General features: G+C 72.4%; 75 protein-coding genes (1 of these 75 running past the window's edge). 47 read left to right on the forward strand and 28 right to left on the reverse strand.

Annotation, left to right across the window (positions count from 1 at the left end; genetic code table 11):
* The 3 genes from ACN28G_RS29010 to ACN28G_RS29020 form a co-directional block, all read left to right on the forward strand.
* Window positions 1–494 carry the 3' portion of an IS607 family transposase gene (locus ACN28G_RS29010; protein WP_421480999.1) on the forward strand. 88 nt of this gene lie to the left of the window's left edge, so the window shows 494 of its 582 coding nt (coding positions 89–582); its start codon lies beyond the left edge, outside the window; the stop codon is at window positions 492–494.
* Window positions 491–1,870 carry an IS607 family element RNA-guided endonuclease TnpB gene (gene tnpB, locus ACN28G_RS29015; protein WP_091433879.1) on the forward strand — a complete coding sequence of 460 codons (1,380 nt, stop codon included), beginning with the start codon at window positions 491–493 and terminating at the stop codon, window positions 1,868–1,870. The genes ACN28G_RS29010 and tnpB overlap by 4 nt, the downstream gene beginning before the upstream one ends.
* Before the next feature lie 139 nt (window positions 1,871–2,009).
* Window positions 2,010–2,279 (forward strand): GlsB/YeaQ/YmgE family stress response membrane protein, encoded by a 270-nt coding sequence (locus ACN28G_RS29020; protein ID WP_091433880.1) that lies wholly within the window; start codon window positions 2,010–2,012, stop codon window positions 2,277–2,279.
* Between the two features lie 140 nt (window positions 2,280–2,419).
* Here ACN28G_RS29020 and ACN28G_RS29025 read toward each other — a convergent pair whose 3' ends face one another.
* On the reverse strand, window positions 2,420–3,421 hold the full coding sequence (locus ACN28G_RS29025; RefSeq protein ID WP_091433881.1) for an acetylxylan esterase: 1,002 nt from the start codon (window positions 3,419–3,421) through the stop codon (window positions 2,420–2,422).
* Window positions 3,422–3,482: 61 nt separating this feature from the next.
* On the reverse strand, window positions 3,483–4,541 hold the full coding sequence (locus ACN28G_RS29030) for a LacI family DNA-binding transcriptional regulator (RefSeq protein ID WP_091433882.1): 1,059 nt from the start codon (window positions 4,539–4,541) through the stop codon (window positions 3,483–3,485).
* Window positions 4,542–4,807: 266 nt separating this feature from the next.
* Here ACN28G_RS29030 and ACN28G_RS29035 point away from each other — a divergent pair, with 266 nt between their 5' ends.
* The 9 genes from ACN28G_RS29035 (at window position 4,808) to ACN28G_RS29075 (ending at window position 15,178) form a co-directional block, all read left to right on the forward strand.
* Window positions 4,808–7,195 carry a glycoside hydrolase family 3 N-terminal domain-containing protein gene (locus ACN28G_RS29035; protein WP_421480795.1) on the forward strand — a complete coding sequence of 796 codons (2,388 nt, stop codon included), beginning with the start codon at window positions 4,808–4,810 and terminating at the stop codon, window positions 7,193–7,195.
* A complete protein-coding gene (locus ACN28G_RS29040) occupies window positions 7,192–8,178 on the forward strand; it encodes an ABC transporter permease (RefSeq protein WP_229688400.1) in 987 nt (328 codons plus the stop codon). The genes ACN28G_RS29035 and ACN28G_RS29040 overlap by 4 nt, the downstream gene beginning before the upstream one ends.
* A complete protein-coding gene (locus tag ACN28G_RS29045; RefSeq protein ID WP_229688399.1) occupies window positions 8,175–9,053 on the forward strand; it encodes a carbohydrate ABC transporter permease in 879 nt (292 codons plus the stop codon). The genes ACN28G_RS29040 and ACN28G_RS29045 overlap by 4 nt, the downstream gene beginning before the upstream one ends.
* Before the next feature lie 56 nt (window positions 9,054–9,109).
* Window positions 9,110–10,744, forward strand: coding sequence for an extracellular solute-binding protein (locus tag ACN28G_RS29050; RefSeq protein ID WP_421480796.1), 1,635 nt, complete (start codon window positions 9,110–9,112; stop codon window positions 10,742–10,744).
* A 52-nt stretch (window positions 10,745–10,796) separates the two neighbouring features.
* Window positions 10,797–11,480: a hypothetical protein gene (locus ACN28G_RS29055; protein WP_421480797.1), complete on the forward strand. Its 684-nt coding sequence runs from the start codon at window positions 10,797–10,799 to the stop codon at window positions 11,478–11,480.
* Complete coding sequence (locus ACN28G_RS29060; RefSeq protein WP_421480798.1) at window positions 11,477–13,495, forward strand: alpha-glucuronidase; 2,019 nt, start codon at window positions 11,477–11,479, stop codon at window positions 13,493–13,495. The genes ACN28G_RS29055 and ACN28G_RS29060 overlap by 4 nt, the downstream gene beginning before the upstream one ends.
* Before the next feature lie 95 nt (window positions 13,496–13,590).
* Window positions 13,591–14,031, forward strand: coding sequence for a hypothetical protein (locus ACN28G_RS29065; protein WP_421480799.1), 441 nt, complete (start codon window positions 13,591–13,593; stop codon window positions 14,029–14,031).
* 122 nt (window positions 14,032–14,153) lie between these two features.
* Window positions 14,154–14,648 (forward strand): GNAT family N-acetyltransferase, encoded by a 495-nt coding sequence (locus ACN28G_RS29070; protein ID WP_421480800.1) that lies wholly within the window; start codon window positions 14,154–14,156, stop codon window positions 14,646–14,648.
* Window positions 14,649–14,731: 83 nt separating this feature from the next.
* Window positions 14,732–15,178 (forward strand): hypothetical protein, encoded by a 447-nt coding sequence (locus ACN28G_RS29075; RefSeq protein WP_421480801.1) that lies wholly within the window; start codon window positions 14,732–14,734, stop codon window positions 15,176–15,178.
* A 12-nt stretch (window positions 15,179–15,190) separates the two neighbouring features.
* Here the strand turns inward: ACN28G_RS29075 and ACN28G_RS29080 are convergent, their stop codons facing one another.
* The 3 genes from ACN28G_RS29080 to ACN28G_RS29090 form a co-directional block, all read right to left on the reverse strand.
* Window positions 15,191–15,892, reverse strand: coding sequence for a response regulator (locus tag ACN28G_RS29080; RefSeq protein WP_091433896.1), 702 nt, complete (start codon window positions 15,890–15,892; stop codon window positions 15,191–15,193).
* Window positions 15,893–16,014: 122 nt separating this feature from the next.
* On the reverse strand, window positions 16,015–17,214 hold the full coding sequence (locus tag ACN28G_RS29085) for a sensor histidine kinase (RefSeq protein ID WP_421480802.1): 1,200 nt from the start codon (window positions 17,212–17,214) through the stop codon (window positions 16,015–16,017).
* A gap of 19 nt (window positions 17,215–17,233) precedes the next feature.
* Window positions 17,234–17,923, reverse strand: coding sequence for a hypothetical protein (locus ACN28G_RS29090; RefSeq protein WP_091433899.1), 690 nt, complete (start codon window positions 17,921–17,923; stop codon window positions 17,234–17,236).
* A 296-nt stretch (window positions 17,924–18,219) separates the two neighbouring features.
* Here ACN28G_RS29090 and lanKC point away from each other — a divergent pair, with 296 nt between their 5' ends.
* The 5 genes from lanKC to ACN28G_RS29115 all read left to right on the forward strand — a co-directional run bounded on the left by lanKC (window position 18,220) and on the right by ACN28G_RS29115 (window position 25,552).
* Window positions 18,220–21,219, forward strand: coding sequence for a class III lanthionine synthetase LanKC (gene lanKC, locus ACN28G_RS29095; protein ID WP_421480803.1), 3,000 nt, complete (start codon window positions 18,220–18,222; stop codon window positions 21,217–21,219).
* 982 nt (window positions 21,220–22,201) lie between these two features.
* Complete coding sequence (locus ACN28G_RS29100) at window positions 22,202–23,485, forward strand: MFS transporter (protein ID WP_421480804.1); 1,284 nt, start codon at window positions 22,202–22,204, stop codon at window positions 23,483–23,485.
* A gap of 83 nt (window positions 23,486–23,568) precedes the next feature.
* Window positions 23,569–23,850 carry a hypothetical protein gene (locus ACN28G_RS29105; protein ID WP_091433906.1) on the forward strand — a complete coding sequence of 94 codons (282 nt, stop codon included), beginning with the start codon at window positions 23,569–23,571 and terminating at the stop codon, window positions 23,848–23,850.
* Window positions 23,847–24,203, forward strand: a complete 357-nt coding sequence (locus ACN28G_RS29110; RefSeq protein WP_091433908.1) for a CopG family transcriptional regulator — start codon at window positions 23,847–23,849, stop codon at window positions 24,201–24,203. The genes ACN28G_RS29105 and ACN28G_RS29110 overlap by 4 nt, the downstream gene beginning before the upstream one ends.
* A 755-nt stretch (window positions 24,204–24,958) precedes the next feature.
* Entirely contained in the window at window positions 24,959–25,552 is a 594-nt protein-coding gene (locus ACN28G_RS29115; RefSeq protein ID WP_139135564.1) for a hypothetical protein, read from the forward strand.
* Window positions 25,553–25,662: 110 nt separating this feature from the next.
* Here the strand turns inward: ACN28G_RS29115 and ACN28G_RS29120 are convergent, their stop codons facing one another.
* Together ACN28G_RS29120 and ACN28G_RS29125 are read right to left on the reverse strand one after the other, a co-directional pair.
* A complete protein-coding gene (locus tag ACN28G_RS29120; RefSeq protein WP_421480805.1) occupies window positions 25,663–25,860 on the reverse strand; it encodes a DUF397 domain-containing protein in 198 nt (65 codons plus the stop codon).
* Entirely contained in the window at window positions 25,853–26,731 is an 879-nt protein-coding gene (locus tag ACN28G_RS29125) for a helix-turn-helix domain-containing protein (RefSeq protein ID WP_421480806.1), read from the reverse strand. Before ACN28G_RS29125 ends, ACN28G_RS29120 begins: the two co-directional genes overlap by 8 nt.
* 175 nt (window positions 26,732–26,906) lie before the next feature.
* On the opposite strand from ACN28G_RS29125, the gene ACN28G_RS29130 reads away from it, so the two are divergent.
* The gene (locus tag ACN28G_RS29130) at window positions 26,907–27,209 is read left to right on the forward strand and encodes a hypothetical protein (protein WP_421480807.1); all 303 of its coding nucleotides are present in this window, start codon (window positions 26,907–26,909) and stop codon (window positions 27,207–27,209) included.
* Window positions 27,199–27,519: a hypothetical protein gene (locus tag ACN28G_RS29135; RefSeq protein WP_421480808.1), complete on the forward strand. Its 321-nt coding sequence runs from the start codon at window positions 27,199–27,201 to the stop codon at window positions 27,517–27,519. The genes ACN28G_RS29130 and ACN28G_RS29135 overlap by 11 nt, the downstream gene beginning before the upstream one ends.
* Before the next feature lie 18 nt (window positions 27,520–27,537).
* On the opposite strand, the gene ACN28G_RS29140 is transcribed toward ACN28G_RS29135, so the two are convergent.
* From ACN28G_RS29140 to ACN28G_RS29165, 6 genes are all read right to left on the reverse strand, one after another.
* A complete protein-coding gene (locus tag ACN28G_RS29140) occupies window positions 27,538–30,276 on the reverse strand; it encodes a DUF6493 family protein (protein ID WP_421480809.1) in 2,739 nt (912 codons plus the stop codon).
* Window positions 30,273–31,682: an SWIM zinc finger family protein gene (locus ACN28G_RS29145; RefSeq protein ID WP_421480810.1), complete on the reverse strand. Its 1,410-nt coding sequence runs from the start codon at window positions 31,680–31,682 to the stop codon at window positions 30,273–30,275. Before ACN28G_RS29145 ends, ACN28G_RS29140 begins: the two co-directional genes overlap by 4 nt.
* A 33-nt stretch (window positions 31,683–31,715) precedes the next feature.
* Window positions 31,716–33,947 carry an ATP-dependent RecD-like DNA helicase gene (locus ACN28G_RS29150; RefSeq protein ID WP_091433922.1) on the reverse strand — a complete coding sequence of 744 codons (2,232 nt, stop codon included), beginning with the start codon at window positions 33,945–33,947 and terminating at the stop codon, window positions 31,716–31,718.
* A 199-nt stretch (window positions 33,948–34,146) separates the two neighbouring features.
* Window positions 34,147–35,487, reverse strand: coding sequence for a PHB depolymerase family esterase (locus ACN28G_RS29155; protein WP_091433924.1), 1,341 nt, complete (start codon window positions 35,485–35,487; stop codon window positions 34,147–34,149).
* Window positions 35,488–35,565: 78 nt separating this feature from the next.
* On the reverse strand, window positions 35,566–36,357 hold the full coding sequence (locus tag ACN28G_RS29160; protein WP_421480811.1) for a SigB/SigF/SigG family RNA polymerase sigma factor: 792 nt from the start codon (window positions 36,355–36,357) through the stop codon (window positions 35,566–35,568).
* A gap of 239 nt (window positions 36,358–36,596) precedes the next feature.
* Window positions 36,597–36,782: a hypothetical protein gene (locus ACN28G_RS29165; protein ID WP_091433927.1), complete on the reverse strand. Its 186-nt coding sequence runs from the start codon at window positions 36,780–36,782 to the stop codon at window positions 36,597–36,599.
* Window positions 36,783–37,174: 392 nt separating this feature from the next.
* On the opposite strand from ACN28G_RS29165, the gene ACN28G_RS29170 reads away from it, so the two are divergent.
* The 6 genes from ACN28G_RS29170 to ACN28G_RS29195 are packed head-to-tail and all read left to right on the forward strand — an operon-like array spanning window position 37,175 to window position 45,088.
* Window positions 37,175–39,166 carry an alpha-L-fucosidase gene (locus ACN28G_RS29170; protein ID WP_091433929.1) on the forward strand — a complete coding sequence of 664 codons (1,992 nt, stop codon included), beginning with the start codon at window positions 37,175–37,177 and terminating at the stop codon, window positions 39,164–39,166.
* A 27-nt stretch (window positions 39,167–39,193) separates the two neighbouring features.
* Window positions 39,194–40,264: a sugar ABC transporter substrate-binding protein gene (locus tag ACN28G_RS29175; RefSeq protein ID WP_091433931.1), complete on the forward strand. Its 1,071-nt coding sequence runs from the start codon at window positions 39,194–39,196 to the stop codon at window positions 40,262–40,264.
* Window positions 40,261–41,802, forward strand: coding sequence for a sugar ABC transporter ATP-binding protein (locus ACN28G_RS29180; protein ID WP_091433933.1), 1,542 nt, complete (start codon window positions 40,261–40,263; stop codon window positions 41,800–41,802). The genes ACN28G_RS29175 and ACN28G_RS29180 overlap by 4 nt, the downstream gene beginning before the upstream one ends.
* On the forward strand, window positions 41,795–42,832 hold the full coding sequence (locus ACN28G_RS29185; protein ID WP_091433935.1) for an ABC transporter permease: 1,038 nt from the start codon (window positions 41,795–41,797) through the stop codon (window positions 42,830–42,832). Before ACN28G_RS29180 ends, ACN28G_RS29185 begins: the two co-directional genes overlap by 8 nt.
* A gap of 49 nt (window positions 42,833–42,881) precedes the next feature.
* On the forward strand, window positions 42,882–44,216 hold the full coding sequence (locus ACN28G_RS29190) for an enolase C-terminal domain-like protein (RefSeq protein WP_091445845.1): 1,335 nt from the start codon (window positions 42,882–42,884) through the stop codon (window positions 44,214–44,216).
* The gene (locus ACN28G_RS29195) at window positions 44,213–45,088 is read left to right on the forward strand and encodes an amidohydrolase family protein (RefSeq protein ID WP_091445846.1); all 876 of its coding nucleotides are present in this window, start codon (window positions 44,213–44,215) and stop codon (window positions 45,086–45,088) included. The genes ACN28G_RS29190 and ACN28G_RS29195 overlap by 4 nt, the downstream gene beginning before the upstream one ends.
* A gap of 17 nt (window positions 45,089–45,105) precedes the next feature.
* Here the strand turns inward: ACN28G_RS29195 and ACN28G_RS29200 are convergent, their stop codons facing one another.
* Window positions 45,106–45,801 (reverse strand): FadR/GntR family transcriptional regulator, encoded by a 696-nt coding sequence (locus ACN28G_RS29200; protein WP_091433937.1) that lies wholly within the window; start codon window positions 45,799–45,801, stop codon window positions 45,106–45,108.
* 143 nt (window positions 45,802–45,944) lie between these two features.
* Between ACN28G_RS29200 and ACN28G_RS29205 the strand changes: the two genes are divergently transcribed.
* Both ACN28G_RS29205 and ACN28G_RS29210 read left to right on the forward strand, forming a co-directional pair.
* The gene (locus ACN28G_RS29205) at window positions 45,945–46,970 is read left to right on the forward strand and encodes a zinc-dependent alcohol dehydrogenase (protein ID WP_091433940.1); all 1,026 of its coding nucleotides are present in this window, start codon (window positions 45,945–45,947) and stop codon (window positions 46,968–46,970) included.
* The gene (locus ACN28G_RS29210) at window positions 46,967–47,728 is read left to right on the forward strand and encodes an SDR family oxidoreductase (protein WP_421480812.1); all 762 of its coding nucleotides are present in this window, start codon (window positions 46,967–46,969) and stop codon (window positions 47,726–47,728) included. The genes ACN28G_RS29205 and ACN28G_RS29210 overlap by 4 nt, the downstream gene beginning before the upstream one ends.
* A 125-nt stretch (window positions 47,729–47,853) precedes the next feature.
* Here ACN28G_RS29210 and ACN28G_RS29215 read toward each other — a convergent pair whose 3' ends face one another.
* On the reverse strand, window positions 47,854–49,299 hold the full coding sequence (locus tag ACN28G_RS29215; RefSeq protein WP_091433944.1) for a PepSY-associated TM helix domain-containing protein: 1,446 nt from the start codon (window positions 49,297–49,299) through the stop codon (window positions 47,854–47,856).
* A 340-nt stretch (window positions 49,300–49,639) separates the two neighbouring features.
* Here ACN28G_RS29215 and ACN28G_RS29220 point away from each other — a divergent pair, with 340 nt between their 5' ends.
* Together ACN28G_RS29220 and ACN28G_RS29225 are read left to right on the forward strand one after the other, a co-directional pair.
* The gene (locus ACN28G_RS29220; protein ID WP_421480813.1) at window positions 49,640–50,962 is read left to right on the forward strand and encodes an MFS transporter; all 1,323 of its coding nucleotides are present in this window, start codon (window positions 49,640–49,642) and stop codon (window positions 50,960–50,962) included.
* A 3-nt stretch (window positions 50,963–50,965) separates the two neighbouring features.
* Entirely contained in the window at window positions 50,966–66,253 is a 15,288-nt protein-coding gene (locus ACN28G_RS29225) for a MupA/Atu3671 family FMN-dependent luciferase-like monooxygenase (protein WP_421480814.1), read from the forward strand.
* A 52-nt stretch (window positions 66,254–66,305) separates the two neighbouring features.
* Here ACN28G_RS29225 and ACN28G_RS29230 read toward each other — a convergent pair whose 3' ends face one another.
* Window positions 66,306–69,314, reverse strand: a complete 3,009-nt coding sequence (locus ACN28G_RS29230) for a family 16 glycoside hydrolase (protein ID WP_421480815.1) — start codon at window positions 69,312–69,314, stop codon at window positions 66,306–66,308.
* Window positions 69,315–69,603: 289 nt separating this feature from the next.
* Here ACN28G_RS29230 and ACN28G_RS29235 point away from each other — a divergent pair, with 289 nt between their 5' ends.
* Window positions 69,604–71,319 (forward strand): cellulose binding domain-containing protein, encoded by a 1,716-nt coding sequence (locus ACN28G_RS29235; RefSeq protein ID WP_421480816.1) that lies wholly within the window; start codon window positions 69,604–69,606, stop codon window positions 71,317–71,319.
* 63 nt (window positions 71,320–71,382) lie between these two features.
* Here ACN28G_RS29235 and ACN28G_RS29240 read toward each other — a convergent pair whose 3' ends face one another.
* From ACN28G_RS29240 to bla, 3 genes are all read right to left on the reverse strand, one after another.
* Complete coding sequence (locus tag ACN28G_RS29240) at window positions 71,383–72,423, reverse strand: polyprenyl synthetase family protein (protein WP_421480817.1); 1,041 nt, start codon at window positions 72,421–72,423, stop codon at window positions 71,383–71,385.
* Window positions 72,424–72,430: 7 nt separating this feature from the next.
* A complete protein-coding gene (locus ACN28G_RS29245) occupies window positions 72,431–72,847 on the reverse strand; it encodes a hypothetical protein (protein ID WP_091433957.1) in 417 nt (138 codons plus the stop codon).
* Between the two features lie 74 nt (window positions 72,848–72,921).
* A complete protein-coding gene (gene bla / locus ACN28G_RS29250; protein ID WP_421480818.1) occupies window positions 72,922–73,848 on the reverse strand; it encodes a class A beta-lactamase in 927 nt (308 codons plus the stop codon).
* An 82-nt stretch (window positions 73,849–73,930) separates the two neighbouring features.
* On the opposite strand from bla, the gene ACN28G_RS29255 reads away from it, so the two are divergent.
* From ACN28G_RS29255 to ACN28G_RS29265, 3 genes are all read left to right on the forward strand, one after another.
* A complete protein-coding gene (locus tag ACN28G_RS29255) occupies window positions 73,931–74,809 on the forward strand; it encodes a LysR family transcriptional regulator (protein ID WP_421480819.1) in 879 nt (292 codons plus the stop codon).
* Complete coding sequence (locus ACN28G_RS29260; protein ID WP_091433962.1) at window positions 74,806–75,711, forward strand: serine hydrolase; 906 nt, start codon at window positions 74,806–74,808, stop codon at window positions 75,709–75,711. The genes ACN28G_RS29255 and ACN28G_RS29260 overlap by 4 nt, the downstream gene beginning before the upstream one ends.
* 81 nt (window positions 75,712–75,792) lie before the next feature.
* Window positions 75,793–76,239, forward strand: coding sequence for a hypothetical protein (locus ACN28G_RS29265; protein WP_091433964.1), 447 nt, complete (start codon window positions 75,793–75,795; stop codon window positions 76,237–76,239).
* Between the two features lie 170 nt (window positions 76,240–76,409).
* On the opposite strand, the gene ACN28G_RS29270 is transcribed toward ACN28G_RS29265, so the two are convergent.
* Window positions 76,410–76,628 carry a helix-turn-helix transcriptional regulator gene (locus ACN28G_RS29270; RefSeq protein ID WP_217628766.1) on the reverse strand — a complete coding sequence of 73 codons (219 nt, stop codon included), beginning with the start codon at window positions 76,626–76,628 and terminating at the stop codon, window positions 76,410–76,412.
* Window positions 76,629–77,000: 372 nt separating this feature from the next.
* Here ACN28G_RS29270 and ACN28G_RS29275 point away from each other — a divergent pair, with 372 nt between their 5' ends.
* From ACN28G_RS29275 to ACN28G_RS29310, 8 genes are all read left to right on the forward strand, one after another.
* Window positions 77,001–77,306 carry a hypothetical protein gene (locus ACN28G_RS29275; protein WP_421480820.1) on the forward strand — a complete coding sequence of 102 codons (306 nt, stop codon included), beginning with the start codon at window positions 77,001–77,003 and terminating at the stop codon, window positions 77,304–77,306.
* Between the two features lie 30 nt (window positions 77,307–77,336).
* Complete coding sequence (locus ACN28G_RS29280) at window positions 77,337–78,212, forward strand: alpha/beta fold hydrolase (RefSeq protein ID WP_421480821.1); 876 nt, start codon at window positions 77,337–77,339, stop codon at window positions 78,210–78,212.
* Window positions 78,213–78,339: 127 nt separating this feature from the next.
* The gene (locus tag ACN28G_RS29285) at window positions 78,340–78,648 is read left to right on the forward strand and encodes a hypothetical protein (RefSeq protein WP_421480822.1); all 309 of its coding nucleotides are present in this window, start codon (window positions 78,340–78,342) and stop codon (window positions 78,646–78,648) included.
* Window positions 78,645–79,973: a type VII secretion integral membrane protein EccD gene (eccD, locus tag ACN28G_RS29290; RefSeq protein ID WP_421480823.1), complete on the forward strand. Its 1,329-nt coding sequence runs from the start codon at window positions 78,645–78,647 to the stop codon at window positions 79,971–79,973. Before ACN28G_RS29285 ends, eccD begins: the two co-directional genes overlap by 4 nt.
* Window positions 79,974–79,986: 13 nt before the next feature.
* A complete protein-coding gene (locus ACN28G_RS29295) occupies window positions 79,987–80,895 on the forward strand; it encodes a hypothetical protein (protein WP_421480824.1) in 909 nt (302 codons plus the stop codon).
* Between the two features lie 15 nt (window positions 80,896–80,910).
* Window positions 80,911–84,855 carry a type VII secretion protein EccCa gene (gene eccCa / locus ACN28G_RS29300; protein WP_421480825.1) on the forward strand — a complete coding sequence of 1,315 codons (3,945 nt, stop codon included), beginning with the start codon at window positions 80,911–80,913 and terminating at the stop codon, window positions 84,853–84,855.
* Window positions 84,855–85,214, forward strand: a complete 360-nt coding sequence (locus ACN28G_RS29305; RefSeq protein WP_421480826.1) for a hypothetical protein — start codon at window positions 84,855–84,857, stop codon at window positions 85,212–85,214. The genes eccCa and ACN28G_RS29305 overlap by 1 nt, the downstream gene beginning before the upstream one ends.
* On the forward strand, window positions 85,199–86,164 hold the full coding sequence (locus tag ACN28G_RS29310) for a DUF6177 family protein (protein WP_421480827.1): 966 nt from the start codon (window positions 85,199–85,201) through the stop codon (window positions 86,162–86,164). Before ACN28G_RS29305 ends, ACN28G_RS29310 begins: the two co-directional genes overlap by 16 nt.
* A gap of 49 nt (window positions 86,165–86,213) precedes the next feature.
* Here the strand turns inward: ACN28G_RS29310 and ACN28G_RS29315 are convergent, their stop codons facing one another.
* From ACN28G_RS29315 to ACN28G_RS29335, 5 genes are read right to left on the reverse strand one after another with little or no spacing between them, the layout of a single operon-like run.
* Window positions 86,214–86,762 (reverse strand): hypothetical protein, encoded by a 549-nt coding sequence (locus ACN28G_RS29315; RefSeq protein ID WP_421480828.1) that lies wholly within the window; start codon window positions 86,760–86,762, stop codon window positions 86,214–86,216.
* Window positions 86,763–86,798: 36 nt separating this feature from the next.
* On the reverse strand, window positions 86,799–88,871 hold the full coding sequence (locus ACN28G_RS29320; protein ID WP_421480829.1) for a hypothetical protein: 2,073 nt from the start codon (window positions 88,869–88,871) through the stop codon (window positions 86,799–86,801).
* A complete protein-coding gene (locus ACN28G_RS29325) occupies window positions 88,868–89,227 on the reverse strand; it encodes a DUF6507 family protein (RefSeq protein ID WP_421480830.1) in 360 nt (119 codons plus the stop codon). The genes ACN28G_RS29320 and ACN28G_RS29325 overlap by 4 nt, the downstream gene beginning before the upstream one ends.
* Before the next feature lie 39 nt (window positions 89,228–89,266).
* The gene (locus ACN28G_RS29330) at window positions 89,267–89,572 is read right to left on the reverse strand and encodes a pore-forming ESAT-6 family protein (protein ID WP_091433984.1); all 306 of its coding nucleotides are present in this window, start codon (window positions 89,570–89,572) and stop codon (window positions 89,267–89,269) included.
* 19 nt (window positions 89,573–89,591) lie between these two features.
* A complete protein-coding gene (locus ACN28G_RS29335; protein ID WP_091433986.1) occupies window positions 89,592–89,927 on the reverse strand; it encodes a hypothetical protein in 336 nt (111 codons plus the stop codon).
* Window positions 89,928–90,146: 219 nt separating this feature from the next.
* Here ACN28G_RS29335 and ACN28G_RS29340 point away from each other — a divergent pair, with 219 nt between their 5' ends.
* The 4 genes from ACN28G_RS29340 (at window position 90,147) to ACN28G_RS29355 (ending at window position 95,102) form a co-directional block, all read left to right on the forward strand.
* A complete protein-coding gene (locus tag ACN28G_RS29340) occupies window positions 90,147–90,305 on the forward strand; it encodes a hypothetical protein (protein ID WP_421480831.1) in 159 nt (52 codons plus the stop codon).
* Window positions 90,306–90,388: 83 nt separating this feature from the next.
* Window positions 90,389–92,953: a hypothetical protein gene (locus ACN28G_RS29345; protein WP_421480832.1), complete on the forward strand. Its 2,565-nt coding sequence runs from the start codon at window positions 90,389–90,391 to the stop codon at window positions 92,951–92,953.
* The gene (locus tag ACN28G_RS29350) at window positions 92,950–94,008 is read left to right on the forward strand and encodes a thiopeptide-type bacteriocin biosynthesis protein (protein WP_421478032.1); all 1,059 of its coding nucleotides are present in this window, start codon (window positions 92,950–92,952) and stop codon (window positions 94,006–94,008) included. The genes ACN28G_RS29345 and ACN28G_RS29350 overlap by 4 nt, the downstream gene beginning before the upstream one ends.
* On the forward strand, window positions 94,005–95,102 hold the full coding sequence (locus tag ACN28G_RS29355) for a thiopeptide maturation pyridine synthase (protein WP_421478033.1): 1,098 nt from the start codon (window positions 94,005–94,007) through the stop codon (window positions 95,100–95,102). Before ACN28G_RS29350 ends, ACN28G_RS29355 begins: the two co-directional genes overlap by 4 nt.
* 21 nt (window positions 95,103–95,123) lie before the next feature.
* On the opposite strand, the gene ACN28G_RS29360 is transcribed toward ACN28G_RS29355, so the two are convergent.
* Window positions 95,124–95,546 (reverse strand): winged helix-turn-helix transcriptional regulator, encoded by a 423-nt coding sequence (locus tag ACN28G_RS29360; RefSeq protein WP_091433996.1) that lies wholly within the window; start codon window positions 95,544–95,546, stop codon window positions 95,124–95,126.
* A gap of 115 nt (window positions 95,547–95,661) precedes the next feature.
* Here ACN28G_RS29360 and ACN28G_RS29365 point away from each other — a divergent pair, with 115 nt between their 5' ends.
* On the forward strand, window positions 95,662–96,576 hold the full coding sequence (locus ACN28G_RS29365; RefSeq protein WP_421478034.1) for an aldo/keto reductase family oxidoreductase: 915 nt from the start codon (window positions 95,662–95,664) through the stop codon (window positions 96,574–96,576).
* On the opposite strand, the gene ACN28G_RS29370 is transcribed toward ACN28G_RS29365, so the two are convergent.
* Complete coding sequence (locus ACN28G_RS29370) at window positions 96,545–97,048, reverse strand: protein-tyrosine phosphatase family protein (RefSeq protein ID WP_421478035.1); 504 nt, start codon at window positions 97,046–97,048, stop codon at window positions 96,545–96,547. The two genes, ACN28G_RS29365 and ACN28G_RS29370, sit on opposite strands and share 32 nt — an antisense overlap.
* A gap of 1,355 nt (window positions 97,049–98,403) precedes the next feature.
* Here ACN28G_RS29370 and ACN28G_RS29375 point away from each other — a divergent pair.
* A complete protein-coding gene (locus tag ACN28G_RS29375; RefSeq protein ID WP_421478036.1) occupies window positions 98,404–99,297 on the forward strand; it encodes a hypothetical protein in 894 nt (297 codons plus the stop codon).
* Between the two features lie 295 nt (window positions 99,298–99,592).
* Here ACN28G_RS29375 and ACN28G_RS29380 read toward each other — a convergent pair.
* On the reverse strand, window positions 99,593–99,960 hold a 368-nt coding region (locus ACN28G_RS29380; RefSeq protein WP_421480833.1), incomplete at its 5' end, for an ElyC/SanA/YdcF family protein.

A 99,960-nucleotide genomic window follows, 5' to 3' on the forward strand; every position in this document is an offset into this window, starting at 1 on the left:
CCTATCGGATCGGCCGGCTGATCATGGTCGGTGAGCCGGTCACCGGCACGTCGGCCGAGACTGGGCAGACCGTGGTGTACGCCCGGGTGTCATCGGCCGACCAGGAACCTGACCTGGATCGGCAGGTTGCCCGGGTGACGGTGTGGGCCACCGGGCAGAGACTCGCCGTTGACCGGGTGGTGACCGAGGTGGGATCCGCGTTGGACGGGCACCGCGAGAAGTTCCTCGCGCTGCTGCGCGATCCGGCGGTGTCAACGATCGTGGTCGAGCATCGGGGCCGGTTCGCCCGGTTCGGGGCCGAGTACGTCGAAGCCGCCTTGTCCGCGCAGGGCCGGCGTCTGCTGGTGGTCGACCCGGCTGAGGTCGACGACGACCTGGTTCGGGACGTGACCGAGATCCTGACCTCGCTGTGCGCCCGCCTGTACGGCAGTCGCGTTGCCGCGACCCGTGCCCGCCGGGCGGTCGAAGCCGTCACTGAGAGTGACCCGGTGTGAAAACGTTCCAGGCGTACCGGTTCGCCCTCGACCTCACCTCGCGCCAGGAACTCGACGTCCTCGCGCACGCGGGGGCGGCCCGGGTCGCACACAACTGGGCGCTCGCGCGGGTCAAGGCCGTCATGGACCAGCGCAGCGCCGAACGCTCATACGGCGTGCCAGACGAGTTGCTGACGCCTTCACTGCACTGGTCGCTGGCCGGTCTTCGGAAGGCGTGGAACGCCGCGAAACCCGCAGTCGCGCCGTGGTGGGGTGAGGTGTCGAAGGAGGCGTTCAACACGGGCCTCGACGCGCTCGCTCGCGGGTTGAAGAACTGGGCCGACTCCCGTCAGGGCGTGCGGGCCGGACGCCCGGCCGGTTTCCCCCGGTTCAAGTCCCGCCGCCGTACGGCACCATCCGTGCGGTTCACCACCGGGGCGATCCGGGTCGAGCCCGACCGGATGCACGTGGTGCTGCCCCGACTGGGCCGGTTGAAGTTGCACGAGTCCGCACGCAGACTGGCCCGCCGGTTGGACAACGGGACCGCCCGGATCATGTCCGCGACCGTGCGCCGTGACGGCGGCCGGTGGCACGTCTCCTTCACGGTGGAGGTCGAGCGCGCCGAGCGCGTCCCCGCCCGGCCGCAGTCGGTCGTCGGTGTGGACGTCGGGATCACGCACCTCGCGGTCCTGTCCACCGGTGAGATGGTCGGCAACCCGCGTCACCTCCTGGACGCGCAGCAGCGCGTGCGCTCGTGGGGCCGGGCACTGCCGCGCAAGACCGGCCCGGATCGGCGCACCGGACGACGAGCCTCGAAGCGGTGGGAACGAGCGGCGGCCCGGCTCGGCCGCGCTCACGCCCGGGTGGCGAACGTGCGCCGCGACGGCCTGCATAAGCTCACCACCCGACTCGCCCGCGAGCACGCCACGATCGTGGTGGAAGACCTCAACGTCGCCGGCATGCTGCGTAACCGCAGGCTGGCCCGGAACATCGCCGACGCCGCATTCGCGGAGATCCGCTGGTATCTGACGTACAAGACCCTGTGGAACGGTGGCCGGCTCGTGGTGGCCGACCGCTGGTACCCGTCATCGAAGACCTGCTCGGGTTGCGGCGCGGTGAAAGCCAAGCTCGCCCTGTCCGAGCGCGAGTACGAATGTGAGGCGTGCGGTCTGGTCCTCGACCGGGACCACAACGCCGCGCTCAATCTGGCCGCTCTGGCGGCTGATCTCGACACCGCCGGGAGTGGCCCGGTGGCAGCACGTGGAGCCGACCAGAAGACCCGCATACGCGGGCAGGTGGCGAAGAAGCGTGAACCCGGCACGGCATCCGTCGGTCAGACCGGGACCGTCCTACCGCAAGGCAGGACTACCAACCGTGTGCTCACCAAAACGCACTGAGAGGTAACGGTACGACGGGACACCCACGGTTCTGTGACGGTTGCGTGACGTTTACCCCGACGACCGGTCCATGGGTTTCGCCGGAGTCGACGCACGGGAACCAGTACGTCCGACGACAACTGTTGAAGGGACGGCTCTGGTGGAAGTTTCCGGCATCTTGACCGCCATCATCTTCGGTCTGATCATCGGCGCGCTGGGCCGGCTGGTCGTACCGGGCAAGCAGAACATCCCGATCTGGCTCACCATTCTCATCGGTGTGCTCGCGGCACTCCTCGGCACGATCGTCGCCGGCGCCTTCGGGGTGGCCGAAACCCCGGGCATCGACTGGATCGAGTTGGCCCTCCAGATCGGCTTCGCCGCGATCGGCGTCGCCGTCGTCGCCGGGACGTACGGACGCCGTCGCCACTGACCTACCGCTGACCTCCGACGGCCCGCCCTGCTCAGCAGGGCGGGCCGTCGTCGCGTTCGGGGCGTCGTCAGCTGCCGGGCCGGCCCGCCGGGGGCGAGCCGGCGTCGAGGCGGCCGGCAGGCGGGGTGGAGCCGGCGTGGTCACCGCCGGGCGGTTGCCGGGGGGCAGATCCGGTCCAGCCAGTCCAACTGACGTCGGGTGTGCAGCGCCTCGCCGCCCTCGTGGCCGTTGAACGGGTAGGTGTGCAGCTCCCGGACCGGCGGGGCCGGCAGCCCGGACGCGGCACCGTACTGGTTGTAGGCGGCGAAGCCGGTGCTCGGCGGGCACACGTTGTCCCGTAGGCCGATCCCGAAGTGGGCCGGCGCGGTCGCCCGGCGGGCGAAGGTCACGCCGTCCACGTACGACAGCGTGTGCCGGACCGCGGCCTCGGCCTCCCGGTGTACGGCGAGGTAGCGGGCGATCTCGCCGTACGGCACGGCGTCGGTCAGCTCGATGGCCCGCTGCACGTGGCAGAGGAACGGGGCGGTGGTCAGCACCGCCGCGAGGTCACCGACCAGGCCGGCCACCGCCAGCGCCAGCCCGCCGCCCTGGCTGTTGCCGGCCGCGACGACCCGGGTGGCGTCCACCCCGGGCAGGGCTCGTACGGCGTCGACGGCCCGGACCGCGTCGGTGATCAGACGGCGGTAGTGGTAGTCGTACGGGTCGAGGATTCCCCAGGTCGCCGGGGACGGGCCGCCGGCGGCGCCGTGCGGGTCCGGGGTGTCGCCGACGCCGTACAGCCCGGACTGACCCCGGCTGTCCATCAGCAGGTGGGCGTAGCCGGCGACCGGCCAGGTCAGCCGCTCGTGGGGCAGGCCACGCCCGCGTCCGTAGCCGACGTACTCGATCACGGCGGGCAGCGGCGTCGCCGCCCCGGCCGGGCGGGTGTACCAGGCCCGGACCGGATCACCGCCGAAGCCGGCGAACGTGACGTCGAAGGAGTCGACCAGGCGCAGGCCGGTGTGGTGCGGCCGGACGTCGAGCAGGACCGGTCGGGCGGCGGCCTCGGCCAGGGTGGCGCGCCAGAACCCGTCGAAGTCGACAGGTTCGGCGACGGTCGGCGCGTACCGCCGGAGCTGGTCGAGGGGGAGGTCGAACGGCACGGCACACCTCGCAGGCTCGGTGCGGGTCAGCGCGGGTCAGCGCGGGTCAGGGCAGCGCGGGTCAGCGCGGGTCGGTGCCCGTCGGGTCGGCGGGTGGCGCGGTGCTCTCCCGGACGATCAGCTCGGTCACCAGGTCGATCCGGCTGGTCGACAACTCGGCGCCCCGGGCCAGGTCGAGCAGCATCTGGGTGGCGGTGCCGGCCATGTCCCGCAGCGGCTGGTTGATCGTGGTCAGGGCGGGGCCGATCCAGGCGGCGAAGGGCAGGTTGTCGTACCCGATGACGGAGAGGTCCTCGGGGACCCGCAGGCCGAGCTGGCGGGCGGCCCGGAGCACCCCCATGGCCTGCATGTCCGACCCGGCGAAGATCGCGGTCGGCCGGTCGGGTCGGCCGAGCAGTTCCATGCCGTACGCGTAACCGGAGTCGATGTAGAAGCTGCCGTAGCGCACCAGCTCGGGATCGACCGGCACCCCGGCCTCGTCGTGGGCGAACCGGAAGCCGGCCGCGCGGGCCCGGCTGCACAGTACGTCCTGTGGGCCGGAGATGATCGCGATCCGCCGGTGCCCCAGCTCCAGCAGGTGGCGGGTGGCGAGCAGGCCGCCGTTCCAGTTGTTGGAGCCGACGGTCGGCACGGAGGCCGAGGTCGCGCTGTCGGTGTCGACGACGACGAACGGGATCAACTGGCGCTGGAGCTGCTGCTGCTGGAGCTCGGTCAGGTGGCAGAGCACGAAGAGCACCCCGAGGGGCCGGCGGGCGAGCGCCGCGTCCAGCCACTGGGCCGACGGGCTGTGCTCCCCGCCGAGCTGGGAGACGGCCACCCCGAGCCCGGCGGCGGAGGTCACCGCCTCGACCCCGCGCATGATCTCCATGGCCCACTCGGAGTCGAACTCGTGGAACACCAGGTCGATCTGTCCGGCGCTGGTCGGCTGCCGTCTGTTGCGGCGGCGGTACCGGTGGCGTTCCAGGCTGGCCTCGACCCGCGCCCGGGTCGAGGCGGAGACGTCGGAGCGGCCGTTGAGGACCTTCGAGACGGTGGCCACCGAGACCCCGACCTCACCGGCGATGGTCGCGATGGTGGCGGTGGCCGGTGGGCCGGACGACTGGGGGCGGGATGCTGTCATCGGAGCCTCATCCGCATCGAAAGTTTCGGAGACCTTAACACGCCCCTCGGCGACGCGGTGTCGGGTGTGGACGGTACGGGAGTGCGGGCCGATGACCCACCGAGACATCGATGCCCTTGACACGGTTTGACGCGGACCATAGGTTGCCGAAAACGGTAACGCCGCGATTACCGAAATTATCGGGCGCCGGTATCGGCTCCACGGGTCCTGCCCCGGCAGGCCGCACCACCCGGTCAGACCTAAGGGGTTTGCGTATGACAAGTCAGGTGTCCGTCGACAGTGGTCCATCGTCGGGTGCCATCGCCGACTGGCGCGATCCGCAGCTGTTGCCGGCCGAGCGGGCCGAGGCCCTCCTCGCGCTGATGTCGCTGGAGGAGAAGATCGCCCAACTGGTCGGGGTCTGGGTCGGCGCCGAGGCCTCCGGGGAGGGCGTCGCCCCGCACCAGTCCGACATGATCGACGGTACGCCGTCGTGGCCCGTCCTCATCCAGCACGGGTTGGGGCAGCTGACCCGCCCGTTCGGCACCGCACCCGTCGATCCGGTGCTCGGCGCGCGGTCGCTGGCCGCCTCCCAGGCGCAGATCGTGGCGGCGAGCCGGTTCGGCATCCCGGCACAGGTGCACGAGGAGTGCCTGACCGGCTTCGCCGCCTGGCGGGCCACCGTCTACCCGACCCCGCTGAGCTGGGGCGCCTGCTTCGACCCCGAGCTGGTCGAGGAGATGGCCGGGCGGATCGGGCGGTCGATGCGGGCCGCCGGGGTGCACCAGGGGCTGGCCCCGGTGCTCGACGTCACTCGGGACTACCGCTGGGGGCGTACCGAGGAGACCATCGGCGAGGACCCGTACCTGGTCGGCACGACCGGCGCGGCGTACGTGCGGGGCCTGGAACGGGCCGGCATCGTCGCCACCCTGAAGCACTTCGCCGGATACTCCGCCTCCCGGGGTGGCCGCAACCTGGCCCCGGTGGCGATGGGCCGGCGGGAGCTGGCCGACGTGATCCTGCCGCCGTTCGAGATGGCCCTGCGACTCGGCGGGGCCCGCTCGGTGATGAACTCGTACGCCGAGATCGACGGCGTGCCGGTCGCCGCCGACGAGGAGCTGCTCACCGGGCTGCTGCGGGTGCGGTGGGGATTCGCCGGCACGGTGGTGGCGGACTACTTCTCGGTGCGGTTCCTGCAGACCCTGCACGGGGTGGCCGGTCGCGGCGAGGACGCCGCGCGACTGGCCCTGCGGGCCGGGATCGACGTGGAGCTGCCCACCGTGGACACCTTCGGTCCGGAGCTGGTGGCGGCGGTGCGCGCCGGTGCGGTCGACGAGGCGTTGATCGACCGGGCGGTGCGCCGGGTGTTGCGCCAGAAGGCCGAGCTGGGCCTGCTCGACGAGGGTTGGCAGGCGCTGCCGCCGGAGGTCGACCAGCTCCGCCTCGACGACGAGGCCAGCCGGGAGGTCGCCGTACGACTGGCCCGGCAGGCCGTCGTGCTGCTGCGCAACGACGGGGTGCTGCCGCTGGCCGCCGGCCGGCGGATCGCGCTGGTGGGTCCGGTCGCCGACGACCCGACCGCGCTGCTCGGCTGCTACTCCTTCCCCAACCACGTGGGGGTGCAGCACCCCGGGCACGGGATCGGGCTGGACCTGCCCTCGCTCCGCGCCGAGCTGGCCGACCTGGTGCCCGGTCTGACCTACGTGCCCGGCTGCGCGGTCACCGGCGAGGACACCTCGGGCATCGCGGCGGCGGTCGCCGCGGCCACCGAGGCCGACGTCTGCGTGCTGGCCGTCGGCGACCGGGCCGGGATGTTCGGCCGGGGCACCTCCGGTGAGGGCTGCGACGCCGCCGACCTGCGCCTGCCCGGGGTCCAGGCGGAGCTGGTCCGGGCGGTGCTGGCCACCGGTACCCCGGTCGTGCTGGTGCTGATGACCGGGCGGCCCTACGCGCTCGGCGCGGAGTTCGACGCGGCGGCCGCCGTGGTGCAGGCCTTTTTCCTGGGCCAGCGGGGCGGGCAGGCGCTCGCCGAGGTGCTCACCGGCCTGGTCGACCCGTCCGGGCGGCTGCCGGTCAGCATTCCCCGCGACGCCGGTGGCCTGCCGGGCACCTACCTGACCCCGCCGCTGGGTAGGCGTACCGAGGTGTCGTCGGTGGACCCGACCCCGGCGTACCCGTTCGGTCACGGGCTCGGCTACACCACGTTCGAGTGGTCCGACGCGGCCCTGCTCGGGCCGGCCGACCAGCCGCGCACCGACCCGGAGCCGGCCGAGTGGGCGGTCGACGGCGAGGTGTCGGCACGGATCACCGTGCGCAACACCGGCTCCCGGGGCGGTACCGAGGTGGTCCAGCTCTACCTGCACGATCCGGTGGCGCAGACCACCCGGCCGGTGGTCCGACTGATCGGGTACGCCCGGGTGCCGCTGGCCGCCGGCGCGGCGGCCGAGGTGACCTTCCGGGTGCCTGCCGACCTGACGTCGTTCACCGGGCTGCGCGGGCGGCGCATCGTCGAGCCCGGCGAGGTCGAGCTGCGTTTCGGCCGGTCCAGCGGCGACCCGGTGGCCCGCCTGGCGCTGCGCCTGACCGGTGCCGAGCGCGAGGTCGATCACCACCGCGAACTGCTCAGCGAGGTACGGGTGGCACCCGTCGGGCAGCACGGTCAGGCCGAGCGGTGACCTCCGGGACACTGCGGCCACCCCCGCAGCCGCCCGCCCCGCTCCCGTCGGGGCCGGTCGTCGGCCGTCCGGCGACGCGTCGTCGGAGCTGGCGGCAGGCGTTGCGCCGGGACTGGCAGCTCTACTCGCTGGCCGTCCTGCCGCTGCTGTTCTTCCTGGTCTTCCGGTACCTGCCGATGGTCGGCAACGTGATCGCGTTCCGCCGGTTCCGGCCCGGCGGCAGCATCTTCGGCGACTACTGGGTGGGCCTGCGGTACTTCCGGATGTTCCTGACCGACCCGACGTTCTGGGAGGTGTTCACCAACACCCTGGTCCTGGGGACGCTCACCCTGCTGTTCTGCTTTCCGCTGCCGATCGTGCTGGCGTTGCTGCTCAACGAGGTACGCGCCCGCCGGCTCAAGCGGTTCGTCCAGTCGGTGTCGTACCTGCCGCACTTCCTGTCCATCGTGATCGTGGCGGCCATGGTGATGCAGCTGACCTCGATGGACGGCACGGTCAACCAGCTCGTCCAGGCCACCGGGGCGGATCCGGTGCCGTTCCTGCAACGGCCGGAGTGGTTCCGTACCGTCTACGTCTCCTCCGAGGTCTGGCAGACCGTCGGCTGGGGCACGATCCTCTACCTCGCCGCGTTGACCACCATCGACGACAACCTGTACGAGGCGGCCCGGATCGACGGGGCGAACCGGTGGCGGCAGACCTGGCACGTGACCCTGCCGGGCATCCGGCCGACCATGGTGACCCTGCTGATCCTCAACATCGGCACCTTCATGGCGGTCGGGTTCGAGAAGATCCTGCTGCTCTACAACCCGCTCACCTACCCGACGGCCGACGTGATCTCCACGTACCTGTTCCGGATGGGCTTCGAGTCCAGCAACTTCAGCTACGCCGCCGCGATCGGGCTCTTCGAGGCGGTGATCGGGTTGGTCCTGGTCCTCTCGGCGAACCTCATCTCCCGGCGCACGGTGGGGACGAGCCTGTGGTGACCGTGACCGTGACGCGGGGGCGCCGGGTCTTCCAGCTGGTCAACGGGATCGTGCTGACCGGCGTGGTGATCGTGACGCTGTACCCGTTCGTCAACATCGTGGCCCGGTCGATGAGCGAGGAGGCGTACCTCATCGCCGGGCAGGTGAACCTGGTGCCGCGCGGGTTCGACCTGACCGCGTACCGGCTGGTGATGGCGGACGCGATGTTCTGGACGAACTACCGCAACACGGTGGTCTACACCGTGCTGGCCACCGCCATCGCGCTGGTGCTGACCACCTGCTACGCGTACGTGCTGTCGAAGCCGCAGCTGCGGGGCCGGCGGCTGCTGGTCGGCGTGGCCCTGTTCACCATGTTCTTCTCCGGCGGGCTGATCCCCAACTACGTCCTGATCACCAGCCTGGGGATGAAGAACACCGTCTGGGCGGTGGTGCTGCCCAACGCGATAAGCGTGTTCAACCTGCTGGTGATGAAGGCGTTCTTCGAGAGCCTGCCGACCGAGCTGGAGGAGGCCGCCGCGGTCGACGGGTTGAACACGTACGGCATCCTGCTGCGGATCGTGCTGCCGCTGTCCAAGGCGATCATCGCCACGATGGTGCTGTTCTACGCGGTGTCGTACTGGAACTCGTGGTTCACCGCCTTCCTCTACCTGGACCGCCAGGAGCTGTTGCCGGTCACCGTCTACCTGCGCAACCTGATCGCCGGGGCGACCGGGGCCAACTCGGCCGGCGCGGTCGCCGACGCCGACGCGGTCCAGGCCGCGGCCACCGTCCAGGCCGTCACGGTCGTGCTCACCACGCTGCCGATCCTGGCCGTGTACCCGTTCGTCCAGCGGTACTTCGTCTCCGGCGTGATGCTCGGCGCGGTCAAGGGATGAGCCGACCGGACCGCCGCACCCCCACCCACCCCACCTGAGAAGTGAAAGGACGAGCCATGCTCCACAGATCGTGGCGGGCAGTGGCGGTAGCCACCGTCGGTGTGCTCGCGCTCAGCCTGGTCGCCTGCTCCGAGGAGACCGCCGAGCAGACGGACCTGTCCGGCAACCGGGTCGGCGCGATGGCCGAGTACGGCACCGGAGACCAGTTCAAGGCGACCGAGGCGGTCAACTTCTCGATCCTCTACAACAACCACACGTTCTATCCGCTGAAGAACGACTGGCTGTTCTGGTCGGAGCTGACCAAGCGCACGAACGTGACGTTGTCGCCGGTGGCGGTGCCGCTGAGTGACTACGAGCAGAAGCGCAGCCTGCTGATCGGCGCGGGGGACGCTCCCCTGATCATTCCGAAGACGTACCACCCGGCGGAGAACGCCTTCGTCTCCTCCGGGGCGATCCTGCCGGTCAGCGACTACCTCGACCTGATGCCGCACTTCAAGGAAAAGATCGAGAAGTGGCAGCTCCAGCCGGAGCTGGACACACTCAAGCAGTCCGACGGCAAGTACTACCTCCTCCCCGGCCTGCACGAGAAGCCCTGGCACGAGTACTCGCTGCTGATGCGCAGCGACATCCTCGACGAGCTGAACCTCGCCGTCCCGAAGACCTGGGACGAGGTGTACACCGTGCTCAAGGCGATGAAGGCGAAGTACCCGGACTCCTACCCGTTGTCGGACCGGTTCGGCAAGCCCACCCCGGGTGGTGCGCTGATGTCCTACCTCGGCGCGTCGTTCGGGACCCAGGCCGGCTGGACCTACCAGCACGCCACCTGGGTGCCGGCGGAGAAGAAGTTCGTCTACACCGGGGCCAGCGAGCAGTACAAGCAGATGCTGCAGTACCTCCAGAAGCTGGTGGCCGAGGGGCTGCTCGACCCGGAGAGCTTCACCCAGACCGACGACCAGGCCCGGCAGAAGCTGGCAAACGGCAGGTCCTTCGCGATCAGCGGCAACGCGCAGACCCTGGTCAACGAGAACCGACCGGACCTGGCCAAGACCCAGCCGGACGCCAAGCTGGTCAAGATCCCGCTGCCGGTCGGCCCGGCCGGTGAGGTCAACCCGGCCAGCCGGCTGGAGAACGGCGTGATGATCAACAGCAAGGCCCGGGAGAGCAGGAACTTCGTGGCCATGATGCAGTTCATCGACTGGCTTTACTACTCCGACGCCGGCCAGGAGTTCGCCAAGTGGGGGGTGGAGGGCACCACCTACAGCAGGGACGCCGCCGGCAAGCGCACCCTCGCCGCCGACGTGGACATGATCGGGCTCAACCCCAAGGGCAGCAAGCACCTGCAGAAGGACTTCGGCTTCGGCAACGGGGTCTTCGCCTACGGCGGCAGCACCGAGCTGTTGCAGTCCTTCTTCAGCCCGGAGGAGATGGAGTTCCAGAACGTGATGAACGCCCGGCCGGCGAAGCCGGTGCCCCCGCCGTACCCGTTCACCGACGAGGAACGGGAACAGGTGTCGCTCTGGGAGAGCCCGCTGAAGGACTTCGTCACCCAGAACTCGCTGCGATTCATCCTCGGCCAGCGGCCCCTCACCGAGTGGGACGCCTACCTGACCGAGCTGAAGGGCAAGAACATGGACGCCTACCTGGAGTTGGTGGAGAAGGCGTACCAGCGTTTCCAGCAGGAGAACGGCTGACCCGCCACTCCGGTCGGGTCCGCGCGACGGCGGGCCCGACCGGGGAGCGGCCGTGACCGCCGAGGCCGGGCAGCGGTTCGGCACCGGTCCGCTGGCCCGGGCCGCCGCGCTGGTGCACACCCTGCTCGTGGTGGAGGTGCTGCTGCTGGTCGGCACCCTGCCCGGCCTGCTGCCGCTGGTCCTGCTCGGCCACGACGCCAGCAACCTGCCGTTGCTCGCGGCCTGCCTGGTGCCGGCCGGCCCGGCGTTGGCTGCCGCCCTGTTCACCCTGCGGCACCAGCGGCTCGACCTGACCGAGCTGCGCCCGGCCGCGCTGTTCCGGCGCGGGTACCGGGTCAACCTGCTGCCGGTGCTGCGGATCTGGGTGCCGATGCTGGTCTGGCTGGCCGTGATCGGGGTGAACCTGGCCAACCTGCGCGCCGCCGGAGTCCCGTCCTGGTGGGCGGTGCTGCTGGTGATCGTCGCGTTGGCGGTGACCCTGGTCGGGGCGAACGCCCTGCTGGTGACCGCGCTGTTCCGCTTCCGGGCCCGCGACGTGCTCCGGCTGGCCGGTTACTTCCTGACCCGTACCCCGAGTGTCCCGGTCGGCACCCTCGTCCTGCTGGCCGCGGCGGCCGGGATCACCGCGGTCTTCTCCGAGGCGGTGCTGGTGCTCCTCGGTGCCCCCTTCGTCCTGGCGTTCCTCCGGATCGGCGAACCGATGATCGACAAGATTCAGAAGGAGTTCACCACGTGAGTGTGCACGCGGCCTGGCTGCCGGCGGAGTCGTTCGTCGCGCTCGGCTCCCGACGGGTCCTGGTGCACGGCGACGGGGTGGACGCCGTACTCGACGAGGTGACCCGGGCCTGTGCCCGGCACGGTGGGCGGGTGCGCCGCTCGCCGTGCGGGGACGCCGACGTCGACCTGGTGCTCGCCCTGCGCCAGGCGGTCCCGCTGCCGGTCCCGGCCGCCCAGGCGGCCCGCCAGGCCGCCGGGGAACCCCCGGGTGACGAGGGGTTCGTGCTGACCCGCTCCGGGGACGTGACGGTGCTGCTCGCCGACACCCCGACCGGCCTGCTGTACGGGCTGTTCCACCTGGTCCGGCTCGGCGCGGCGGCCTTCGCCGCGGACCGACCGACCCGGCGGCACCGCCCGGCGCTGCGCCGACGGATGCTCGACCACTGGGACAATGTCTCGGTGCACCCGGTGATGGGTCAGGTGGAGCGGGGCTACGCGGGCGGCTCGATCTTCTGGCGCGACGGGGCGGCCCGGCACGACCTGGCCCGGATCCGGGAGTACGGCCGGCTGCTGGCCGCCGTCGGGATCAACGCGATCTCGGTCAACAACGTCAACGTCGGCCCGGTGGAGGCCCGGCTGTTGACCGACCGGCTCGACGACGTGGCCGAGATCGCCGACGTGCTGCGCCCGTACGGCATCCGGGTGCACCTGTCGGTGACCTTCGCCGCCCCGGTGGTCCTCGGTGGCCTGTCCAGCGCCGACCCGCGGGACGAGCAGGTACGCGCCTGGTGGGCCACCACCACCCGCCAGGTCTACGAGCGGATCGGCGACTTCGGCGGGTACGTGGTGAAGGCCGACTCGGAGGGGCAACCGGGCCCGTTCAGCTACGGTCGCAGCCACGCCGACGGGGCGAACCTGCTGGCCGAGGCGCTCGCCCCGCACGGCGGAGTGGTCCACTGGCGGGCCTTCGTCTACAACCACCACCAGGACTGGCGGGACCGCTCCACCGACCGGGCCCGTGCCGCGTACGACCACTTCGTCCCGCTGGACGGCGACCTCCGTACCAACGTGGTGCTGCAGGTCAAGCACGGCCCGGTCGACTTCCAGCCCCGCGAGCCGGTCTCCCCGGTGCTCGCCGCCATGCCGGCCACCCGGCTGGCGATGGAGCTGCAGGTGACCCAGGAGTACACCGGTCAGCAGCGGCACGTCTGCTACCTCGGGCCGTGGTGGAGCGAGCTGCTCGGCTTCCGCCCGTGGCAGACGCCGGAGCGGACGGTCGCTGACGTGGTCACCGAGCTGGTGGCCGTGGCCAACGTCGGCGACGACCCGTTCTGGTGCGGACACCCGCTGGCCCAGGCCAACCTGTACGCCTTCGGCCGGCTCGCCTGGGATCCCCGGCTCGACCCGACCGCCGTGCTCGACGAGTGGATCGACCTGACCTTCCCGCCGGGGAGCACGGGGGACAGCGGGCGGGTCCGGGCGACCCTGCACGCGATCATGGACGACTCGTGGCGGACGTACGAGCGGTACACCGCCCCGCTCGGCGTCGGCTTCATGGTCGACCCGTTGCGCCACCACTACGGACCCAACGTCGACGGGTACGAGTACAGCCGCTGGGGCACCTACCACTTCGCCGACCGGGACGGGGTGGGCGTGGACCGGACCCGAGCCACCGGCACCGGCTACGCCGGCCAGTACCCGCCCGGCTGGGCCCAGGTGTACGAGTCGCTCGCCGACTGCCCCGACGAGCTGCTGCTCTTCTTCCACCACGTGCCGTACGACCACGTCCTGCACAGCGGCAGCACGGTGATCCAGCACATCTACGACACCCACTTCACCGGGGTGGCGCAGGTGGAGACGATGCGGGAGCGCTGGCGGCAACTGGCCGGGCTGCTCGACCAAGCGCTGTTCGAGCGGGTCGCCGAGCGCCTGGACGAGCAGGTCCGCAGCGCGACCGAGTGGCGCGACCAGATCAACACGTACTTCTTCCGCAAGTCCGGGGTGCCGGACGCGCACGGCCGCCCGATCCACTGACCGTCCCACATTTCGGGAAGCGGGATCTGGTGGTCGAACCGCCGACGGGCGGCCACGTAATGGCGACTGGCCGCAACCGAGGCAAGGAGACGCAGATGCCGGAGAAGAAGAAAAAGAAGAAGGAAAAGTCGGCGATGCCGGCGTCGGTCAGGGATCTTGAGGCGCACCTCGACGGCCCGGTTCTGGACAGCTTCCAGAGCATGCCGAAAGCCCGGCGGAGGCGTTTTTCGGAGGAAGCCAGGGTGCTCGATTCCCTTCAGAGGTTGAAGATCCACGAGGATGTCCTCAACAGCAAGGACGCCGACCTGCGGAAAGTCCTCGCCCACAGCAAGCCGACGGCCGAGGAGATCTACCAGCGCCGCCGGCAGCAGCTCAACGGCGCCGCCCAGGAGTACTACCAGCAGTACGGCTCGAAAGCCACCGCGAGTGCTGCGGCGATGAGGGGAGCGGGCGGATCCGCCGCGGGCAGTTCCAGCGCCAGCTCGGCGTCCGCCAGCGGACGCAGCGACAGGAAGGCCCGCGCGCCCCGCCCCTGACCGGGCGAGCATCTCGGGCAAGCCGCCGAGGTGCCACGGGCGAGCGGACCCGTTCCATCTCCGGTGCGGGTTCCGCGCGCCCGGCCGTGGGTGACCGGCTCGCTGGCCGTACCGTTTCCCGGATGGGAGAGGACCGGGTCACGGTACGGCCGGCGACCGCGCACGACGTCGACGCCCTGGTGGCGCTCCGGGTGGCCAACGCCGACGTGCATCTGGCGCTGGACCCGCTGCTGTACCGGATGCCACCGGAGGCGGCGCTGTTGCGGCACTTCACGACCGTGCTGGCCGACGCCCCGGGGCGTAACGCCGTGTTCGTGGCCGAGTGGGACGGCCGGATCGTCGGCATGGTCGAGGTGCTGCGTGATCCGGACCCGCCGGCGCACCGGCTGCTGCGTCCCGAGCCCTCGGCGCAGATCCACACCGTGGTCTCGCCCGAGGTTCGGGCGCGGGGCGTCGGGTCGGTGCTGGTGGCGGCGGCCGAGCGGTGGGCGGCCGCGGCCGGGATGGTCCGGCTCTCCGCCGGCATCCACCACGCCAACGACCGTGCGGTGGGCTTCTACCAGCGGCACGGCTTCGTCGACGCGGAGATCTCCCTGGTCCGCCGCCTGGATGGCTGAAATCTGACCCTCATCACTTCGAACCGTGGTGGGTTCTTGTCCGTTGATGCCTGTCGAAGCACCTTCAGCGGACGGAGTGCGCGATGGCTGACGAGTGGTACAACAACTACGACTACGGGGATCTGCGGGAACCTGACAACTACACCGCGTTCATGAACGCCCGGGCGGCATGGCAGGCCGAGCTGAGGGAACACACCGCATACAGCCCAGCGGGGGTGCGGGCGAATATGGAGCTGACTCAGGGGAAGAATGCCGCCGACATGGCGAGGGCATATCACCAGTCGAAGGCCCAGGGCCCATTGCCCGGTGCCGAAGCACTGGGAAAGGGCGCTCCTGCCGAGGCCGGAAGGTCACCGGCCGCCCCGGCCCCGCGGATCGATGTGCTGGCCGCGATGAGTCTGTCCGAACTTGACCGGGTCGTCCTGCCGCCGCCGCAGGACCCCGGCCGTCTTCGGGTGCCCGGGTCGGCCACCACCCCGGCCCGGGACGGGCAGAACCAGGCGGCCGCCGGCGCCGGGCGGGCCAAGTAGCACGGGTGCGGTTCAGCGGGTGAGGGTGCCGGCGCGGGCCGGTGGCGGGGTGCCCGGGGTCACCAGACCACTCTGGTACGCCGCCACCACCGCGTGCGTCCGGTCCCGCAGGCCCAGCTTCATCAGGACCCGGCTGACATGGGTCTTCACGGTCGCCTCGCCCAGCACCAGATGCTCGGCGATCTCCTGGTTGGACAGCCCGTACGCCATCAGCACCAGCACCTCGCGTTCCCGGGGGGTGAGCTGACGCATCCGGGTGGGGGTGGGCAGACCGGGGTCGGGGCGGGTGGCGAGGTCGTCGAGGAGCCGTCGGGTGACCGCCGGGTCCAGCCAGGCCTCACCGGCGGCCACGGCGCGTACCGCGGCGACGAGCTCCTGCGGGGCGGCGTCCTTGAGGACGAAACCGGACGCGCCGGCCCGCAACGCGGCGTAGACCGCCTCGTCGACGTGGTAGGTGGTGAGGATGATGACCCGGACCGGTCGCTGCGGGTCGTACTCCTCGGCGAGCCGGCGGGTCGCCTCGACCCCGTCCGTGCCGGGCATCCGGACGTCCATCAGCACCACGTCGGGGTGCAGGCGGCGACTCAGCTCGACGGCCTGGGCCCCGTCGTCGGCCTCGCCCACCACCTCGACGTCGGCCACGGCGGCGAGCAGCATCGCCAGCCCGGCCCGGATGAGCGGTTGATCGTCGGCGAGCAGCACCCTGATCTGCATTCGTGCCCCCTGGTCCCACCGGGCCGGCGCGACGGTCGACCCTGTCAGAGAACAGTTATGCCCGGCCCGGCCCGGATTGGAAAGGGAGTTGTCAGAGAGCGGACGCCAGTGATCAAAGCCGGTCAGCCGTCCACCGGGTGCTGGGAGATCGGCAGGCTGGCGGCGACCCGGAAACCACCCTCGGGCCGGGGCCCGGTGCTGAGCCGTCCGCCGGCCCGGCGGATCCGCTCGCCGAGGCTGGCCAGACCGTGCCCGGCGGAGAGCCCGACCGCCGGACGGGCCGAGGCGGCTGGGCCGTCGTCGTCGATCCGCAGCAACAGCACCTGCTCCTCCCAGGTGAAGTAGATCCGGACCCGGCTGCCGGCACCGGCGTGCTTCAGGGTGTTGGTCAGGCTCTCCTGCACCGTCCGGTACGCGGCCAGCTCCACGCTCGGGTCCAGCGGGGCGGCCCGGCCCGAGGTGTGCGTGCGTACCGTCAGGCCGGTACGGCGCATCGAGGCGAGCAGCACCTCGATGTCGGCGAGCCGGGGTTGTGGCCCGAGCCGGTCGGCTCCGCCCGCCGGGTCGGCGTCGGCGGTCATCACGTCGAGCAACCGGCGCAGCTCCGCCATCGCCTGCTGGCCGGCCTGCTGGATGTGCAGCAGCGCCTGCCGGGCCCGTTCCGGTTCGGCGGTGGCGACCTGGGCCGCGCCGGCCGCCTGGAGCACCATCACGGTCACCGAGTGGGAGACCACGTCGTGCAGCTCGGCGGCGATCCGCTGCCGTTCCCGGGTGACCGCCTCGTCCCGGGCGGCCTGCCGGTCGGTGTCGAACTGCCGGACCCGGGCCCGGTGGCCCCGCACCACCAGCCCGGCGGACCAGGCCGCGCCGTACACCAGGGCGAACATCAGCGCGGTGACCAGGAACTCGCCGAACCGGGCCCCGACGACCGGTTCGATCCGGTACGAGTCCAGCGCGTTGAGCAGCCCCCGGCCGCAGGCCGCCGCGTACGCCCCGGCGGAGACCGCGAGCGGACGCAGCACCGCCACCGAGTACAACGCGACGACCAGCGCCACCCAGGGCCGGTAGTCGTGCAGCAGGAACCACACCACGACGCCGTGCGCGCACTCGACGACGAAGACCGTGACCGGCGCCCGGTGCCGCCAGGCCAACGCCCCGACCGAGACCAGCGCGGCGAGCAGTTGCAGGAGCCAGGCGGTGGTGCTGACCGGCCGGTGCTGGATCACCACCGACGACGAGGTGAAGAGGTCGAGCAGGCCGAACGCCGGCAGCAGGACCGCGTCCCGGGGTAGCCGCCGGTGCCAGGGCAGGGTGCCGGTCACCGCTGCGTCCCTTCCGGTGCTACTGGTCGGAGTCCGGGCAGCCGATGCCGAAGAGCCGACAGGTCCAGCTCAGCGGGGTCTCCGGCGGCTCGTCCCCGCCCGGTACCCGGGCCGGTGCCGCGAGCTGCGGCCCGTCTCCGTCCGCGCGGCCGGGCCGCCGTTCACCACCGGCCGCCGCCGGGGCGTCGGCCACCGCACCACCGGCCGCCGCCGGGCCGTCGGCCATCGCGCCACCGGCCGCCGCCGGGGCGTCGGCCACCGCACCACCGGCCGCCGGGCCGTCGGCTACCGCCGGGCCGTCCGGCGCGGTCGGCGGCCAGAGCGGGTGGTCGTCCCGATCCAGCAGGGCGATGACCTGCCGTACCTCCTCGGTCGTGGTGCCGTGGGCGGCCGAGGCCGCCGGGGCGTACCCGTGGGTGGGGGTGACCATCACCAGGTCCGGCCGGCCGGCGGCGGCGCGGGCCAGCAGGCTCACCTCGTCGGCGGCCAGCGGCGCGGGCGCGCCGTCGCCGGGCCCGCCGGCCGGGTCGTCGCCGGGCCCGCCGGCCGAGCGGAGCCGCAGCTGCCCGGCGGCGGTGAGCAGGTCGGCCGCGCTGGCGCGCAGCAACAGGTGCCGGTCGTCCAGGGCCACGCCATGCGCCACCGTCGTCCACCGGTCACCGTCGGAGCTGTGTTGCAGGAGTACGACGAGCTGCGTGTCGATCGCCATCGGAGGTCCTTCGCCGAAGTGTGCACGCGGCGCTGTGCCGCGTACCCGCAGATTCTCGTCGGGGCGACCCGGCCGGCGGGTCCGTCCCCAGGGTGACTTTCCTCGTCCCCCTGTGGACGGAGGCGGACCGGGCGGCCTGCGTCCGGTCGGGGAGTCGAAAGCTCAGCCTGCGGCCGGACGGCGGCGACGGCCGGTTCGCCCAGGATGGTGGATGTCCGAAGCGCCCCGCCGACCGGCAACGACGGCGGAGCGGCGGCGGACACCCCGCCCGTATCCCGTCGTCGCAGAGGTGTGCCATGCCCACGCCAGGTGCCTTCCTGATCGCCGATCCGATCTTCGTCGACTCACCGGCGAACGTCGACGACACCGCGAGCCGCTTCCCGCTGGCCGCCGAGGTGCCGCCGGCCGGTTGGCAGACGGTCGCCGAGGGCGGCTGGGTGATGTGGTTCCCGACCGGGGTTAGCCTGCCCCGCCAGGGCTGGAAGGTGCACGTCTCGGTGGAGCTGGACGCCGCCGCCGAGGTGCTCGGCGAGGTCCGGGACTTCTGCGTCGAACGGGGCGTCGCCTTCAAGTTCCTGCGCAGCCGCCGACTGGCCCTGGCCCACAACGAGAAGTACGCCCACCGGGGCGGCAGCGGCAAACTCGCCGCCCTGTACCCGCCCGACGAGGCGACCCTGCGGCTGGTCCTCGACGAGCTGGGCGACCGCCTCGCCGGCCACCGGGGCCCGTACGTCCTCAGCGACCTGCGCTGGGGCGACGGCCCGCTGTACCTGCGCTACGGCGCCTTCGAGCAGCGGTACTGCCTCGACGGCGACCAGCCCGTCCCGGCCGTGCAGCGCCCCGACGGGACACTGGTGCCCGACGAGCGGAACCCGGTGTTCACCGTCCCCGACTGGGCGCCGGTGCCCGACTTCGTCGCCGCCCGGATGCGGGCGCTGGCCGAGGAGGCGGTCGCCGAGCAGCCGTACCGGATCGACGAGGCGCTGCACCACTCCAACGGCGGCGGCGTGTACCGGGGCACCGACCTGCGCGACGGACGGCAGGTGGTGCTGCGCGAGGCCCGCCCGTACGCCGGACTCGACGGCGCCGGCACCGACGCGGTCACCCGGCTGCGACGGGAACGCGACGCGCTGACCCGCCTCGCCGACCTGGACTGCGTACCCCGACTGGTGGACTACTTCACCTGGTGGGAACACGAGTACCTGGTGGAGGAGTACGTCGAGGGCGGCACCCTCCAGCACGAGGTGGCCCTGCGCCACCCGCTGATCTACCCGGACCCGTCGCCGACCGAACTGACCGGGTACACCGACTGGGCCCTCGACGTGGTGGACCGGGTCGAGCGGGCCCTGACCCAGGTGCACGAGCGGGGCATCGTCTTCGGCGACCTGCACACCGCGAATGTGATGATCCGCCCGGACGGCGGCGTCGTGCTCATCGACTTCGAGCAGGCGTACGGGATCGACGAGGACTTCACCCCCACCCTGGGCGACCCGGGCTTCGCCACCGCGCGGGTACGGCACGGCCGGGCGGTCGACGACTACGCCCTGGCCTGCCTGCGCCTGAGCATCTTCGCCCCGGCCACCCCGCTGCTGTCGCTTGCCGACGGCAAACTCGACGACCTGCTGGCGGTGGCGAGCCGCTTCCCGCTCCCGGCCGGCTGGCCCGAGCGGATCCGCGCCGACCTCCGACAGGCCCTGGCCGCCGGCTCCACCGCGACTTCGGATGTGGGCCCGGTTTCCGGCGCGGGCCTGGCGTCCGGCGCGGGCCTGGCGTCCGGCGCGGGCCCGGTTTCCGGCGTGGGCCTGGCGTCCGGCGTGGGCCTGGCGTCCGGCGTGGGCCCGGCTGCCGGCGCGGGTACGGCTGCCGGCGTTGGTCGGGCTGCCCGGCGGCTGCGGGCGGTCGATGCGTCCGGTGCGGTGGCGCGGCGGGTCGGGCGGTACCCCTGGCCGGTTGAGGCCGGGCCGGCCGAGCACGCCGGGCTGCTCGACTCGCTCGCCGCCGGTATCCGGGCCAGCGCCACCCCGGAACGCACCGACCGGCTCTTCCCCGGTGACCTGGGCCAGTACCCGCACGGCGGGGCCACCGTGGCGCACGGCGCAGCCGGCGTCATCCACGTGCTCACCAGCACCCGGATGGCGTACCCGGAACGGGAGGAACACCTGGACTGGCTGATCCGGGCCGCCGACCGGCTGCCCGGGGAGTACGTCGGCCTCTACGACGGCCTGGCCGGCATCGCCACCGTCCTGCACCGCACCGGACGCGGCGACGCGGCCCGCCAGCTGATCGCCAGGTGTCGGTCCCGACTGACCGAGGTACGCGGTGTCTCCCTGCACAGTGGACTCGCCGGCATCGGCCTGGCCCTCGCCGGACTGACCGTTCCGGATCGGGCGGTCGAGGACGACCTGCTGGTCATCGGGGAACGGCTGGTCCGGGCGCTCGCCGACCCGTCGGTGCCGGATGTCGTCGAACCGTCCCGCCCCGGCCTGCTGCGCGGCTGGTCCGGACCGGCGGTCTTCCTCTCCCGGCTCTACGACCGTACCGGCGACCCCCGACACCTGGCCGCCGCGTACGCCGCGCTCGACCGCGACCTGGCCCGCTGCGTGACCGACCGGTGCGGCAACCTGCAGGTCTCCGACGAACCCCGGTTGCTGCTCTACCTGGACGAGGGCAGCGCCGGGGTGGCGGTGGCCGCGCACGAGCTGCTCCGCCACGGCGAGGTAGCCCGCCTGCGCGAAACACTTACCGGGGTACGCCGGGCGCTCGGCGCGGAGTTCGTCCTGCTCCCCGGGCTGTTCCACGGCCGAGCCGGGTTGCTGGCCACCGCCGCCCGGTTGGCGACCAGCCCCCAGGCGACCACGAGTTCCCGGTTGGCGACCAGCCCCCGGGCGACCACGAGTTCCCGGTTGGCAGCCAGCCCCCGGGTGGCTGATGACCGGCCCGACCGGATCACCGTCGGCCGAGCCTGGCCGGGGGAGTCGGACCGGCAGGTCCTGGCTCACCTGGACCGGTTCGCCCACCACGCGTACGCCCTCGACGGTCAGCTCGCCTTTCCCGGCGACACGATGATCCGGCTGTCGATGGACCTGGCCACCGGAAGCGCCGGGGTGCTGTCCGCCCTGCACGCCGCGCTGCACCGGACCGGGGTCACCCTGCCCTTTCTCGACCTCCCACCGAGCCCCGCGTCCACCGACCACCCCCGTCCGGCTGGCGCCGACGAGCGAACCGTGTCGGCTGGTGCCGGCGAGCGAACCGTGCCGGCTGGCGCGGGCGAGCGACCGCTGTCGTCCGTGGCCTGATCCGCCGCGATCGACCGCCCCGACCACCGCCGGACCGGGTGGCCGACGGCCACCGCCGATCCAGGTAGGGCCGACGAGCACCGGCCAACCCGGGCCGTCCCCGACCACCGCCACCCCGGCGGTTGACCGAACGCCACGACGAAGGAGGTGACCCCCATGACCGCGATCCTCGGCTTCCAGGCCCTGTCGCCCCAGAACCCGCAGGCCGTGCCCCCGATCTCCAGCACCCTGAGCTTCGGCTGCAACTGCCGCTGATCCCCTCGCACGTCCCCGCTCCAGCCGGGCGTGCCGAGGCCCCCGTCCCCTTCGACACCCGCAAGGAGGTGAAACCGACATGAGCATCCTCAACCTGCAGGGCATGCGGCCGGAGGCCGCCCGCCAGGTGCCCCCGGCGCTCTCCAGCACCGTCAGCGTGCTGTGCAACTGCAACTGATCCACCAGGGTTCCGGGGCGGGCGTGACCTCACGCCCGCCCCGGCGGCCTTCGACTCGTCTGTCCAGCCTTGCGCTGCTTACCCGTCCCGTCCCGTCCCGTCCCGTCCCGTCCCGTCCCCGTTCTTCTTGATCGACTCGGTTGAGCGGAAATGGCGGTAACCAAAGCCGTTCGACCCAGCCATATCGCCCCAACCGAGTCGATCAACGCCGCCGACTAGAAGATCTAGGAACAATTCGGCCCTCATGGGTGCCCTCTCTTTCCAAGATTCTCTAACCGGTGGCCGGGCTGCAGGGCGACCGTGCGGCAGGGCGCTAACCGGCGGCAGGGCGTGGCCGGCGACCGTGCGGCAGGGCGCTAACCGGCGGCAGGGCGCTTACCGGCGGCAGGGCGCTTACCGGCGGCAGGGCGTGGCCGGCGGCCGTGCGGCAGGGCGTTAGCCGGCGGCAGCACGGCAGCGCGGTAGCTGGCGGTAGGGCTCCAGCCGGCGGGGGCGGCGAAACCAAATCCGTTCGCGTTCACTCGACGACCTGTATCTGGGGAGAATCCGATGTCGTCCACCGGTCTGCGCCACAACCGAGACTTTCTGCTCCTGGCCGTCGCGCGTACCTCGTCCAAACTGGGCGGTCAGATCACTGCCGTCGGGCTGCCACTGTTGGTGCTGGCGCTCACCGGATCGGCGACCGCCGCCGGTCTGGTCGCCCTCGCCGAGGGGATCGCACTGGTCGTCGTCCTGCTCCCCGCAGGTCTGGTCGCCGACCGCTGGGACCGCCGGGGCATCATGCTCGTCACCGAGGCCGGTTCGCTGGCCGGGCTCGCCGCGATCGGCGTACTCGCGCTCACCGGGCATGCCTCGGTGCTGACGGTGGCCGCGCTGGCCGCGGTCGTCGCGGGCCTCGGGGCCGCGCTGCAACCGGCGGCGGCCGCCGCCACCCGGGCCGTCGTGGCCGACCGTGACCTGCGCGCGGCCACCGTCTTCAACGAAACCCGCAACGGTACGTTGCACCTGGCCGGTCCGCCGTTGGGTGGCTTCCTGTTCACGGTCAACCCGGCGCTTCCGTTCGTTGTCGACGCGATCACCTCGGCCGTCGCGCTGGCCGCGGTGGCCCTGCTGCGGGGCCCACTCAAGCGACCAGGTGCCGGGCGATCTCGTCGGGAGGGTGGGGAGTCGCTGCCCCGGCAGGCGGTCGCCGGTATCCGGTTCCTGTGGGGGCGGCCGGCGCTGCGGTACACCCTGATCAGCAGCGCGGTGCTGAACTTCGCCTTCTCCGGGGTACTGCTGGCGATCCTGGTCGTCCCGGTCCGCGACGGCGCGTCGGGGCTCTCCGCCGGCATGATCATCTCCTGTGTCGGGCTCGGCGCGGTCATCGGCTCGCTGGTCGCCTCCTGGCTGACCGCCCGGATCGCCACCCGTACCCTGATTCTTGCCGTCTTCTGGGCCTGTGGCCTGCTCACCGCCGCGATGACCCTGACCAGCAACGGGTACGTCCTCGGCGCGCTGGCCGGGGTCTCCGCCCTGCTCGTGCCGGCGGCCAACATCGGGATGCTCACCACCCAGGCCCTGCTCACCCCCGACCATCTTCAGGGGCGGGCGAACGCGGCGATCAGCTTCCTGGCGATGGTGGTGTCACCGTTCGGGCCGGCGGTGGCCGGACCCCTGATCGACCGCGCCTCGGCACCGGTGGTCTTCGGCTTCTTCGCCGTGCTGATGCTCGGCCTGGCGGCGGCCACCACCGCCAGCCCCGCCGTGCGGAGCCTGCCCGACCTGCGCCACCTCGACCGGCCGGAGGCTCCCGGTCACGCCGCCGAGGAGGTCACCCCGCAACCGGCCTGACCAGTCACACGCCATCGCTGCCCCGGATCGATCAATTATCCCCAACAGAGTGCCACGAGCCGGTTCGTATTACACTGTCTTACGTGCCGGAGCGCGAGTATGTCTGGACCGAAGAGGGCCTTGCCAACGCCCGGAGCAACGCTGTGAGCGTCGAAGAGGCGACCGACGCTCTCTATGCCCCAATGGGCCTACGCTATGAACGTACCCTCGGTGACCTGCTGCTTCTTGTTATGGGCATGGCGGGCAGCGGGCGAGTTGTGGCGGTCCTGTGCGATCGGATCGGTGGTACCCAGACCCACAAGATCATTGGGGTGCGCGCCCTGCGGGGCGGCGATCTTGACGAGTGGAGGAGGCGAGTCCTGTGAGTGAACCCGAATTCGACCGGATGACCAAGGCTGAGGTCATCGATTGGTTCCAGAGCACCGACAGTCTGGCGCCGGTGTTCGACTCGATGACGCCCGGACCGGCCGCTCCCGCCGCACCAGAGGCACCCTTGATGCTGGTGAGCATCCGTCTCCCCGTCGCAATGGTCGAGCGGCTCGATCACTTGGCGGAGGAGTCTGGCGTTCGCCGGTCCGAGGTGATCCGAACGGCTCTGCACGAGTACGTGGCTACCCGGAGCACGCCGATCGGCCGGGACGAGGCGGAGCATGCCCTCGACGTGCTGCGACGCATCGTCCGGTCGCACGCCCCGGAGGGGCATGCCGACGCCGCGTAACCCGACATCGATCGTGCGACGTCCATTCCGACTGGCAGACGTGGGGCGGCACTGAACACCGGGGCAGCGCTGAACCCGGGGCGGCTGGTGTCCGTAGAACGATTGTCGACGATCCAGCCGGCCGACGGAGAGTGGGATGACGGCAGAGCAGCTACCCGAAACGGCGGGGCAGGCGCCAGCGATCGACCCGGCGCAAAGGCGCAACCCCAGGCGTACGGCCGCTGACGACGGTCGCGCCGAACGGCTGATGACCGCCCTCGTCCGGCAGCGGGACGACCAGGTCACCGGGACCGGATACGGCTCCGACCTGCCCAGCTACCGGCCGGACGTCCGGTCGGGTCACTTCGCCGCTGAGCACGGGTCGGACCCCGCCCCCAGCTATCTGATGCCGGGTCAGCCTGGCTTTGCCGAGATAGCTCGGGCGACCGTCCCGTCGGGACCGGCCACCGCAGCCCGCGGGCCGCAGGAACCGCCGTCCTACTCGGCCGCCACCAGGCCCGCTTCGCCAGCACTCGGCACGGCTCCGCCCGGCGGCCGGAGCACGGGGCCCGCCCGTGGTGGAGCCGGCTGAGTGGCCAGACGGGGTGAGCGAACTGGTGAGCAGAGCCGCTCCGAGCCCGTGGCCGGATCCAGGGCACCGACCACGATCTGAGTTTGCTCAGACGGGTCGCCGCCGATGTGTCTCCGGCCACGCACGCCGAGCCGGTGGGACGTGGATCGAACCGAGACGCTTCACATCCGTAGAGCCATGGTCGATGACCCTGACCAGCGGACGGAGACCCACCGTGCCCGACGAAGCGACGACGCCCAGCAGCGGCCGCCAGACCCCCGAAGATTCGGGATGGTACAGCTACAAAGAGGAGAAGTACGGCACCCTGTTCGAAGAGGGCAACTTTCGCCAGTTCGCCCAGGAGTACCTGAACCTGGATGCTCGGCAGCGGCAGAATCCCCGCCGGGATCGGGCACTGAGCGACAAAGTGGCAGAGATGCGCAAGGTCTACCTGGAGGGACGCGAGTTCCACTATCCGGAGGTGGTGCAGGCCGAGTGGGTGCAGAAAGGTCAGCAGAACCTTCGTGACTGGGACCTGACGGAGCAGTTCCAGAAAATGTCCCTGAAGGGCCAGGCGGAGCAGGGGCAGGCGTCGTTCCAGTCGCTGGGGGGTGCGCTGGCGACGTCTTCGGCCTCGCCCGGGCCACAGCCCGGCACGTCTGTCGCTGCCGGTCTGACGTCACCCGGGGCCTCCAGTTCGGCCGCGCCGCGACCTCAGCAGAACCCGTCCGACCCCTCCGCCCCGGCCAGCCCGACGCCGCATGGCGGCCGTCCCAGCAAGCGCGCCAAGAAAAGCTGATCCGGCGGCCACCGTTCCCTGGTGCCGGAACGGCCGGTCGGTCGCGGGTGGCCGTCGTGGTCCACCCGCGACCGACCGGGCCGCGACGAACAGGTACCCGCCCCGGCGAGTCACCTCCCTGGCTGGGCCCGCTTCAGGTCGGTGACGAAGGAGCGCCAGGCGGAGGGTACGAAGGTGAGCGCCGGGCCGGCCGGGTCCTTGGAGTCCCGTACCGCGACGACCCCGGGCAGGTTGCCGGCCCACTCGACGCAGTTGCCCTCGGCACTGCGGCTGCTCTTGCGCCAGGCAGCGCCGGTGAGGTCAGTCATCGTAGCTCTCCTTGATGATGGTGCCGATCAGGTCTTCCGACGCCCGTTCGTCCAGGGCGCGGTCCCAGAGCAGTTGCCAGGCCTCGTTGTAGTCGGCGATCTCGTTGGGCCGGTCCAGGTAGAGGCTGCCGGTCAGCGACTCGCAGTAGACCGTGCTGGGCTCGGCGGGCCGAGTGCCAAACGCCGGGAAGTCCAGCAGGACGAACGCTCCCGCTACCGACACCAGGTGCGGCGGGGCCGACAGGGGCAGCACCCGCAGCCGCACATTGGGTGCCTGAGCCGCGTTCACCAGGTAGGCGAGCTGATGCCGCCATGTCTCGATGTCGGCAAGCGGACGGCGAAGGACCGCCTCGTCGACAACGGTTTCGAACAACGGGGCAGCCGGGCTGCGCCGGCTCAGCAGCTTTTGGCGTTCCAGTCGCAGGGCGACCTTGCGGGCGACCTCCCGAGGAGAGCGGCCAGGTCGGGTGGCGAAGAGCGCCTCCATGTACTCCGGTGTCTGTAGGAGGCCCGGTACCAGGGACGGTTCGTGGTAGCGGATCTGGTGGGCGGCGGCTTCCATGCCGACGTACAGCTCGAACCAGCTCGGGATGGCCTCGCCGTACGCGTGCCACCAGCCCTTGCTCTTGGTTTCCCGGGCCAGGGAGACCAGGACCTCGGTCAGCTCCGGGGAGGTGCCGTACTGCTGGCACATCAGGGTGACGTCGTGGGTGCGCAGGGCGACCTGGCCGCCTTCGAGCCGGTACATCTTGGCGCGGGACCACTCCAGCGCGTCGGCCGCCGCCTCCAGGTTGATCCCGGCCTCCTCGCGGGCCTGACGGAGCAGGCGGCCGAGTTGGCGGCGCGGCACGGAGGAACCGGTGTCGGGCATGGCACCTCGTCTCGGGTTGCCGGTGCGGATGTCTCAACTGAGACACCATGCCAGCGACAATAACGCAGCGTCAATATCGGACCACGAATTGTGGTTGAAGACGTTGCGTGTCGCCGTGCGGCTGCCGGATGGTCACTGGCAGTGAGACTTCTGGTCGATTCTTCGGGAGGCAACGGTGGCGCGGTGGAAGTGGTTCCAGCGGCGGGAGGAGCCGGTCGACGTGGTGGGTCCGGCGACCCGGTACTCCAGGCAGGACGGACAGCCGCGTGGCCGCCTGGTGGTGAAGGCGAGCCATCCGGTCGTGGACCAGCCGACGGCGGTGTACCCGCAGGCGCGGCCCCTGCTGACCCGGGCCGGCTGGTGGCGGTCGAGCCGCTGCGTGGCCACCGCCCGACGCGACGGCGGCACCACCCGACGCGGGGACGGCACCGCCCGACGCGACGGCGGCACGGCCCGGGAGGAGACCGGTGAGCGCTGAGCCCGGCGTGACCGGAGTCGACGGTGGAGCCGCAGCCAGCAACGAGCCCGGGGCCGACGGTGCGGCCGAGCGGATCCGGGCGGTACTGGCCGAGCTGCCTTCGGTCGAGGTCCCGAGCGTGCCGGAGGTGCTGGTGCTCGACGGCGACGCGGGGCCGCTTGGCTGGGCGGTCGTGCTGCCGGAGGGAGACATCTGGATCATCAGGGACTCCCCTCGGGTGTTGACCCACTGTTCGGACGTGTCGGTGCTGGTGAGCTTCTGGGCGGCGGTCTTCGACTGCGAGGTGGGCCGGCCGACCGTCCGCCGCTGATCGGCCGGCCCACCCGGGTCAGGTGGTGGCGAGTGCGGTACGCAGGCGGCGGGCCTCGGTGACCAGTCGGCTGGAGCCACCCCGGGCGGCGACCTCGGCCAGGCCGGGCACGTCGAGACGTACCCCGGTGGTGGTGGCCGTCTCGGCGGCCAGGGTGAGCAGGTCGGGCAGGCCCCGTGGGGCCTTCTGCGCGGTGAGCAGCGCCGGCAGGGCGGCGGCGAGCAGCCGCCACACGGTCAGCGGGGCACCGGCCAGGACGGCGTCGCGCAGCGGCTCCACCGCCCGGGAGAGCTTCACCCGCTCCCCGGCGACCAGCCGGCCCAACTGTTCACCGGTGCCCACCGGGTCGAACTGCCCGGCACCGGCCAGGGTGAGCAGGGCGTCCAGGGTGGCCACCCGGTCCGCGCCGTGCCGCGCGCCCAGGCCGTAGGCGACGGCGAGGTCGAGGGCCACCCCGCCGGGGCCGGTGCTCTCGGCCAGCAGCGGCAGGACGGCGGTGCCGTGCTGCTGGTCCATGTCGGCACAGGCGGCCACCATCGGCAGGGCGGACGCGGCGACGACGCCCCGGTGGCCGGGCAGGACCGACGGCCACAGGTTCGGCCAGCCGAGGTCGTCCGCCTCCACCACGATCGGCGCGGGGTCGGCGGTGAGCAGCGCGTACGGGTCGGCGTACCCCTCGGGTGGGCGCAGCTCGACCAGGGTCCGTCGGCTGGTGAGCTGGTCGTGCTCCCAGTCGTGGCGCTTCTGGCGGTCCCGGCGCACGGCGGTGGCCTCGCGCATCGTGGGTTGGGGCAGTCCGCCGCCGCGCAGCCAGCCGGTGAGCCGGTCACCGGCCGGGGTGCCCAGCGCGGCGGCCTTGGCGGCGACCGCCTCCTCGACGTCGGTGGGCAGCCGCAGCAGGGCCTGGGTGAGGTCCCAGTGCCCCGGCTCCCGGTCGCCGAGCGCGGTCAGCCGTTCCAGCAGGGCGAGCGGGTCGAGGCTGCCGTTGGCCGAGGTGGGGGTGGCCAGCAGGCCGGGGTGCCCCGGATCGTTGACGTGTACGCCGATCTCGGTGATCCGGGCCCGCAGCAGCCGGTGCACCGCCGGCACCCGGGGGTTGGTGGCGACCAGCTCCGGCGTCCCCCGGTCGGTACGGCGTACCGCGGCGAGCAGAGCCTCCCACCGGCTGCGCCGTTGCGGTTGCTGGTCGGTGCCGGCGGTCTGGAACACGTCCACCACCACCTCGCAGAGGCAGAGCGGGTCCCACTGGTGCAAGCCGCTCCAGGACCAGTGCCGGCGTTCGATCACCGGGGCGAGGGTGGCGTGCACCCGGGGCGCGTCGGCGGCGGTGAGCCGGACCAGTCCGTCGAGGACCCGGTCCAGCGGGGTGCCGTGGGCCCGGGTGCCGAGCAGGGCGGCGACCTCCTCGGCCAGCTCGTCCACGTCGGTGATGGGTGCCGGGGCGGGAGCCGGCGGCGCGGGCGGCGGCAGGTCGTCACCGCGCGACCGGAGCATCGCCGCACCGCCGGCAGCCTCGGCACCGGCCGCGCCACCCGGGCCGGAAGCCGCACCCGGACCGGAGAGCCCGCCCAGGGCGGAAGTTCCACCCAGGGCGGCTGCCGGATCGAGGCCGTGCCTGGTGGCCAGGGCGGTCGCCCGGTCCCGCAACTCGACGGCGGGATGCTCGACGGCGACCGTGATCACCTCGGCGATCTCGGCCGACCGGTCCCGGTGCGTCTTGCGGGCCAGCTGGTCCAGCCAGGTGAGCTGCGCCTTGACCAGGGATTTGTCCGGGCGGTGGAGCACCTGCCGGGAGGCGTCGAGGACCGACTCCAGCGGCAGGTCGGGCAGCTGTCGCAGCGCCTTCTGGGCCATCGTGGCGACCGGGGCCGGTGCGTCGGTGAGCAGCCGGAGGTAGTCGGTGCTGCGGGCGGTCACCTCGGCGGCGGTCGGCTGTAGCTCGCCGAGCAGGATGACGAAGGCGCGCAGCGCGCCGGGTCGGTCGCCGCGCAGCAACCGGCCGAGGGACCCGTCGACCAGCAGGGGCCGGTCGAGCACCCCCTCGGCGGCGAGGGTGGCCAGGGCGGTCGGCAGGGCGTGCCGCTCCTCGGTCTCCCGGTCCCGACCCACCAGGTCGTAGGCGAGCTGCGTGCCGAGACCGTCCACCTCGAAGATCCGGGGCAACATGGCCGGCAGGAAGGGATCCTGGCGCAACCGTTCGACCAGGGGTGCCCGGTGGCCTCGCTGGCCCCGTTCGGGGAACTGCACGCTCTGCAGCCAGAGCTGCACCGACCGCTCGTCGGTGGGTGGCGCGAGCCCTTCGGCCCGCAGCAGGGTGGCGACGAACCGCCAGCGCTCGACCCAGGTCTGCTGAGTGAACCGGGCGGCGATGCGCTGGGCCAGGTCACCGAGCCAGTCGATGCCCCGTTCGGTGGCGACCTCGCGGACCAGCGCGGCGTTGCGCTCGCCGTCGAGCGCCACCGTCCGCCGGCCGAGGATCGCCGCCGCCTTGGCGGCGGTGGGCAGGCAGCCGACCACGGCCACCGCGAGCGCACCGCCGGTGCCGCTGCTCCACCACTGTGACCGGTCCCGTTCGCGCTTCTTGACCCAGCCGGTCAGCTCCTCGCCGATCTCCCGTCGGCGCTGCTCGGGCAGGCCGGCCAGGGCGTCCACGATCGGTCGGGCGGCGGCCAGGGTGATCAGTTCGAACAGGTCGGCGGTGCCACCGGCCAGCAACTGCCGGTGCCGGCGCTCGGTGGACATCGTGGCGGCGCTCATGCCCGCTCACCCATCAACTCGGTCTCGGCCTGCTCGTGGTCGGCCCGGTCGGCGGCGGGGCCGTTGGTGAGCAACATCCGGGTGGCCAGGGCGTGCCGGCACGGGCCGCGCTGCCCCCGGTGCTTGGCCCACCAGGGACAGGTGCAGGTCAGGCTGCCGTCGGGCAGGTGCCGCACCCGGTAGACGTGCTCACCACTGCGGACGGTCGCCGCCGCCAACGCGGCGGCACTGCCGGCGGCGTCGTCGTCAAGCGTCACGGCACCGGCTTCGAGCAGGGCCCGCGCGCCGACCAGGCGGGGATTGTCCCGCTCGGCCCGGCCCGCGTCGTAGGGCATCACCCGGTGGAAGTACGCCGCCTCGGCGACGTCGTAGCCGACCCGGCCGGCGGTGCCGAGCTGGGCCAGGGCGCCCCGGACCCGGGTGGGGTCGAGGCCGGCCTGGCCGGCGAGGTGGTCCACGTCGACGGTCGGGTCCCAGGAGAGCAGGGCGGAGATCAGGTCGGCGTCGTCGACCACGTCGTCACCGGCGAGCGCGGTCAGGGCGGCACCCTCACCGGAGAAGCCACGGTACGGCTCGGGGGAGAGGGTCAGTGACAGCCGCAGCGCGTCGGTGTCCAGCTCCCAGGTGCTCGGCACCGGGGCGGAACCCGGGGCCACCGTCGGCCCGTACACCCGGAGGATTTTTGCGAAGCGCAGCATCGGGCGCAGCGCGACGAGCCGGCTCGCCCCGGCCAGGCAGACCGCGCCGGGAACCGGACGGGAGGTCAGCCGCAGGCTCCGCCCGGCCGGCACCACCCAGAGCATCGCCCGGTCGTTGCCGGAAGGTAGCCGGCGCAGGAACGCCGCCGCCTCGGTCGCCGGGATCTCGGCGCGGGGCTCGAACCGGGCGGCGAGCACCTGCACCTCGGCGAAGCCGCGCAGCCAGCGCACCGGCAGCGGAACCTTCTTCTCCACCACCGGACCGTCCAGCGTGGACATCGTTAGGTCGTCGGGGCCGACCGACAGGTGCAGCGGGTCGAGGCCGCCGACCCGGGCCAGCGCCTCGCGCAGCGGATTGTTCACGTCGACGTTCGTGGTGCCGTGCTCGACCACGTCACCGTCGAGCCCCTCGGGCAGCGCGTCCATCCGGGCGTACACCCCGCAGCAGCCGGAGAAGGACTCGAACCGCAACCGGTCGCGGCTGCCGGTGACCACCGGGTCGAGGCTGGCCGGGCTGACCGGCCGGTGGTAGCGGATGCGGGCCACCTCGGCCACCGCCAGCAGGCCGACCGCCGCCGCGTGTGGGGTGGTCAGGAAGCCGTCGAAGAAGCGGGGGTTCGGCGCCGGGCCGCCGCTGGTCTGCAGGGCCAGGCCGTCGCCCGACAGGGCCGAGGACCCGAGATACCGGTACGTCTGAACTGCGCTCACGTCCGCAGAAGCTAGAGCAGACCCCCGACAGAATCAGTCCGCGGCGGTCAGCCGGTACGCCAGCGCGGTGTGCCGACGGCCCGCCCCGACGGTACGTACCGCCGCCGCCAGCGCCCGCCGGGAACCGACCAGCACCACCAGCTTCTTCGCCCGGGTGACCGCCGTGTAGAGCAGATTGCGTTGCAGCATCATCCACGCGCTGGTGGTCAACGGCACCACCACCGCCGGATACTCCGAACCCTGCGACCGGTGGATGGTCATCGCGTACGCGTGGGTCAGCTCGTCGAGCTCGTCGAAGTCGTACTCGATGGTCTCGTCCTCGTCGGTGCGGACGGTGAGGGTCTGCTCCTCGGTGGAGAGGGCGACGACCACGCCGAGGGTGCCGTTGAAGACCCCGGCCTGCCCCTTGTCGTAGTTGTTGCGGATTTGGGTGACCTTGTCGCCGACCCGGAACACCCGCCCGCCCATCCGTCGTTCCGGCTGCCCCTCGCGGGCCGGGGTGAGCCGTTGTTGCAGCAGCGTGTTCAGCGCCCCGGCCCCGGCCGGACCCCGGTGCATCGGGGTGAGCACCTGTACGTCCCGGCGCGGGTCCAGGCCGAACCGGGCCGGGATCCGGGTGTACGCCACGTCGACGGTGAGCGCGGCGGTGGCCTCGGTGTCGTCGCAGGCGAAGAGGAAGAAGTCGGTCATGCCGTCGAGGGTCGGCGGCCGGCCGGCGTTGATCCGGTGCGCGTTGGTCACCACCCCGGACTCCGCCGCCTGCCGGAAGATCCGGGTCAGCCGGACCCGGGGGACCGCCTCGGCGGCGAGCAGGTCCCGCAGCACCTCACCGGCGCCGACCGAGGGTAGCTGGTCCACGTCGCCTACCAGCAGCAGGTGCGCCCCCGGCGGGACCGCCTTGACCAGCTTGTTCGCCAGCACCAGGTCGAGCATGCTGGCCTCGTCGACCACCAGCAGATCGGTGTCGAGCGGGTTGTCCCGGTCGTGGGCGGCGTCCCCGCCGGGGCGCAGCTGCAGCAGCCGGTGCACGGTGGCGGCCGGGTGTCCGGTCAGCTCGGCGAGCCGTTTCGCGGCCCGGCCGGTCGGCGCGACCAGGGTCACCTTCGCCTGCTTGGCGGCGGCCAGCTCCACGATCGACCGGACGGTGAAGCTCTTGCCGCAGCCGGGCCCACCGGTCAGCACCGCCACCTTCGAGGTCAGCGCCAGCCGTACCGCCTGCTCCTGTTCGGTGGCCAGCTCCGCGCCGGTGCGGGCCTTCAGCCAGGCCAACGCCCTGGTCCAGTCGACGGCGGCGAAGTGCGGCAGCCGGTCGGCGGTGCCGCGCAGCAGCCGCAGCAGTGAGTTGGCCAGGGACTGCTCGGCGCGGTGGAACGGCACCAGGTACACCGCCTCGACCGGCCCGCCGTCGCCGGCCCGGCCGGTGGGGACCGCCTCGGCCGGCAGCGTCTCGCGGACCACCCCGTCGGTGTCGGCCAGGTCGTCCAGGCAGGCCGTGACCAGCTCCGCCGGCACCTCCAGGATCTTCACCGCGTCCGCGATGAGCTGCGGTACGGGCAGATAGCAGTGTCCGTCGTCGGTCGCCTCGGACAAGGTGTACGCCAGTCCGGCCTTGACCCGTTCCGGGCTGTCGTGCGGGATGCCGACGCTGCGCGCGATGGTGTCGGCGGTCTTGAAGCCGATGCCCCACACGTCGGCGGCGAGCCGGTACGGCTCCCGGGTCACCACGTCGACGCTGGTGTCGCCGTACTGCTTGTAGATCCGTACCGCCAGCGAGGTGGAGACCCCGACGCCCTGGAGGAAGAGCATCACCTCCTTGATCGCCTTCTGCTCCTGCCAGGCGGCGGTGATCTTCGCGGTGCGTTTCGGCCCCAGCCCGGGGACCTCGACCAGCCGGGCCGGCTCCTCCTCGACGATCCGCAGGGTGTCCAGCCCGAAGTGGCCCACGATCCGCTCGGCGAAGACCGGCCCGATCCCCTTGACCAGCCCGGATCCGAGGTACCGCTGGATGCCCTGGACGGTGGCCGGCAACACGGTGGTGTACGAGTCGACCTCGAACTGCCGCCCGTGGCGCGGGTGTGACGACCACCGTCCGCGCAGCCGCAGACTCTCCCCGGGCTGCGCCCCCAGCAGTGCGCCGACCACCGTCAACAGGTCGCTGCCGCGCTCGGTGGCCACCCGGGCGACGGTGAAGCCGGTCTCCTCGTTGACGTAGGTCAACCGCTCCAACACCGCGTCCAGTACGGCGGTCGACGGGCGGGCGCTCACCCGCCCATCCTGCCGCCCGACCGTCCGCCGGCCCCGCCCGGGTGCAGCTTTGGCGACAACTTCCTTGTTGTAGTGGTCTCGGGCGGGTGGGTGGGGACAACATCCAGGAAGCTGCGGAACAACTGTGACGGCGGTTGCCCGTGGCGTCAGGTAGGTGTCACGAAGGGAGACGGTGCCGGGGGGCGTGAGCGGAGCGGGCTCAGGTGGTGGTGCAGGTGGCGCCGTTGAAGGTGAAGGCCGACGGTCGGCCGGTGTTGCCGGTGTGGGTGGCCTGGAAGCCGAAGCTGACCGAGGCCCCGGGGGCGAGCGCGGCGTTGTAGGACACGTTGCGGGCGGTCACCGCGCCGCTGGTCGGGGCGATGGTGGCGTTCCAGCCGCTGCTGACGCTCTGCCCGGCCGGCAGGGTGAAGGCCAGGGCCCAGCCGTTGACCGCGGTGGCGCCGGTGTTGGTGACGGTCACCTCGGCGGTCAGGCCGCTGTTCCAGGCGTTCACCGCGTACCCGACCCGGCAGGCACCGGCCGACGGCGGCGTGGTCGGCGGCGGCGTGGTCGGGGGCACCGTCGGCGGGGTGGTCGGGGGCGTGGTCGGCGGCGTGGTCGGGGGCACCGTGGGCGGCGTGCTGCCGTCGAGGCCGAAGAAGCGGATGGCCTGGGCGGCGTCGACCGGCAGGTTGTGCCCCACGCCCTGCATGCTGATCGCCTCGACCGGGGCGGTGCCGCCGGAGCCGCCGTACCGGGTGCGGGTGTAGCCGGCCTGCGGGGTGTCGGTGTACGTCGGGGTCTGGCTCAGGCCGTGCAGGTTGGTCCACTGCTTGATCTGCTCACCGAAGTTCGGGTACCGCAGGGTGTCGTCGTTGGTGCCGTGCCAGGTCTGCATCCGCGGGTGGGGGCCGGTGTAGCCCGGGTACGCGTTGCGGACCAGGTCGCCCCAGGCCTGCGCGGTCCGGGTCACCTGCCCGTTGGCGCACTCGCTGTTCCACTCCGAGCCGTTCGTGGTGGCGAAGCAGCCGAACGGCACCCCGGAGAAGGCCGCGCCGGCGCTGAACACGTCCGGGTAGAGCCCGAGCAGGACGTTGGTCATCATCGCCCCGGAGGAGATGCCGGTGGCGAAGATCCGGGTCGGGTCGACGGCGTACCGCTGCCGGACGTGATCGATCATGGACTTGATGCCGACCGGATCGCTGCCACCGTCGCGGCGCAGTGCCTGCGGCGAGGAGACGTCGAAGCACTGGCTGCTGCGGGTCACCGACGGATAGACCACGATGTAGCCGTACCGGTTGGCCAGCTCGTCGAACTGGGTGCCGTTGTACATCGCCGGTCCGGTGCCGGTGCAGTAGTGCACGGCGACCACCAGCGCCGGCCGGGGCGCGACGTTGTCCGGCACGTACAGGTACATCCGCAGGTTGCTGGGGTTGGTGCCGAAGTTGGTCACCTCGGTCAGGGTGGCCGCCGAGGCGGGCGCGGGGACCGTCACCGCCACCAGCGCGGTCAGGACGGCGGCGAACACGGCAGCACACAGCACTCGGGCTTTCACATCCATGAGTGTGGATACGAGTGTCGGGTTTGGCAAGGGCCCGCGTGGCCGGGGGGCGGCAGTTGGCCGTCGAGCTGGCGGCGGCTAGGCGTCCAGGCGGCGGCGCAGCGTGGCCAGTGACCGGGTGATGAGCCGGGACACCTGCATCTGGGAGACCCCGACCTGCTCGGCGATCTCGCTCTGCGTCAGGTTGCCGTGGAAGCGCAGGTCGAGGATCCGGCGCTCGCGGGGCGGCAGGGTGGCGAGGGCCGGGCCGAGCGCGATCCGGCTCTCGGCCCGCTCCAGCTCGTGGTCGTCGACGCCGATCGTGTCACCGAGCTCCTGCGTGCTGTCGACACCGGTCGGCGTGGACAGTGAGGTGGCCCGGTAGGCCATCGCACCCTCCAGCCCCTCCAGGACGGTCTCCTCCGACACGTCGAGGTAGGCCGCGATGTCGGCCACGGTGGGCGAACGCTGCAACCGGTGGGTAAGGGTGCTGTTCGCCTCGGAGATCGACAGCCGGAGTTCCTGTAGCCGGCGGGGCACCCGGATCGCCCACGTGCGGTCGCGGAAGTAGCGCTTGACCTCGCCGAGGACGGTCGGGATGGCGTACCCGGCGAAGTCGATGCCCCGGGCGGGGTCGAAGTTGTCCACCGCCTTGATCAGCCCGACGGCGGCGGTCTGGTCCAGGTCGTCGTCGGGGACCCCGCGCCCCGAGTAGCGGCGGGCCAGGTGGCGGGCCAGTGGCAGCCAGGCCTCGATGGCCCGCTCGCGCAGCGCCGAGCGGCTCGACTCGTCGAGACCCGGTGCGGCCATCGCGGCCAGGATGTCCTCCGGGCGGTCGGTGGTGGGGACGGCTGGCTGGGTGCTCGACTTCTGCGTGCAGGTGGTGACCATGGTTGGTCCCTCCGCAACTGCCCGTGGCGGATCGACCGGAGGATCTCCGAAACCGGCGTTGGCCGGAAGCGCACCGACGGGCGGGGTGCGCTTGTCGCGGTCACGATCGCGGGCGGCGTCACCGCGTCATGTCGTGCACTGCGCACGCTACCCGAAAAGGTGGCAACCGGATAGCCGAAAGGGTGAGTTTGAGCAGGTGGATGTGGTGGGCCCGGTCACTCCGTGGCGGGTCCGGTCGGTCAGTTGCCCCGGTCCCGGCGCTTGCCGGTGGCCGTGGCCGGCAGCTCCGGGCCGACCGCGAAGGGGTGACGCAGTCGACGCATCGCCTCCTCGCTGCCGTCGAAGCTCACCTTCGCCTCGTCGGCCCCGTCGAGGGTGGGCGCGGAGAGGAACAGTGCCGGCACCTGATCGCCGTTGAGAGTCATGCAAGTCCTTTGCTGGGAAGCGGAAGCGCTTCGAGGTGCGGGAGGAACCAGCCGCCCGACATGGTGCGGCGCGGCGTGCGAGCCGGACCCGCAGGCCTGGTCGTGGTGTCCCGGTAGCGGGCGACTGCCCGTCGACACCGACCATACCCGCCCGCCACCACCCTTGATCGCCCCGGCACGACACGATGCGAAGTCGTCAGATGTCCGTCCACGTGCAGGAAACATGCTCGAGGCGGCGAGGGACGGCCGGTGGCCAGATCCCGTGATTCTTCCGGCATTCACGCATTGACGGCAGGTATCGAAAGCCTTTAACGTCTGATGTCTGGACTGCCGGGTACCACCACCCACCCCCGGTAAGTACCACCACCAACCCCCGTACTGGAGGGATTGCCATGTCCCGTCCCGCGATCTCCCGACGTTCGCTGCTGGCCGCCGCCGGCGCGACCGGTGCCGCTGCCGCCGTCGGCGGCCTGATCCGTCCCTTCCCCGCATCCGCCGCCATCCCCGGGCCGACCAGCTACTCCGAGAACTGGGCGTCGGTCGGTCAGCACCCGGCCGCGGCGGAGTGGTTCCAGGACGCCAAGTTCGGCATCTACTACCACTGGGGTGCGTTCAGCGTCCCGGCGTTCGCCAACGAGTGGTACCCGCGCAACATGTACAACCCCGGCTCGGGCGAGAACAACCACCACCGCAACACCTACGGCGACCCGGCGTCCTGGCCGTACCACAACTTCATCAACGGGGCGAACGACCGGTCGGGGCGGTTCGTGCAGTTCGCCCCGCGGCTGCGGTCGGCCGGCGGCAACTTCGACCCGAACGAGTGGGCGCAGCTCTTCGTCGACGCCGGCGCCCGCTTCGCCGGGCCGGTGGCCGAGCACCACGACGGCTTCTCGATGTGGGACAGCCGGGTCAACGAGTGGAACTCGGTGGCCCGGGGGCCCCGCCTCAACCTGCTCAAACTGCACACCGACGCGATCCGCGCGCGCGGGATGAAGGTGTTCGTGTCGATGCACCACGCCTTCAACTTCACCGGCTTCTACCAGTGGGCGCCGCAGCAGTCCGACCCGAGCCTGCGCAAGCTCTACGGGCAGCTCGGCACGGCGGCCCAGGAGCAGCTCTGGTACGACAAGCTGCGCGAGGTCATCGACCAGTCCCAGCCGGACATCCTCTGGCAGGACTTCGACCTGCGCCGGATCAGCGACGCGCAGCGGACGAAGTTCCTGGCGTACTACTACAACCGGGCCGTGGCGTGGGACAAGGAGGTCGTCGCCACCTACAAGGACGGTCTGGAGCTCGGCGGCGCGGTCTACGACTACGAGCGGGGCGGGCCGGCTGAGATCCGCCAGCCGTACTGGCTGACCGACGACAGCATCAGCAGCTCGAGCTGGAGCTACACCAACGGTCTCGGCTACTACTCGCTGCCCCAGATGCTGCACTCGCTTATCGACCGGGTGAGCAAGAACGGCACGATGGTGCTCAACATCGCGCCGATGGCCGACGGCACCATCCCGTCGGGTCAGCAGACGCTGCTGCGCGGCATCGGCGACTACCTGCGGCGTTTCGGTGAGTCGATCTACTCCACCCGGGCCTGGAGCATCTTCGGCGAGGGTCCGACCAAGATGGGTGGTGGCTACTTCGTCGCCCCGGTGGTCGGCACCCCGCGGGACATCCGGTTCACCCGCAGCAAGGACAACCGCGTGCTGTACGCGACGATCCTCGGCTGGCCGGGCAGCACCGTGAACATCACCACGCTGGCGTCGAACCGGATCAACCTCTCCTCGCTGACCGGCGTCCAGCTGCTCGGCTCGACCGCCGGCAGCTACGTGAACCTGCCGACCCGTACCCAGGACAACGCCGGCCTGCGGATCACCCTGCCGTCGGCGAACGCGCCGTTCAGCGCCACCGCCTACGTGGTGAAGTTGACCTTCAGCGGTGCGATCCCGTCTCTCGGTGGTGGCCCCGCCGTCCCGTCGACGTACCAGCGGATCACCAATGTGGTCAACGGCCTGGCGCTGGACAGCGGCGGCAACGTCGCCTCGGGTTCGCCGCTCAAGCAGTGGAGCTGGGACGGCAGCGTCAACCTCCAGTGGCAGCTCGTCGACCTGGGCAGCGGATACTACCGGATCGTCAACCGCGCCAACGGCATGGTCATCGACGGATTCGGCCAGACCGGCAACGGGGCCGCCGCCCAGCAGGCCGCGTGGAACGGTGGCAACAGCCAGCAGTGGCAGCTCACCGACCAGGGCAGCGGGCGCTACCGGATCGCCAACCGGGCCACCGGGCTGGTCCTCGACGGCGGTGGGCAGGTCGCCTCCGGCTCGACGGTCAAGCAGTGGAGCTGGGACGGCAGCAACAACCTGCTCTGGACCCTCACCGCGGTCTGATCCTTCGCCGATTCCAGGAGTGTGGCAATGAAACGTAAGGCTCTGCTGAGCGCGGGACTGACGCTGGTGCTCGGTGCGACGGCCGTCCTCGGCGCCGGCTGCGGCGAGGACGCTGGCGGCTCGACCGGCTCGGGCGGTGCCGAGCTGCTGGCCGGAGTGGACTACCCCCGCTCCGACACGGACTTCTGGAACTCGTACATCGGGTACGTGCCGCGGTTCGCCGACGAGATGGGGGTCGAACTCAAGACCACCAACTCGCAGAACGACATCGCGAACCTGATCTCGAACGCCCAGACCTTCATGAGCCAGGGTGTCAAGGGCGTGGTGATGGCCCCGCAGGACACGGCCGCCATCGCGCCCACCCTGACCCAGCTCGAAGACCGCAAGATCCCGGTGGTCACCATCGACACCCGGCCGGACACCGGCAAGGTCTTCATGGTCGTGCGCGCCGACAACCGCGCCTACGGCACCAAGGCCTGCCAGTTCCTCGGCACCAAACTGGGCGGTCGGGGCAAGGTCGTGATGCTCCAGGGCGGGCTGGACTCGATCAACGGCCGGGACCGCACCGAGGCGTTCAACGAGTGCATGCGCAGCAACTTCCCCGGCATCACCGTCTTCGGTGAGGCCACCGACTGGAAGGCCGACGTGGCGGCGTCGAAGCTGCAGACCAGGTTCGCCTCCGACCCGGACATCAAGGGCGTCTACATGCAGTCGTCCTTCGCACTGTCCGGCACCCTGCAGATCCTCAAGCAGCGGGGCCTGCAGGTGCCGCCGAGCGACCCCCGGCACGTCTTCGTGGTCTCCAACGACGGCATACCGGAGGAGCTGAAGAACATCGGTGACGGTCTGATCGACGCCACCGTGAGCCAGCCGGCCGACCTGTACGCCCGGTACGGTCTGGAGTACGTCAAGGCGGCGATCGAGGGCAAGACCTTCCAGCCCGGCCCGACCGACCACGGCAGCACCATCATCCAGGTACGCGAGGGGATGCTGGAGGACCAGCTGCCGGCGCCGCTGGTGACGGCGGACGGCGCGCCGATCGCCGGCGAACCCACCGTGAAGTTCGACGACGCCTCGCTCTGGGGCAACAACGGATGAGTGTCGGCGCACACCACCCGTCCGGCGGGCCGGTCGGCGACGACCGGCCCGTGGTCGAGGCCGTCAACATCAGCAAGCGTTTCGGGTCGACGGTCGCCCTGGCCGGGGCGGGCATCACGGTCCGCCGGGGCGAGACGCACGCCCTGGTGGGGCGCAACGGCGCCGGCAAGTCGACGTTGGTCAGCATCCTCACCGGGTTGCAGGCCGCCGACGACGGCTCGGTCCTCTTCGACGGGCGTCCGGCTCCACCGCTGGGCGACCGTGACGCCTGGCGGCGGCGGGTGGCGTGCGTCTACCAGAAGTCGACGATCATCGACACCCTCACCGTGGCGGAGAACCTCTTCCTCAACCGGCACGCCCGGGGCCGGGCCGGGTTGATCGGGTGGTCGAGTCTGCGTCGCGAGGCGGAGCGGTTGCTGGCGGCGTGGTCGGTCGAGGTCGACGTGCGTCAGCCCGCGGCGACGCTCTCGGTCGAGCAACGGCAGTTCGTGGAGATCGCCCGGGCGCTCTCCTTCGGGGCCCGGTTCATCGTCCTCGACGAGCCGACCGCCCAGCTCGACGGCGCGGGCATCAACCGGTTGTTCGCCCGGATCCGCCACCTGCGGGCCCAGGGGGTGACGTTCCTGTTCATCAGCCACCACCTGCAGGAGATCTACGAACTCTGCGACCGGGTGACGGTGTTCCGGGACGCGCGGCACATCGTCACCGCCCCGGTGGCCGAGTTGAGCAAGCCGGCGCTGGTCGCCGCGATGACCGGCGAGGACGTGACGATGCCGGTGGCCGACCACCGATCGCTGCCGACCGACGCGCCGGTGCGGCTCGCCGTGCGGGACCTGGTCACCTCCTCCGGTGCCGAGGTGTCGTTCCAGGCCCGCGCAGGTGAGGTGGTCGGGATCGCCGGCGGCGGTGGCAGCGGCAAGGTCGAGGTCGCCGAGGCGATCGTCGGTCTGGCCCGCCGGGTGGGCGGCACCGTGGTCGTCGACGGTCGGGCGCTGCGGTCGGGCAGTGTGCCCGACGCCCTCGCCGCCGGGGTCGGGCTGGTGCCGCAGGACCGGCACCGCGAGGGGCTGGTGCCGTCGCTGTCGATCGCGGAGAACGTCACGATGACCGTGCCGGGCCGCATCGAGTGGCGCGGCCTGATCTCGCCGGCCCGGCGGGACGCCCTGGCCCGCCGGGCCATCGCCGATCTGGCGATCAAGGCGGCCGGCCCGCAGGTGCCGGTCGCGGACCTCTCCGGCGGCAACCAGCAGAAGGTCGTCATGGGCCGGGCACTGGCCAGCGATCCGAAGCTGCTGGTGCTCGTCACGCCGACCGCCGGCGTCGACGTGCGCTCCAAACAGACCCTGCTCGGTGTGGTCGAGGACGTCCGCCGCCGGGGCACCGCCGTGCTGGTGGTCTCCGACGAACTCGACGACCTGCGGATCTGCGACCGCGTGCTGGTGATGTTCCAGGGCCGGGTGGTCGCCGAGATGCCGTCCGGCTGGCGTGACAACGAGCTGGTAGCCGCGATGGAAGGGGTGGATCTCCACCATGTCTGAGACGCTCTCCACCACCACGGCACCGGCGGCGGCACCACCACCGCCGCCGGCCGGGTCACGGAGTCTGGCCCTGGCCCGGCTGCGGGACCTGGCGCTGGTGCCGGCGATCGTGGCGGTCGCGATCGTCGGGTCGATCGTCAACCCGGTCTTCCTCAGCTCCGACAACGTCATCAACGTGCTGCAGAGCATGTCGGAGATCGCCGTCCTGGTGCTCGCCCAGACCATCGTGCTGATCACCGGCAAGATGGACCTGTCGCTGGAGTCCACCTTCGGACTGGCGCCCGGCATCGCGGCCTGGTTGGTCGTGGATCCCGCCCTCACCCGGGGACTCGGGCTCGGTGCCCTGCCGGAGGCCTGGGCGGTCCCGGTCGTGCTGGCCGTCGGTGCCCTGGTCGGAGCCTTCAACGGGCTGCTCATCGTCCGGTTCGGGCTCAACGGCTTCATCGTCACGCTGGGCATGCTGATCGTCCTGCGCGGGTTGCTGACCGGCATCTCCGGCGGCCAGACCTTCTTCGCGTTGCCGGAGTCGATGACGTACCTCGGCTCCGCGACCTGGTTGCGGGTGCCGGCCTCGATCTGGGTGTCGTTGCTGCTCTTCGCGGTCGGCGTCGTGGTGCTCGGCTGGACCCGGGCGGGCCGTGCGCTGTACGCGATCGGGGGCAACGCGGACGCGGCCCGCGCGGCGGGCATCCGCACCGACCGGGTGCTGTGGATCGCGTTGGTGGTGGCCAGTCTGCTCGCGGCCCTGGCCGGTCTGCTGATCAGCGGCCGGTTGGCGGCGGTGCCGGCGGCCCAGGGCAGCGGCGCGATCTTCCAGGTCTTCGCGGCTGCGGTGATCGGTGGCGTCAGCCTCAACGGCGGCAAGGGGAGTGTCTTCGGCGCGTTCACCGGCGTCCTGCTGCTTTTTATGATCATCAACGTGTTGACCCTGGCCGGGGTGCCCGCGCAGTGGACGAACTTCCTCAACGGCACCGTCATCCTGGTGGCCCTGGTGGTCTCCCGAATCACCGGAGGCAAGTCGCAGAACTGAGGTGGACCGGTCCAACGGTAAGCAGCTGTTCGATTCTCCAGGAGTCTCGGTGACTGAGCGCATCTCGTCCGTAGAAACGATCGACGTACGGTTTCCCACCTCGCGGCACCGCGACGGGTCGGACGCCATGAACCCGTTCCCGGACTACTCCGCCGCCTACGTGGTCCTGCGGACATCGGCGGGCGCATGCGGGTACGGCCTGGTCTTCACGGTGGGGCGGGGCACCGAGATCCAGGTCGCGGCCGTGCGGTCGCTGGCGTCGATGGTGATCGACCGGCCGGTCGACGAGCTGACCGCCGACCCGGGGGCGTTGGCCCGGCGGCTGGTCGGCGACAGCCAGATCCGCTGGCTGGGGCCGGAGAAGGGGGTCGTGCACATGGCGGCCGGCGGTCTGGTCAACGCGGTCTGGGACCTCGCCGCGCGGCGGGCCGGCAAGCCACTGTGGAAGCTCCTCGCCGACCTCACCCCGGAGCAGCTCGTCGCGCAGGTCGACTTCCGCTACCTGCGCGACGCCCTGACCGAGCAGGAGGCGTTGGCCCTGCTACGGGCCGCCGTCGACGGGCGGGCCGAGCGGGAGCGGCGGTTGCGGACCGAGGGATACCCGGCGTACACCACGACCCCCGGTTGGCTGGGCTACGACGACGAGAAGCTGGCCCGGCTCTGCGCGGAGGCGGTGCGGGACGGGTACCGGTTGATCAAGATCAAGGTCGGTGGGAACCTGGCCGACGACGTACGCCGGATGGGGATCGCCCGGCGGGCGGTCGGCCCGGACGTCCGGATCGCGGTGGACGCCAACCAGATCTGGGGCGTACCCGAGGCGATCCGGTGGATGCGTGAGCTGGCCCCGTTCGACCCGTACTGGATCGAGGAGCCGACCTCGCCGGACGACGTGCTCGGGCACGCCGCCGTGCGCAAGGCCCTCGCCCCGGTCCGGGTGGCCACCGGCGAGCACGTGCACAACGCGGTGATGTTCAAGCAGTTGCTCCAGGCCGACGCCGTCGACGTGGTGCAGATCGACGCCTGCCGGGTCGCCGGGGTCAACGAGAACCTGGCGATCCTGCTGCTCGCGGCGAAGTTCGGGGTGCCGGTCTGCCCGCACGCCGGCGGGGTCGGGCTCTGCGAGCTGGTGCAGCACCTGGCCATGTTCGACTTCGTCGCGCTCAGCGGCAGCACCGAGGACCGCGCCATCGAGTACGTCGACCACCTGCACGAGCACTTCACCGACCCGGTACGGGTAAGCGGCGGCAGGTACCACGCGCCGACCGCCCCGGGTATGAGTGCCGAGATCGTGCCCGCCTCGGTCATCGAGTACCGCTACCCTGACGGGCCGCAGTGGATGCCGGTGTCGGCCGTGCCGGTCGGGACGGGAGCACCGACGGCGTGATCATTGACGCGCACCACCACCTGTGGTTGCCGGAGCGTGGCTACGACTGGCTCGACGCGCCCGAGGTGGCCGCCATCCGCCGCCCGTTCACCCCGGCGGACCTGACCGCCGAGCTCACCGCGGCCGGGGTCACCGGCACCGTGCTGGTCGAGGGCGGTCGTTGCCACCCCGACGAGGCGGCGGAGTTCCTCGGCTACGCCGCCGACACCCCGCCGATCCTCGGGGTGGTGGCCTGGCTCGACGTCGCCGCCGGGGACGTGGCCGCCACCATCGGGCGCTACCGCCGGCTGCGCGGGGGCGAGCTGCTGGTCGGGGTACGCGCCCAGGTGCAGGGCGAGGCGGACCCGGACTACCTCGACCGGCCCGACGTACGGCGTGGGCTGGCCGAGATCGGTGCCGCCGGCCTGGTCTTCGACCTGGTGATCCGGGCCGACCAGTTGCCGGCGGCGGCGCGGGCGGCGCGGGCCGTGCCCGAGCTCCGGTTCGTCCTCGACCACCTGGGCAAACCCCGCATCGACGAGGGTGCGGCGGGCCTGCGCCGGTGGCGGGACCCGTTCGCCGCGCTGGCCGCCAACCCCAACGTCACCGGCAAGCTCTCCGGGCTGGTCACCGAGGCCCGGCCGGACTGGACGCCGGCGGACCTCCGGCCGTTCGTCGAGGTGGCGGTCGAGGAGTTCGGCGCCCATCGTCTGATGTTTGGCTCCGACTGGCCGGTCTGCCTGCTCAGGTCGGACTACCCGGGGGTGCTCCGGACGCTGACCGCCGCGTTGCCGGCACTGCCGGCCGAGCAGCGGCACGAGATCTTCGCCGGCACCGCCGTGCGCACCTACCAGCTGCGGGTCGACCGGCCCGCCCCGGTGGCATCGGAATGACGGTCACCGCCGTGCGGTCAGCCACCGGCCGCCTGCGCGGCGAGCACCGTACGCAACCACGCCTCACTGGTGTTGACGTGCATCAACGCGGTGGCGTGGGCGAGCAGCTGGTCGCGCGAGCGCAGCGCGAGGTAGATCGCGTGGTGTTCGTCGATGGTCTTGTGCGCCGCGTTGCCCTCGATCAACCCGCGCCAGACCCGGGCCCGCAAGGTACGGCTGGACAACCCGTCCAGCAGCGAGGTGAGGGTCTCGTTGCCGGTGGTCGCGACGACCGTGTGGTGGAAGGCCGTGTCGAAGCGGATCAACTGCTCGGCGTCGTCGGCCGCGGCCCGCATGTCCTCCAGGATCCGGCTCAGCTCGTCCAGCTCGACGTCGGTCATCCGCAGCGCCGCCAAGCCGGTGGCCACCGGCTCCAGCATCCGGCGGACCTCCATCACCTCCAGCAGGGTGTCGTCGCGCAGCAGCTCCACCGCGACGCCCAGGCCCTCCAGGAGCAGCCGGGGGGCGAGGCTGGTGACGTACGTCCCGTCACCGCGGCGTACGTCGAGCACCCGGGCCGACTCGAGCACCTTGACCGCCTCCCGGACCCCGCTGCGGGACAGCCCCATCTGGGCGGCCAGCTGCGGCTCCGGTGGCAGTCGCGTGCCGGGTGGCAGCTCGCCGCTCTGGATCATGCTGCGGATCCGCGCGATCGCGTCGTCGGTCAGTGCCATCCGGGCCCCCTTCTCCGCGGGCCGTCGAGCGCCGTCGCGACGGGCCCGCCGCCAGTGACCGGCAACGGCGGCCCTGACCAATATAGAGACATCGGACGTTTGTTGTCGTCAGGGATGTCCCGCGACCTGACCGAGGAGCCCAGGTGAACCGCAGCGCGCACTACGTCGGCCCGCACACCTTCGTCGTCGAGGAGACCGCCGAGGTGCCGCCCGGCCCCGGCCAGGTACGCATCGACGTGGCGTACACCGGGATCTGCGGCACCGACCTGCACATCGCGCACGGCGCGATGGACCAGCGGGTGACGGTGCCGGCGGTGATCGGCCACGAGATGTCCGGCCGGATCGCCGAGCTCGGCCCGGACGTCCAAGGCCACCGGGTGGGTGATCCGGTGACCGTGCTGCCGCTGGACTGGTGCGGCGAGTGCCCCGCCTGCCGCGCCGGCCACACCCACATCTGCCACCGGCTCAACTTCGTCGGCATCGACTCGCCCGGCTCCATGCAGCACTCCTGGACGGTGCCGGCCCGGATCCTGGTGCCGTTGCCGGCGGAGCTGCCGCTGGCCCACGCCGCGCTTGTCGAGCCGACCGCGGTGGCCGTGCACGACGTACGACGTTCCCGGCTGGCCGCCGGCGAACACGCGGTGGTGATCGGGGCCGGCCCGGTCGGCCTGCTCATCGCCACGGTCGCCCAGGCCACCGGTGCCGTGGTCACCGTGCTGGAGCTCGACAAGGGTCGCCGGGACCTCGCCGCCGACCTCGGGCTGCGCACCCTGGACCCGGCGGCGGTCGACGTCGCCGAGCAGGTCCGGGAGGCCACCGGGGGTGCCGGGGCCGACGTGGTCTTCGAGGTGTCCGGCTCGGCGGCCGGGGTCCGGACCGCCACCGACCTGCTCGCCGTACGCGGCCGGCTGGTCGTGGTGGCGATCCATCCCACCCCGCGCGAGGTGGACCTGCACCGGGTCTTCTGGCGGGAACTGGAGTTGATCGGGGTACGGGTCTACCAGAGCGAGGACTACACCGAGGCGGTCCGGCTGGTCCACGGTGGTCAGGTGCCCGCCGAGCGGCTCATCTCCCGGATCGTGCCGCTGGACGACGTGGCCCAGGCCTTCGTGGCCCTCGCCGCCGGTGGTGACGTGAAGGTGCTCGTCGACTGTGGAGGTAATCCGTGAACCCGTTCGACCTCAGCGGCCGGTTGGCCGTGGTGACCGGCTGCCGGCGGGGCATCGGCCTGGCGATGGCCGAGGCCCTGGCGACGGCCGGCGCCGACGTGATCGGGGTCAGTGCGGAGCTGGAGGAGGAGGGCAGCGAGGTCGCGCGGCGGGTGGCCGCCCAGGGGCGCACGTTCGTGGCGTACCGGGCGGACCTGTCGGACCGGGCCGCCGTCCGCGCGCTCGCCGGCTGGCTCGGCCAGCGGGACCGGCCGGTCGACATCCTGGTCAACAATGCCGGCACGATCCGTCGGGCACCGGCGGTCGAGCACACCGACACCGACTGGGAGCACGTCCTGGAGGTCGACCTCACCGCGCCCTTCGTGCTCTCCCGCGAGATCGGCCGGGACATGGTCCGGCGCGGCACCGGGAAGATCATCTTCACCGCGTCCATGCTGAGCTTCCAGGGGGGTGTCACCGTGCCCGGTTACGCCGCGGCCAAGTCCGGGATCGCCGGGCTGACCCGGGCGCTGGCCAACGAGTGGGCACCGCACGGGGTGAACGTCAACGCGATCGCGCCCGGCTACATCGGCACCGACAACACCCGTGCCCTGCGGGACCAGCCGGACCGCAACCGGGCGATCCTGGAGCGGATCCCGGCCGGGCGGTGGGGTAGCCCCGAGGATCTGGCCGGGGTCACCGTCTTCCTCGCCTCCGACGCCGCCGCCTACGTGCACGGCGCGGTGATCCCGGTCGACGGCGGATGGCTCGCCCGCTGACCCACCCCCCGACGCCCCCGGCCAGACCGGCCGAGGGTGAGGGAGGTAAGGAAGGGCCCCTTCTTAACGGCCGACGGTGAGCGGGGTGACCCGCTCTACCGAAAGCGTTAACAAGGGGCCCTTCCTTACGCGGGGGCGTGGCGGTGGCGTCGGCGGGCGAGCAGACCGAGGACCACGTCGACGACGAGGAAGCCCAGCAGGGTGACGCCGAACCAGGGCAACGCCCACCCGAGCGCCGCCACCACCGGTACGCCGACCAGCAGCGCCCACCACGGCAGATCCCGTACGCCACCCCGGGCGGGCGGGGTGCCGAGCGCGGCACGGCGGTCGGACCGGGTGGGCCGGCGCTGCCACCACATGCGGTAGCCCCAGACGATCACGCAGAGCAGACCGATGGCGAGCGCGGCCAACAGCACCTGGTTGACCGGGCCGAACAGCTGACCCATGTGCGCCTGGATGCCGAGGCTGCTGAGCTGGGCCAGTAGCGGCCAGTCGGCGAAGTCGCTGCGGTCGACCACGGTGCCGGTGGCCGGGTCGACGGCGATCCGGTCCAGCCTGACCGGCCAGGTGTTGTCGTTCTGGTTGACCACCCACGCGCTGCCGGACTCCTCGGCCGGGGTGATCTCCACCGGACCGTTCAGACCGGTGTCCCGGGCGACCGCGAGGACCCGTTCGTAGCTGGCCGGCTCCGCCGCCGTCGTCGGGGCCGGACCGCCGTGCCCCTGGTGTTCCCCGCCCCCGGCGGCCGGCGGGACGCCGTCGAGTCCGGTGGCGACGGCCGGGCGGCTGGCCGACAGCGCGTCCAACCCGGCGCTGAAGTTCGCCCCGGCGAAGCGGGACCAGGTCAGGCCGGTGACCGACAGGAAGAGCAGCCCGACGGCGAGCCAGACGCCCGTGGTGGCGTGCCAACCCCGGGTCCGTCGGACCCCCTTGCCGGCGGAGAGGTCCGGCACGAGCAGGTGCTTCATCCGGGTACGGGAGGTGGCGCGGCGACGCCACCACAGGACCACGCCGCCGAGGGCGAGGACCCACAGCCAGCTGGCCGCGATCTCGGAGTAGTGCCTGCCGAACTCGCCCAGCTGCAGGTTGCGGTGCAGGTCGTCCAGCCAGGTGCTGGCCGGGGTGTACCCGAACCAGGTGGTCAGCTGCCCCTTCACCTCGCCGGTGTACGGGTCGACGTAGACGGTGTGCTGCCGGTCGTCGGTCAGGTCGGGTTGGGAGAACGTGACCCTGGTGGTCTGCTCGTCGGTGCCGATCGCCACGGTGGCGATGGTGCCGTCGGGGTGCGCGGCGCGGGCGGCGGCGACCTGCTCGGCCAGCGGCTTCGGCTGCTCACCGACGGCGGCGACGGTGAGCTGGTCGCCGTAGAGGATCCGGTCCACCTGGGGGCTGACCGTGTAGGCCAGCCCGGTCAGCGCGGCGACCACCAGGAACGGAGCGACCAGCACCCCGGCGTAGAAGTGCAACCGGACCAGCAGGGCCGCCCACGGCGCGGGCCGGCGTACCGGGCGGGCGGGGTCGCCGTTGGCGGGCGGGTTCGGGGTGGGATCGACCAGTTCGGTCACGGACATGGACTACTCCGATCGGAAGGCGGTGCTGCGCAGGTGGCGGTGTCCAGCTGCGGGCACCGTCTCCCGGTCGAGTAGTCGGGCACGGTCCCGGACAAGTTCCCGTCCCGGTGCCGCCACAACGGGAAACCGCCAGACATCGACGCAGCTCAGGCCGGCTCTCTGGCGGCAGGCCCCGGTTCTGCCCTGGCGATGCCGGGCGGTGTCGGGCAGACTGGCGAGGCCCTGACATTTACCGGCGACGATCAGACGACGCGTGCGTACATTGAGGTGAATCGGTGGGGAGAGTCCTCCGCTTGGCGTTGGTGACCGCAACTACGAACCGGCGGGTGGGGGAACCGGAGTGACCCGGGGTGCCGCCGGGTCCCGACAGCTGGCCCTCTTCCGGGCGCTGGTCGTCGGCACCTCGGCCGCGACCTTCGGCAGCTACCTGAACATGGTGGCGCTGAACCTCTTCGTCTACCAGGCGACCGGCAGCGCGTGGCAGACCGGGGTCTTCATGGCCCTGCGCCTCGGTGCCGGCGTCGTCGCGGGTCTGGTCGGCGGGCTGGTGACGGTCCGGCTGCCCCGCCGCCCGGTGCTGGTCCTGTGTGACCTGGGTCAGGCGACCACGCTGCTGGTGTTGGCGCTCGCCGGGCAGCAGACCCGGATCGGTCTGCTGCCGGTGGTGGCCGTGCTGACCGGGCTGCTCAGCACCACGAGTTCGGTGCTGCTGCGCAGCAGTGTGCCGGACCTGGTGGGTGACGAGCACCGGATCGAGGCCAACGGGCTGCTGGTGACCGGCCGGGCGGTGGCGACGGCGTTGGGGTTCGCCGCCGGTGGACTGCTGGTCGGCTGGCTCGGTTACGGGCCGGTCTTCCTGGTCACCGCCGGCGCCTTCGCCTTCTCGGCGACGATGCTGGGCGTCCTGCCGCTGCGGTTTCCCCGTCGCCGCAGCTCCATCGTGGAGGGTACGTCCCCGCCGACCGGCAAGGCCGACGGCGGAACCGGCCGGCGGTGGCGCGGGCAGGTGGTCGTCGGGGTGCTGGCCGCCGCGCCGACGGTGTCGGTCATCCTCGCCGTCCGGGCGGTCGACGCGTTAGGGTCCGCCTCGCACAACGTCGGCATGCCGGTCTACGCCACCCAGATCCAGCCCGCCGACCCGGCCGGCTTCGTCGGCAACTTCTTCGCGGTCTGGGCGGTGGGGCTGTTCGCCGCGCACCAGGTGATCAAGGGGATCCGGCGGCGTACCAGCGGTCTCGACGATCCGCACCGCAGCGAACTGGCCTTCATCGTCGGTACCTGCCTGATGTCGGCGGCCTTCGTGGCGGCCTTCGCCGGCATCGGGCAGCCGTGGGTCCTGGTGGTGGCCCTGATCGCCGGCCTGGCCGACGGCTTCACCGAGATCACCTACACCACCCGGGTGCAGGCGGAACCCGATCCGCGTCGGGGCTACTTCTTCGGGCTCACCGCGATGGCCGAGAACGGTGGCCTGGGGCTGGGCATGCTGCTGGCCGCCGCACTGCTGGAGGTGTGGCGGCCGATCCAGGTGGCCGGCGTCATGCACGGCGCCGTCGTGCTGCTGGCCGTCGTCGTGGCCGTGGGCGTCACGGTCGGCCGACGTGGGGCGGGACCCGCCGCCGAACAACCGGACCCGGCCGTGCGGCCACAGCAGAGCAGGAGGTGACCGGTGGACGAGCTGTCCGAGGCGTTGGCCCGACGTACCGAGCTGATCGACGTGGCGGTGGTCGACCGTACCGGCTTCGACGGCGTCCGGTACCGGGTGGCGTACGTCGTCCCCGCCCCCACCGGCACCCCGGCGCAGGCCCGGCGGGCGGCGCAGGCGGCGGTGGCGGCGACGGGTGACTCCGGTGGGCCGGTACCGGTCGCCGTGGTGTCGGGCATCCCGCGCGACGCCGACGGCGTGGCGGACCCGGCGGCGCTGCGGGCGGTGCCGGTCGCCACGACCGCCGGCGGCACCCTGGTCCGCCGGCCCGACCGGAAACCGGACCGGATCCACCTGGCCGACGTGCTGGAGCTGCCGCCGCGCTGGGGATCGGACCTGGTCGCGCCGGCCGCAGCATCCGGCGACACCCCGAAGGATCCGGGTACGCCGACCGAGGCTGGGGTGTCGGCGGTTGAGTCGGATGCGCCGCTGGCCGAGGCGGTCGGGGGCGTACCCGAGGTCGGTGGTGACCTTCCGGCGACGCTGCCGGAGGCGTTGCGGCGGGCCGCCCGGGACCGGCCCGACCGGGGGCTGCGGCTGGTCGAGGCCGACGGCACCCGGACCCTGCGCTACCCGGAGCTGCTCGACGCCGCGCTGCGGACGCTGACCGGGCTGCGGGCGGCCGGGCTGACCACCGGCGACCCGGTGATCCTGCATCTGCCGTCGCTGGCCGACCACTTCGTCGCGCTCTGGGCCTGCCTGCTGGGTGGGCTGCGGCCGGTGGCCGTCGCGCAGGCCCCCGGGTACCAGGCCCGCAACGCCACCCTCGACAAGCTGCAGCACGCCTGGCGGAGCCTGGACCACCCGGTCGTGCTCACCAGCGGCACCGTCACCGCACAGCTGGGGACCTACGCCGACCGGGCCGGGTGGGGCGGCCTGCGGGTGCTCGACCTGGCCGACTGCCGGGCCCACGAGCCGGCCGGGGAGCTGCCCCGGCCCACCCCGGACGACGTGGCGATGCTGCAACTCTCCTCCGGCAGCACCAGCGCGTCCAAGGTGATCCCGCTTACCCACCGGGGCATCGTGCGGTACGCCCGGGACGCCTGCCAGGTCGCCCGGGTACGCCCCGACGACGTCATGCTCAACTGGCTGCCGCTGGACCATGTGGCCGGCCTGGTGATGATGCACCTCGGTCCGGTCGTGCTGGGCTGCGACAACGTGCACGTCGGCACGGCGCTGGTGCTCACCGACCCGCCACTCTGGCTGGACCTGATGCAGCGGTACCGGGTGCGGCACAGCTGGTCGCCGAACTTCGGCTTCAAGCTGGTCACCGAGGCGTTGCGGGCGCAGCCGGACCGGCGGTGGGACCTCAGCGGGGTGCGTACCCTGATCAACGCGGGCGAGCAGTGCACCGAGCCGGTGATGCGCGGCTTCCTGGCGGCCACGGCCGACAGCGGGCTCGCCCCGGACGCGTTGGTGCTGGCCTGGGGGATGGCCGAGACCTGCACCGCGATCAGCTACCAGACCTTCGGCCCGGACGCGGTGCAGCACGCCGAGCTGCACGCCGACGGCAGCCGGGTCCGGCTGGCGCCGGCCAGTGCCCCGGGGACGACCACCTTCCTCAGCATGGGCCCACCGGCGCCGGGCACCCGGTTCCGGGTCACCGCGCCGGACGGCCGGACCGCCCTGCCGGAGCTGCGGATCGGCCGGTTGCAGGTCCGGTCCGAGCGGGTCACCCCCGGCTACCTCAACCATGACGAGGCGAACCGGGCGGCCTTCCCGGACGGACCGTGGTTCGACACCGGTGACCTCGCGTACCTCCACGACGGCCGGCTCACCATCACCGGCCGGGGCAAGGAGGTGATCATCGTCAACGGGGTGCACTACTTCTGCCACGAGATCGAGGACCTGGTCGGGGCGGTGCCGGGGGTGGCACCTACCCAGGTGGCGGCGTTCGGGGCCCCGGGACCCGACGGCATCGAACGCATCGTGGTGCTCTTCTGCGCGCAGGAGGCGCTGGATGCGGAGCTGCTGACCCGGATCCGGCAGCGGCTGGCGCAACGGCTGCAGGTCGGCTCGGCCCACCTGGTCTGCGTGCCGCCGGAGCAGTTCGAGAAGACCACCAGCGGCAAGATCCAGCGGACCAGCATGCGTAACCGGCTGCTGGCCGGCGGCTACGAGCCGGCGTCGCGCCGGGTCGACCTGCTCGACGCCGCCCCCACCACGGTCGCCGACTGCGTCTACCGGCCGGTGTGGACAGCCCGCCGGTTCACCCGTGCCACCCCGCCGGCCGGGCCGGTGCTCGTGGTCGCCGACACCCTGGGGCTGGCCGCCTGCCTCGGCCGGGACCTGCCCGACGCCGTACTCGTGGACCCCACCGGCCGCCCGTACGACGATCCGGATCGGGCCGGCCGCCCGTACGACGATCCGGATCGGTGGGTGGAGCTGCTGCGGTCGTTGGCGGCGGGCGGGCGTACCCCGGGACTTGTCGTGTTCGCGGCCAGTTACCTGCCCACGCCCGACCTCGACGACACCGACGCCACCCGGCGCGCCGTCGAGGTGTGCGGCACCGGTCCGCTCGGCCTGCTGCGTGCCCTGGCCGCCCTCGACTGGACGGGCACCCTGCTCACCCTGAGCCGGGGCCTGTACCGGATCCGGGGCGACGAGGCGGGTTGCCCGCCCGCCGCGTTGACCGCCGCCCTGGGCGAGACCCTCGGGGTCGAGCAGCCGGGGGTCCGCGCCTGGCATCTGGACCTGCCCGGCGACGAGGTCGCCGGGGACGCGGCCACCGTCGTCGCGGCCTGCGGCTGGGCGCACCGGGAACCACTGGTCGCCTGGCGCGGCCGACCCCTGGTCCGCGCGGTCGAACGGGTCGAGCCGGCAAAGGGGCCGGCCGTGCTCCGGCCCGGCTCACGGTGGCTGGTCACCGGCGGGCTCGGCGGGGTGGGCCGGGTGATCCTCGGTGACCTGCGCGCCGAGCTGGACCTGCGGGTGCTGGTCGTCGGACGGAGCGAACCCGGTCCGGCCCTCGCCGAGCTGGCCGCCGCCGGCCCCGACCGGGTCCGCTACGCCCGGGTGGACGTCACCGACGGCACGGCGTTGGAGGCCGCGGTCGTCGAGGCCGAACGCGCCTGGGGAGCACCGCTGGACGGCGCGCTGCACCTCGCCGGCCGGTACCGGACCGTGCCGCTTTCCGCGCCACGTGCCGGACAGTGGCGTCCGGAGACCGACCCTAAGGTGGCCGGCTCGATCGAGGTGGCCCGGCTGCTCCGGCGTCGACCGGGCAGCCACCTGGTGGCCTTCTCCTCCCTGCTGTCGCTGACCCCGGTGGTCGGTGCGGGCGGTTACGCGGCCGGCAACCGCTTCCTCGAAGCTCTCTGCGCACAGCTCGGCGACGCCCACTGCCTCAGCTACGGGATGTGGCGCGGGGTGGGACTGAGCGAGCAGGGTGGCGTGGAGGCGGCCACCCGGCGGCACATGCTCAGCTTCTCGGTACCGCAGGGACAGGCGTTGACCCGGCTGGCGCTGCACCAACCCGCCGGCCACCTGCTGGTCGGCTTCGACACCAACGCCACCCGGGTACGACACCTGGTGCGCCCGGTGTGGGCGCTGGAGGGCGTCCGGGCCACCGCCGGCTCCGGCGCTGCCGCCGGCAGCGGGACGTCCGGCGCTGCCGCCGGCAGCGGGGTGCCTGGCGCTGCCGCCGGCAGCGGTGTGCCCACGGACGTCTTCGGTGTCCCGGTGCCGGTGGTGGCCGACCCGGTCGGATCCATGCCGGACGCCGTCGACGATGCCACCCCGGCCAGCACCGCGCCGGCTCCGGGCGGCTCGGCGACGGCCGGCCCCGACCCGGTCGGGGTCGCCAACGCGGTACGGCAGGCGCTGCGCCAGACGGTGCCCGGCGGGGTGGACGAGCACACCGCCTTCCACGACGCCGGCCTGGACTCGGTGCGCCTGCTGCGGCTGCACACCCTGCTGCAGCAGTCACTCGGTAGGCAGTTCCCGCAGACCACCCTCTTCACCCACGGCACCCCCGCCGCCCTCGCCCGGCACCTGGCTGAACGGTTCACCCCGTCGGGTGGGGAGCTGGCGGCAACCGGGTCCGCCGACAGGCCGGGTGAGCAGCGGATCGCGGTGATCGGCCTGGCCGCCCGGCTGCCCGGCGCGGACACCGTCGAGCGGTACTGGCAGAACCTGCTCGCCGGCCGGGTCGACGTACGCCGGTTCAGCCGCGCCGAGCTGCTCGCCGCCGGACTGCCACCGGCACTGGTGGACGATCCGGCGTTCGTACCGGTGAGCGGCGCGCTCGCGGACATCGAGGGCTTCGACGCCGAGTTGTTCGGCATCAGCGCCCGGGAGGCGGCGCTTGTCGACCCGCAGCAGCGGCTCTTCCTCCAGGTCTGTCTGGAGGCCCTGGAGGACGGCGGACAGGCCGGCACCGACCGGCGGGTGGGGGTGTACGCCGGTGCCGGCATGCACCTCTACTCGCTGCGGAACTACCTGCTGGACCGGTTCGCCGGGGCGGACCCCGCCGACCAGGTGGCGGCCCTGCAGGTGACCATCGGCAACCAGCCCGACTTCCTGGCCACCCGGGTCGCGTACCGGCTCGGGTTGACCGGGCCGGCGATCAGCGTGCAGACCGCCTGCTCGACCTCGCTGGTCGCGGTGCACCTGGCGGTGCGGGCGCTGCTGGCCGGGGAGACCGACCTGGCGCTGGCCGGGGCGGCTGCGGTGCACGTGCCGCAGGCGGCCGGCTACCGGTACGAGGAAGGGTCGATCCTGTCTCGCGCCGGAGCCTGCCGGGCGTTCGACGCGGCGGCGGACGGCACCGTCGGCGGCAACGGGGTCGCGGCGGTGCTGCTCAAACGCCTCGACGACGCGCTCGCCGACGGCGACACCGTGTACGGCGTGATCATCGGCTCGGCGGTCAACAACGACGGTGCCACGAAGACCGGCTACACCGCTCCCAGCGTCACCGGGCACGCCGAGGTCATCCGGGCCGCCCTGGCCCAGGCCCGGGTCGACGCCGACTCGATCGGGTACGTCGAGACGCACGGCACCGGCACCCGGATCGGCGACCCGATCGAGGTGGAGGCGCTGCGTACCGTCTTCGGTGGGCGCGGACGGCCGCTGCCGCTCGGCGCGGTCAAGGCGAACATCGGCCACCTCGACACCTGCGCCGGAATGGCCGGCCTGATCAAGGCGATCATGGTGGTCCGGGACGGGAAGGTCCCCCCGGTCGCCGGCCTGCGCCGACCCAACGCCGAGCTGCGGCTCGACGAGGGGCCGTTCGAGCTGCCGACCGAGGTACGGGACTGGACCGGTCCCGGTCCCCGGCGGGCCGGTGTCTCGTCGCTCGGCGTCGGCGGGACCAACGCCCACGTCGTGGTCGAGGAGCCACCGGCACCCGTGGCGGCCCGGCGGAGTCCACCGGCCGGGCCGGTCGTGGTGCCACTCTCCGCCCAGCATCCGACCGCGCTGCGCCAGCTGGCCGAGCGGTTCGCCGACCGGCTGGCCTCGGCGGACGCGCCCCGGCCCGACGACGTACTGGTCACCCTCGGCGCGGGCCGGCGGGCGTTGCGCCACCGGCTGGTGGCCTGGTCGGACTCGCCGGCCGGGGTGGCTGACGTACTCCGGCGGGCGACCTCGACCCCCGCCGGGGCCGGGCTGGTGGCCGGGAGCGTGCCGGCTGGTGGCCCCGGGCCGGTCGTCTTCGCCTGCTCCGGACAGGGCAGCGACCTGACCGGCGCCGCCGCCGGCCTGTTGGCACACGAGCCGGCGCGCGAGGTGCTGGAGCAGTGCGCGGGGTGGTACCAGCGGACGTGGGGCGTCGACCTGCTCGCCGCACTGCGCGGCGAGCCGCACGAGTGGACCACCGCCACCGTCCAGCCGGCGCTCTACGCGGTGCAGGTCGCCTTCGGCCGGCTGCTGGAGTCGGTGGGGGTGCGGCCGGACGTGCTCATCGGCCACAGCGCCGGTGAGTACGCGGCGCTCTGCCTGGCCGGTGCGCTCCCGGTCGCCGACGGGCTGCACCTGGCGGCGGTACGCGGGCAGCTCATGCAGAGTCGTACCCCCGAGGGGGCGGCCCTGGCGGTGCTCGCCGACGCCGCGCAACTGGCTCCGGTGCTGGCGCGGGTGCCGGGGGCGGAGCTGACCGTGCGCAACGGGCCGCGCCGGTACGTGCTCTCCGGCACCCCGGAGGTCGTCGCCCGCGCCGGTGAGCTGCTGCGGGCCGCCGACCTCGACCACCGTCCGCTGGCGGTACGCCGGGCCTTCCACAGTGCGCTGATGGAACCGGTGCTGGCCGAACTCGGCGCGCAGGCCGCGACGCTCGACTGGCAACCGTTGGGCACCTCGCTGGTCAGCAGCCTCTCCGGGGTACGCCTCGCGCCGGGGACCCGGCTCGACGCCGAGCACGTCCGCCGGCAGACCCGGCAGCCGGCCGACTACCACGCCGGGGTCGAGGGGCTCGTCGCCGACGGCTGCACGACCTTCGTCGAGATCGGACCGGACGCCACCCTGACCCCCCTGGGGCGGCAGTGGCCGGACACCAGCTGGATCCCGGTCCAGCGCGGCCGCGACCGGGCCGGGTCGGTGCTGACGGCCCTGGCCACCCTCTACGCCCGGGGCGTGCCGGTGGACTGGGCCGCCCTCGCACCGACCGGCCGCCGGATCCCGCTGCCCACCTACCCGTTCCAGCTCACCCGGCACTGGGCCGCCCCGACGCCCCCGCCACCGCTCACCCCCGAAGCACCGCACACCCCCGAAGCACCGCTCACCCCCGAAGCAGGAGGTACGCCCAGGATGTCCCCGGCCGTCCCGGCGAACCCCGCCGCCGACATCGTGCTGCGCCAGGTCCGCGAACTCACCGCCCGGCACCTCGACGAGGACCCGGACCGCATCGCCGCCGACGCCGCCTTCTTCGATCTCGGCGCCGACTCGCTGCTGATGATCAACCTGCTGCGTGACCTGGAGGCGACGTACCGGATCCGGGTGACGATGCGGGAACTCTTCGAGGACCTCGACACTCCGCAGCGGCTCAGTCAGGCGGTGCTGGAGCGGATGACGCCCGAGCGGCTGGCCGCCCTGACCCGGGACGAGGCGACCCCGGACGACGTGATCGCTGCCGCCGCGACGCCGGACGGCGTGATCGCTGCCGCCGCCCCATCAGCGGGGACGGTCCCGTCGGCGGGGACGGTCCCGTCGACGGCGGCCGTCGCGCCCAGTGTGCCGTTCGAACCGGCCGCCGTGGCGGGCAACGGCAACGGGACGCGCCCGCACCCGGCCGGGCCGCCGGACCAGACCTTCACCGGTCTGCCGTCTGTCGCACCCGCCGGTCCGCCCGCCGTAGGCCCGCCGCCCGTCGCCGGTCCGTCCGTCGCCGGTCCGTCCGTCGCCGGTCCGCCCGCCGTAGGCCCGCCGCCCGTCGCCGGTCCGTCCGTCGCCGGTCCGCCCGTCGCCGGTCCGCCCGTCGCCGGTCCGCCCGCCGCGCCGGCCACGGTGAGTGGAGCGGCGGTAACACCGGCCGCCGAGTTGATCCGCGCCCAGCTCGACCTGATGGGCCGGTTCGCCGACCTGATGACCCACCAGCTCGCCGCGCTCTCCGCCAGCCCGGAACCGGGCGTGCCACCGGTCCCGGCACCCGGCCCCGCGCCGGCCCTTCCCGCGCCCGCGCCTGCCACGTCCGCGCCCGCCGCGCCCGCGCCCGCCGCGCCCGCGCCCGCCGCGCCCGCGCCCGTCATGCCCGCGCCCGTCATGCCCGCGTCCGTCATGCCCGCGCCCGCCACGCCTTCGACCGCCGTACCGTCGTCGGGCCCCGCGCCGCGGTCGGCCGCGTCCGCGCCGCCGGCCGGGGAACCGGGGGCGGCCGGGGATCCGGTGGCGGGGAACGGCGCGGGGCCGGCGCAGCTCGGCCCCCGGCCGCTGCGGGTCAGCGGTGGAGCCGGCAGCGGCCGGTTGGACGAACGCCAGCGGGCCCACTTCGACGACCTGGTCCGGCGGTACGTCGAACGCACCCGACGCTCCAAGGAACTCGCCCAACACCACCGGCCCTGGCTGGCCGACAGCCGGGCGGTGGTCGGTTTCCGTCGGGCGACCAAGGAGATGCTCTACCCGCTGACCGCCCGCCGGGCCCGGGGCGCCCACCTGGAGGACGTCGACGGCAACAGCTACGTCGACATCACGATGGGCTTCGGGGCGCTGCTCTTCGGCCACGAGCCGGAGTTCCTCACCAGCGCCATCGCCACCCACCTCGCCGACGGGCTCCGGCTCGGCCCGCGGGGCGAGGAGGCCGGGGACGCCGCCCGGCTGCTCTGCGAGCTGACCGGGATGGACCGGGCCGCCTTCGCCACCACCGGCACCGAGGCCAACTCGGCGGCCTTCCGGCTGGCCCGCGCGTACACCGGGCGGGACCTCGTCGTCACCTTCGACGGGGCGTACCACGGGCACTTCGACCCGGTGCTGGGCCGGGGTGTGCAGGAGGGCGGGAGTTGGCGCACCAGACCGGTCTCCGCCGGGGTGCCCGCCTCGGCCGTGGCCGACGTCCGGGTGCTGCCGTACGGCGCGGCGCAGAGCCTGGAGGTCATCCGGGAGCACGCCGACCGGATCGCCGCCGTGGTGGTGGAACCGGTGCAGAGCCGGCACCCCGACCGCCAGCCCGGCGAGTTCCTGCACGAGCTGCGCCGGCTCTGCGACACGTACGGGATGGTGCTGCTCTTCGACGAGATGCTCACCGGTTTCCGCCCGCACCCGCAGGGCGCGCAGGGGGTCTTCGGGGTCCGCGCCGACCTGGCCACGTACGGCAAGGTGATCGGGGGTGGCTTCCCGGTGGGGGCGGTCGCCGGCCGGGCCGACATCATGGACTGGGTCGACGGCGGCTTCTGGCGGTACGGCGACGACAGCGTCCCGCCGCAGGACACCACCTTCTTCGGCGGCACCTACATCCAGCATCCGGTCTCGATGGTCGCCGCCCGCGCGGTGCTGACCGAGCTGCGCCGCCGTGGGCCGGCCCTGCAGGAGGGGCTGAACCGGGCCACCACCCGGCTCGCCGACACCGTCAACGCGTTCTGCGTCGCGGAGGACTTCCCGGTCCGGGTGCACCACTTCGGCTCGCTGTTCCGCCTCGCCTCCCCGACCGACCTGAACCTGCTCTTCAACCACCTGCTGCTGGCCGGCGTACACGTCTGGGAGTGGCGGAACTTCTTCCTCTCCGACGCGCACACCGACGCCGACGTGGACACGGTGGTCGACGCGGTCCGGGAGTCGCTGTACGACCTGCGCCGGGGCGGTTTCTTCCCCGGCGGCCAGGCACCACCGCCGGCCCCCGCGCCGCACCGGCCGGCCCCCGCCCGCCCCACCGTGGCCGAACCCGCCCCGGCGGTGGCCTCAGCGCCGGCTGTGCAATCAGCGCCGGCTGTGCAATCAGCGCCGGCTGTGGGATCAGCGCTGGCTGTCCAGGCAGCGGCGGGCAAGGGGCGGCCGGCGGGCGTACCGGATCTCAGTCTGTACTTCTTCGGCGACTACCCGCAGCAGCGGGTCGAGGACCGGTACGCGGCGGTGCTGGCGGCGGCCACCTTCGCCGACCGGCACGGCCTGCACGCGGTGTGGCTGCCGGAACGGCACTTCGACTCGTTCGGTGGGATCTTCCCCAACCCGTCCGTGCTGGCCGCCGCGGTCGCGGCCCGGACCGAGCGGGTACGCGTCCACGCCGGCTGCGCGGTGCTGCCGCTGCACGACCCGATCCGGGTCGCCGAGGAGTGGGCGGTGGTGGACAACCTCTCCGGTGGGCGGGTCGGGATCGGCTGCGCCTCCGGCTGGCACGCCCGGGACTTCGTGCTCGCTCCGCAGGTGTACGGCCGGCACCGGGAGGCGATGTACGAGGCGGTCGGACAGATCCGCACCCTCTGGCAGGGCGGGGCGCTCACCCGTACCGCCGGCAACGGTGAGCCGGTCGAGGTCCGGCTCTTCCCCCGGCCGGTGCAGCCGATGCCGCCGATGTTCGCCGCCGTGGTGGGCAACCCGGACAGCTACCGGCGGGCCGCCGAGGCCGACCTGGGGATCATCACCAACCTGATGTCGCAGAGCGTGGAGCAGTTGGGTGAGAACATCGCCCGCTACCGGGCGGCGCGGGCCGAGCACGGCCTCGACCCGGCGGCCGGGCGGGTCGTGTTGCTGCTGCACACCTACCTCGGTGACGACACCAAGCGGGTACGCGACGAGGCCTTCGGGCCGTTCTGCGACTACCTGCGGTCGTCGTTGGCCCTGTTCGGCCAGGTGACCAACAGCCTCGGGGTGACCATCGACCTGGCGAACACCGCCGAGGAGGATGTGGCGTTCCTGCTCCGTCGGGCCTACCGTCGCTACACCACCGACCGGGCCCTGATCGGCAGCCCGGCGGACTGTGCGTCCATCGTGGCCCGGGTCGCCGAGCTCGGGGTCGACGAGATCGGCTGCTTCGTCGACTTCGGGCTGCCGCCGGACCGGATGCTGGCCGGCCTGCCCGGCATCGAACAACTCGGCGCACTGGTCGGCCACCCCACCGGCCCGCCGCCGGCCGTACCGTCGTCGCAGGCCGCGCTGTCGTCCCAGGCTGTACCGTCGTCCCAGGCCGCGCTGTCGTCCCAGGCCGTACCGTCGTCGCCGGCCGCGCTGGTGGATGCCGGCTCGTCGGCGCAGGTCGCGCCGTTGTCGGTGGCGCAGCGCGAGGTCTGGTTCGTCGAGCGGATGCTGCCGGGCCGGCCGACGTACACCGAGACGAAGATGGTCCGCCTCACCGGCGAACTCGACGTCGACGCGCTGCGGACCGCCCTGGAGTCGGTGGTCCACCGGCATCCGGCGTTGCGTTCGGTCGTGCGTGAGGTCGACGGCGAGCCGCGCCAACTGGCCCTGCCACCCGGCCGGCTCGACCTGCCGGTGGAACAGGCCGACGCCAGCGGCGACGAGGCGGGTGCCGTCGACTCCGCCGACGCCGGAGCGGTGGCCGCGGTGCTGCGGCAGGAGAACGCGCACCGGTTCGACCTGGCCGCCGGGCCACTGTTCGCCCCCCGGCTGGTCCGGCTCGCCGCCGACCGGCACCTGTTGGTCCTGCGGATGCATCACCTGGTCATCGACACCGTCTCGGCGCAACTGGTCAGCCGCGAGATCGCCGCCGGCTACCGGGCGGCGCTGGAGCGTCGGCCGGCCCAGTTGCCGCCGGCACCGCCCTGGCCGGCGGTGGCCGCCGAGCCCGACGAGGAGACGCTGCGTGGGCACCTGGCGTACTGGACCGGGGCGCTCGCCGGCTTGCCGACCCGCCCGGACCTGCCGACCGACCGGCCGCGCCCGGCCGTGCCGAGCGGCGCCGGCGGGGTGGCCGCCGCCGAACTCGACGCCGACCTGACCCGCCGGGTACGCCAGTTCGCCCGAGCCCACCGGGTCACCCCGTTCATGGTGCTGCTGGCCGGGTTCGCCGTACTGCTGAGCGACCTGGTCGGTCGACGGGAGGTGCTGGTGGGCACCCCGGTGGCGCACCGCCCGCCCGGCACCGAGCAGGCCGTCGGGATGTACGTCAACACCCTGCCGTTGCGCATCGACGTGGCACCCGAGGCCGGCTTCGGCGAGCTGGTGCGGACGGTCCGGTCGGTGCTGCTGGACGCCCAGGAACACCAGGACGCACCGCTGCCGCGCATCGTCGCCGCCCTGGGTGGCCAGCCCGAGCCCGGCCGGCACCCGCTGTTCGACGTGGTCGTCGAGTTCGACAACGGCGCGGTCTTCGAGCTGGACCTGCCCGGGGTACGCGCCGAGCTGCTGGACGCGGCCGTCGACCGGGCCCCCTTCGACCTCGCGCTGTTCCTCACCGGCCGGGCCGAGCGGGTCGACTGTCAGCTCAACTTCGCCCGGGACCTCTTCGACCGGCCCACGGTGACGCGGATCCTGGACCGGTTGGCGGTGCTGCTGCGGGCCGGCACCGACCAGCCGGAGCTGCCGGTGGCCGAGCTGCCCCGGCTCACCGACGACGAGCGGGAGCGGATCGACCGCTGGCAGGACGGCGGACCGCCGGCTCCCGGCGCGGGCCGTACCCTGCTGGCGGGGTTGTCCCTGGACACCTCGACGGTGCTCGACCAGCACGGCCGGCTGACCGGCCCGCAGCTGGGCCGACGGGCCGAGGCGGTGGCGGCGGCGCTGCGCGCGGCCGGGGTCGGCCCCGGCCAGCTCGTGGCGGTGCACCTGCCGCGCGGGGCCGACGCCGTGGTGGCGATGCTCGGCGTGCTGGCCACCGGGGCCGGGTACGTGCCGCTCCCGCCGGACCAGCCGGCCGCCCGGTCGACCGCCATCCTGGCGTCGGCCCGGGTCGCCGCCGTGGTCTCGCACACCGCCCAGCCGAGGCTGCCGGTTTCGGTGCCCACCGTGCTGGTCGACCAACTGGCCCCGGCGGCACCCGGGGCCGGGGATCCACCGCGCGTCGGCGGCGCGGAAACGATCCCGCTGAGCAAGGGCGCGGCCACGGCCGCGCTGAGCCGTCAAGGCGCGGCCACGGCCGCGCTGAGCCCCGAGGATGTCGCGTACGTGCTGTTCACCTCCGGCTCGACCGGTCGGCCGAAGGGCTGCGTGATCCCGCACCGGGCGATTGCCAACACCGTCGCCTGGTACGTCCGGGACCTCGGCCTCACCGCCGCCGACCGGCTGAGCTGGTTCAGCAGCCCCGGCTTCGACGCCACCTGCCTCGAGGTGTGGCCGGCGCTGACCGTCGGCGCGACGCTCTGCGTGGTGCCGGAGGAGGCGCGTTTCGACCCGGTACGGCTGCGCGACTGGCTGGTCGGGACCCGGGTGACGGTGGCGATGATGCCGACCCCGATGGGGGAGCTGCTGATCGACCTGGACTGGCCGGCCGGGACGGCGCTGCGGCACCTGGTGGTCGGCGGGGACCGGCTCCGTCGGCAGGCCCGCGCGGAGCTGCCCTTCCGGGTGACCAACGGCTACGGCCCGACCGAGGCGGCCGTGCTGTCCACCTGGGCGCAGCTGACGCCGGCCGACGGCGCGGTGCCGCCCATCGGTCGACCCGTACCGGGGACCTGGGTCCGGGTGCTCGACGGGTACGGCCGGCCGGTGCCGGTGGGCGCGGCGGGTGAGCTGCACCTCGGCGGTGCCCAGCTGGGGCTGGGTTACCTGGACGATCCGGCCGAGACCGGCCGGCGGTTCCGGCGGCATCCCGAGCACGGTCCGCTCTTCGCCACCGGCGACGTGGTCCGCTGGCGGCCGGACGGGCGGTTGGAGTTCCTGCACCGCAACGACGCCCAGGTGCAGATCCGGGGGGTACGGGTGGAGCCGGCCGAGGCCGAGTACCACCTGCGGCAGCTCGACGGGGTCCGGCAGGCCGCCGTCCGGGCCTGGCGCGACGAGCGCGACGAGGCGTACCTCGCCGGCTACGTGGTGCCGGCCGACCCGGAGGTGACCGCCGACCGGCTCCTGCGGGCGCTCGCCGAACGCCTGCCGGCACAGTTGGTGCCCACGGTCTGCGTGCTGCTGCCGGAGCTGCCCCTGCAGGACAGCGGCAAACTGGACCGGGCCCGGTTGCCCGAGCCGGACCGCGGCGACCTTGTCGCGACCGGCCCCCGGGTGGCCCCGGCGACCGAGCTGGAACGGCGGCTGCACGAGCTGTGGCGGGCCGAGCTGGGCCTGACCGACCTCAGTGTCGAGTCGAGCTTCTTCCAGCTGGGTGGCACCTCGCTGACGGCGTTGCGGCTGCTCAACCGGACCGCCACCGAGCTGGGCCGGACGGTGGAGATCCTCGACTTCCTCCGGGACCCCACGGTCCGGGCGATGGCCCGCCGACTCACCCCGCCCGACCCCGCCGGCCCTGCCGGCCTGTCCGGCCCCGCCGGCCCCGCCGGCCTGTCCGACCCCGCCGGCACCGCGGATCCGGCCGGCACCGCTGATCCCGCCGTGGCTGGGGGCGGGTCGGTGGGCGACGACCGGGCCGCGCCGGTCGGCGAGGTGGTACGTACCGCGCCGGCGAGCTTCGGTCAGGCCCGGCAGGTCCTGCTGACGATCCGCAGCGACGAGCCGCAGACCCTCACCGTGGCGACCCGCTTCGCGCTGCGTGGACGGCTCGACCGGGCGGCGCTGCGGCGGGCGCTGACCGCCCTGGCCGACCGGCAGGCCGTGCTGCGCACCAGGTACGCGATCGAGGACGGTGTGGTCCGGCAGGAGGTGCTTGCCACCCGCCCGGTGGACCTGCCGGTGGTCGAGGTGGCCCCGGACCGGCTCGACGACACGGTCACCGGTTGGGCGGCCCAGCCGTTCGCCCTGGAACGGGAACCCTGCTTCCGGGCCCTGCTGGTACGACTGACCGGCCCGACCGGCTCCGCCGACCCGGGGGAGCGGCACGAGCTGGTGCTGGCGGTGCACCACGGGGTCATCGACGGCTGGGGGGTCGACGTGCTGGTGCGCGACCTGGGCGCGCTCTACACCGCCGAGGTCACCGGAGCACCCGCCGACCTGCCGGTGCTGGCCGCGGACTTCCTCGACTTCAGCCGATGGGAGCAGCGCTTCCTCGCCGAGGAGCAGACCCGTGACCTGGTACGCGGCTGGGCCGAGCAGGTCCGGGAACAGGCCGCGCCGGTCCGGCTGCCCACCGACCGGCCCCGCCCGTCGACGGTGGTCAGCGCCGGCACCTCGGTCCGCGCCACGATCGCCGCCGACCTGGTCACCGCCGCGAACGACTACGCGGTACGCCGGAAGGTGACGCCCTTCGTGGTCTTCGCCGCCGCCTTCGCGGGGTTCCTGCACGAGCTGACCGGTCAGCCGAGCATCACGCTCACCGTACCGGTGGCCAACCGGCTGGATCCCCGCTTCGCCGACCTGGTCGGCGGCCTGGCGCACGTACCCTGGCTGGTCGTGCCGGTCGACGGCGCGGCGGCCTTCGACGAGCTGGTCGACCGGACGACCGCCGCGACCTGGCAGACCCTGGCGATGCAGTCGGTGCCGCTGCCGGTGTTGACCGAGGCGCTCGGCGAGCGGTTCGCCGGCAACCCGCCCCGGGTGTACTTCTCGATGTTCGACCTGGATCCGCCGGTGCTGCGGCTGCCCGGTCTGGACCCGGCACCGGCAAGGGACGTGCTGCTGGCCGGGGCCCGCGCCGACCAGCTCTGGCAGGTGACGCCCGCGCCCGACGGGGCGATGGCGCTGGTAGTGGAGTACGCGACCGCGCTCTTCGACGCCGACACGGTCACCGGCTGGATCGCCGGCTACCAGCACCTGCTGCGCCGGGCGCTGGCCGGACCCGACGCGGCCCTGCTGCCCGGCGGCACGTCGGCGGTCGCCACCGGGGACTGACCGGGGACGGCCGGACCGGGTCACCGGTCCGGCCGCCCCCGGCGTGGTGCGGTCAGTTGTCGAGCGGCTTGATCCAGATGTTGCGGTACTGGACCGGGTCGCCGTGGTCCTGGAGCCGGATCGCACCCGTGGCGGGGCCCTCGGGCCGGCTGCCACCGGTCGGGCCGAGGATCTCCACGTCGTCGTGGACCAGCACGCCGTTCCAGGTCACCGTGACCCGGGGGTTGGCGACCTTGGCGCCGGCCGCGTCGTAGCGGGCCTGCCGGTACTCGATGACGTACGTCTGCCAGGTCTCCGGCGGCCGGGCCGCGTTCACGTCCGGCGCCTTCTGGGTGTAGATGGCGGCGGCGTCGTTGGTCTTCGGCACGGCGATGCCGAACGAGTCGAGCACCTGGATCTCGTACCGGTCCTGCAGGTACACCCCGCTGTTGGCGCGGGCCTGGCCGGTCACCTCCGGTGGGTAGAGCGGCAGCTTGAACTCCACGTGCAGGCGGAAGTCGCCGAAGGCCTGCACCGTCCGCAGGTCACCGTTGCGGACCGTCATGGCGTTACCGGCGACCGTCCACTCCGGTTCGCGTCCGTCGGTGTGCTGCCACTCGGTGAGGTCACCGCCGTCGAAGAGGGTGATCCGCTCACCGCGTGGCCGGACGGCGAGCACGTCGAGGTTGACGTGCCCGGAGTCGGCGGCCTCCTTGCGGTACTCCACCACGTTGTGTCCCCGCCTGAGCCGGGCCTTGGTGGTGACGGTGCCCCACTCCTGCCAGGTCACCGTGGAGGGGAAGACGGTCTGCTCGACGCGCTTGCCGTTGACGTACAGGCTCAGCTGTTTGACGCCGGAGTAGGGGTTCGGGCCGTTGCTGTAGCGCATCGCCAGGTCGTAGTTGCCGGCCTCGGTCACGTCGACGGAGATCCGGGTGGACGAGCCGTCGTTGGCGAATCCGGCGGCGAAGCCGGCACCGGAGTAGGCCGGGTGGTCGGTGGCCATCCCGACCCCGACGGTACGGCCCTCCTCGGCCTCGAAGAAGGTCTGCGGCTGCACCACCCGGCCGGGGATCTCGTTGAGCGTGTACCAAGCCTCGGTGTTCCAGAGTTCCGCGCCGTCGGTGGCGGAGAACGGGCGCGGGGAGCGTACGTGCACCACCCGGTTCTCCTTCAGGCCGGCGATCTTCAGCCGGACGGTGCGACCGTTGGCCGCCAGCACCGCCTTGGTCACCCGCAACGTCTCCTGGTCGAGCTTGGGACCGCCGTACTGGCTGGTCGCGCCGTAGCGCCACTGCGTCACCTGGTACGCCTCGGCGAGCCGCTGCGCGGTCTCCGGACTCAGCGGCCTGGTGTACTCCAGGTCGAACCCGCCGGCCGTGGCCCGCATCTGCTTGACCTCGAAGACCGAGGTGCCGTTGGGGGTCAGCTTCTGCAGGCCGTACCGGAGTTTGCCCTCCTGCCCCCAGTTGCCGCCGGCCCCCAGGCCCCCCAGGTAGAGCGCGCCGTCGGGGCCGAGGGTCACCTCGTTGACGCCGGCCTCCAGGCCCTGGGTGTGCCGGAACACCGCGCCCTGGTACTGCCCCTCGACCTCGTCCAGGAAGACCCGTTGCAGACCGCCGTAGGTCACGTCGCCGACGACCAGTTGCCCCGCGTACGGGCCCTGCTCCAACAGCACCGGAGTGGAGGGCGAGTTGGCGATCTCGTTCTGCGGGAGCCACACCACGGGCCGGGTCACCGGCTTGTCGTCGAACGGGCCGGCCGGCGTGGTGTAGTGGTTGTAGAACGCCCCCTGCTGGATCTGCACCAGTTTGGACGCGGGCAGCCAGCCGCCCTGGTTGTCGGTGACGAAGACCTCGCCGCGCGGGCCCCAGCCGATCCCGTTGGGGGTACGCAGCCCGCCGGCGACGTACGAGATCTTGCCGGTCCGGGCGTTGACCTTGATCGAGGTGCCCCGGTTCGGTGCCGGCTGCGGCACCGTGGTGGCCCCACCCTGGTTGATCGCCACCGACAGGTTGAGGTGGAAGAACCCGTCCCGGTAGAGCAGGCCGAACGCGAACTCGTGGAAGTTGCCGCCCCAGGGCCAGGTGGCGACGGTACGCCGGTCGTCGGCCACCCCGTCGCCGTCGGTGTCGCGCAGGGCGGTCAGCTCGTGCTTCTGGCTGACGTAGACGGTGCCGTCGACCACCGCGACGCCCTGGGGCTCGCGCAGCCCGTCGGCGAACCGGCGGTAGGTCACCTTGCCGGGGTCGGTCTGGCCGGTGACGCCCTCGGCGACGTAGATCTCGCCGGTCGGGTTCTCGGCGCTGCCCCAGGTGGAGAGGACCAGGGCGCCGTCGGGGCGGAACGCCATCCCGGTGACCTGTGGTTCGAAGCCGTCGGGACGCAGCTCCGTCAGGGTGTAGCCGGGGTGCACCCGGTCCAGTGGCAGACCGTCGCCGGCCGAGTCGGTGGCCCCCTCGCAGTACTTCCAGCCCGGCGCGGTGACCCGGACGACGCCGGCGTCGGTGCTCAACGCGGAGGTCGGCACCAGCTCGAAGTTGGCGGCACCGGGCCGACGCCATTCCAGCCGCAGCACCTGGCCGCCGGTGTTGTCGAAGAACTCGACGCGCAGCGGGTGCAGGCCGGCGGCGAGGGTGACCGTGCCCTCCTTGGCGGTCTCGCCGTGCCGCCCGTCGTGGTCGACGACGAGCTGGTCGCCGATGGTCAGCCGGGAGCCGTCGTCGCTGGTCAGCCGGAACGTGTAGCTGCCCTCGACGGGCGTGGTGAGGTTGCCGGTGACGTGGCTGATGAACCGGTCGGTGAGCCCGAACTCGTCGGTGCTCGTCCAGTTGATCTGCGGCATGAGCTTGTCGACGTTCGGCGTCTGCGCGGGTTTGAGGGTGCAGAGTGCCGAGAGCGCGGTGCCCATGTCGTACGAGCGCAGGGTGACCCCGGGCTCCTGGGGCGGGACGTCGGCGGTGGTGGTGGGGGCGGCGGTGGCGGGTGCGGCGAGGGCGGTGGCGAGCAGGGTCGCCATCGCGGTGCCTGCGGCCACGAGCGCGGGTCGGCGCTGCCAGCGCCGCCGGCTCGGTCCGGTCATGGTTCCTCCTGTGGTGGTGGAGTCCGCGCAAGATCGATCGCTTGGGTCATCACTTTAGACCAAAGAATGGAAACTTTTACATGTCTGAGCAGAAGTCGTTTGCCGGCAGCGGGCCAAGGCATTGACAGTTATCGAGACAAGGAATACATTCGCGTCGATCAGGAAGCTTCTGCACCTCGCCGCACTCGCGAATGGTCCGCCTTCGTCGTGCCGTGGGAGCGCTCCCGGTTACCGTCGTCGCGCCTGGCGACAGGCGTGCCACCACCATTTCCGGAGGGCCACAGCAGCGATGAGAAGCGTCAAGAGAAGACTCAAGGTCAGGACCGCCGGGGTGGCGGTCGGTGCCACGCTCCTGGCCTCGGCCGGGGTCGCGGTGGCCCTGCCGGCCGGTGCGGCCGCCGCCGGCTGCTCGGTACGGTACGCCGTGTCGTCGCAGTGGCAGGGCGGCTTCGGTGCCGACGTCACCATCACCAACCTCGGTGACCCGGTCAGCGGCTGGACGCTCACCTGGGACTACAGCGCCGGCCAGCGGGTCGCCGAGGCGTGGAACACCACCCTGAGCCAGAGCGGTGCCACGGTCACCGCCCGCAACGTCAGCTACAACGGTGCGATCGCCACCAACGGCACCGCCTCGTTCGGCTTCAACGGCTCGTGGTCGGGCAGCAACCCGGCCCCGACCAGCTTCGCCCTCAACGGGGTCACCTGCACCGGCGGCACCGCACCCACCACGCCACCCACGACGCCCCCCACCACGCCGCCCACCAACCCGCCGACCGGGCCGGCGGACATCACGGTCAACACCGGCACCCGGTACCAGACGGTCGACGGGTTCGGGGCCGCGCATTCGATCTGGGGCAGCGCCTGGTCCACGGCGGAGACCCAGACCCTGGTCGGGCTCGGTGCCAACCAGCTCGGGCTCTCCATCGTGCGGACCGGCATCTCACCGGTCTCCGGTGAGTGGGCGACCCACGTCAACTCGCTGAAGACGGCGAAGTCGGCCGGGTCGGGGGTGAAGATCCTCGCCTCGCCGTGGACGGCGCCGGCGTCGTTCAAGACCAACAACAGTCGGGTCAACGGCGGCAAGCTCAAGACCGACTACTACGACGACTACGCCAACCACCTGAACAGCTACGTCCAGTACATGCGCAACCAGGGCGTGCCGATCGACGTCACCTCGGTGCAGAACGAGCCGGACTGGCACCCGGACTACGACTCGATGGACTGGAGCGGCACCGAGCTGCGCAACTGGGTACGCGACCAGGGCGCGAAGGTGCAGAACACCAAACTGATGGTCGCCGAGGCGGTGAACCTGAACTACGGCTACACCGACCCGACCCTCAACGACACCACCGCGCGCAACAACATCGGCTACATCGGTGGCCACCTGTACGGCACCGAGGGGGCCGGCCGGCTGCGCTCGTACCCGCTGGCCGACCAGCACAACAAGCCGGTCTGGATGACCGAGTGGAACCTGCACGCCGCCGACGGCAACGGCTCCAACATCTGGGGCAACCCGGCCAACCAGACGGTCTGGAACGAGACGCTCGACGACATCATGCGTACCGTGCACCGGTCGATGGAGGCCAACTGGACCGCCTACATCTGGTGGTACGGCAAGCGCTACTACTCCTTCATCGGCGACGGTGAGGCGGCCTTCGGCACCACCGCCGGCGCACCGCTCAAGCGCGGGTACGCGTTCTCGCAGTACAGCAAGTACGTCCGCCCCGGCTACCAGCGGGTCGCCCTGTCGAAGAGCTCCAAGGCCTCGCCGCTGGAGGTGACCGCCTACACCGGCGGCGGGAAGACCACCCTGGTGATCCTCAACCGGTCGACGAGCGCGGTCAACAACGCGGTCATCCAGGTGCCGCAGAACATCAGCCGGGCCGAGCACTACCTGACCTCGGTGAACGCCAACGCGGCCAGCCAACCGGTGAGCGTCAACGGCGGCCAGGTGAGCGTCAACGTGGGCGCCCGCAGCATCTCCACGGTCGTGCTCACCCCCTGAGCCGGGTCCACGCCGACCGCGGACGGGTACGACCGGTAGGTCCGTACCCGTCCGCCGGTCCGGTCAGCGGCTGCGCTCGACGACGTAGTCGGTCAGGTCGAGCAGGAACCGGCCGTCCTCGGTGTCGGCGGCCGGGCCGAGGGCCCGCTCTCCCTCGGCCCGGGCGGCGGCGGCCAGTTCGCGGGCGCTGCACCGGGCGGACTCCACACAGTGGTAGGCGAGCAGTCTCCGGTGCAACCAGCGCACCTCCGACGCCGTCCGCTCGGCCCGGGTCCGGCCCAGGAAGCTGACCAGCCGTTCGCGCTCCTGGCCGGTACAGCGCCGCAGGAAGTCGATCAGAATCAACGTGCGCTTGCCCTCCCACAGATCACCCGCGATCTCCTTGCCGTACCGGGCGTAGTCCCCGACGAGGTTGAGCGCGTCGTCCTGGATCTGGAACGCGGCACCGAGATACCAGCCGTACCGGTCGAGCACGTCGACCGCGTCGGGCCGCCCGGTGGCGACGAGGATCCCGGTACGACACGGGTAGATGCAGGTGTACCAGGAGGTCTTCTTCAGGCACATCCGGTAGTAGTCGTCCGCGTCGAGGTCACACACGTTGTCCCGGATCCAGCCGACCTCGATCGCCTGCCCCTCCACCGAGTGCCGCAGCATGAGCTGGGTCTCCTCGAACAGCCGCCAGGAGACCTGCGAGCCCAGGGCCTGCCGGTTGGCGGCCAGCCGTTGCAGCGCGAGCAGATTCGTCATGTTGCCGACGTTGAGGGCGACGCCGACGCCGTACTCGCCGTGCAGGGTCCGTGCCCCGCGCCGCTGCTCACTCTGGTCCTGGATGTCGTCGTGGATGAGGAACGCGTTGTGGAACAGTTCCACGGTCACCGCGGCGTTGAGCCCCACCGCCGGCGTACCGCCGAAGGCCCGGCAGGCCGCCAGGCAGAGCGCGGCGCGCAGCCCCTTGCCCCACCGGCGCGGGTACTCGGCCACCAGGTCGTAGAGGTAGCGGGGTCCGCCCGTGGGCACGTCGGCCAGGAGCGTGTCGATGGTCAGGGTGCGGTAGTGCGCCAGCGTCCGGGTGACGTGGTCCTGGCCCGCACCGGTGGGCGGCACCGCAGGCCTACGTGTCCGACGGCGCGGACCGCTGCGGACCCGGCGGCGGGACCCGGTCGACCAGCCCGTTGGCCAGGTCGGGAACCAGTCGCGCGAGGTTGAGTACGCCGTCGAGCACCTCGTGCGCGTCCGAGGTGTACCGGCGGACGACCTCACCGCGCCGGTCGTCGGCCATCTTCAGTTGCCCGACGACGGTGTCGATCAGCGCGTGCCCGTCGGCCCGTACCCGGGTGACCAGCTCGTCGAACGCCTCGGGGTCCACCCTGCGGTCGGCGCTCAGTTTCTCCTCCAGACGGCGCGCGCTGGCGATGCCCGCCGCGAGCTCCTCCTCCAGCACGGATGCCGCGTGGGTCACGGTCTCGGAAGCCTCCTCGGCTACCTTCTCGAAACGCTCGTTGCCCTGCTCAGGTCGGTTCTTCTCCATGGCTGAAGTGTTGGTGGGGCGACACACCCCGGGTAGGGATGTGTCGCCATGGTGACTCGGAGTGGTCGGTCGGCTCAGCGCAGGGTGGCGACGACCGCCTCGGTCGCCTCGGCGATCAGCGTGTCCGCCGAGGGCGCGTCCGGCACTCCCCGGTCGGAGAGGACGGCGATGATCAGCGGCGCGCCGGTGGGGGGCCAGACCACCGCGATGTCGTTGCGGGTGCCGTACCCGCCGCTGCCGGTCTTGTCGCCGACCTGCCACCCGGCGGGGATCCCGGCCCGGATGTACGGGTCGCCCGTGGTGTTGCCGATCAGCAGGTCGATCAGCTTCTGTCGCCTCGGCGCGGGCAGCACGTCGCCGAGAGCGAACGCGCGCAGGTCGGTGGCGAGGGCGCGGGGCGTGCTGGTGTCCCGGGGGTCGCCCGGCGTGGCTTCGTTCAGCGTCGGTTCGTTCCGGTTGGTGTTCGTGGTCCGGTCGCCGATCTTCCGCAGCTCCCGTTGCAGACCCTTCGGACCGCCGATCTCTTCGAGCAGCAGGTTGGCCGCGGTGTTGTCGCTGTACTGCACGTTGGCGGCGATGAGATCCTCGATCGACATGCCGGTGGCCACGTGCTTCGAGGTGATCGGCGCCCATTCCAGCAGGTCGGCCTCGGTGTACCGGATGTCGCGACGCAGGTCGGCGTCGGAGAGGCGGCGCAGCAGCACCCCGGCCAGCAGGGCCTTGAACGTCGAGGCGTGCGCGAACCGCTCGTCGGCGCGGTGGGTGACGGTCCGGCCGGTTCCGGTGTCGATCGCGTAGACGCCCAGTCGGGCGCCGAACTGTCGCTCGAGCTCACTGAAGTGCCGGTTCTCGGAGGTTGACACCTCGACCGTCGACCCGGAGATCGCATTCGTCGGGACCGGCGAGGAGGCGACGGGGCCCGTGCCGCAACCGCTCAACAGAACGGCGACGAGGACCGACGACAACGCCGACACCCTGGTACGTCGGAAAGCAGTAGTCATGCGTTCGAGCTTGCTGCTCCGGACACATGCCGTCAAAGACGCCAATGACGTTTTCCATGCTGTTCTGGCATAGTTGCAGGTCATGGACCTGATCGGAGCCTGTCGGGTGTTCGTACACGTCGGTGAACGAGGCAGCTTCACCCTCGGTGCCGCAGCCGCCCGGGTGCCGCAGCCGGTGGCGAGCCGGCGGATCGCCGCCCTGGAGCGACGCTTCGGTGAACGGTTGTTCGACCGGGCCGCCCGGCGGGCCGTCCTGACCACGTTCGGGCGGGACCTGCTGCCACCGGCGAAACGGCTTGTCGAACTGGCCGACGCGTTGGACGACGACGTCGAGCGGGCGAAGCTGCGGCCACTGGCCGTGGCGCTGCCGGAAACCTGTCCCGTCCGGCAGTTGGCCCTGCTGGACGCGGCCGCCCGTGCTCAGGGCGCGATCCTCGACTTCCTACCGGCCGGGCCGTCGGCCCGCGCCGAGCTGCTCAGGTCCGGGCGGGCCCGGGCGGCTCTGGTCGCCGTGGTGCCGGACGAGGCGACCTGGGTGACGCCGCTCGGGGTGGCCTCGGCCCACGACGACGACCGGCGCCCGCTGCACATCGGGACGCTCAGGCCGGGCCGGGGGCGGCAGTCGTCACGCCGGATCTGGATCCAACCCGAGGACGACGTCGCGCACGTCCGGGACCGGTTGGTCCAGATCGGCCATCGGGCCGCGCTCGCACCCGCCCAGATCGCGGTCGCCGCGACCCTCACCGCTGCGGTCTCCGACGTCATCCGGACGACCAACCTGCTGCTCTGCCCGGCCGCTCAGGCGGACGAGCTGGGGCTGCGCTGGCGTTCGGTGGCCGGCGACCCGGTCGCCCGTGGCTACGGGGTCGCCGCGGTGACCGAGGTCGACGCCGACCGGCTCCGGGGTGGGCTCCACGAGCAGGTGGGCCGTTGCCTGGCCGCCTCCGGGGCCGCCCGATGACCTCCGCCGACCGGTTCGTGGCGACCCTGCGCCGACAACTGGCCGACGCGGGGCTGTCCGGCTCGTTCCTGGTCCGGAACCTGGCGGACGGTGCGGAGATCGGCATCGAGGCCGACCTGGTGTACCCGGTCGCGTCCCTGGTCAAGGTGCCGCTGGCGGTGGCCGTGCTGAACCGGGTCGAGGACGGGCGTATCGACGGAGCCACGATGATCGACGTCGAACCGGGCCGGGTCGCGACGGCCGGCCCGATGGGGCTCACCAAGTTCCGGCACCCGGTGCGGATCGCCGTGGACGACCTGCTCTACCTCAGTACCGCGGTCAGCGACAACACCGCAGCCGACGCGCTCTTCGCCCTGGTTCCGCCGGCCGAGGTCAACCGGGCCCTGCGCGACGCGGGGATCGCCGGCATCGCCGTCCGGCACCTGCTGCGTGACCTCGTCGAGACGCCCACCGAACGGTTCGAACCGGCGGAGGTGCACCTCGCGCACTCGGTGGCGATCGGCGCACAGACCTCGCGGGGCGGGCACGCCGTGCCGCAGCTGGACGTGAGCCGGGCCAACACCGGCACCGCCCGCGCCTTCGTCGACCTGCTCGAAGCCCTCTGGGTCCCGTCGCGGATCGCGCCGGGCGTGGCCGCGCGTACCCGGTCGTTGATGGCTGACAACGTCGTCCGCCACCGCCTGACGCCCGACTTCGTCTCGGACGCCGCGAGGTGGTCGGCGAAGACCGGCACGCTGCTCAACCTGCGGCACGAGGTCGGCGTGGTCGAGCACGACGACGGCGGGGTGTTCGCGGTCGCCGCGTTCACCGCCTCCACCGTGCCGGCCTCGGCCCAACCGGCGGCCGAGGCGACGATGGGGCAGGTCGCCCGCGCCCTGCACGACCACCTCCGGGCCCGCTGAGGCCGGTGCCTGGAGGGCCGGACCGGCAGACGGCCGCGGTCGGCCGGGTGTCATCGGCGCGAGGACGGGTAGCCGGCGAGGGTGAGACCGACCAGCAGAGCCCTGATCGCCGGCGCGGCCGGTGCCTCCGCGTTGAACGCCGTCACCTACCTGGACATGGCGGTACGGGCCCGGCCGGCCAGCAGCGCCGCGGAGGACAGCGTCGCCCGCCTCGCCGACCTGGCCCACGTCGATCTCGGTGACCGGCAGACGGGCGGGAACCGGAGGGCCGGGCTCGGCCCGTTGCTCGGGTACGTGACCTCGGTCGCCGCCGCCGGCGGGTACGTCGCGGCCGGCGGCCGCCGGCTGCCCACCGCCGTGTCGGCGCTGGCGCTGACCGGGCTGGCCATGATCGCCTCGAACGGGCCGCTGACCGCGCTGCGGGTCACCGATCCACGCTCCTGGTCGGCGACCGACTGGGCCACCGACCTCGTGCCGCACCTGGCCTACGGCGTGGTCACCGCCGTCGCCCTGCGGGCGCTGCGCTGACCGCACGGCTGGCCTGGTCCGCGCCGGTCACCCCTCGGGCAGGTGGCGCATGGTGCGCAGCGGGGGAAGTGCTGGGCACCTAGCCTGATCGGTTTGCCGGAGGTCCCGAGTGACCCTGGGGGCGTACGTAGCTCCCGGGGCCGCTCCGTGTCGCGCTCCAGGATCCCCCGTCAGCCCTGGTCGTCCTCGTCTGCCGGCGGCCGGGGCTGGCGGTGCTCGGCGATCCACGCCTCTACCTCGACGGCCAGCCAGACCTTGGTGGCTTTCAGCTCCTGGTAGGGCCTGGGGAACGAGGGGCGCAAGGCGATCTGCTGGAACCGCGAGCGGGAGACGCCGAGTCGTTGGCAGATCTCCCACGGCCCCATCAGTTCACCCGGTCCCTTGCCCATGGTCTGAACGTAAGAACAGGTTCATCTCCCCGCGTGTAGATCCTCGATCGGGGGTCCCCACATTGACAGGGGGGTAGCTGACGGTGTGTGATTGGTGACGCGGTACCCCCGGCCCGGTGGAGCGGGGCTCGGCGGGTCAGGGTGCCGCACAGAACCCGAGGTCAGACCCGGAAAGGTAACCCCGAATGCGGCAGACACAGCGACCGGATCCGAGGCCATGAGCTGTCGACGGCTGCCACGGCTGATCCGCCTGGCCTGGTACGTACTCGACTACCACCGGCACCACCGGTGTCCGGCTTGCCGCCCCGACGTTCGGTGCCCGAACGTCGTGGTGGCCCGAGCCCGGATCACCGCCTGGCGTCGGTCCGGCTCGTGAAACTCGACCTCAGGGCCGGCGACATCCTGCACATCACCCGGGCCTGCAGCGTGCAGTTCGGCGTGCCGATCTTCTTCCGGCTCATCCGCGTGCTGGACCTTCAGACCTACTGCGGTTGGGTGTGGCTGGACGGTTACGAGTTGGACAGCGCGGGCGACGCCACGAGGCGGCGGGAGATATTCGTCAGGGTCGAGGGCATCCGGCGCATGGCGATGCCCGGCCGGTCCACCCCCGCCCAGCGGTCCCAGCCGGTTGACCGGGAGATCACCCGCCGGGTAGGGCTGCGGGGAGTGCCCCGGTGAATGTCACAGCCTGCTCCTAGTCTCACCACCATGACGACGACGCAGACCCGTACGCTGGCCGTTCCCGGCGTCGACCTGGTCTATGACGTGCGCGGGCCGCTGCCGCCGGCGGATGGCCGGCCCGTCCTGCTGATGATCGGCCAGCCGATGACGGCGGAGGGCTTCGAGGCGCTCGCGGCCCACTTCACCGACCGCACGGTGGTCACCTACGACCCGCGCGGCCTGGGTCGCAGCATCCGCACGGACGGCCGGTCCGACCACACCCCACAGCAGCAGGCGGCCGATCTCCACCTGTTGATCGGGGCGCTCGACGCCGGTCCGGTCGACGTCTTCGCCAGCAGCGGCGGCGCGGTGACCGGGCTCGAACTGGTCGCGGCCTACCCCGGTGACGTCGGCACGCTGGTCGCGCACGAGCCGCCGATCAACGCCGTGCTGCCCGATGGCGCCGGCGCCGAACGCGCCCAGGCCGCTTGCTTCGACGCGTACCAGGCGAACGGCACCGGCGCGGGGATGGCCGCGTTCGTCGCGATGACATCCTGGCAGGGCGAGTTCACCGAGGACTACTTCGCCCAACCCACGCCCGACCCGGCGATGTTCGGGATGTCGGCCGAGGACGACGGCACCCGCGACGACCCGCTGCTGTCGAAGAGCTCGCAGGCGATCACCGACTACCACCCGGATACGGGCCGACTGACCGCGGCACCGACCCGGATCGTGGTTGCCGTCGGCGAGGAGTCGGCCGGGACGTACACCGCGCGGACGGCCGCCGGCCTCGCGGACCTACTCGGCCAGCGGGCCACGGTGTTCCCGAGCCACCATGGCGGCTTCCTCGACGGCCGGTTCGGTTACGCGGGCAAGCCCGAGGAGTTCGCCGCGAGGCTGCGCGAGGTGCTGGCCACCGACTGACCGCCGACGGCCGGCGCGGCCGTCGGCGGACCGCGGCTGGCCAGGGCGACCGGCGGGGGTGCCGACGACGGCCGTCGCCGGCGTCCGGCGGGCCGCCGGCAGTGACCGTCGTAGGTAGAATCCGATCGTGGTCCGTGAGTACGACACGCAGCTCGTCGAGTCGGTCGCGGTTCGTCGTGCGCGGATGCGGGAGCTGCTGCTCTGGGGCGGGCAACGGCGGATTCGCGCCACCGGCGACGGGCTCAGGTGGCTACGGATCGGGCTCGTGTTGGCGGCGGTGGCCTGCGCCGGTTGTGTGGGCTGGTCCTTCCTCCGCGGGGTCGTCGCCGACCAGCAGCGGGCGCGTGCCGCGGTGCCGGTCCAGCCGGCGAGTGCCGTGGTGCCGGCTAAGCCGGCGGGTGCCGTGGTGCCGGTCCAGCTGGCGGGGCCACGATGACCCGGCAGCCGGCACCGACGGCGGCCGGGCAGCTCAGCCGGGTGACCCTGGTCGGGCCGCGCCGGGGGGTCGACCTGGTCCTGCCCGCGGACGAGCCGGTCGGGCTGTTGCTGCCGGAGATCGTGCCGATGGTGGGGCACCCGGCGGCGGACGACTCGCGGGGCTACCAGATCAGCACCCTCGACGGCCGGGTGCTCGATCCGGCCGGCAGTCTGCGGGCGGCCGACGTGCTCGACGGCGCGCTGCTCCGGGTCGACCCGATCGCCGCGGCGCCGCCGGCGGCGACCGTGTACGACGTCTCCGACGAGGTCGGCGACGACCTCGCCCGCCGGGGCGGCACGTGGGACGACACCGCCCGGGCGTGGACCGCCACCCTCACCTGCCTGGTCGCCGCCACGGTGGCGGCGGTGCTCGTGGCGCCGCGACTCGGGACACCGGTGACCGGCCTGGCCGGCGGCGCGGTCGCGCTGGCCGGCCTCCTGCTCGGGCTGCGGGGCCGACGGTCCGTCGCGGTGGCGGTGCTGGTCAGCGGAGCCGCCATGGTGTTGAGCACGGTGCCGGGCTGGGCCGACGACCACACGGTCCGGTGGGCGTCCTGGGTGGCCGGCCTCGGCTGTACCGTGCTCGCCCTGGGTGCCGTGACGGGCAACCGGCGGGCCGGGGTTCTCGGTGGCGGGACCGTGCTGGTGCTGGTCACGGGCTGGAGCGTGCCGCTGCTGCTCGGCGTGCCCGCCGAACGGGTCGCCGCCGTACTGGCGGTCGGGTCCGTGGGACTGCTGGGGTTGCTGCCACGGGCCGCGATGATCACGTCGGGGCTCACCCGCCTCGACGACCAGCGCAGCAACGACGAGCCGGTGAGTCGCGTCGCGGTGCGGGCCGCGGTCGACTCGGCGCACCGGGGGCTGGCCGTCGCGGCCCTGGCGACGGCGGCGTCGGCGACGCTCGGCGGGCTCGTCCTGGCGGCGGCCGCGGGCCGGTGGACGTGGGTGCTCGCGGTTCTGGTGGCTGCCGCGCTGCTGCTGCGGATGCGGGCGTTCCCGCTGACCGTCGAGGTGGTGGCGTTGGTGGCCGGTGCGTTGGCGGTCCTGGGTGGCCTGCTGGCCCGCTGGGTGCAGGCCTCGCCCGGCACGTGGTGGGGCGCCGCGGTCGGTGCGCTGGTCGTCTGCGCGGTGGCCCTGGTGATCCTGGCCCACCGGCCGGCGCCGCACGTGCGGGCCCGGGCCCGGCAGTACGCCGACCGCGTCGAGGCGCTGACCGTGCTGGCGTTGGTGCCCGTCGCGGTAGGGGTGTTCGGGCTCTACTCGCGACTTCTCGAATCGTTCTGACGGAGGCGGTGGGATGAGCACCACGTCGGTCGCGGCCGGGCCGGACGACGTGCCGATCGCGCGGACGGTCGCCGCCGGCGACCCGTCGTTGCTGCGGGCGTGGCACACCGTCAGCCGGATGTTCGCCGGCACGCGGGCCACCCGGGAGCTGGCCGAGCTGGCCACCACCGTGCAGGCGCCGGTGCACACCGGCCGGCGGATCGCGGTGGCCTCGGTGCACGGCGGGGCGGGCAAGTCGACAGTGGCTGCGTTGCTCGCGTCGGTGTTCGCGGTGCGCCGGCCCGACGCCGTGCTCGCCGCCGACGCCGACCCGTACGAGGGCTCGCTCACCTGGCGGCTGGGTGCGCCGAGCCGACCGACGCTGGACCGGCTGGCACCGGAGCTGCTCGCGGCCCGTGGCGGTGACCTGCGGACGTTCGGGTCGCTCCTGCCGCGTACCGGAACGGGGTTGTGGTTGTTGCCCGGTGGTGCCGCCGACGCGAACCTGTGCACCGAGGTGACGCGGGCGCTGTCCCGGCTCTTCGCCATCGCGGTCACCGACTGCCGGTCGACGCTGGAGTCCCCCGGTACGGCGCCGGCCGCCGCCGACGCGCACGCGGTGGTGCTCTGTGCCGCGGCGACCCCGGATGGGGTCCGCGCCACCTACCGCACGCTGCGTCGGATCGTCGACACCGGGTACGCCTCGTGGCTGTCGCGGGTGGTGGTCGTGCTGAGCGCCGGCAGCCGCGACGGCCGCGCCGCGCTGCGCGCCGGTGCCGCCCGGGAGCTGATCGAGCAGACCGGCGTGCCCGTGGTGACGCTGCCGTACGACCGGCACCTGGCCGGTGGGGCGCTCATCACCCCGTCGCGGATCGCAGAACGCACGCTCGTCGAGGCGACCCGCGCCGCCGGGCTGGCCCTGGCCTGTGCCAAGCGGATGTGACGGGAGAGCGGCGGGATGACGACGCGCATCGTGCACCGCCCGGCCCGGGTGGTGCGCCCGGTGTCCACCCTGGAGCCGGTCCTGCTGGAACCGCCACCGCAACTGCCCGACGGCAGGTCCACCTCGGGCCTGCAATCGCTGCTGCCGATGGCCGGCGCGGGGGTGGCGATGAGCATGATGATGTTCCTGCGCGGCTCCGGCTTCGCCGCCCTGGGCGCGGTCGTGATGGTCGTCGCGCTGGCCGCCGCCGCGGCCATGTACCTCACCCAGCTCGGCCGGGCCGGTCGCCAGCGCCGGGGCAGACGCGAGCGGTACCAGGACCGGCTGGAGGAGCTGCGCGAGCGGCTGCGGGCCGACGAGCAGCGGCTGCAGGAGCAGGGGAACCTGCTCGATCCCCCGGTCATCCGGCTGCTCGACGTGATCCGCAGCCCGGCCCGGTTGTGGGAGCGCCGCCGTACCGACGTCGACTTCCTCCGGGTCCGGGTGGGCTCGGGTGCCCTGCCCGTCCGACCGGTCCGGTTGCGTGAGGAGAGCAGCTCCACCGAGCCGCCCGATCCCTTCATGCGGCAGGAGGCACAGTCGCTGATCCGCCGTTTCGAGCGGACCCCGGGCCTGCCGTTGCGGGTGGACCTGGACTGTGCCGGCGACGTCAGCGTGATCGCGCGCGACCACGACGAGGCGGTCGCCCTCGCCGGCGCGATCCTCGTGCAGGTCGCCGCGTTCCACGCCCCCGACGACGTGACGATCGCGATCGTCACCACGGCGCAGCGGGCCCCGACCTGGCGCTGGGCGCGCTGGCTGCCGCACCTGCTCGACCGCGCCTCGATCGGCCCGTCCGGCCCGACCCCGCTGCTGGTCACCAGCGTGCAGACGCTCGCCGAGCTGCTCGGCGCGGAGCTGGAGGTACGAGCCGACGCCGCGCTCAAGGCGCTGCGCCACTCCGCGGGGCGCACCGGGGCGCGGACGCGCCCCCGGCTGCTGGTCGTCGACGACGCGTACGGCGAGGTCGCCGGGGTCCTGCCGAGCCCCGATCCGCTCGTCGACCTGGGCCACCTCGGCGTCACCGTGGTGCACCTGCTCGCCGACCGGCTGCACGAACCCGGTGAGGTCACCCGACGGATCACCGTCGACGGCGGCCGGCTCACCCTGGAGGAGCGCACCGCCTCGCCGCCGGTGACCGTGCACGGCACGGTGGACGAGGTGCCGATGCCGCTGGTCGAGGGGCTGGCCCGGGCGATCGCACCGCTGCGGCTCTCCGCCGACTCCTACGACGACGGCACCGGCACCCCGCCGGCGGACTTCCCGGACCTGCTCGGCCTGACCGACCCCGCGCACCTGGACCTGGCCACGCTGTGGCGGCCGCGCAGCGAGCGCGACTTCCTGCGGGTCCCGATCGGGGTCGACACCGCGGGCCGCCCGGTGCTGCTCGACCTCAAGGAGGCCGCCCAGCTCGGCATGGGCCCGCACGGGCTGTGCGTGGGCGCGACCGGCTCCGGCAAGAGCGAGTTGCTGCGGACGCTCGTGCTGGCGCTGGCCGCGAGCCACCCGCCGGAGCAGTTGGCGATGGTGCTCGTCGACTACAAGGGCGGGGCGACCTTCGCCCCCTTCACCGAGCTGCCGCACATCTGCGGGCTGATCACCAACCTGGTCGCCGACGCGGCGCTGGTGGACCGGATGTACACCAGCCTGGACGGCGAGGTGCAGCGTCGCCAGCAGCTGCTCGCCGACGCCGGCCGGGTCACCGACATCACCGAGTACCACCTGCGCCGGGCGGCGCAGGGCGAGCAGACCACCCTGCCTGCCCTACCGCACCTGCTGGTGCTCATCGACGAGTTCGGCGAGTTGCTGGCGGCCAGGTCGGACTTCATCGACCTGTTCCTGCGGATCGGCCGGATCGGCCGGTCGATCGGGGTGCACCTGCTGCTGTCGAGCCAGCGGATCGAGCAGGGCAAGATGCGCGGGCTGGAGAACTACCTGGCCTACCGCCTCGGCCTGCGCACGTTGAGCGAGATGGAGTCACGCACCGTCCTCGACACGCCCGACGCGTTCCACCTCCCGCCGTTACCCGGTAACGGCTACCTGAAGGTCGACACGTCGATCTACCAGCGCTTCAAGGCCGCCTACGTGTCCGGCCCGCTGCGCGAGGGCACCGAGGCCGAACTCGCCCCGATCGTCGGTCCGCTGGTCAAGCCGATGCCGCTGACCGGCACCGTACCCGCCGACGCCGACACCTCCGAGGTGCCGAAACCGACCAGGCGCACCACCGGCCCGACCCTGCTCTCCACAGTGGTCGATCAGCTGGCGGCGGGCGGTCGACGGGTCCCGGCGATCTGGCTGCCGCCGCTGCCCCCCGCGCTCACCCTCGACCAGGCCGCCGGTGGGATCTCCGACAGCCCGCAGGGGCTCCGCCTGGGGGCCGCCCGCCCGGCCGGTCCCGGGCTGCCCGTACCACTGGGCCGGCAGGACGACCCGGCCCGCCAGGCCCAGGGGCCCTGGCTGGTCGACCTGGCCGGCCGGGGCGGCAACCTGCTCGTCCTCGGCGGGCCCGGCACCGGCAAGACGACGACGCTGCGCACGCTCGCCCTCGGTCTGGCCACCAGCCACCGCCCGACGGAGGTCGGCGTCTACGGCATCGACCTGCTGGGCAACGGGCTGTCGGGCCTGGCCGGGCTGCCGCACGTCGGCGGCGTCGCCAGCCGGGACGACCGGGAACGGGTCCGCCGCACCGTCGACGAGGTGCACGCGATGTTCGTCCGGCGCCAGCGCGTCTTCCGGCAGCACCAGTTCGACACGGTCGACGACCTGCGGGCCGCCGACGACCGGGTGCGGGCCGAGGTCGGCGGCGTCGACGTGGTGCTGCTGATCGACGGGTACGGCCAGCTCAACGCCGAGTTCGAGAGCCTCGAACCCGCGGTGCACGACCTGCTCGCCCGGGGTTCCCGCTACGGCGTCCACGTGGTCGCCACCGCCCGACGGTGGAACGAGGTGCGCGCCGCCCAGCAGGTCGCCTTCGCCAACCGGGTCGAGCTGCGGCTCACCGAGCCGGCCGAGTCGAGCATCGACGGCAAGCTGGCCCGGGGGATTCCGCCCGAGCCACCCGGCCGGGCCCTGACCAGCGACAAGTTGTACGCGCAGGTCGCCCTCCCGCGCCTCGACGGGCTGCCGGACCCCGGCAACGCCGGCCTGGTCGCGGCAGCCGAGCTGGTCCGGGCGTCGTGGACGGGCGCGCTGCCGCCACCGGTACGGGTGCTTCCCGCGGTGCTGCCCGTGGCCGATCTCGCCGACATCCCGGCCGGTCACGGGGTGGTGCCGTTCGGCCGGTTCGAGAGCGACTTCACGCCCGCCGTACTCGACCTCTTCGGTCGCGACCAGCACCTGCTCGTCCTCGGCGATCCCCGGACCGGCAAGACGAACCTGCTGCGGTTGGTTGCCGAGGAGCTGATGGCGCAGTACACCGAAGACGAGCTGGTGTTCGCGGTCTTCGATCCGCGCCGCGGCCTCGCCGACGTGGTGCCGGAGTCCTACCGTGGGGGATATGCCCCGAACCCGACGCTCGCCCAGCGGTTGTCCGCCGCGGTCTGTCAGGAGCTCGCCAAACGGGAGCCGTCCGAGCCGGCGCGCCCCCGCATTGTGCTGCTCGTCGACGACTACGACATCCTCGCCGCCTCCGCCACCCAGCCCCTCGGCGCGTTCGTGCCGTACGTGGCGGCCGGCCGGGACACCGGCCTGCACGTGGTGATGGCCCGACGGGTGGCCGGCGCCTCGCGCGGCCTGTTCGAACCCTTCCCGCTCAGTGTCCGCGAGGCCGGCTGCCTGAGCCTGCTCATGTCCGGTGACCGCACCGAGGGGCAGCTGTTCGCCGGGGTACGGCCGACGGTCCTGCCGGTGGGCCGCGCGCAGCTCATCCGCCCCGGCGAAGCCCCGCGCATGGTGCAGACCGCCCACACCGGGCAGCAGTGATGACGTACGACATGGTCGCCCTCTGCCGGGCCGAGCCCGACGCGGCCGCGCTGCTGGGCGCGCTGCTCGCCGCCGGGCCCGACCTGAAGCTGGCCACGGTCGAGGCGGCCGGGCTGGTGCAGCTCTTCGACCCCGGCGACGGGCGGCTGCTGCTGACCGTGGAGACCACCCGCCTGGTACGGGTACCGGGCGAGACCGAGCGGCTGCTCGGTGTCGCCCTCGATGACTCCTTCGACGGTCGGGTCTGGTGGGTGGAGTGCCGGGCCCCGGACGGCGACCCACGGGCCGCCGAGACGGGACGCCGGTTCACCGCGGAGCTGGTGGCGATCACGGGAGGGCTGACATGGGCGAGCCGTTGACCGGCCCGACCGACACGATCACCGACCGGGCGGTGGTGCTGCACCAGGACCGTCCGGTGGTCGGCCTCGCCCCCTGGCTCGCGGAAGCCGCGGTCGACGCGGTCCGGGACGGGCTGTTGCTCCAGGTCGTCACGCCGGCGGACGGCTTCGTCACGTATCCGCTCGAGATGATGCTGGCGCAGGCCCGGGGGCAGTGGGTGGTACGCGGCGGTGACCACTACCGCGACGGGCTCACCGGCCTGCCGCTGCGGTGGGACGGCCGCCGATTCTCGCCCGCCGACGGCTCCCGGCCCACCGGCCCGCCGCCGGCCGCCGACCCGTGGACCGGCGGCCTGGAGATCCAGATCGTCACCCTGCACCCGGCCACCGAGGCACTGGAACTCGGCGCCAGCACCGAGGTCGCCGTGCGTGCCCTCACCGGCGACGCCCCGGCCGGGTGGGGCGTGGCCGAGCCGGTCAGCGAAGGGTGGTCGCGTCGCGACCTCACCTCGTTCTGCCGTACGCGCGCACCCGCGCCCACCAGCCTGACGATTGTCGGCGGCGAGCGGGGCTCGGCGGTGCTCGGGGTGCTGACGATCGAACGGGTCGACACCGGGGTCCGGGAACAGCTCCGGCTGGCCGGCCCCCCGCTGCCGGCGGTAGGTGAGGCGGCGGTGGAGGCGCTCGCCGGGACGCTGGCGGGTACCGCCCGCAGCGTCATCGTGGCCGTGCACCCGGGGCGGACGAACGGACTCCGATCGAGCAGGCCCAGCCTGCCGGCGCTGCCCTGGGGCATTCTCGTCGGCCAGCGGGGGAACGCTCCGCACTCCGTACCCGAGGTTGTCCCGGGCCGGGCCATGGGCCGGGGTGCCCGTCGTGCGTGGTGGTACCGACTGGACCGCGGCCCGGGTGCGCCGTACGAGACCCTCACCGCGGTCCTGCGCGGCTACGGCCTGGACGAACCTCGGTGATCCGGCCGCCGTCCGGCGCGTCAGCCCGCCGGCGACGGACCGCCGGTGGCTACCGGGTGTGCTGGGCCGCCGGCTCGCTCACCGGGCGGGCGCCCCGCTCGCGGCGGGCGATCGACCAGTAGTCGCCGAACTCCGGGACGGGTTCCCAGTTGTCCGCGACGGGCACGTCGTCGTACTCGTAGGTGTCCTTCATCCGTTCGACGTGGTCCATGACGATCCGCTGGACGTACCCGTCGGGGCGGAACGACAGCTCCTCGACCTTCGTCGCCTCGCTCTGGCGGAGCTTGGGGTCGTCGTTGGGATATTCCCACAACATGACCGTACGCAGGAACAGGCGCTCGTCGTCGTCGGCCTTGACGAACCAGTACTTCAGGTTCTGGCGGCCGTGCTGGTCCCGGAACGTCACCGAGATGGTGTCGGTCTGCCCGGAGACGGTCACCAGCACCGGCTGGCGGCTCCCCCGGGGGCGAAGGGCGGCGATGAACTGTTCACCCGCGGCATCGCGGCCACGGGCCTCGTCCTCGCTCAGAGCGACCCCGACCCGGTTGCGGCGCACGTTCCACGAGTGGCAGTACTCGATCTCGCCGGGCTCGCTCATCGGCGACTCCTTTCCGTTGCGCTACTCGGGCGCTGCTCACTCACCATCGTGATCGCCCGGGACGTCGTCGCCGCCCTCACGGTATTCATCGTCCGGAAGCTCGTAAACGTTACCCTCCTCGTCACGGATGGTGATGCCCAGATTCTCGGCCTCCTTGAGGACCTCGGGGGGAATGTCGGCGTCCTGCACCGGCACCTCAAGGATCATCTCGCCTTCCAGCTCCTTGCCGACCAGGTCGTCACCGAGGTCACGGCGGTTGGTCGGCGTATCGGCGATGATCGTGCCTTCCTTGTACTTCCGGTCGAACTCGCGGAGGTACTCGATCGCCGTCTCGGGCTTGATCTCGGCCAGCTGGGTGAACTTGCGCGAGACGATCTCCCTGCCCGGCACGTACGAGTCGACCCGCGGATACTGGCCCTTGTCGCTCTTGGGCTCGACGTGGACCTCGTTCGCGCCGCCCTGTTCCGTGTAGAAGGGCTCCCGGCGGTGGTTGAACTCGTTGCCCTCCCGCACGTTCTGGAGCCACTCCGGGGGCCCGGACGAGTCGGTGTCCGCGGTGTTCGCATCGGATCCGTCGGCTGCCTCGTCGCCGGGCGCCGAGGCCTCGGGTGTGTCGTCGCCCGGCGTGCTGTCCGGGTCGCGGTAGCTCGGGTTGTCGTCGCCCGGCCGGTCACCCGGGTTGTCGTCTTCCGGCGGGTCACCCGGGTTGTCGTCGCGCGGGTCGCTGTCGACCGGGTCGCGGTCGCCCAGGTCGCTGTCGACCGGGGTGCGGTCGCCCACGGGGCCGTCACCGACGCCGGTGTGCGTCGGCGGGCGGCTCACGGGCGGGTCGTCACGTGGCAGCTGCGGGCCGTTCCCGTCGCCGGAGTCCATGTTCATCTGGTGGCCGGGTCGGCCGTTGGGCATCTCGACCTCGAAGCCCCGGCCGATCGGCACGTCGCCGGCGATGGCGGGGACCAGCCCGAGATTCGGGATCTTGATGTCGAACTTCCCGGCGACGTTGAGGGCGACGTCGCCGACGGTGGGGAGGTTGTCGAGCCAGTTGCCGGTACGGACCAGCGCGGCGCCGATGCGGGCGGCGGTGGCGCTGCCGCGGATGCCGTTGACGGCGGCACCCGCCCCGCGCAGGCCGGAGCCGGCGCCCTTGGTGCCGACGACCGCGGAGACGATGTTGAAGGTAGTCATACCGGCGGCCTTGGACTTGTCCTCGCCCCAGGTGTCGTAGGCGATGATGCTCTTGCCGGCGTTGAGCAGGAGATTGCCCGCCTCGCGGCGCCCCATGAAGGGCATGCCGGTGGTCTGGTCGATCACCGCGGTCACCGGGTTGGTGTAGACGGCGACCGCCCAGACGAACTTGCCCAGCCCCAGCCAGGACTGGCCGGCGGTGCCCCAGCTCCACTCGCCGGTGACCGGGTCCCGGCCGATCAGCCCACCGAGGTCCTCCAGCATGGTGACGAAGCTTTCGCCGATGCCGCCGAAGTACGCGCCGACGTCGCCCCAGAAGCCCCGGTCGTGCTCCTCGTTGCTGCCCCAGGGCAGGGCGCCGTCCTCACCGGCCGCCGCGTCGAGGGTGTCGGCGGTGAAGCCGTACTCGCCGTCGTCGGCCCGGCCGTCGGCGTTGTCGGCCCGGTACTGCCGGCCGCCGTACAGTGCGTTGATCGTGTTGGCGCAGGTGCGCTGGGCCTCGAAGAAGGCGGCGACCTGTGTGTTGACCGCGGAGATCAGGCCGTTGTGCCGGTCGACCTTGCTCTCGTCCTCGCGCCAGTCGTCGTCCTCATTGGTCGAGGCGACGAACTGCTCGGCCTGGAGTTTCAGCGCCGCGAGCTGGGCCTTGATCTGTTTGACCTCGGTGGCGTACGTGCTCAGCGCGGTCCCGACGGCCTGGATGTCCTCACCGACCGACGCCGACACCGTGCGTACGGGGCCGGTGGCGGCGAACAGCTGGGCCGCCTCCGGTGCCTCGTACACCGCGGCCAACCCCTGCCAGGTGCTGTCGACCGCCTGGCCGGTGCTGGCGAAGTCCCCACCCGTGGTCCGGATCGTCTGGGCGTGCGTGGCCAGCACGTCCAGGTCACCGGGGATCTGTGGAATCTCCGCAGGATTGATCATTCCGGCACCGCCCTACGGCCCGGCCCCGGCATCACCGCCGAGGGGTCCGGTGCTGCCGTGGCACTGCGTTGGGCGTTGGCGGCCATGTCCAGGTCACCCTGGACGTAGGCGTTCGTGGCCTGCGCCGCCGCGTTCACGCACGCCCCCGTGCGGGTGAACACGAACTCCAGATCCGGCCGGATCGACGTCACGAAGCCCTGGAGTGCCTTGCCCACGATCTCCGAACTGGACTGGACGGCGGATCCCTCCAACGCCGAGTTCAGGCTCTTCATCTGCCCCTCGAACGGGGCGGCCGCGGTCTGCGTGCGATTCAGGACCCCTCGTACTCCGTCGGGGGAGATGTCCCAGGCGCTCACGCTCGTGCTCCCTCGTCGACACTTGATCGGAAAGCCGGGTCACCCGATGGACTGCACCGCCGAGCGGGCCCGGGTGAGGGTGCTGGTCGCCGTGTCGTCGTTCTTCGCCATCGTGGTCTTGACCAGGTCGATGATCGTGCGGACCTCACCGGCGGCCCGGTTCCACCGGTCCTCGACGGTGCGGTACTCGTCCGACACGCCGTCGGCCTGGAAGTCGGCCATGGCGGCCGCGACATCGGCGCTGCGCTGCGAGATCACCGCCTCCAGCCGCGCGACGATGCCGGCGAGATCACCCTGGACCTGCTGCGAGGTGCCCGTGTCGAAGCTGCGTCGGTCGGTGCCCATGACTGTCGCTCCCCTCGGATCAGCGGCTGCCGGAGAACCTGGCCGCGTCGAAGTTGGCGGTGCCCGCCGCCCTGGAGGCGTTGTCGGCCATCTCGGTGTCACCCTGGCCGAATGCCGAGTCCATGCCGCCCTGGCCGCCCAGGATCGCGCCGAGCGCGGAGTTGAGCGCGGCCGTGATCGAGTCGGCGTTGGCCTTGAACGAGTCGAACGCGGCCCGCCCGGCACCGTTGAAGTTGCCCTGCAGCGGCTCGGCAGCGGCGACCAGCTGCCTGATGAGGGTGCCGAGCTCGTCGGAGGAACCCTGGGTCTGCTTGGTGAGGCTGCCGAGTGTCTGCGCCCCCATGTCGAACTTCATCCTGCACCTCCACCTGCCCGGATGAATAACGTTCCCAGTCGATGCTACGACGGCCGTGCCAGCCCGCGGTGCCCCCGGCCGGGGGTCGCCGCTGTCGGTTTCCGGCACAGCGGGACGCCCGGATCCGTAACCCGCAGGACATCGATGCCCGTCATCCGTGCACTACGCTGAGCCATTGCAGATTCACCCACGGTGGGTGGGCTGCGGAGGGAGCGCGTCATGGAGGACATGGCCGTGGCGGCGACGGAGTTCGCCGATCTCGACATCGTCGACCTCGATCTGCCGATCGACGAGGAGCTCGCCGCGGTGAGCATCGGTGGCCTCGGCAACACCGAGGTCGGCGCGTCCGGTTTCTGGGGGAGGAGCTGGCTGATCTGAGCCCGGGCGGCTCCGGCGCGCCAGCCGGCCACGCCGGAGCCGTCCGACCGGACCATCCCGAGCCACCCCCGTGCGAGGTTCCTGTGCCCGCTCCGCCCACCGACTCCACCGGCCCCGTCGTCGTCGTACGGGTCGCCGCGCTACCCACGCAGGCCCTGGCGGAGACCGCCGCACCGGCCTCCTGGGCGACGGTCCAGGCCATCCTCGCCAGCCGTCGCCTGGTGGCCGAGGTCGGTGCCCGACTGGCCGACGAGGTCCACGGCTTCGTCGCGGACCCGGCCCTCGCCGACGCCCGGCCGGAGCTGGTGGCCCTCCGGCGGGCCCTGCACAACCACCGCCGTCCCGGACCCCGGGCCTGGCCCGGCAACCATGCCGAGCTGCTGCCCGCCCGCTTCCGAGCCGAGCTGACCGGCTGGACCGTCGAGCTGGCCCGGTCCGCCGCGCTGACCCGGCGACTTCCCGAACTGCTCGACGCCGAGCGGGTCCGCAGCCTGCGGGCCCTGCGCGAGTGGAGCGCCACCGAGGTCTTCGAGTTCGGACTGCTGCAGTCCAGTGAGGACCTTTTGCACGCCCTGCTGAAATGGCGTGCCCAGCCGGAGGGCAGCGCGCCCCGGGCCCAGGTGGCGCTGCGGCTGGCCAAGTACCTGGCCCGCGCGGTGGCCAAGACCAGCCCGCAGGCCACCTTCATGATGAGCGGGCTGTGCCGGTGGTCCGACGTGCCGACCCCCGTGCAGCCCACCGGCCGCTGGGCCTGGCGCAGCGCCGTCGAGCCGGACGTACCCCTGCTCCAGGCGCTCAGCCGCCGCCTGGCTACCGACGGTGCCGCCGACCGGCTCGTGGTGGCCGTCACGCCGGACGCCGAGGTGGCCGAGGGGCGGATCTGGTTCGGCTACCCGGGACGCGAGCGCATCCGGGGACTGCTGTTGACCCCGCCGGTGCGTACCGTCGTCGAGGCCGTCGGTGCCGGCGGACCCCTCGCGGAGGTGGGCCGCCGCCTGCCCCGCGACGCCGCGGTGACCTTCGACCGGCTGGTCGAGATCGGGCTGGTCGAGATCCGACCTCCCTTCGCCGACCAGGCCGCCGACCACCTGCACGACCTGCGCGCCTGGCTCGGCCCGGACGCACCGGCCGCCGGACCGCTCCGGGCCCTCGCGGACGCCCTCGACACCTATCCGGCCCCCGGGACCGGCGCCTGCCGTCGCCGGGAGCTGCACCACCGGATCCGCACCGAGTTCGAGACGGTGAGCGGCCAGGTCGGTGGCCCGCCGCTGCCCGCCCGGAACCTCTTCCGGGAGAACGCCGTCTTCACCGCCGACCCGGTCCGCCTCGGCGGGCCGGCCTGGCGTCCGGCCGTGGCCGACCTGCACGTGGTCCACCGCTTTCTGGCCCTCTTCCAGCACTCGACGGTCGTCCGGTTGGTGGCCCACCGGATCTTCGTCGACCGGTACGGCGCGCACGCCCGGGTGGGTCTGCTCACGCTGCACCGGGAGCTGTCCCGGCTGACCGTTGACGCCGCCCCGGCAACGGCGCTGGCGGAGCTCGCCGGCCTGCTGCACCCGGGGGAGCCGCCCGACCCGGCCGGCAGCACCCTCGCCGAGGTGCGGTTGCTGCACCGGCTGCGACAGGAGGCACTGGCCACCCTCTGGGCGGGGCCGGAAACCGGCCAGGACGGAATCACCGTCGACCCGGCGCGGGTACGGGCGTTGGTGGCCGGCTGGCCGCCGTGGGTACGACCCGCCCCGGCGCTGGCCTGCTTCGTCCAGCAGGTACCCGCCGCCGACGGGCTCCGGCTGGTGCTCAACGGCGTCGGCGCCGGGCACGGGGCCGTCCGCAGCCGGGTGCACCGGCTGCTGGCGAAGGTCGCCCCGGAGGCAGCCGACCCCGTCGACCCGCCCGGGTCCACGGCACTATCCGGTCCCGACCCGGCGGGCTACCTCGCCGAGCTCACCGGCCTCTTTGGCAGCAACGTCAACCTGCGCTCCCCGGCGGTGGGCTTCGAGATCTGCCACCCCGGGATGGTCAGCGCCCGCCCGCCGCAGCAACGGATCCCCCTCGACGACCTGGTCGTGACGCCCGACGCGGCGACCCCGGGTCTGCGCCTGCGGCGGCGCAGCGACGACGGTGCGGTCCGCATCGCGTGCACCGGCATGATGGCCGGGGCCCGGCTGCCCCGACTCGCCCGTTTCCTGGTCCACCTCTTCGGCGACGTGCCCAACGCCGCCGCCCCGACCGCCCAGATCTTCACCGGGACCCCGGAACACCCGACCGGCACGGTACGGCGACGACCCCGGCTGTCGATCGGCCGGGTCACCGTGTCCCGGGCCTCCTGGCGGGTCCGCGCCGATCTCGTGCCGGGCCGTGCCAAGGGCGTCGACGACGCCGGCTACCTGCTGACCCTGGCCACCTGGTTCGCCGAACACCGGATCCCCCAGCGCTCGTACGTCACGGCGAGCCGACCGGCCCCGGTCAAGCCGGTCTACCTCGACCTGGCAAACGTGCCGCTCGTACGCCTCTTCGAACGCCTGCTGCGCGACCCGGGCGCGGTGCTCACCTTCCAGGAGGCCCTGCCGCAGCTCGCCGACGCCCCGAGCTACGGCACCGAGGGCCGGCACGTGACCGAGTACGTCGTCGAGATCGGCCCCTCGTGACCCCGCCGCCCTGGCTGTCGCTGCACGCCTTCCACCGCGGCGACCACGACCGGCTGCTCACCGGGGCGGTCGCCCCACTGGTCGCCTCGTTGCGGGCCACCGGCGTACTCGACCAGTTCTTCTTCATCAGGTACTGGGAGGGCGGGCCGCACCTCCGGCTCCGCCTGCTGCCGACCCGGCCCGACCTCGCCGCCGACGTCGCGGCCTGCACCCGGTCCACCCTGGAGGCGCACCTGGCCCGGTTCCCCTCCCCGCCCCCGGGGCCCGCCGAGCGGTACGCGGCCCTCGCCGAGCGGTACGCCCGCCTGGAGGGCCGGGCCGACCACGACCGACGGATCCGCCCGCCCGACGTGGTGGAGGTCCAGCCCTACCAGCCCGAGTACCCGATCTACGGTGGCCGGGCGGCGACCCGGGCCGTTGAAGGCCACTTCACCGACTCCAGTTGGCTGGCCCTGTCGACGTTGGCCCGCCCGGCGGCTGCGGATCACCGCTCGCGGCTGGCGGTGCTCGCGTTGGCCTCGGCGCTCGCCGCCTGGCAACCCGACCGGCACCGCCTGGCCCACCTGCTTACCCGGTCCCGGTCCCACTGGGATCCGGCCGACGGCCACCGGGCACGGTGGGAGAGCTACCTGCGGCAGCGCACCGCACTGCGGCGGCTGGTGTCCAGCTGCTGGACGGCGGCGCAGTCGACGCGACCAGGGGCTGATCCGGACCCCTTCGTCGCCGCCTGGTCCGCCTCCATCCACCGGCTCCGAGCCGAGCTGACCGACCTGCACCGGGTCGGGGACTTCCACCCCGACCTGCGGTCGGTGCCGACCCGCTTCACCGCCGACGCCGGCCCGTCCCGCTTCACCGAGGCCGGCCCGACCCGCCTCGCCGACGCCGGGCCGACCCGTGCGGAGCAGGCGTTGCTCGTCGTCCTGCTGCGCTGTGTGCACCTGCTCTGCAACCGGCTGGGTCTCGGTGTCGACCAGGAGACCCAGCTGCACTACCTGGTCTGCGCCGCCTGCGTCGACCTCGGAGAACCCGCGCGCGAACAGGAGGACTTCCGATGACGCCCACCCCGCCGCCGGAGGAACCCGGCTGGTACAGCATCCAGGTCCGGTACCACGCCCAGGAGAAGGACGACCTGATCCTGGACGGCGTACGCCCCCTGCTGACCGCGCTCGCCGACGTCGTCGACCAACCACATCTCATCCGCCACTGGCGCCGTGGCCCCCACCTGCGGATCAACCTGCGGACCACCCCGCAACTCTGGGCCGCGACGGTACGCCCCACCGCGCGGCGCAGCCTCTCCGACTACCTGCGCGACCACCCCTCGACGGCCGCCCTGCGCGAGGCCGACCACCTGGCGGCACACCGGCGGCTCGCCGTCCGCGAGGCAGACCCCGGCCCGCTCACCCCCTGGTACCCCGACAACACCGTCCAGTTCGAACCGTACGAGGACCGCCGGCACGTCCTGGGCAGCCCGCAACTGGCGAACCTGCTGGCCGGGGCGTACGCCCGCAGCACCGCCCTGACCTTCGACACCCTGGCCGCGATCCGCAGCGGTGCGGTGGACCGGATCGGACACGCCCTGGACCTGCTGTTCGCCTTCGGTCACCTCAGCGTCCCACCGATCTCCCGGGGCTACCTGTCGTTCCGGTCGCACGTCGAGTCCTTCCTGGCGTACACCGCCGACCCCGACGCCGTCCGCGCCACGTTCGACGAGCGGTACCGGCGGCACCGCCCGGCGCTGCGCGATCGGCTCCACGCCACCCTGGCCACGGTGCGGGGCGGTCGCCCGGATCCGCTGGTCGAGACCTGGCTGGGGATCGTCCGGGACCAGAAGGCGCGGGCCGAGCCGCTGTTCACCAGCGGCGAGATCGACCTCGACCACCTCGACCAGCAGGGCATGGAGCTACGACACCCGATCGCCTTCCACGACATCCTCAGCGAGACACCGGCCCACCGGAGCGAGGTGCTGTCGCAGGTCTGGTTCCGCTGTCACCGGCTGGCCATCAACCAGCTCTACTCCCACCTGGGCCGACTCGGCATCGTGCCGACCCAGCGCTACCTGCTCTGTCACCTGGTGGCCCGCACGGTCGAGGAGGAGTACGACATCTCACCGGCCGCCCTGGCCCGACAGTTCGTGGACGCCCTGCGGTGAACCGCCGGGCCGCAGGCCCGGTCAGGAGGCGTCGTGGGCGTCGCGGTGGGCGAGGACCTCACCCATGTGGTCCTGCGCCCAGTACCTGATCTCCCGGGTCATCCGGTGCAGCGACAGACCGAGGTCGGTCAGCTCGTAGCAGACGGTGACCGGGACGGTCGGCGTCACCGTCCGGGTGAGCAGACCGTCGCGTTCCAGTGAACGCAGGGTCTGGGTGAGCATCTTCTGACTGACCCCGGCCAGCAGCCGGGCCAGCTCGGAGTAGCGCAGCGCCCTCGGCGCGTCCGGTCGCGGGCCGGCGTCACCGCCCAACGCGCACAGCACCAGCACCACCCACTTGTCGGAGATCCGGTCGAGCAGCTGACGGCTGGGGCAGACCGCGAGGAACGCGTCGTAGTCCGCCTTGGCCCGGGCCCGCTGCTGCGCTGCTCTCGTTGTGGCCACCGGGCTCCCCTCTCCCTGCTGGGTGGTTACGCACTTTCAAGTGCCTACTTCCCGATGGAGAGTAAAGCTCCCATGCTGGAACGCGCCACCCTCTCCCGACAACGAAAGTGACCCGATGAGCACCTCTCCCACCGCCCTGCCCGGCGGCACCTGGACGCTCGGCGACCACACCGTCACCCGCTTCGGCTACGGCGCCATGCAACTCGCCGGACCGTGGGTGCTGGGGCCACCCGCCGACCGCGACGGCGCGCTGGCCGTTCTGCGCGAAGCGGTCGACCGGGGCATCACCCACATCGACACCAGCGACGCCTACGGGCCGCGGATCACCAACGAACTGATCCGCGAAGCGCTGCACCCGTACCCGGAATCGTTGTTGATCGCCACCAAGGTGGGGGCGAACCGCGACGCGCAGGGCGGTTGGCCGACCGCCCGCCGCCCCGCGGACCTGCGCCAGCAGGTCCACGACAACCTGCGGTCCCTCGGGGTCGACACCCTCGACCTGGTCAACATGCGGATGGGTGACGCCCAGGGGCCTCAGCCCGGCCCGATCACCGAGGCGTTCGAGACCCTCGTCGAACTCCACCGCGACGGCCTGATCCGCCACCTGGGGGTCAGCAACGTCACCGCCGAGCAGGTCGCCGAGGCCCGCACCGTCGCCCCCGTCGTGTGCGTGCAGAACATGTACAACCTCGCCCACCGCCACGACGACCAGCTCATCGAGCAACTGGCCGTCGACGGCGTCGCCTACGTGCCGTACTTTCCGCTCGGTGGTTTCTCACCGGTGCGCTCCGCGGCGCTCTCGGCCGTCGCCGCCCGGACGGGGGCGACGCCGAAGTCCGTCGCCCTCGCCTGGCTCCTGCGGCGCTCGCCGAACGTCCTGCTGATTCCCGGTACGTCGAAGGTGGCCCACCTGCGCGAGAACATCGTCGGCGCCGGCCTCGCCCTGTCCGACCAGGACCTCGCCGAGCTGGACCGCGAGGACCGGGCCCCGGTCGTCGCTAACGATCCGTCGGATCCACTGCGGCACTGAAGGCGTGGCGCAGGAACCTGCGCTGCCAGCGGACCTCGACGGCGCGCCTGTGGTAGTGCCGGCGCACCCAGTTGACGGCCTCGTCGGGGGCCATGCCCTCGAAGACGCACAAGGTCGCCAGGCCGGTGCCGGTACGCCCGATACCACCCCCGCAGGCGATCTCCACCCGGTCGGATTCGGCTCGATCGTAGGCCTGCCGGAGCGCTCGCAGCGCTTCGTCGGGGTCGGCCGGCAACCAGAAGTCCCGCCACCGCACCCAGACCCGTTCCCACTGGGGTTCCGCGGTCGGCTTGTCCGTCAGATGGACCGCGAACGTCGGCGTCGGGCCGTCCGGCGAGTCGTATCTGAGGCCCCGCCCCCGGAAGCGGCGCCCGGACGGCAGCTCGATCACACCCGGAGCATCGACACTCCACTGTTCCGTCATGGAGACTCCCAACTCGTCTTCGGTACGGAGATCGTGTTTCTCGACCATCGCTGCCACTCCTGTGGGAATCTGCGGGACGATCTGTTGGCGTGGAAAACGAGTGCGAGGGCAAGTCCCTCAACGGGGCCGAGCGTGCCGGTGGCGTCGCCTCGAAGATACCAACCTGGGCCGGTTCGGACTGACCTCGGCGAGCGCGGGTGGCCGAGGGCGAGACGGGTTCGAGCGGGGCGCGTCGGGTAGCCGGCGACGCAACCGGGGCCCGAGGTGGAGCGGTCGGGGGACGGAGAGTTTCAGCAGGCCAGGATGGCGTTCAGGTTGATCTTCGAGGTGCCCCCGGCAGGATTCGAACCTGCGACACACGGTTTAGGAAGGCGACAGCGGCATAGTGGCCACTGTGCTCGTGACCTGGGCGGGCTGGCCACTCAGCGGTTCCGCAAGCCAAAAGATCATTGCCCGTACTCTGCATGGGGCGCTGAGGCCGCCCGCAGGGCGGGCCGCGAGCCCGTGCCTCCCGTCTTGCAAGATCAAGACTATTGCCAGCTGTCATCGGTGGCCTGCTCGCCGTGTCGTCCACTCCAGCCCAGGACCGCACCCATCGGCCATCTTGACTGCGCATGCGGCTGTACAGTCATGCCGTTGGCGGGGATTCGAACCCTTACACCCACCGCGGGGACCGAACGTCATCAAATCAACCGGATTGACGCTCCAGCCAGGGCGGAACCTGCCGACGCTTGCCGCCCCTGGCCGCACTCAAGTGTCGTAAATCTGACCGAATGATCTTCGAGCCCGCCCTCGACGACGCATAGCGGCCACGGTGGTCAATTTATGCGCCTTTACAGTCCGGCCACCGACCTTGGACGCCACCACAAAGCCTTCCGTTGGCTGCAAGCCATTCATCGGCTACTGTGCGTGTATGGGCGTTCAGGAAGCCGCCGGGTGGGGGCTGGCCGGCGGCTTGGTCGCCAGCCTTCTTGGCCTGTCGGCCTCGGTCGTGGCGGCCGGCTACCGGTGGCCTTGGCGATACTCCCAAGACGGTATCTGGCCACATCTTTTTGTCGCCCTCGCTAGCCTTGCGGTCGGCGGCATGGTAGCGGCGGCGGCTCACGCTCAGATGACCGGAGCATGGCCAGCATTGATCATGGGAGCGTGCGCGCCTTCCGTAGTTCGTGGCGTCCTGAGTAGAGTTGAAATCACCGAGCAGAAGCCGAATTCAGCCAGTTTGCCACCTACAGATGCCTTGGAAGGCAGTGAGGTCGTGGCGGATGGTACGCGCTGATACCCTACTGGGCCGGATCGCTCGTGTATCTCGGCCTGACGAGCCCTGGTTGCGCATCACGACGTCGCCTTGGTGGGCCAGCGTCCTTGTCGCCGCCGGGGCGAGGCGGTCTTCCATGCCCGACAGGATGAGCGCCGTTCACAACCGCAGTGAAAGCGTTCAGGATCAAGCGCCAGCGGAGCGCAGCGCCGTATTCAGACGGTTGGAATCGGCATCGCCAGAAGTTCGTCTGGCACTTCGCAGCCATCCTGCGCTTATCGCAATGACGCTCCTTCTGAGTCTCGTTGACGATGTCAGGAAATGGCTGTCTATTCGCCGTATCATCATCGACATATTTGGCTCGCACGACGACATTCCTGGATTGACCAGTTCCCTTGAGGAGAATATTTCCACAGCCAGCAGAATTGCGAGGTTCATGGTTTACGCAAGTGATTCTGAATTTGAGCAGGCCCGTCCGGTTGCCACCACGCTCGCCCGCACTATCGGCGATATGCTGCGCTTTGGACCAAGCCTTGAATCTCGTTTGGCGCGCACCTTCGGCATCCCGGGCCGCAGCAGCCTCAGTCCGCTGCGAGACAGCGTTCGGGAGCTTGAGCAAGACTTGGTTCGAAACGCCGATCTCGCCCACAGTCTTGCCGTCAGCCTTCGAGGCGGAAGTGCTCTCGCGTTAGCTCGTACGGCTTCCCATGACCTCGACCTCGAGCCCGCGTTGGCCGCAGACCTTTACCTAGCCGTTGCCCTCGCCTTCGATATAGCGGTCGATGTCAAACAGGGCTTCGCGAATGCGCTGGCGCAAAGCTTTGACCAGCTTCGGTCGGATTTCGCCGGAGCCGACCTCCGCAATTTTTCCCTATTGAGTTCGGTGAACCTGGGGGGCGTGCGTTGGTCTTCCACAACTAAATGGCCGCCCGAATGGGCGGACTATCTTCGCCTCAACTCGGTACTCATTGGCCCTGATCTGTTCGAGGTGCAATCCGGCAATGCGGACATGGCCAGTGATGCTGGTCTAATTCGTCATTAGCCCTGAGGCTCGCCACAACAATCGAAACCTTTTGATCACTGCCATCTTTGCCTCCAGTCATCCCGGAGAGCCCGAGGGGCCCGCCGGAGGCACTGCTGCCCGTGCTCCAAAGCCCTGGACCTGCGGATGATCATGGCACTGCGACACGGGGTAGGCGCATGCCGGTCAGATGTACGCGGACGGCACGGCGGTCGATTCGGTGCTGAATGAGTTCATCGAGGCGGCGCAGTCGGGGACTCGGGGCCGCCGGTCGAAGACGGTCGCGGTGTCGCCTGAGGCTGGCCGACGGGCCGACCTACACGAGGCGGCTCGTGAAGCCGGCGTCGAGCAGGCGGGTGTAGGCGGCGCGTACCTGGTCGGGGATGTGTTGCGGGATGGCGTAGCCGAGTTCGGCGTACCTGTCGATGCGCTGGGTGTCGCCGACGAGCATGTCCATGACCTTCTTGGTGTCGCCGATGCTGGCCACGTAGCCGTCGAGTGAGAGCTGGTGGGACGCGCAGATCACGTCGACTTCGGGCCAGAGCTTCTTGCAGGTGGCGTACGCGCGGCGCTGTTGGTAGGGGCGGGACATGAGGATCACCGATCGGGCCGGGACCTGGTGCTCGGCAAGGAGTGCGCGGGCGTACTTGATGTTCTGGCCGGTGTTGGTGGCCTGGGTGTCGA

This window comes from Micromonospora sp. WMMA1923 (assembly GCF_049179195.1).
In the GTDB taxonomy this organism is placed as follows: Bacteria; Actinomycetota; Actinomycetes; order Mycobacteriales; family Micromonosporaceae; genus Micromonospora; species Micromonospora yangpuensis.

Bases quoted from the DNA above. Each gene is read 5' to 3' on its own strand.
- ACN28G_RS29030 (WP_091433882.1), bottom strand. From the start codon at position 4,541: ATGACAGCATCCCGCCCCCAGTCGTCCGGCCCACCGGCCACCGCCACC.
- ACN28G_RS29050 (WP_421480796.1), top strand. From the start codon at position 9,110: ATGCTCCACAGATCGTGGCGGGCAGTGGCGGTAGCCACCGTCGGTGTG.
- ACN28G_RS29065 (WP_421480799.1), top strand. From the start codon at position 13,591: ATGCCGGAGAAGAAGAAAAAGAAGAAGGAAAAGTCGGCGATGCCGGCG.
- ACN28G_RS29070 (WP_421480800.1), top strand. From the start codon at position 14,154: ATGGGAGAGGACCGGGTCACGGTACGGCCGGCGACCGCGCACGACGTC.
- ACN28G_RS29075 (WP_421480801.1), top strand. From the start codon at position 14,732: ATGGCTGACGAGTGGTACAACAACTACGACTACGGGGATCTGCGGGAA.
- ACN28G_RS29080 (WP_091433896.1), bottom strand. From the start codon at position 15,892: ATGCAGATCAGGGTGCTGCTCGCCGACGATCAACCGCTCATCCGGGCC.
- ACN28G_RS29090 (WP_091433899.1), bottom strand. From the start codon at position 17,923: ATGGCGATCGACACGCAGCTCGTCGTACTCCTGCAACACAGCTCCGAC.
- lanKC (WP_421480803.1), top strand. From the start codon at position 18,220: ATGCCCACGCCAGGTGCCTTCCTGATCGCCGATCCGATCTTCGTCGAC.
- ACN28G_RS29100 (WP_421480804.1), top strand. From the start codon at position 22,202: ATGTCGTCCACCGGTCTGCGCCACAACCGAGACTTTCTGCTCCTGGCC.
- ACN28G_RS29115 (WP_139135564.1), top strand. From the start codon at position 24,959: ATGACCCTGACCAGCGGACGGAGACCCACCGTGCCCGACGAAGCGACG.
- ACN28G_RS29120 (WP_421480805.1), bottom strand. From the start codon at position 25,860: ATGACTGACCTCACCGGCGCTGCCTGGCGCAAGAGCAGCCGCAGTGCC.
- ACN28G_RS29125 (WP_421480806.1), bottom strand. From the start codon at position 26,731: ATGCCCGACACCGGTTCCTCCGTGCCGCGCCGCCAACTCGGCCGCCTG.
- ACN28G_RS29140 (WP_421480809.1), bottom strand. From the start codon at position 30,276: ATGAGCGCCGCCACGATGTCCACCGAGCGCCGGCACCGGCAGTTGCTG.
- ACN28G_RS29155 (WP_091433924.1), bottom strand. From the start codon at position 35,487: ATGGATGTGAAAGCCCGAGTGCTGTGTGCTGCCGTGTTCGCCGCCGTC.
- ACN28G_RS29160 (WP_421480811.1), bottom strand. From the start codon at position 36,357: ATGGTCACCACCTGCACGCAGAAGTCGAGCACCCAGCCAGCCGTCCCC.
- ACN28G_RS29165 (WP_091433927.1), bottom strand. From the start codon at position 36,782: ATGACTCTCAACGGCGATCAGGTGCCGGCACTGTTCCTCTCCGCGCCC.
- ACN28G_RS29170 (WP_091433929.1), top strand. From the start codon at position 37,175: ATGTCCCGTCCCGCGATCTCCCGACGTTCGCTGCTGGCCGCCGCCGGC.
- ACN28G_RS29175 (WP_091433931.1), top strand. From the start codon at position 39,194: ATGAAACGTAAGGCTCTGCTGAGCGCGGGACTGACGCTGGTGCTCGGT.
- ACN28G_RS29180 (WP_091433933.1), top strand. From the start codon at position 40,261: ATGAGTGTCGGCGCACACCACCCGTCCGGCGGGCCGGTCGGCGACGAC.
- ACN28G_RS29185 (WP_091433935.1), top strand. From the start codon at position 41,795: ATGTCTGAGACGCTCTCCACCACCACGGCACCGGCGGCGGCACCACCA.
- ACN28G_RS29200 (WP_091433937.1), bottom strand. From the start codon at position 45,801: ATGGCACTGACCGACGACGCGATCGCGCGGATCCGCAGCATGATCCAG.
- ACN28G_RS29215 (WP_091433944.1), bottom strand. From the start codon at position 49,299: ATGTCCGTGACCGAACTGGTCGATCCCACCCCGAACCCGCCCGCCAAC.
- ACN28G_RS29230 (WP_421480815.1), bottom strand. From the start codon at position 69,314: ATGACCGGACCGAGCCGGCGGCGCTGGCAGCGCCGACCCGCGCTCGTG.
- ACN28G_RS29235 (WP_421480816.1), top strand. From the start codon at position 69,604: ATGAGAAGCGTCAAGAGAAGACTCAAGGTCAGGACCGCCGGGGTGGCG.
- ACN28G_RS29245 (WP_091433957.1), bottom strand. From the start codon at position 72,847: ATGGAGAAGAACCGACCTGAGCAGGGCAACGAGCGTTTCGAGAAGGTA.
- bla (WP_421480818.1), bottom strand. From the start codon at position 73,848: ATGACTACTGCTTTCCGACGTACCAGGGTGTCGGCGTTGTCGTCGGTC.
- ACN28G_RS29255 (WP_421480819.1), top strand. From the start codon at position 73,931: ATGGACCTGATCGGAGCCTGTCGGGTGTTCGTACACGTCGGTGAACGA.
- ACN28G_RS29260 (WP_091433962.1), top strand. From the start codon at position 74,806: ATGACCTCCGCCGACCGGTTCGTGGCGACCCTGCGCCGACAACTGGCC.
- ACN28G_RS29270 (WP_217628766.1), bottom strand. From the start codon at position 76,628: ATGGGCAAGGGACCGGGTGAACTGATGGGGCCGTGGGAGATCTGCCAA.
- ACN28G_RS29280 (WP_421480821.1), top strand. From the start codon at position 77,337: ATGACGACGACGCAGACCCGTACGCTGGCCGTTCCCGGCGTCGACCTG.
- eccD (WP_421480823.1), top strand. From the start codon at position 78,645: ATGACCCGGCAGCCGGCACCGACGGCGGCCGGGCAGCTCAGCCGGGTG.
- ACN28G_RS29295 (WP_421480824.1), top strand. From the start codon at position 79,987: ATGAGCACCACGTCGGTCGCGGCCGGGCCGGACGACGTGCCGATCGCG.
- eccCa (WP_421480825.1), top strand. From the start codon at position 80,911: ATGACGACGCGCATCGTGCACCGCCCGGCCCGGGTGGTGCGCCCGGTG.
- ACN28G_RS29305 (WP_421480826.1), top strand. From the start codon at position 84,855: ATGACGTACGACATGGTCGCCCTCTGCCGGGCCGAGCCCGACGCGGCC.
- ACN28G_RS29310 (WP_421480827.1), top strand. From the start codon at position 85,199: ATGGGCGAGCCGTTGACCGGCCCGACCGACACGATCACCGACCGGGCG.
- ACN28G_RS29315 (WP_421480828.1), bottom strand. From the start codon at position 86,762: ATGAGCGAGCCCGGCGAGATCGAGTACTGCCACTCGTGGAACGTGCGC.
- ACN28G_RS29320 (WP_421480829.1), bottom strand. From the start codon at position 88,871: ATGATCAATCCTGCGGAGATTCCACAGATCCCCGGTGACCTGGACGTG.
- ACN28G_RS29330 (WP_091433984.1), bottom strand. From the start codon at position 89,572: ATGGGCACCGACCGACGCAGCTTCGACACGGGCACCTCGCAGCAGGTC.
- ACN28G_RS29335 (WP_091433986.1), bottom strand. From the start codon at position 89,927: ATGAAGTTCGACATGGGGGCGCAGACACTCGGCAGCCTCACCAAGCAG.
- ACN28G_RS29340 (WP_421480831.1), top strand. From the start codon at position 90,147: ATGGAGGACATGGCCGTGGCGGCGACGGAGTTCGCCGATCTCGACATC.
- ACN28G_RS29355 (WP_421478033.1), top strand. From the start codon at position 94,005: ATGACGCCCACCCCGCCGCCGGAGGAACCCGGCTGGTACAGCATCCAG.
- ACN28G_RS29365 (WP_421478034.1), top strand. From the start codon at position 95,662: ATGAGCACCTCTCCCACCGCCCTGCCCGGCGGCACCTGGACGCTCGGC.
- ACN28G_RS29370 (WP_421478035.1), bottom strand. From the start codon at position 97,048: ATGGTCGAGAAACACGATCTCCGTACCGAAGACGAGTTGGGAGTCTCC.
- ACN28G_RS29375 (WP_421478036.1), top strand. From the start codon at position 98,404: ATGAGCGCCGTTCACAACCGCAGTGAAAGCGTTCAGGATCAAGCGCCA.